68 protein-coding genes, 2 tRNA genes and 1 pseudogene are annotated in these 81,565 nt (G+C 68.8%); 55 read left to right on the forward strand and 16 right to left on the reverse strand.

The features are described 5' to 3' along the window. Window positions 1-235 precede the first annotated feature (235 nt). From E3T28_RS11910 to E3T28_RS11925, 4 genes are all read left to right on the forward strand, one after another. Window positions 236-676 carry a DUF6325 family protein gene (locus tag E3T28_RS11910; RefSeq protein ID WP_134431413.1) on the forward strand — a complete coding sequence of 147 codons (441 nt, stop codon included), beginning with the start codon at window positions 236-238 and terminating at the stop codon, window positions 674-676. Between the two features lie 79 nt (window positions 677-755). Next, on the forward strand, window positions 756-1,082 hold the full coding sequence (locus tag E3T28_RS11915; RefSeq protein WP_241979313.1) for an SHOCT domain-containing protein: 327 nt from the start codon (window positions 756-758) through the stop codon (window positions 1,080-1,082). 58 nt (window positions 1,083-1,140) lie between these two features. After that, a complete protein-coding gene (locus E3T28_RS11920; RefSeq protein ID WP_134431416.1) occupies window positions 1,141-3,660 on the forward strand; it encodes a DEAD/DEAH box helicase in 2,520 nt (839 codons plus the stop codon). Between the two features lie 39 nt (window positions 3,661-3,699). Next, on the forward strand, window positions 3,700-4,749 hold the full coding sequence (locus E3T28_RS11925; protein ID WP_134431419.1) for a Gfo/Idh/MocA family protein: 1,050 nt from the start codon (window positions 3,700-3,702) through the stop codon (window positions 4,747-4,749). 764 nt (window positions 4,750-5,513) lie between these two features. Here E3T28_RS11925 and E3T28_RS11930 read toward each other — a convergent pair. The 4 genes from E3T28_RS11930 to E3T28_RS11945 form a co-directional block, all read right to left on the reverse strand. Then, entirely contained in the window at window positions 5,514-5,999 is a 486-nt protein-coding gene (locus E3T28_RS11930) for a LysM peptidoglycan-binding domain-containing protein (protein ID WP_134431422.1), read from the reverse strand. A 75-nt stretch (window positions 6,000-6,074) separates the two neighbouring features. Next, window positions 6,075-7,448: an L-serine ammonia-lyase gene (locus tag E3T28_RS11935; RefSeq protein ID WP_134431425.1), complete on the reverse strand. Its 1,374-nt coding sequence runs from the start codon at window positions 7,446-7,448 to the stop codon at window positions 6,075-6,077. Window positions 7,449-7,490: 42 nt separating this feature from the next. Beyond that, the gene (locus tag E3T28_RS11940) at window positions 7,491-8,114 is read right to left on the reverse strand and encodes a CoA-binding protein (RefSeq protein ID WP_134431428.1); all 624 of its coding nucleotides are present in this window, start codon (window positions 8,112-8,114) and stop codon (window positions 7,491-7,493) included. Continuing rightward, a complete protein-coding gene (locus tag E3T28_RS11945; RefSeq protein ID WP_134431431.1) occupies window positions 8,111-9,403 on the reverse strand; it encodes an O-acetylhomoserine aminocarboxypropyltransferase/cysteine synthase family protein in 1,293 nt (430 codons plus the stop codon). Before E3T28_RS11945 ends, E3T28_RS11940 begins: the two co-directional genes overlap by 4 nt. A gap of 118 nt (window positions 9,404-9,521) precedes the next feature. Here E3T28_RS11945 and E3T28_RS11950 point away from each other — a divergent pair, with 118 nt between their 5' ends. Then, the gene (locus E3T28_RS11950) at window positions 9,522-10,697 is read left to right on the forward strand and encodes an FAD-dependent oxidoreductase (RefSeq protein ID WP_134431434.1); all 1,176 of its coding nucleotides are present in this window, start codon (window positions 9,522-9,524) and stop codon (window positions 10,695-10,697) included. 172 nt (window positions 10,698-10,869) lie between these two features. Here E3T28_RS11950 and E3T28_RS11955 read toward each other — a convergent pair whose 3' ends face one another. From E3T28_RS11955 to E3T28_RS11965, 3 genes are all read right to left on the reverse strand, one after another. Further along, window positions 10,870-11,862, reverse strand: a complete 993-nt coding sequence (locus E3T28_RS11955) for a YeiH family protein (RefSeq protein ID WP_134431437.1) — start codon at window positions 11,860-11,862, stop codon at window positions 10,870-10,872. 112 nt (window positions 11,863-11,974) lie between these two features. Further along, window positions 11,975-13,075 (reverse strand): fatty acid desaturase family protein, encoded by a 1,101-nt coding sequence (locus E3T28_RS11960; RefSeq protein WP_134431440.1) that lies wholly within the window; start codon window positions 13,073-13,075, stop codon window positions 11,975-11,977. Between the two features lie 182 nt (window positions 13,076-13,257). Continuing rightward, on the reverse strand, window positions 13,258-14,745 hold the full coding sequence (locus E3T28_RS11965) for a dolichyl-phosphate-mannose--protein mannosyltransferase (protein WP_134431443.1): 1,488 nt from the start codon (window positions 14,743-14,745) through the stop codon (window positions 13,258-13,260). A gap of 39 nt (window positions 14,746-14,784) precedes the next feature. Here E3T28_RS11965 and rsmI point away from each other — a divergent pair, with 39 nt between their 5' ends. The 23 genes from rsmI to E3T28_RS12075 all read left to right on the forward strand — a co-directional run bounded on the left by rsmI (window position 14,785) and on the right by E3T28_RS12075 (window position 43,580). After that, window positions 14,785-15,651 carry a 16S rRNA (cytidine(1402)-2'-O)-methyltransferase gene (gene rsmI, locus E3T28_RS11970; RefSeq protein WP_134431448.1) on the forward strand — a complete coding sequence of 289 codons (867 nt, stop codon included), beginning with the start codon at window positions 14,785-14,787 and terminating at the stop codon, window positions 15,649-15,651. Window positions 15,652-15,838: 187 nt separating this feature from the next. Beyond that, entirely contained in the window at window positions 15,839-17,401 is a 1,563-nt protein-coding gene (metG, locus tag E3T28_RS11975; RefSeq protein WP_134431451.1) for a methionine--tRNA ligase, read from the forward strand. Beyond that, window positions 17,394-18,350 carry a TatD family hydrolase gene (locus E3T28_RS11980; protein WP_174776792.1) on the forward strand — a complete coding sequence of 319 codons (957 nt, stop codon included), beginning with the start codon at window positions 17,394-17,396 and terminating at the stop codon, window positions 18,348-18,350. Before metG ends, E3T28_RS11980 begins: the two co-directional genes overlap by 8 nt. A gap of 281 nt (window positions 18,351-18,631) precedes the next feature. After that, complete coding sequence (gene rsmA / locus E3T28_RS11985; protein WP_241979318.1) at window positions 18,632-19,432, forward strand: 16S rRNA (adenine(1518)-N(6)/adenine(1519)-N(6))-dimethyltransferase RsmA; 801 nt, start codon at window positions 18,632-18,634, stop codon at window positions 19,430-19,432. A 74-nt stretch (window positions 19,433-19,506) separates the two neighbouring features. Continuing rightward, window positions 19,507-20,442, forward strand: coding sequence for a 4-(cytidine 5'-diphospho)-2-C-methyl-D-erythritol kinase (locus E3T28_RS11990; protein WP_134431457.1), 936 nt, complete (start codon window positions 19,507-19,509; stop codon window positions 20,440-20,442). Window positions 20,443-20,589: 147 nt separating this feature from the next. After that, a complete protein-coding gene (locus E3T28_RS11995) occupies window positions 20,590-22,395 on the forward strand; it encodes an ABC-F family ATP-binding cassette domain-containing protein (protein ID WP_134431460.1) in 1,806 nt (601 codons plus the stop codon). A 196-nt stretch (window positions 22,396-22,591) separates the two neighbouring features. Further along, window positions 22,592-23,461, forward strand: coding sequence for a MetQ/NlpA family ABC transporter substrate-binding protein (locus E3T28_RS12000; protein ID WP_134431463.1), 870 nt, complete (start codon window positions 22,592-22,594; stop codon window positions 23,459-23,461). 137 nt (window positions 23,462-23,598) lie between these two features. Next, a complete protein-coding gene (locus E3T28_RS12005; protein WP_134431465.1) occupies window positions 23,599-24,660 on the forward strand; it encodes a methionine ABC transporter ATP-binding protein in 1,062 nt (353 codons plus the stop codon). A 1-nt stretch (window position 24,661) separates the two neighbouring features. Further along, window positions 24,662-25,321, forward strand: a complete 660-nt coding sequence (locus tag E3T28_RS12010; protein WP_134393839.1) for a methionine ABC transporter permease — start codon at window positions 24,662-24,664, stop codon at window positions 25,319-25,321. A 95-nt stretch (window positions 25,322-25,416) separates the two neighbouring features. Continuing rightward, window positions 25,417-26,049: a hypothetical protein gene (locus tag E3T28_RS16910; protein ID WP_166787018.1), complete on the forward strand. Its 633-nt coding sequence runs from the start codon at window positions 25,417-25,419 to the stop codon at window positions 26,047-26,049. Beyond that, complete coding sequence (locus E3T28_RS16915; protein ID WP_241979319.1) at window positions 26,046-26,855, forward strand: lytic transglycosylase domain-containing protein; 810 nt, start codon at window positions 26,046-26,048, stop codon at window positions 26,853-26,855. Before E3T28_RS16910 ends, E3T28_RS16915 begins: the two co-directional genes overlap by 4 nt. Before the next feature lie 8 nt (window positions 26,856-26,863). Further along, window positions 26,864-28,705 carry a protein kinase domain-containing protein gene (locus E3T28_RS12020; RefSeq protein ID WP_166787020.1) on the forward strand — a complete coding sequence of 614 codons (1,842 nt, stop codon included), beginning with the start codon at window positions 26,864-26,866 and terminating at the stop codon, window positions 28,703-28,705. A gap of 168 nt (window positions 28,706-28,873) precedes the next feature. After that, window positions 28,874-29,914: a phosphate ABC transporter permease subunit PstC gene (gene pstC / locus E3T28_RS12025; protein WP_134431472.1), complete on the forward strand. Its 1,041-nt coding sequence runs from the start codon at window positions 28,874-28,876 to the stop codon at window positions 29,912-29,914. Beyond that, the gene (gene pstA / locus E3T28_RS12030) at window positions 29,914-31,239 is read left to right on the forward strand and encodes a phosphate ABC transporter permease PstA (RefSeq protein WP_134431475.1); all 1,326 of its coding nucleotides are present in this window, start codon (window positions 29,914-29,916) and stop codon (window positions 31,237-31,239) included. Before pstC ends, pstA begins: the two co-directional genes overlap by 1 nt. Continuing rightward, entirely contained in the window at window positions 31,236-32,885 is a 1,650-nt protein-coding gene (gene pstS / locus E3T28_RS12035) for a phosphate ABC transporter substrate-binding protein PstS (RefSeq protein WP_241979314.1), read from the forward strand. The genes pstA and pstS overlap by 4 nt, the downstream gene beginning before the upstream one ends. Beyond that, complete coding sequence (locus tag E3T28_RS12040) at window positions 32,882-35,458, forward strand: hypothetical protein (RefSeq protein WP_134431478.1); 2,577 nt, start codon at window positions 32,882-32,884, stop codon at window positions 35,456-35,458. Before pstS ends, E3T28_RS12040 begins: the two co-directional genes overlap by 4 nt. 102 nt (window positions 35,459-35,560) lie before the next feature. Further along, complete coding sequence (locus E3T28_RS12045; RefSeq protein ID WP_134431481.1) at window positions 35,561-36,703, forward strand: hypothetical protein; 1,143 nt, start codon at window positions 35,561-35,563, stop codon at window positions 36,701-36,703. Window positions 36,704-36,770: 67 nt separating this feature from the next. After that, window positions 36,771-37,835 (forward strand): hypothetical protein, encoded by a 1,065-nt coding sequence (locus E3T28_RS12050; RefSeq protein ID WP_134431484.1) that lies wholly within the window; start codon window positions 36,771-36,773, stop codon window positions 37,833-37,835. 107 nt (window positions 37,836-37,942) lie between these two features. Then, a complete protein-coding gene (locus E3T28_RS12055) occupies window positions 37,943-39,037 on the forward strand; it encodes a WxL protein peptidoglycan domain-containing protein (RefSeq protein ID WP_134431487.1) in 1,095 nt (364 codons plus the stop codon). 45 nt (window positions 39,038-39,082) lie between these two features. Next, complete coding sequence (locus E3T28_RS12060) at window positions 39,083-39,901, forward strand: hypothetical protein (RefSeq protein WP_134431490.1); 819 nt, start codon at window positions 39,083-39,085, stop codon at window positions 39,899-39,901. 164 nt (window positions 39,902-40,065) lie between these two features. After that, window positions 40,066-40,938, forward strand: a complete 873-nt coding sequence (locus tag E3T28_RS12065; RefSeq protein ID WP_134431493.1) for a sortase — start codon at window positions 40,066-40,068, stop codon at window positions 40,936-40,938. Window positions 40,939-41,158: 220 nt separating this feature from the next. After that, window positions 41,159-41,971, forward strand: coding sequence for a phosphate ABC transporter ATP-binding protein (locus E3T28_RS12070; protein WP_198417197.1), 813 nt, complete (start codon window positions 41,159-41,161; stop codon window positions 41,969-41,971). A gap of 88 nt (window positions 41,972-42,059) precedes the next feature. Next, entirely contained in the window at window positions 42,060-43,580 is a 1,521-nt protein-coding gene (locus E3T28_RS12075; protein ID WP_134431496.1) for a CYTH and CHAD domain-containing protein, read from the forward strand. 3 nt (window positions 43,581-43,583) lie between these two features. Here the strand turns inward: E3T28_RS12075 and E3T28_RS12080 are convergent, their stop codons facing one another. Beyond that, on the reverse strand, window positions 43,584-44,075 hold the full coding sequence (locus E3T28_RS12080; RefSeq protein ID WP_134393827.1) for a MarR family winged helix-turn-helix transcriptional regulator: 492 nt from the start codon (window positions 44,073-44,075) through the stop codon (window positions 43,584-43,586). Window positions 44,076-44,197: 122 nt separating this feature from the next. On the opposite strand from E3T28_RS12080, the gene E3T28_RS12085 reads away from it, so the two are divergent. The 3 genes from E3T28_RS12085 (at window position 44,198) to E3T28_RS12095 (ending at window position 46,734) form a co-directional block, all read left to right on the forward strand. Beyond that, window positions 44,198-44,269 (forward strand) — tRNA-Gln (locus E3T28_RS12085). Between the two features lie 62 nt (window positions 44,270-44,331). Next, the gene (gene glmU / locus E3T28_RS12090) at window positions 44,332-45,756 is read left to right on the forward strand and encodes a bifunctional UDP-N-acetylglucosamine diphosphorylase/glucosamine-1-phosphate N-acetyltransferase GlmU (RefSeq protein WP_134431499.1); all 1,425 of its coding nucleotides are present in this window, start codon (window positions 44,332-44,334) and stop codon (window positions 45,754-45,756) included. Then, window positions 45,757-46,734, forward strand: a complete 978-nt coding sequence (locus tag E3T28_RS12095) for a ribose-phosphate diphosphokinase (RefSeq protein WP_134431502.1) — start codon at window positions 45,757-45,759, stop codon at window positions 46,732-46,734. Window positions 46,735-46,827: 93 nt separating this feature from the next. Here the strand turns inward: E3T28_RS12095 and E3T28_RS12100 are convergent, their stop codons facing one another. Beyond that, on the reverse strand, window positions 46,828-47,127 hold the full coding sequence (locus tag E3T28_RS12100; protein ID WP_134431505.1) for a DUF1905 domain-containing protein: 300 nt from the start codon (window positions 47,125-47,127) through the stop codon (window positions 46,828-46,830). A gap of 38 nt (window positions 47,128-47,165) precedes the next feature. Further along, complete coding sequence (locus E3T28_RS12105) at window positions 47,166-47,534, reverse strand: hypothetical protein (RefSeq protein ID WP_134431507.1); 369 nt, start codon at window positions 47,532-47,534, stop codon at window positions 47,166-47,168. Between the two features lie 270 nt (window positions 47,535-47,804). On the opposite strand from E3T28_RS12105, the gene E3T28_RS12110 reads away from it, so the two are divergent. After that, window positions 47,805-48,764: a hypothetical protein gene (locus E3T28_RS12110; RefSeq protein ID WP_134431510.1), complete on the forward strand. Its 960-nt coding sequence runs from the start codon at window positions 47,805-47,807 to the stop codon at window positions 48,762-48,764. 106 nt (window positions 48,765-48,870) lie between these two features. On the opposite strand, the gene gndA is transcribed toward E3T28_RS12110, so the two are convergent. Further along, a complete protein-coding gene (gene gndA / locus E3T28_RS12115) occupies window positions 48,871-50,274 on the reverse strand; it encodes an NADP-dependent phosphogluconate dehydrogenase (protein ID WP_241979320.1) in 1,404 nt (467 codons plus the stop codon). A gap of 95 nt (window positions 50,275-50,369) precedes the next feature. Further along, window positions 50,370-50,567: a hypothetical protein gene (locus tag E3T28_RS12120; protein ID WP_134431516.1), complete on the reverse strand. Its 198-nt coding sequence runs from the start codon at window positions 50,565-50,567 to the stop codon at window positions 50,370-50,372. Window positions 50,568-50,680: 113 nt separating this feature from the next. Here E3T28_RS12120 and E3T28_RS12125 point away from each other — a divergent pair, with 113 nt between their 5' ends. The 12 genes from E3T28_RS12125 to E3T28_RS12180 all read left to right on the forward strand — a co-directional run bounded on the left by E3T28_RS12125 (window position 50,681) and on the right by E3T28_RS12180 (window position 64,074). After that, window positions 50,681-51,292, forward strand: coding sequence for a 50S ribosomal protein L25/general stress protein Ctc (locus E3T28_RS12125; RefSeq protein ID WP_134393822.1), 612 nt, complete (start codon window positions 50,681-50,683; stop codon window positions 51,290-51,292). 38 nt (window positions 51,293-51,330) lie between these two features. After that, the gene (pth, locus tag E3T28_RS12130; protein ID WP_134431519.1) at window positions 51,331-51,912 is read left to right on the forward strand and encodes an aminoacyl-tRNA hydrolase; all 582 of its coding nucleotides are present in this window, start codon (window positions 51,331-51,333) and stop codon (window positions 51,910-51,912) included. Between the two features lie 117 nt (window positions 51,913-52,029). Next, window positions 52,030-55,656: a transcription-repair coupling factor gene (gene mfd / locus E3T28_RS12135; RefSeq protein WP_134431522.1), complete on the forward strand. Its 3,627-nt coding sequence runs from the start codon at window positions 52,030-52,032 to the stop codon at window positions 55,654-55,656. 242 nt (window positions 55,657-55,898) lie between these two features. Continuing rightward, window positions 55,899-56,633, forward strand: a complete 735-nt coding sequence (locus E3T28_RS12140) for a nucleoside triphosphate pyrophosphohydrolase (protein WP_241979315.1) — start codon at window positions 55,899-55,901, stop codon at window positions 56,631-56,633. A 124-nt stretch (window positions 56,634-56,757) separates the two neighbouring features. Further along, entirely contained in the window at window positions 56,758-58,014 is a 1,257-nt protein-coding gene (gene hisS, locus E3T28_RS12145) for a histidine--tRNA ligase (RefSeq protein WP_134431525.1), read from the forward strand. A 106-nt stretch (window positions 58,015-58,120) separates the two neighbouring features. Continuing rightward, window positions 58,121-59,401: a phosphopyruvate hydratase gene (gene eno / locus E3T28_RS12150; RefSeq protein ID WP_134431528.1), complete on the forward strand. Its 1,281-nt coding sequence runs from the start codon at window positions 58,121-58,123 to the stop codon at window positions 59,399-59,401. Between the two features lie 125 nt (window positions 59,402-59,526). Then, window positions 59,527-60,003 carry an FtsB family cell division protein gene (locus E3T28_RS12155; RefSeq protein ID WP_134431531.1) on the forward strand — a complete coding sequence of 159 codons (477 nt, stop codon included), beginning with the start codon at window positions 59,527-59,529 and terminating at the stop codon, window positions 60,001-60,003. Beyond that, window positions 60,000-60,521, forward strand: a complete 522-nt coding sequence (locus E3T28_RS12160; protein ID WP_134431533.1) for a DUF501 domain-containing protein — start codon at window positions 60,000-60,002, stop codon at window positions 60,519-60,521. The genes E3T28_RS12155 and E3T28_RS12160 overlap by 4 nt, the downstream gene beginning before the upstream one ends. Continuing rightward, window positions 60,518-61,801 (forward strand): S8 family peptidase, encoded by a 1,284-nt coding sequence (locus E3T28_RS12165; RefSeq protein ID WP_338145400.1) that lies wholly within the window; start codon window positions 60,518-60,520, stop codon window positions 61,799-61,801. Before E3T28_RS12160 ends, E3T28_RS12165 begins: the two co-directional genes overlap by 4 nt. A gap of 37 nt (window positions 61,802-61,838) precedes the next feature. Further along, a complete protein-coding gene (locus E3T28_RS12170; RefSeq protein WP_134431539.1) occupies window positions 61,839-63,377 on the forward strand; it encodes an NAD(P)/FAD-dependent oxidoreductase in 1,539 nt (512 codons plus the stop codon). 79 nt (window positions 63,378-63,456) lie between these two features. Continuing rightward, window positions 63,457-63,529, forward strand: a tRNA-Leu gene (locus tag E3T28_RS12175). Between the two features lie 155 nt (window positions 63,530-63,684). Next, window positions 63,685-64,074: an SHOCT domain-containing protein gene (locus tag E3T28_RS12180; RefSeq protein WP_134431542.1), complete on the forward strand. Its 390-nt coding sequence runs from the start codon at window positions 63,685-63,687 to the stop codon at window positions 64,072-64,074. Between the two features lie 114 nt (window positions 64,075-64,188). On the opposite strand, the gene E3T28_RS12185 is transcribed toward E3T28_RS12180, so the two are convergent. The 3 genes and pseudogenes from E3T28_RS12185 to E3T28_RS12195 form a co-directional block, all read right to left on the reverse strand. Beyond that, window positions 64,189-65,115 carry a Ppx/GppA phosphatase family protein gene (locus E3T28_RS12185; RefSeq protein WP_134431545.1) on the reverse strand — a complete coding sequence of 309 codons (927 nt, stop codon included), beginning with the start codon at window positions 65,113-65,115 and terminating at the stop codon, window positions 64,189-64,191. Window positions 65,116-65,152: 37 nt separating this feature from the next. Beyond that, window positions 65,153-65,416: pseudogene (locus tag E3T28_RS17570) on the reverse strand (ATP-binding cassette domain-containing protein); the annotation flags it as partial. Window positions 65,417-65,432: 16 nt separating this feature from the next. Beyond that, window positions 65,433-67,598: a hypothetical protein gene (locus E3T28_RS12195; RefSeq protein WP_134431551.1), complete on the reverse strand. Its 2,166-nt coding sequence runs from the start codon at window positions 67,596-67,598 to the stop codon at window positions 65,433-65,435. Window positions 67,599-67,815: 217 nt separating this feature from the next. Between E3T28_RS12195 and E3T28_RS12200 the strand changes: the two genes are divergently transcribed. The 5 genes from E3T28_RS12200 (at window position 67,816) to E3T28_RS12220 (ending at window position 73,430) form a co-directional block, all read left to right on the forward strand. After that, window positions 67,816-69,048 (forward strand): amino acid deaminase/aldolase, encoded by a 1,233-nt coding sequence (locus E3T28_RS12200; RefSeq protein WP_134431554.1) that lies wholly within the window; start codon window positions 67,816-67,818, stop codon window positions 69,046-69,048. After that, window positions 69,045-70,358, forward strand: coding sequence for a D-arabinono-1,4-lactone oxidase (locus E3T28_RS12205; RefSeq protein ID WP_134431556.1), 1,314 nt, complete (start codon window positions 69,045-69,047; stop codon window positions 70,356-70,358). Before E3T28_RS12200 ends, E3T28_RS12205 begins: the two co-directional genes overlap by 4 nt. Further along, entirely contained in the window at window positions 70,355-71,812 is a 1,458-nt protein-coding gene (locus tag E3T28_RS12210; protein ID WP_134431559.1) for a glycoside hydrolase family 1 protein, read from the forward strand. Before E3T28_RS12205 ends, E3T28_RS12210 begins: the two co-directional genes overlap by 4 nt. A 151-nt stretch (window positions 71,813-71,963) precedes the next feature. Beyond that, on the forward strand, window positions 71,964-72,530 hold the full coding sequence (locus E3T28_RS12215) for a LemA family protein (RefSeq protein WP_134431562.1): 567 nt from the start codon (window positions 71,964-71,966) through the stop codon (window positions 72,528-72,530). Between the two features lie 12 nt (window positions 72,531-72,542). After that, on the forward strand, window positions 72,543-73,430 hold the full coding sequence (locus E3T28_RS12220) for a M48 family metallopeptidase (RefSeq protein ID WP_134431565.1): 888 nt from the start codon (window positions 72,543-72,545) through the stop codon (window positions 73,428-73,430). Window positions 73,431-73,509: 79 nt separating this feature from the next. Here the strand turns inward: E3T28_RS12220 and E3T28_RS12225 are convergent, their stop codons facing one another. After that, the gene (locus E3T28_RS12225; RefSeq protein WP_134431567.1) at window positions 73,510-74,712 is read right to left on the reverse strand and encodes a winged helix-turn-helix domain-containing protein; all 1,203 of its coding nucleotides are present in this window, start codon (window positions 74,710-74,712) and stop codon (window positions 73,510-73,512) included. Window positions 74,713-74,874: 162 nt separating this feature from the next. On the opposite strand from E3T28_RS12225, the gene E3T28_RS12230 reads away from it, so the two are divergent. From E3T28_RS12230 to ilvA, 6 genes are all read left to right on the forward strand, one after another. After that, entirely contained in the window at window positions 74,875-76,008 is a 1,134-nt protein-coding gene (locus E3T28_RS12230) for an ABC transporter substrate-binding protein (protein WP_134431570.1), read from the forward strand. A gap of 52 nt (window positions 76,009-76,060) precedes the next feature. Further along, the gene (locus tag E3T28_RS12235; RefSeq protein WP_134431573.1) at window positions 76,061-76,858 is read left to right on the forward strand and encodes an ABC transporter permease; all 798 of its coding nucleotides are present in this window, start codon (window positions 76,061-76,063) and stop codon (window positions 76,856-76,858) included. Further along, window positions 76,855-77,682, forward strand: a complete 828-nt coding sequence (locus E3T28_RS12240; protein ID WP_134431599.1) for an ABC transporter permease — start codon at window positions 76,855-76,857, stop codon at window positions 77,680-77,682. Before E3T28_RS12235 ends, E3T28_RS12240 begins: the two co-directional genes overlap by 4 nt. Next, a complete protein-coding gene (locus E3T28_RS12245) occupies window positions 77,679-78,791 on the forward strand; it encodes an ABC transporter ATP-binding protein (RefSeq protein WP_134431576.1) in 1,113 nt (370 codons plus the stop codon). Before E3T28_RS12240 ends, E3T28_RS12245 begins: the two co-directional genes overlap by 4 nt. A gap of 77 nt (window positions 78,792-78,868) precedes the next feature. Further along, window positions 78,869-80,140, forward strand: coding sequence for an AI-2E family transporter (locus E3T28_RS12250; protein WP_241979316.1), 1,272 nt, complete (start codon window positions 78,869-78,871; stop codon window positions 80,138-80,140). After that, the gene (ilvA, locus tag E3T28_RS12255) at window positions 80,133-81,368 is read left to right on the forward strand and encodes a threonine ammonia-lyase (protein ID WP_134431579.1); all 1,236 of its coding nucleotides are present in this window, start codon (window positions 80,133-80,135) and stop codon (window positions 81,366-81,368) included. The genes E3T28_RS12250 and ilvA overlap by 8 nt, the downstream gene beginning before the upstream one ends. The last annotated feature ends 197 nt before the right edge of the window (window positions 81,369-81,565 follow it).

Consider the following 81,565-nt stretch of genomic DNA (forward strand, 5'->3'; position numbering starts at 1 on the left):
AGGCCGGCGAGGGCGGCGGCCACGCCGGCAGCCGCGGGCGGCCCGGGCCGCGACGCGGCGGATCGGGCCGGGGGTTCGGGCGCGGGCGGCGTCGGAGGAGGGGACGAAAAAAATCCGCGGCTGGCCATTCCGCCAGCTTAGATTTGCGGGCTGTGAGTCCTCCCGCAATGGCCCTTGATAGCCGGGGTGATCGGGTTTATCGTCCCTGTGTCCACGCTCAACCGGAGGAGAACCCATGCTTGGTCCCATCGAAATCCTGGTCGTCGAATTCCCCGGAAACAGGTTCACGGGCGAGATCATGCCGGCGCTGAACGACCTCGTCGATGCCGAGACGATCAGCATCGTCGACGGTCTGTTCGTGATGAAGGATGCCGAAGGAACGATCACCTATTCGGAATTCGAGGAACTCGGCGCCAGCGTCGATGCGTCGGCGCTCACCGAGGTCATGGACACGATCAACGGCCTCCTCTCCGACGACGATGTGCAGGAGCTCGCGGCGAAGCTGGACGACAACTGCTCGGCGGCGATCCTGGTCTTCGAACACACCTGGATCAAGCCCCTGCGGGACGCCATCGTGAATTCCGGCGGGATACTCGTCGACACCGTCCGGATCCCCGGAATGGTGGTCGAGGAAGTGCTCGGGGCTCTCGCCGAGGGCGACACCGACACGGACTAGCTCCGCCGCCCGCAGCAGACCTGACCAGCACACAATCTGAGACCGGCCCGGCGTGTCCGGGCCCGATGAAAGGAACACAATGCCTCGACGAATGGGCCGACCCGGCCTGGTAGGCACCATGGCCCGCACCGCCGTGGTGGCCGGAACAGCGACCGCGGTCGCCGGCAACGTGAGCCGGCGCCAGCAGGGCAAAGCGGACCAGCAGGCCGCCGAGCAGCAGGCCGTAGCCGACCAGCAGTACCGGCAGCAGGCCGCGGTCGAGCAGCAGTACCAGCAGCAGGCGGAGCCCGCGCCGGCCGCCGACGACCTGGGCGCGCAGATCGAGCGGCTGGCCACCCTGAAAACGGCCGGCGTCATCAGCGAGGCCGAGTTCTCGGCGGCGAAGGCCAAGATCCTCGGGATCTGACCCCCGGCCGCCGGGTGCGGAGCGGACGCCCAGTGGAATAGGGCAGGATCGAAGGATCATGGCAACCCTCACCGCTCTCCCGCACGTCACCGATCCCGATGTGCTGTTCGAGGCCTTCGAAACGTGGGCGGGTGAGCAGGGACTGTCCCTCTACCCCGCTCAGGAGGAAGCCCTGATCGAGATCGTCTCCGGGGCGAACCTGATCCTGAGCACCCCGACCGGCACCGGCAAGTCCCTGGTCGCCGTCGGCGCGCACTTCGCCGCGCTCTCGGCCGGCAAGCGCACCTTTTACACGGCGCCGATCAAGGCCCTCGTCAGCGAGAAGTTCTTCGCGCTGGTGGAGATCTTCGGCGCCGAGAACGTGGGCATGATGACCGGGGACTCATCGGTCAACGCGGACGCCCCGATCATCTGCTGCACGGCCGAGATCCTCGCCAACCTCGCCCTGCGTAACGGTGAGGACACCCCCGTCGACCAGGTCGTGATGGACGAGTTCCACTTCTACGGCGACCCCGATCGTGGCTGGGCCTGGCAGGTGCCGCTGCTCCTGCTGCCCGGGGTTCAGTTCATCTTGATGTCGGCGACCCTCGGCGACGTCACCTTCATCGCCGACGACCTGTCCCGCCGCACCCGGCGGCCCACCGCGGTCGTCACGGGAGTGGAACGGCCCGTGCCGCTGCACTACTACTACGAGACCACGCCCGTGCACGAGACCGTGGAGGAACTGCTGAAGACCGGGCAGGCCCCGATCTACATCGTGCACTTCGCGCAGGCGGCCGCGCTCGAACGGGCCCAGGCGCTCAGCAGCGTCAAGGTGGCCACCAAGGATCAGAAGGAGGCGATCGCCGAACTGATCGGCGAATTCCGCTTCACGACGAGTTTCGGCAAGACCCTGTCCCGGCTGATCCGGATGGGTATCGGCGTGCACCACGCAGGCATGCTGCCCAAGTACCGCCGCCTGGTCGAGCAGCTCGCCCAGCGCGGCCTGCTCCGCGTCATCTGCGGCACCGACACCCTCGGCGTGGGCATCAACGTGCCGATCCGCACCGTGCTCTTCACCGCGCTCACCAAGTACGACGGCGTCAAGATGCGCCAGCTCAACGCCCGCGAGTTCCACCAGATCGCGGGCCGCGCGGGCCGGGCCGGCTACGACACGGCCGGAACGGTGGTCATCCAGGCGCCGGACCACGAGACCGACAACCTCAAGGCCATCGAGAAGGCCGGCGACGACCCCAAGAAGAAGCGCAAGATCATCCGCAAGAAGGCGCCCGAGGGTTTCGTCTCCTGGGGTGAGCCCTCGTTCCAGCGGCTCGTAGCCGCCGAGCCCGAAACCATGCACTCGAGCATGCAGATGACCGCGGCGATGCTGATCAACGTGATCGGTCGCGGCGGCGACGCGTTCGGCCACGTCCACGCGCTGATCTTCGACAACCACGAACCCTGGAAGCGCCAGCTCGCGCACGCCCGGCGTGCCCTGGGCATCTACAAGACCCTGCGGTCGGCCGGGATCGTCGAGCAGAGCGCGACCGGGGACATCCGTCTGACCGTTGATTTGCAGCCGAATTTCGCCCTCAACCAGCCTTTGTCGCCCTTCGCGCTCGCCGCGTTCGACCTGCTCGACGCCGACCCCGACGTGGCCGGGCCTGGCAGCGGCCACTACGCCCTCGACATGATGTCCATCGTCGAGGCCACCCTCGACGACCCGCGTCCGGTGCTGATGGGCCAGCAGTTCGCGGCCCGCGGCGAGGCCGTGAACGCCATGAAACGCGAGGGCATCGAATACGACGAGCGGATGGCGCTGCTCGAGGAGATCACCTGGCCGAAGCCGCTCGAGGAGTTGCTGGACTACACCTTCACCACCTACAAGGAATCCCAGCCGTGGATCGCCGACTTCGAGCTCAGCCCGAAGACGGTCGTGCGGGACATGTACGAGCGGGCCATGTCGTTCGGCGAGTTCGTGGCGTTCTACAAGCTCGCCCGGAGCGAGGGCGTCGTGCTGCGCTACCTCTCGGACGCCTACCGGGCCGCCCGGCAGACCATCCCCGACGACGCCAAGACGGAGGACCTGCTGGACCTGATCGAATGGCTGGGCGAGCTGGTGCGCCAGGTCGACTCGAGCCTGCTCGACGAGTGGGAGGAACTCATCCACCCGGACCTGACCGTGCACGCGGGTGCGGCTCAGTCGGTGCTGCCGCCCGCGCCGCGCCGCCTGACCACCAATGCGCGCGCGTTCCGGATACTGGTGCGCAACGAGCTCTTCCGCCGGGTGCAGCTGGCCGCGCTCGAGAACTACGACGCGCTGGGCGAACTGGACCGAGAGCACGGTTTCCACGCGGATGCCTGGGGCGACGCCATGGACGGCTACTACGCCGAACACGATGAGTTGCTGACCGGGGCGAATGCGCGCAGCGCTGGCCTGATCATCTTCGACGAGGGCGCATCCGTCTGGACCGTGCGACAGATCTTCGACGACCCGGCGGGGGACCACGACTGGGGCATCAGCGCCACGGTCGACCTGGCCGACTCCGACGAGCTCGGCGCCGCCGTCCTGCGGGTCACCGGGGTGAACCGGCCGTAGGGACGCGGACGGAAGCGTCCGCGGGAGTACCGTGGGAGTATGACGCCGTCCCCAGCATCCGTCGCCCCCATCCGCACCGGACTGATCGGGTTCGGCACGTCCGGGCGCGTGTTCCACAGCCCGCTCCTCGCCGCGAACCCCGAGTTCTCGCTTGACCTGATCGTGACCCGTGACCCGGCACGGCGCGAGCTGGCCGGCGGGCGGCACCCGGGTGTTCGCCTGGTGCCGACCGCGGACGACCTGTTCGCCGCCGCCGACGACCTGGACCTGGTCGTGATCGGCTCGCCCTCGGGCACGCACGTCGAGCTCGCCCACGCGGCCCTCGACGCCGGGCTCGCCGTGGTCGTCGACAAGCCGTTCGCGGTGACTCCCCGGGAGGGCCGCGGCCTGATCGAGAAGGCCCAGCGTCTCGGTCTGCTGCTCACCGTCTTCCAGAATCGGCGCTGGGACGGCGACTTCCTCACCCTGCGCGGCGTAATCGCCGCGGGGGCGTTGGGCGAGGTTCGCCGATTCGAGTCCCGGTTCGAGTGGTGGAAGCCCGAGCAGACCAAGCAGTGGAAGGTCGGCGCGACCATCCAGCAGGGCGGCGGGGTGCTGTTCGATCTCGGCGCGCACCTGATCGACCAGGCCCTGGCGCTGTTCGGTCCGGTCGACGGCGTCTACGCGGAGACCGTGACGCGACGGCCGGGAGGGGCCGCCGACGACGACACCTTCGTGGCGCTGCACCACGGGTCGGGGGTGCGCTCGCACCTGTGGATGAACGGCATCGCCGCCCAGGTCGGCCCGCGCTTCCACGTGCTCGGCTCCGAATCCGGCTACACCAAGTGGGGACTCGACGGCCAGGAGGCCGCCCTCGCTGCCGGGGCGCGCCCGACCGACCCGGGTTTCGGGGTCGATCCGGAGTCCGCCTGGGGCATGCTCGGACGTGACGGGTCGCTGACCCGGGTGCCGGCCGAACGCGGCAACTACGCGGCGTTCTACACCGGTCTCGCCGACGCGATCCTGCGCGGGGCCCCGGTGCCCGTGGACCCGCGTGAGTCGCTGCGCACGATCGCCCTGATCGAGCGCATCAACCTGCTGACCCACTAGCCGGGTCAGTCCCGGCCCCTCCGTCGCGGTATCCCCGGTCGGTCACGATCGGCCGCACCCGTGGGTGCCGTGCAGCGCCGCGCGGCACGGGGTGGCGGAGCGCAGCGCCGTTCCGGTGGCGTGCTGTGCCGTGCCGGAGGAGTGCCGTGCCGGAGGGGTGCCGTGCCGGAGGGGTGCCGTGCCGGAGGGGTGCCGTGCCGGAGGGGTGCCGTGCCGGAGGAGTGCCGTGCCGGAGGAGTGCCGTGCCGGAGGAGTGCCGTGCCGGAGGCGAACGAATTCGACGGAGATTTTCGGGAAAACGCACCGTAGCGGCGTGTTCAGGGCCGGATTTGGCAAAATCTCCGTCGAATTCGTTCGGGGCGGAGGCGTTACAGGGCCTCGCTCGCGGTGCCGTCCGTGCCATCCGGGACGTCGGCATCCGTGCCCGCACCGGTGTCGGTGCCATCCGGGCCGGGGTCGGTGTCGTCGTCCGCGTGGTCGTGCGCTTTTCGGGGTTCGCCGGGGTGTCAGTCGAGTTGCCGGGGTCGGGCGTCGAGGTGGCGCTCGGGACATCCGTCGGGGTGGATGCGGAACTGACCTGGGTCAGGCGGAACGCTCCGGCGCCGAGCACGGAACCGACGATGGCGGTGCCGACGAGTACTTTCAGAAGCTTCTTCATGGGGACTCCACTTCTGTGCCGCCCCGACGTTCGAGGCGTGTCATCACTGTTGGGGAGTCGGCTATCGGGGCCCTATCGGGAAGCTGGGAAAGTGCCGCCGGAGGTGCTACCCGGTGGTGGTCCAGTCGAGGTTGATCACGTCCCGGATATAGATGTCCTCGCCCAGGCCCGACACCGAGGGGTTCATGCGCAGCAGCTGCTGCACCGGCAGGTCGAACCGTTGTGCGATGGCGAAGAAGTCGTCGCCCTCCAGCACAGAGTAGCTGCTCGGGGCACCCGCGCCGTCGGTGACAGGGGCGCCGGCGGCACCGACGGCGGCACCCAGGTCGACGGCCGGGCCCTCAGGCAGCGGCTCGGCCGGCACGGCCTCGGCGTTGGGCGTGATGGTCGGATCCGGCGCGACGACGGCCTCGGGTACGGATGTCGGCGTCGGCGTCGGCGTGGGCGTCGGGGTGGGCGTCACGGTCACGGTCGCGGTGACCACCGGGGCCGGGGCGCCGGCGCAACCGGCCAGGGCGAGCGGCAGCAGCAGCAGGGCGGCCAGAGCGGCCCGGGCCGCTGGGTGGGCGGGTGTCGGTCGAGCAGAATTCATCGGATGTCCCCCTCAAAGAAAGCGCCGCTCGATCCCCTGAGCGGATGCTGCCAGTTTAGGCCGCGGGTGGCGGTGTCAGCATTCGATCACATTGACCGCGAGCCCACCCTCGCTGGTCTCCTTGTACTTGGTCGACATGTCCAGGCCGGTCTGGCGCATGGTTTCGATCACGGCGTCGAGGGAGACGAGGTGCGTGCCGTCGCCGTGCAGGGCCAGCCGGGCTGCCGACACGGCCGTCGAGGAGGCGATGGCGTTGCGCTCGATGCAGGGCACTTGCACGAGCCCGCCGACGGGGTCGCAGGTGAGGCCCAGGTGGTGCTCCATCGCGATCTCGGCCGCGTTCTCCACCTGCCGCGGCGTACCGCCGAGCACGGCGCAGAGGGCGCCGGATGCCATGGCGCAGGCGGAACCGACCTCGGCCTGGCAGCCGCCCTCCGCCCCGGAGATGGAGGCGTTGGCTTTGACGAGCGAACCGATGGCGACGGCGGTGAGTAGATAGCGACGGATGCCCGCGGCATCCGCTCCGGGTACGAAGCGCAGGTAGTAGTGGCCGACCGCGGGGATGATGCCGGCCGCGCCGTTGGTGGGGGCGGTGACCACGCGGCCTCCGGCGGCGTTCTCCTCGTTGACGGCAAGGGCGAAGGCGTGCAACCACTCGGTCGAGGTGTCGCGTTCGCGCAGCGGCAACCGGTCATATTCCTCAAGCTGCATGCGTATCGCGGCGGCGCGGCGCTTGACGCGGAGGCCGCCAGGGAGGGTGCCAGTGGCCGCGAGCCCGGCCTCCACGCAGACGTGCATGGCGTCCCAGATAGCGTCAAGGCCGGCGTCGAGCGCCGCGGCCCCGTGGATCGCCTCCTCGTTGGCGCGGGCGATGTCGCAGATGGCGACGTCGTCGAGATCGCAGAGGGCGAGGAGTTCGGCGCTGGAGGAATACTGCCTCGGCTGCGGTGCGCACCGGCCGGGGCCGATCGGGTCGCCGTCGCGGCGGATGAAACCGCCGCCGATCGAGTACCAGGTCTCTTCCAGCAGGGGGAGGCCGTCGTGGCCCCAGGCCGTCAGCGTCAGCGCATTGGGGTGACCGGGCAACCGGGTGCGTGCCTCGAAGGCGACATCGTCCTTGCGGACCGGAATGGGATGGCTGCCGCCGAGCAGGAGCACGGCGTCGTCGGCCAGGCCGGACCAGGCAGAGCGTACGGCATCTGGGTCGCAGGTCTCGGGGCGCAGCCCGGCGAGGCCGGCCAGCACCGCGTCGGGTGTGCCGTGCCCGAGCCCGGTGGAGCCGAGCGAGCCGTACAGGGAGCAGCTGATCCGGGCCACCTCGGAGAGTCGACCACCGTCGCGGAGGTGGTCGGCGAAGGTGAGCGCCGCCCGCATCGGGCCGACCGTGTGGGAGCTGGAGGGGCCGATTCCAATGGAGAAGAGGTCGAGTGCCGACACATACGCAGTCATCGCACCATCGTAACCGTGACCCGGTGCCACGCCGGGGCACGGTCAGCGGATGGTCGTGCGCGCCGTGATCTGGCCGGTGTCGAACCCGAGGAGGTGCAGCCCGCCGTGGAACCGGGCGTGCTCGATCTTGATGCAACGGTCCATCACCACGGTGAGGCCCTTCGATTCACCGTATTCGGCGGCCTCCTGGTTCCAGATACCGAGTTGCACCCAGACGGTGGGGGCACCAATGGCGAGAACCTCGTCGATCACGGCGGGGATGTCGCCGGCCCGGCGGAAGACGTCGACGATGTCGGGCACCTCGGGCAGCGACGCGAGGTCGGGGTACGCCGTTTCGCCGAGGATGGTCTTCGCGTTCGGGTTGACGAAGTACACCCGGTAGTCGCTCGACTGCTGCAGGTAGGTGCCCACGAAATAGCTGGAGCGGGCCGGGTTCGGCGACGCGCCGACGATGGCGATCGACTTCGCCGCCCGCAGGATCTTCAACCGGGCCTTGGCGTCGGGGCCTTCCCAGGTGCGCTGGGATTTCAGCAGCTTCGCGAGCGGGGAACCGGTGGGAACCGAGCAGCTGAGCCCGTTGGCGAGGTGCACGGTGTCATGTGCGGTGGCAGCCGTGGCCGGGGTGGTGCCGGAGACGGTGTCGCTGTTCAGGTGATGCCCGCTCATTTGGCGCCCGCGATCCGGCCGAGGGCCTGGTCGAGATCGTAGATGATGTCCTCGACGTCTTCGATGCCCACGCTGATGCGCACGAGGCCGGGCAGGACGCCGGCGTCCACGAGCTGGGTCTCGTTCAACTGCGCGTGGGTGGTGGAGGCCGGGTGGATGACCAGGGTCTTGGCGTCTCCGATGTTGGCGAGGTGGCTGGCCAGGTCGACCGATTCGATGAAGCTGCGCCCGGCGTCGCGGCCGCCCGTGACCCCGAAGCTGAAAACCGAGCCGGGACCCTTCGGCAGGTATTTGAGGCCGCGCTGGTAGTGCGGATGGGCCGGCAGCCCGGCCCAGTTGACGAAGTCGATCCTCGGGTCCGCGTCGAGCCATTCGGCCACGACGCGTGCGTTGTCCACGTGCGCCTGCATGCGGAACGGCAGCGTCTCGACGCCCTGCGCGAGCAGGAACGCGGAGTGCGGGGAGAGGGCCGGCCCGATGTCGCGCAGCTGCTCGGCGCGCAGCCGGGTGAGGAAGGCGTACTCGCCGAAGTTGCCGGCCCACTCGAGGCCGCCGTAGCTGGGCACCGGCTCGCCGAAGAGCGGGAACTTGTCGCTGTGCCAGTCGAAGCGTCCGCTCTCGACGACGACTCCACCGAGCGTGGTACCGTGCCCGCCGAGGAATTTGGTGGCGGAGTGGATCACGATGTCGGCGCCCCACTCGATCGGCCGGGTCAGGTAGGGCGTGGCGATGGTCGAGTCGATCACCAGGGGGATCCCGGCCGCGTGGGCGACGGCGGCGAGCCCCTCGATATCGGCGACCTCGCCGGACGGGTTGGCCACCGTCTCGGCGAAGATCAACTTGGTCTTCTCGGTGATCGCGGCGGCGTAGTCGGCCGGATCCGCGCTCCGCACGAACGTCGTCTCGACCCCGAAACGGCGCAGGGTCACGTCGAGCTGGGTGATCGAGCCGCCGTAGAGGTTCGCGCTGGAGACGATGTGGTCGCCCGAGCCGGCGAGGCTGGCGAAGGTGATGTACTGCGCGGAGAGGCCGCTGGCGGTGGCGACGGCGCCGAGTCCGCCCTCGAGGCTGGCCACGCGTTCTTCGAATGCCGCCACGGTCGGGTTCGAGAGGCGGGAGTAGACGTTGCCGTACTTCTGTAGGGCGAACCGGGCCGCGGCATCCTTCGTGTCATCAAAGACGAATGCGCTGGTCTGGTAGATCGGCAGGGCCCGGGCGCCGGTGACGGCGTCGGGGATGTTGCCTGCGTGGATTGCCCGGGTCTTGAAACCGTACTCGCGATCTGCCATGGCCTTACGTTAGCGAGGATCGGCGGGCGTTCAGTCCGGGGGCGTAACAGTACGAAACGGATGTCGCCGTGGTTCGTCCTTGCTGCCCCTGCTTCGGGCTGTCGGGCAGGATGGGGGCATGGAAGAGAGCGTGGAGACGGTCGTCATCGGCGGCGGGGCGATGGGGTCGGCGACGGCCTGGCAGCTGGCGCGGCGGGGCCGACCGGTCACCGTGCTGGAGCGGTTCGAACCCGGGCACGTCAACGGCGCTTCGCATGGCGCCTCCCGCAATTTCAACACCGCCTACGCGGAACCGACCTACGTGTCAAGGCTCGCCGAGGCGCTGCCGCTGTGGCGCGAGCTGGAAGCCGAGACGCAGAGCCGCCTGCTCAGCCAGGTCGGCGTCGTCAACCACGGGGCGAATCCGTCGTTCGACCGGGTGGCGGCCGCGTTGTCCCGGGTAGGCCTGGGCGCCGAGTTCCTCGCGCCGGAGGCCGCGGCCGAACGCTGGCCGGGCATCCGCTTCGATGGCCGGGTGCTGTTCGCCCCCGACGCGGGTCGGGTGAACGCGGATGCCGCGGTCGCCGCCCTGCAGGCCGCCGCGGTCGTCGCCGGCGCCGACGTGCGGCACGGGGTGCGCGTGTTGCGGCTCGAGGTGCAGGGCGAGGACCGGGTACGCGTGACCCACGAGTTCGGCACGGTGCTTGCCCGCCGCGTCGTCGTCACGGTCGGCGCGTGGACCGGCGGCCTGCTGGCCGGGGTGGTGCCGTTGCCGCGCCTCACCGTGACGCAGGAGCAGCCGGCGCACTTCGCCCTGCGCGACGGCTCCCCGGCCGCCGCCGCGCGCGCCGAGACCGAGTGGCCCGGCTTCAACCACTCACCGGCCTGGTCCGACCCGCGCTACGGCTACTGGTACTCGCCGGTCTACGGCATGTACACGCCCGGCCAGGGGATCAAGGCGGGCTGGCACGGCGTGGGGCCCGGCACCGATCCGGATGCGCGCAGCTTCCGACCCGAGCCCGTTCAACTGGCCGGCCTGGCGCGTTATGTGCGGGAGTGGCTGCCCGGCGCCGACCCCGGGGCGCTCGAACCGGTCAGCTGCACCTACACGACGACAGTCGACGAAGACTTCGTGCTGGACCGGGTGGGCCCGGTGATCGTGGGTGCCGGCTTCAGCGGCCACGGCTTCAAGTTCACGCCGGTGGTGGGGCGAATCCTCGCGGACCTGGCAACGGATGCCGCCGCCGCGTCGCCGCTCTTCGCCCTGAACCGGGCGCCGAACGCCGATGCCGGCGGCTGGCTCGCACGCCGCTGAGCTGAGCGGCCGGTCCGACGTTGAACCAATTCGACGGAGATTTTAAGCACAGAGCCCGATTCCGGGCTGTTTTGCGCCATTTCCCGGAAAATCTCCGTCGAATTCGTTCGGGTCGAAGCGGCTAGGGCCGGCTATGCGCGGCTTGGCGCGGCCTGGACCGGGCGGTAGCCGCTCAGGGCAGCTGCACGGCCAGGAAGGCGAGTCCGGCGATCAGCGTCCACGAGGTCAGACCCACGCCGAGGGCCTTGCCCCCGGTGCGCCGGAGGGACCGGAGGTTCACCGCAGCGCCGAGCCCGAAGAGCGCGATCGCGAGCAGGGAGGTCTGCACGGTGTCCGCGCCGACCAGCACGGCTCCCGGCAGCGGCACGAACGTGCGCACGAGCACGGCGACCAGGAACCCGACGACAAACAGCGGCATGATCGGCGGACGGAACGCGGGGGCATCCGTCACCGAGGCGACACGCGTCTCGCGGCGACGTTCGCCGACTGCGGCGACGGCGACGAGGGGTGCGAGCAGCAGCACCCGGGTGAGCTTCACGACCACGGCCACGGCGAGCGCAGCCGGCCCGGCGACCTGCGCGGTCGCGACCACCTGGCCGACGTCGTGCACGCCCGCGCCGACCCAGTGCCCGAACTGCAGTTCGGTCAGGCCAAGCGGATGCCACAGCGCAGGCAGCACCGCGATGGCCAGCGTTCCGCAGAGGGTGACCAAGGCGATCGGGGTGGCGGTGTCGGCATCCTTCGCCTTGACCACCCCGCTCATCGCGCCGATCGCTGAAGCCCCGCAGATCGAGAAGCCGGTGGCGATCAGGATCGGCTGGCGCCCGGGCAGGCGAACCGCGCGGCCGAGCCAGTACGTGCCGACGAAGGTGATCAGCACGATCAGCACGGTGGTCAGGATCGTAACCCAGCCGAGGCCCAGGATGTCCACCAGGCTCAACTTCAGGCCGAGCAGCACGATGCCGATGCGCATGAACCGGCTCGCCGCGAGCTTCAGGCCCGGGGCCAGGATCCCGGTCACCGCCCGGCGGGCGGGCGGAAGATTGCCGGCGACGATTCCGAAGACCACCGCGAGGGTGAGCAGTGGAAGTGCGGGAAAGAGAGCGTGCACCGTTGCGGCGAGAAGCGCGGCGGCGGCCGCGACGAGCACCCCGGGCAGCCACATTCGGGCAAGTTTACGCGCGGATGTCCCGCCGCGCGTCGCCGAACCGTCGCCGAACCGACGAAAAAGGGGGGCGGACCCTTCCGCACCCCCCGCCGTGCCTGTCGGTTCGGTTCTATCGGTGGTGGAACCGGGCGACCATCGGGCAGTCGAACGGGTCGCGGGCGCCGAGTCCGACCTTGTTCAAGTAGGCGATGACGATGCCGTACGACTCGAAGAGCGACGTCTCCGTGTAAAGGATGTTGTGCGACTTGCAGTACTCCTTGGTGATCTCCTGCGCCTTGCGCAGGTGCGGCCGGGCCATGTTCGGGAACAGGTGGTGCTCGACCTGGTAGTTCAGACCGCCCATGAACGTGTCCATGAACGTGCCGCCGCGGATGTTGCGGGAGGTCAGCACCTGGCGGCGCAGGAAGTCCACCTTGCTCTCGTGGGGAAGCTGCGGCATGCCCTTGTGGTTCGGCGCGAAGGACGCGCCCATGTAGACGCCGAAGACGGCCAGCTGCACGCCGATGAACGCGAACGCCATGCCGAGGGGCAGGAAGTAGAAGATCACGGCGACGTAGAGAACGATGCGGGTGGACAGCATGCTGATCTCAAGCCAGCGCTTGTCGACCTTCTTCTTGCCGAAGACGGTCTTGAAGCCCTGCACGTGCAGGTTGAATCCTTCGGCCATCAGCAGTGGGAAGAAGAGGTAACCCTGCTTGCGGGTGACGAACGAGCCGATCCAGCTGACCTTCGCGGCGTCTTCCTCGCGGAACACGATGAAGTCGGGGGCGATGTCGGGGTCCTTGCCGATGACGTTCGGGTTGGCGTGGTGACGGCTGTGCTTGTTCATCCACCAGGCGTAGCTGATGCCGACGAACAGGTTGGCGAGGATGCGCCCGGCGCGGTCATTCGCGCGGCCACCCTCGAACACCTGACGGTGCGACGCCTCATGGGCGAGAAACGCGTACTGGGTGAGGATGATTCCGAGCACGCCGGCGACGATGAGCTGGTACCAGCTATCGCCGAGCAGCACGAAGGCGGTCCCGGTTCCCAGGGTGGCGAGGACGAGCATGGAGAAGACGAACCAGTAGAAACCGGTGGCACGTTTCAGCAGGCCAAGGTTGCGCACGGTGTGCAGCAGCGATGAATACTCGGTGGTGGGGTTTTTCGAATCGCCACCCGGGCGGGTCTTGACAATACGCACCGTGGGTGCGGCAACAGCTTCCGACATGAGGCCTTTGGTTTGTATTCGGACTTCTCAGCCGGTGATAGAGCAAACACTCGTGAAACAGATACTTGTATCCTATGGGCCGCACCCCGTCGGGAAGGGAGTTTTCACACCGCTTTCCCAGTCGCTATATGCCCACAGAGGCATATGAGTGGCATTCAGTTTCCCGGAAGTGCACGTGAATGTCAGCGCCAGCTGGGCAGCCAAATGTGCAGCTGCCAGAACGGGAACGGGGTTTGGATGCCGGTCCAGAGCGGGTAGAAATACGCGCTGATGAGCGCGGCCGCCACCAGGAAGCCGACCACGACCCAGCGTGCCCTGGGGAGGAGGAGACCGAGCACGAAAGTGAGGCCGAGGAGCAGGTACGGCTCGAACGCGATCGTGTAGAACTGGAACACCGTGCGGTTCAGATACATCAGCCACGGCAGGTAGCCGGCGACCAGCCCCATCAGGATCAAACCGACCTGCCACTCGCGGTAGCGCGCCAGCCGGTACCCGAGGTAGAAGAGCGCCGCCGTGGCCGCCCACCAGATCAGCGGGTTCGCGATGCCGGAGATCGCCTCGGAGCAGGTGGTGACGTCGCATCCGTTCTCGCCCAGCGACGACCCGCGGTAGTACATGCTGGTCGGGCGGGTCATGAACAACCAGGTCAGCGGGTTCGCCTGGTACGGATGCGGCGTGGACAGCCCCACGTGATAGGTGTATGCCGCCACCTGGTAGTGCCAGAAGCTCTGCACGGTGTCGGGCACCCAGGCCAGGGTGCCCGTCCAAGCTGCCCCGGGCGTGGTCGCCCAGTCGCGGTAGTAGCCTCCCTGGGTGACGAACCAGCCGGTCCAGGAGACCAGGTAGGTGGCGACGGAGACCGGAACGATCAACAGGAATGTCGCCGGCGCCTGCTTGAGCACGGCGGCGCTCAGCCAGAACGGGAGCCCGGCACGCCGCCGGGCGAGGGCGTCGACGACGACCAGGTAGACGCCGAAGGCAGCCAGGAAGTAGATGCCCGACCACTTGACGCTGCAGGCGAGTCCGAAGGCGAGGCCGGCCGCGAGCAGCCAGGGCCGCCACCACAGGGTCGGCCCCCACCCCGGGTCCCGCCCGGCGTCTCGCGCCTGCGTGAGGCGGAGGGTCAGCCGGTTGGCGTGCCAGTCCCGGTCGAGCAGCACGGCGCCGAATCCGAGGAGCGTGAAGAACATCACGGAGTTGTCCAGCAGGGCCACGCGCGACATCACGATGGCGTTGCCGTCGATGGCGAAGAGGAACCCGGCGATCACGGCCAGCACGGTCGACCGGAACAGCCTCTGGGCGATCAGCATCACCAGCACGACCGCGAGTACGCCGATCAGGGCGGTGGCGATCCGCCAGCTCCAGCTGTGTTCGGTTCCGCCGAACGCCATGCCCAGGGCGATCAGCCATTTTCCGAGCGGTGGATGCACCACGAACGACGGGTCGGACAGGAAGACGTCGGTCTGCCCGGCGGCGAAGAGGGCATCCGCTCCCTCGGGCCAGGTCGACTCGTAGCCAAGGTTGAAAAGGGTCCAGGCGTCCTTGACGTAGAAGGTCTCGTCGAACACCAGCGAATGCGGCGCACCCAGGTTCCAGAGTCGCAGCACGGCCGCGAGCAGGGTCACCGCCAGCGGTCCGGCCCAGCGGAAAACGCGGCTTGTCAGGAACACGTGACCATCGTAGTGAGCCGGGGCTGCGAGACTGGGACCATGATCCTCCTGGCAGCCACCCCGATCGGAAACCTGGGCGACGCGTCGGCGCGTCTGATCGAGGCGCTCGGCACGATGACGGTCATCGCAGCCGAGGACACCCGGGTGACCGTGCACCTTCTGAAGGCGCTGGGCATCGAGAACCGCCCGCGGCTGATCAGCCTGCACGACCACAACGAGCGCGGCAAGGCGGCCGAGCTCGTCGAACTCGCCCGCGACACCGACATCCTGGTGCTCAGCGACGCGGGGATGCCGACGGTGTCCGACCCCGGTTTCCACCTGGTGGACGCCGCGGTGGCGGCCGGCGTCGTTGTGTCCGTGCTGCCAGGGCCGTCGGCCGTTCTTGCCGCGCTGGCCGTGTCCGGGCTGCCGACGGACCGGTTCACCTTCGAGGGCTTCCTCCCGCGCAAGCACGGAGACCGGGTCTCGGCCCTGCGGGAGGTGTCTTCGGAACGGCGCACCATGGTCTTCTTCGAATCGCCCAACCGGCTGGCGGCCTCCCTGACCGATCTGGCCGCTGTGCTCGGCGCCGAGCGCCGCGTCGTGGTCTGCCGCGAGCTGACCAAGTTCTATGAAGAAGTGAAGCGGGGCACGGCCACCGAGCTGGCCGAGTGGGCCGCCGCCGGGGTCAAGGGCGAGATTGCCATCGTGGTCGCCGGGGCCGAGGCGCGCGTACTGGACCTGGAGACCGGGGTGGCCGAGGTGCTCGCACTGGTGGAGTCGGGCATCCGTCTCAAGGATGCCGCCGCCGATGTGTCCGCCGCCTCCGGGCTCGGCAAGCGCGCCCTCTACGAGGCGGCGCTGGAGCAGAAGACGGGCAGGCCCGCCGCGGTCCGCACGGACTTCCAGGCCCTTCCGCTGCCCTGACGTTCCCGCTCGCTCCCAACCAATTCGACGGAGATTGTGCTCTCAGAGCCGTTATTCGGGCCAAATCGGGTCGTTCCACCCAAAATCTCCGTCGAATTCGTCAGGCCCGACTGCGCCCACCGCCGTGTCGAGCGCCGAGAACGGTAACGCGGCCAGGGGCATCCGCCGCTCCTAATAGACTGAGAGCATGTCCGACGGCTCATCTTTTTACATCACCACGCCCATTTTCTATGTGAATGATGTCCCCCACATCGGGCACGCCTATACCGAGGTGGCCGCCGACGTGCTCGCACGCTGGCACCGGCAGTCCGGCGAGGATGCCTGGCTACTGACCGGTACGGACGAGCACGGGCAGAAGATCCTGCGTACCGCGACCGCCAACGGTGTGACTCCGAAGGAGTGGGCCGACCGCCTGGTCGAGACCGCGTGGAAGCCGCTGCTTGCGACGGTCGACATTCGGAACGATGACTTCATCCGCACCACCGATGTGCGCCACGAGGTGAACGCGCAGAAATTCCTGCAGCACCTCTACGACGCCGGACACATCTACACCGGCGAGTACGAGGGCTTCTACTGCGTCGGCTGCGAGGAGTACAAGCAGCCCAGCGACCTCATCGAGGGGGTCGGCGAGTACGTCGGGCAGCAGGTCTGCGCCATCCACTCCATCCCCTGCGAGCTGCTGCACGAGAAGAACTACTTCTTCCGGATGAGCACGTTCGGCGACCAGCTTCTCGCCCTGTATGAGGAGAACCCGAACTTCGTACAGCCCGAATCTGCGCGCAACGAGGTCATCTCCTTCGTCAAGCAGGGCCTGAGCGACCTGTCGATCTCCCGATCCAGCTTCGACTGGGGCATCAAGGTGCCGTGGGACGACAGCCACGTGGTCTATGTCTGGTTCGACGCCTTGCTCAACTACATCACCGCCGCCGGCTACGGTCACGACGACGAGAAGTTCAGCCGCCTCTGGCCGGCGACGCATGTCGTGGGCAAGGACATCCTGCGCTTCCACGCCGTGATCTGGCCGGCCATGCTGCTCGCCGCGGGCATCGAGGTGCCCCGCCAGGTCTTCGGCCACGGCTGGCTGCTGGTGGGCGGCGAGAAGATGAGCAAGTCCAAGCTCACCGGTATCGCCCCGAGCCAGATCACCGACACGTTCGGTTCCGACGCCTTCCGCTACTACTTCATGCGCGCGATCAGCTTCGGCCAGGACGGCTCCTTCTCCTGGGAAGACCTGTCCGCCCGATACCAGTCCGAGCTGGCCAACGGCTTCGGCAACCTCGCCTCCCGCGTGATCGCCATGGTCGTGCGCTATTGCGACGGCGAGATCCCCGTCGTCGGCGAGTTCAGCGATGCCGACGAGCTCATTCGCGGCACCGAGAAGCGGGTCACGGATGCCGCCACGCTGGCCATCGGCCACCTCGCCATCCACGAGGCCATCGCCGCGATCTGGGAGCTGGTCGACGACCTCAACGGCTACATCACCGCGCAAGAGCCCTGGGCCCTGGCCAAGGACCCGGCCAACCGGGCCCGCCTCGAGGCCGTGCTCGCCACCGCAATGCGTGGACTGGGCACGCTCGCCGTGCTGCTCTCGCCGGTCGTGCCGCAGGCCACCGCGAAGCTCTGGACCGCTCTCGGCGGCTCCGGCCTGGTCAGCGACCAGCGCATCGACCGTGCCTGGGAGTGGACCGGCGGCCCGCGGGTCTCGCCGCTCGAAGCGCTGTTCCCGCGCATCGAGGCCACGGTTGGCTAACGAGCCCGAGTCCGAGGCCGGCCCCGTGCGCCAGCGCGACAAGGGCGCCGGCCGGGACCTGAGCTACCCGCCGCTGCCCGACCCGCTCGGCGTGCCGGTCTACGACAACCACACCCACCTGGAAATCGGCGACGGCGACCAGTCGCTCACCGTGGCCGAGCAACTCGACCGCGCCTCCAGCGTCGGCGTGCGCGGCGTCATCCAGGTCGGCGGCGACCTGGAGACCTCGCGCTGGTCGGCTGCGATGGCCGCCCGGGAGCCGCGCATGCTCGCGGCCGTCGCCATCCACCCCAACGAGGCCCCCGTCTACGACGCCGCCGGCACCCTCGACGACGCCCTGGCCGAGATCGCCGAACTGGCCACCCGCCCGCGTGTGGTCGCCATCGGGGAGACCGGCCTGGACTTCTTCCGGACCGGCCCCGACGGGCACGCCAGCCAGCTCCGCTCCTTCGAGGCGCACATCGAGATCGCCAAGCGCAACGGCCTCGCGTTGCAGATCCACGACCGCGACGCCCACTCCGCCGTGATCGAGACGCTGTTGCGGGTCGGCGCGCCCGAGCGCACCGTCTTCCACTGCTTTTCCGGCGACGCCGAGATGGCCCGCATCCTTGCCGACAACGGTTGGTACCTCTCCTTCGCCGGAACCGTGACCTTCAAGAACGCCCAAAACCTGCGCGAGGCCCTGGCCGCGGTGCCGCGCGCTCTGCTTCTGGTCGAAACGGATGCCCCGTTCCTCACCCCCGCACCCTTCCGCGGCCGCCCGAACGCGCCGTATTTGCTGCCGCACACCCTGCGCGCGATGGCCGACCACCTCGAAACGGATGTCAGCATTCTCGCCACCCAGATCTCGTCCAATACCGAGCTCGTCTACGGACGGTGGGATACCGAACCGGTGACCGTCGCCGAGACCACCGAGCCCGGAACCCGCCCGTTCGGAGGCCTCGCATGACCCCGCCCCGCCACGGCTACGACCCCGGAGACGAACCCGAGATCGGCATCCGCGCCACCGGCGACGCCGAGACCGCCGGCCGGCACGCCGCACCGGTTGCTTCCGAAACGGATGCCGGGCCCACGAACTCCGCTGCCGAACCGGATGCGGACGCATCCGACTCCGCTGCCGAACCGGACGCGGACGCACCCGACTCCGTTGCCGAACCGGAGGCCGGTACTCCCGCCGCGCCTGCCGTCCGCTCCCTTCTCGGCCCCGCCGAGATCCGCGACCTGGCCGAGATGCTGGGCGTCAACCCCACTAAGAAGCTCGGCCAGAACTTCGTCATCGACGGCAACACCGTGCGCCGCATCGTCAAGGTCGCGACCGTCTCGCCCGGCGACACCGTGCTCGAGGTCGGCCCCGGGCTGGGGTCCCTCACGCTGGGGCTGCTCGAGATCGGTGCGAGCGTCGTGGCCGTGGAGATCGACGACCGGCTCGCCGAGCAGCTGCCACTGACGGTCGAGCTCATGCACCCGGGGGCACCGCTCACGGTCATCCGTGACGACGCGCTCAAGATCACCGAACTGCCCGGCGACCCGAGCCGCCTCGTGGCGAACCTGCCCTACAACGTGTCGGTGCCGGTGCTGCTCTACCTGCTGGAGAACTTCGCCTCGATCCGGGCCGGAGTGGTCATGGTGCAGGCCGAAGTGGGGGAGCGCCTCGCGGCGCCGTCCGGCAGTAAGGTCTACGGCAGCCCGAGTGTGAAGGCCGCCTGGTACGGGGCGTTCCGCACCGCCGGCAAGGTCAGCCGGCAGGTGTTTTGGCCGGTCCCCGGCGTCGATTCGATCCTGATCGCCTTCGAACGACGAGCGGAGCCGCTCGAATCCGAGGACCTGCGCCGCGCCACCTTCGCCCTCGTCGACGCCGCCTTCCAGCAGCGCCGCAAGATGCTGCGCCAGTCGCTGTCGTCCGTCCTCGGCAACTCCACGAACGCCACCGAGGTCATGACGCGCGCCGGAATCGACCCCACCGAACGCGGCGAGCAGCTCACCGTCGAGGACTTTCTCCTGATTGCCCGGGCCCAGCTGAACGTCACGTGAACGATCCCACGCCGGGGTCGCCCGGGCCGCGCCGCCGGGCAGTCGCTCGGGTGAGGCTGGGCTAGGTTAGTCACATGACCAACGTGGCCTCTTCCCCCGTGGTGCATGCGCGGGCGCCTGGCAAGATCAACGTCTTCCTCAAGGTCGGTGCGGTCCTCGAAGACGGATACCACGAGGTAGCCACCGCCTACCAGGCCGTGTCGCTGTTCGAAGACGTGCGCGCCTGGCCGGCCGACGACTTCTCGGTCGAGTTCACCGGGCCCATCGACGCCTCCGGCCTCGCCGTCGATGGTAGCAACCTCGCTATCAAGGCCGCGCGGGCACTGGCCCGCAAGGCCGGCTATCGCGGCGGAGTGCGCCTCTCGATCGAGAAGAACGTGCCCATCGCGGGCGGTATGGGCGGCGGGTCGGCGGATGCCGCGGCCACCCTCCTCGCCTGCGACACCCTCTGGGGAACCGACGCCACCCGCGACGACCTGATCGAGATCGCCGCGACCCTCGGTGCCGACGTGCCGTTCGCTTTCACCGGCGGCACCGCCATCGGCACCGGCCGCGGCGATCAGCTCAGCCCCGCGCTGGCCAAGGGCCAGTTCCATTGGGTGCTTGCCCTCGCCGACTTCGGCCTCTCGACCCCGGGCGTCTACAACGAGCTCGACCGGCACCGCGAGCGCCACGCCCAGGACATCTTTCCGGCTCAGATCCAGCCCACCGTCGACGCCAACGTGCTGCAGGCGCTGCGGGCCGGCGACCCGCGGATGCTGGCCGAGGCCCTGCACAACGACCTGCAGGCCCCCGCGCTGCACCTGGCCCCCGGGCTGGGCACGGTGCTCGAGCTGGGCGAGGCGAACGGCGCGTTGGCCGGCCTGCTGTCCGGCTCCGGCCCGACCGTGGCCTTCCTGGTCGCGGATGCCGACAGCGCCCTCGAACTGCAGGTCGCCCTGAGCGCGTCCCGCCTCCGCGTGGTGCGCGCCACCGGGCCTGTGCACGGGGCCCGAATCATCCACGACTAGCTCCCCTTTTTTGCCGCAACTGTGGCCGAATCGGACGACTGTTGCCGGTGTGCTGGCAACAGATGTCCGATTCGGCAACAGTCGGGCCATCGGGGGCGGAACCGGTGCGCGCGGGGCTGTCAGCCGCGCCCGGTAAAGTGGTTCGCTATGGCACATTTGCTCGGGGCCGAGTCCCTGCACCTTGAATTCCCCACCCGCGTCATCTTCGACAGCGTCACCGCCGGTCTCAACGAAGGCGACCGGATCGGCGTCGTCGGCCGCAACGGCGACGGCAAGTCCACCCTCATGCGCCTGCTCGCCGGCCGGATGGAACCCGACTCGGGCCGCGTCACGCGCCGGCGCGGCGTCACCATCGGCATGCTCGACCAGGCTGATGACCTGGCCTCCGGCCAGACCGTGGGCCACACCATCGTGGGCGGTATCGACGAGCACGTCTGGGCGGGCGACGCTAAGGTACGCGACGTGATCGCCGGGCTCGTGCGGGACATCCCCTGGGATGCCCTCGTCGACGACCTCTCCGGTGGCCAGCGCCGCCGGGTGGCCCTCGCCGCCGTGCTGATCGGCGACCATGATGTCATCTTCCTCGACGAGCCCACCAACCACCTCGACGTGGAGGGCATCTCCTGGCTGGCCGGCCACCTGCGGACGCGCTGGGCCACGAACTCCGGCGGCCTGGTGGTCGTCACTCACGACCGGTGGTTCCTCGACGAGGTCTGCAACATGACCTGGGAGGTGCACGACCGCCTGATCGAACCCTTCGAGGGAGGCTACGCCGCCTACATCCTGCAGCGCGTCGAACGCGACCGGATGAGCAGCGTGATGGAGGGCAAGCGCCAGAACCTGATGAAGAAGGAACTGGCCTGGCTGCGGCGCGGTGCCCCCGCCCGCACCGCGAAGCCCAAGTTCCGCATCGACGCCGCCAACGAGCTGATCGAGAACGAGCCGCCGCCCCGCGACACCGTGTCAATGCAGTCGATGGCCATGCAGCGACTCGGCAAAGATGTCGTCGACCTGATCGACATCGGCGTGAAGTTCGGCGAGAAGACGGTGCTGAACGACATCACCTGGCGCATCGCACCGGGCGAGCGCACCGGCATCATGGGCGTCAACGGCGCCGGCAAGAGCACGCTGCTGAACCTGGTGGCCGGCACGCTGATGCCCACCACGGGCACGGTCAAACGTGGCAAAACCATCAAGGTCGCCGTGCTCACCCAGCAGCTGTTCGAGCTCGACGGCATCCAGAACGACCGCGTCAGCGAGGTTATCGGCCGCCAAAAGACGTCGTACATGGCCGGCGGCAAGGAAATCACGCCCGGCCAGATGCTCGAGCGCATGGGCTTCATGAGCGCCCAGCTGACCACGCAGGTCAAGGACCTCTCCGGTGGCCAGAAGCGGCGCCTGCAGCTGCTCCTGATCGTGCTCGACGAGCCGAACGTGCTGATCCTCGACGAGCCCACCAACGACCTGGACACGGACATGCTCGCGGCCATGGAAGATCTGCTCGACTCCTTCCCCGGCACCCTGCTCGTCGTCTCGCACGACCGGTACCTGATCGAGCGCGTCACCGACAACCAGTACGCGGTCACCGAGGGGGGCTTCCGCCACCTGCCCGGCGGCGTCGACCAGTACCTCGAGATGCGTAAGAGGCAGACCAGCGGCAACGACAAGCCCGCCGAGGCGAACGCGTCGAACACCTCCGGCGGGAAGGCGGTGCGCAAGCTCGCCATCGGCGGCGCCGACCTCCGCAACGCGCAGAAGGAACTCGCCTCCATCGACCGCAAGGTCGCCAAGCAGAACGCGCGGATCGCTGCCCTGCACGAGAGCCTCGCCGTGCACGACCAGTCCGACTTCGACGGCCTCGGTGCGCTCAGCTCCGAACTGCAGACGCTCGAGTCCGCCATCGCCGGCTTCGAGACCCGCTGGATCGAACTGTCTGAGCTGATCGAGGGCTAATGTCGCAGATACTGTGACCGCGTGTGACGGAGCAGCGCACGCGGCGCAGCATCTGCCGATAGCCTGGGAACGTGCCTCGCGATGCAGCGGCACAGACTCCCACCCCTTCTCGACCCGTGGTTCTTCTGTGCCCGAAAAACGCGCCGGCATCCGCCGCCGACCAGACGGCACCACAGCTGACAAAGGGAACCCCATCGTGAAGAAGAAACTGCTCGCCGCCCTCGCGGTCGTACCGCTCGCAGCCCTGCTCGCCGGTTGCTCTGGCGCGGCCGCCGACGAGACCGTTAAGATCGGCGTCGTCGGTGCCAGCGACCCCTACTGGGCCGTCTACGAGGAGGCCGCGGCGGATGCCGGCATCACGGTCGACATCGTCGACTTCGCCGAATTCGGGCAGCCGAACCCGGCCCTCTCCGCGGGCGAACTCGACCTGAACCAGTTCCAGCACATCGTCTACCTCGCCGAATACAACGTGGCCAGCAAGGACGACCTGACGCCGGTCGGCGCCACCGCGATCTACCCGCTCGCCCTGTACTCCACCCAGTACGACGACGTCAGTGAGATCAAGAAGGGCGACACCGTCGCGGTGCCGAACGACGCGAGCAACCTGGCCCGCGCGCTGCTCGTGCTGCAGTCCGCGAAGCTGATTACGCTAAGCGACGGCGGCAGCATCTACTCGACCCTCGACGACATCGACACCCAGAAGTCCAAGGTCACCGTGACCGCGCTCGAGGCGTCGCTCACCGCCACATCCCTTCCTGACGTCGCCGCTGCGATCATCAACAACGACTTCGTCGAGAAGGCCGGCCTAAAGGTCGAGGACGCCCTCGCCCAGGACGACCCCACCGACCCCAACGCGTTGCCGTACGTGAACGTTTTCGCGGCCCGCGCCGAGGACAAGGACAACCCCACGTACCAGAAGCTGGTCGAGATCTACCAGACAACGAAGGCCGTTCAGGACGGCGTGCTCGACGTGTCCGCCGGGTCCGCCGTGATGGTGCAGACTCCGGTCGCCGACCTCGAGTCGTCCCTTGCCACGGTCGAGAAGGACACCAAAGCACTGAAGTAGCGCCGCCCGACCTGCGCCGTTCCGGTCGAGAGTGCCCGTTCCGCGGGTCACTCTCGACCGGACCGGCACAGTCATAGCCGGGCACCACGGCGCCGCGGCACCACGCCAGTAAGTCAGTAAGTCAGTAAGGATGTTCCATGTCTGCCCCCAGCCCCGTTGTCGAACTGCGTGACGTGAGCAAGGTGTACCCGCCTACGACCAAGGGCGGGGACGAGGTCGTCGCCATCGACAAGGTCAGCCTCACCATCGACGCCGGCGACGTCTACGGCATCATCGGCTACTCGGGGGCCGGCAAGAGCACCCTGGTGCGGCTCGTGAACGCCCTCGAACGGTCGACGTCGGGCGAGATCCTGATCAATGGCACCGACATCGCCCGCCTGCCCGAGCGCGAGCTGCGCCCGGTTCGGCTGGGCATCGGCATGATCTTCCAGCAATTCAACCTGCTCGGGTCCCGCACCGTCGCGGCGAACGTCGCCTACCCGCTCGAGGTGGCCGGCCAGTCGAAGGAAACGCGTCGGGCCCGGGTCGCCGAGATGCTCGACTTCGTCGGGCTCGGCGACAAGGCTCGTTCCTATCCCGACCAGCTCTCCGGCGGCCAGAAGCAGCGCGTGGGCATCGCGCGCGCCCTGGCCAGCCAGCCAGGGATCCTGCTCGCCGACGAGGCCACCAGCGCGCTCGACCCGGAGACGACCTCCGAGGTGCTCGACCTGCTCGCTCGCGTCAACAAGGAATTCGGGGTCACCATCATCGTGATCACGCACGAAATGGACGTCATCCAGACCCTGGCGACCAAGGTCGCCGTGATGGACCAGGGCCGGGTGATCGAGCGCGGCGACGTGTTCGACGTGTTCTCGAACCCGCAGCAGGCGGCTTCCGCCCGGTTCGTCTCGACCGTGGTCAAGGGCCTCCCTTCTGCGTCGGAACTCGCGGTGCTGCGGCGGCGGCATCCGGGCCGCCTCGTCACGCTGGCGTTCCGCGACACCAGTGTCGACCAGGCCCGGGTGTTCGGCGAGTTCGCCGCCGCCGGCGTCACCTTCGAGGTGGTCTACGGCGGCATCAACGAGATCCAGGGCCGATCCTTCGGGCACCTGACTCTCGCCCTGGCCACGCCGGGGACGACGGATGCCGCGGCCGACGCGGTCATCGACGCCGCCCTCCACCGGGTGCGAACCCTGACGACCGTGACGGAGGTGCGCTGAGATGGACAGCCTGATCGACCTGTTGCCCGAACTCTGGATCGCCGCGGGGGAGACCCTCTACATCGTCGGCCTCACCCTCTTTTTCGGCGGGATCGGCGGCCTGCTGGTCGGCCTCGGCCTGTATCTGACCCGGGCCGGCAGCATCCTCGAGAACCGCGGGGTCTTCGTGGTGCTCAACCTGCTGGTGAACATCGTCCGGCCGATCCCGTTCATCATCTTCCTGGCCGCCGCCCAGCCGCTGGCGCGGGTCGTGGTGGGAACCGGCATCGGAAACGCGGCGATCATCTTCACGATCTCGCTCGCGGCATCCTTCGCCATGGGACGGATCGTGGAGCAGAACTTGCTCACCGTGACGCCGGGCGTGATCGAGGCGGCCCGCAGCGTGGGGGCCGGGCCGATCCGGATCATCTTCACCGTGCTGCTGCCCGAGGCGCTCGGCCCGCTCATCCTCGGCTACACCTTCATCTTCGTGGCGCTCGTGGACATGTCGGCGGTCGCCGGCTACGTCGGCGGCGGCGGCCTCGGAAACTTCGCGCTGCTCTACGGTTACCGACAGTTCAACCCGGTCGTGACCTGGGCCGCCGTGCTCCTGATCATCGTGCTGGTGCAGCTGGTTCAGTTCCTCGGAAACTGGCTGGCCCGGAAGGCCTTCCGCCGCTAGGCCCCCTGAGTGCGGGGTATCTTTCGCGACTTGTTACAGGCGCCGTCATCGCTCGTTTACCTGCGGTTCAGGTGATTTTCCGGGGCCGGACATGCGTGGGCTGGACAGTGCTCGCGGGGTCGGCCCACCCGAGCCGCGTTCACGTCACCGTGCCCCGTCACTGCCTCATCCTTGCCCTGGGAGTCACCGTGTCGTCGAGCCCGAGTATCGTCTTTTCCGCTTTCAGATCTACCGCCGACCCCCGATTGCACGGCTGGGTGGCCTTCCGGGAAAGCGTTCAGAACCTTCCCGCCCCCGTCCGGGCGGTAGAGGTGCGCGACGGGCACCGCGCCGGCCCTGCGCTCACGGGACTGCCGGGGCACTCCGGAATCTGGCGACTGCTCGCCTCGAACAGTCGCGAGCTCGGCCGCAGCTCCTCCGTCTACGGAACGTTCTCCACTGCGCGGGCCCACGTTCTCGAACTCAAGGGCCAGTGCGACTCGATGGTCACCACGGTTGTCACGGGTCCCCGAGCAGGCACGCACGGCTGGGTGATCAGCGTCGGGGGTGTTGTCGTGATGACTGCAGGTCGCTGGTACGGCGCGGCGTCGGCCAGTCGCGAGGCCTCGGCTGGGACCATCGAGGCTTTCCACACTGCGATCGTCGCCGCGGATGCCCGTCACGCGACGGAGTCCGGGCAGCGCGGCAACCGGGTGCTCTCCGACGAGGAACGGGCCCTGGCTTGGTGACCGTAGTCACGCCCCGCGGGATGCCCATACTGGCCACGGTTGCCGGCCTCGCCGTGCTGGGGTGGTTGATCTTCGGTTGGCTGGTACCCGGTTTCCGGCCACCAGAGGGCGAGCGGGCCGGTGTCGCGCCGTCCGCGGCGGTGGTCATCACTCTCGAGCCGCCGGGCGCTGCCGCATCGCTGCCGGCCGGCGAACCGGCATCCGTTGCCGTCGCGGTGAAGCCCCCGCCGCCGCTCGTCGGCAATGCGACGCTCGCCGACCCGGCCTGGGCCGCCCGCGCCGCCCAGACGTCCGATATACCGGTGCGTGCCCTGCTCGGCTATGCGGGGGCGTCCCTGGCTCTAGCGGCCGAGCAGCCGAACTGCCGCCTCGGCTGGACTACCCTGGCAGCCCTCGGCAACATCGAATCCGGGCACGGCACCCACAACGGTTCGGGGCTCGGAGCCGATGGCGCCGCCCGCCCGGGCATTTTCGGCCCCGCACTCGACGGCAATGCCTTCGACGCGATGGGCGACACCGACCGTGGGGCCTGGGACGGCAGCACCGAAGGGGACCGTGCGGTCGGGCCACTGCAGTTCATCCCCGCAACCTGGCAGCGGTGGGGTGCCGATGGCAACGGCGACGGCGTCGACGACCCGCAACAAATCGACGATGCCGCCCTCGCTGCCGGCCGTTACCTCTGCCACTATGGCGAGCTGTCCCGGCCCGATCGCTGGCGCGCCGCCGTGTTCGCCTACAACCACGTCGATTCCTACGTGAACGCGGTCGCCGCGACGGCCGATTCCTACGCCGATCTGGCAGGTTGAGGAGTTTCGTGACGGACAAGACCCCGGCTGGAGACGGCCTGATCTCCGGCAGGTACCGGCTCGGCGATCTTCTCGGTACCGGTGGGTCGGCATCCGTTTTCGCCGCCGTCGACACCGCCACGTTTTCGGACGGTGACGTCGGCGCCCACCGGGCGGTCGCACTCAAGATCCTGCACCCGCACCTGTCGCGGTCCGACCACTCCCGGCGGGCGTTCCTTGCCGAGGCCACGGCGGCGGCCGGCCTGCGGCACCCGAACATCGCACAGGTGCTCGGCATCGGCGTGCACGACACGGGAGAGGAACCGCAGGCCTGGATTGCCCTCGAACTCGTGCCCGGCATCACCCTCGCGGAGCACATCGAGCGGAACGGTGCCCTCGAGCCGGGCCAGGCGCTCACCATCGCCTCGGCCGTGCTGCGAGCGCTCGAGGCCTCACATGCTCGTGGACTGATCCACCGGGACGTGTCCCCGGCGAACATCATGGTCGACACCGACGACGGGGGAGGATTCTTGATCGGGGATGTTCGGTTGCTCGATTTCGGTCTGGCGGATGCCGCCGGCAGGCCGGTCCTCGGAACCGACGTCCTGCGCAGCGCACCCGCGCCGCAGGCCCGGGAGGATCAAAAGGCTCCGGGTCTGTCAATCGAACCCGTCGCCCCGGGCGTCCTGGGCAGTGTGTACTACATGTCGCCGGAGCAGGCCCGCGGCGGCGCCGTCGACGAACGAGGCGACCTCTACCAGCTCGGTGGCGTACTTCACTTCGTGCTCACCGGGAAGCCGCCGTTCTCGCGAGATTCGGCTGCTGCCGTGATGCGGGCTCACGTGCTGGCACCCCCGCCGGTGCCCTCGGTCCTGCGTTTCGGTATTCCTCGCGCCGTCGACCGGATCGTAGTGAAAGCGCTGATGAAAGATCCCGCGAGCCGATTCCAGTCTGCCGCCGAGATGGCGGCCGGTATCGGAATTCTGATAGCCTCCGGCGTCGTCGGCCCGGCCGGGCGGGGCCGAGCGGCGGGAGATGAGCGCACCCGGGTATTCGGGCAGACCGCCGCACCGGCATCCGACGAACCGGGATCCGTCGCACCGGGATCCGAGGCCCCGGCCGGCGACTCACCGGGACCCGACTGGGCGCGCAGCGGCCGTACCCGGAGCGGCAGCGGGCTCTGGCTTCTGGCCCTGCTGGTCGTCGGGGGCATCTCCGTCGGCTGGGTCGTGGCCACGGGCGGGTCCGAGCCGGCGTCGATCGCCGTCGCGAGCAGTCTCCCGACGGCGCCGCCGACGCCGAGCCCGGTGCCTGCGACCGACGGCATTTCAACGGATATCCTGATTCAGAGAGTCCGGATGCCCGAGCTCACCTCCTTGACCCTCGCTGCGGCCCGAGCAGCGCTCGCCGCGGCCGGACTGGAGGTCGGCGCCGTCGAGACGCAGGCCTCGGCCCTGCCGGGCGACACCGTCCTGGCGAGCCTCCCGGCCGAGGGGACCCGCATCGATCCAGGCCGCACGGTCGACCTCGTCATCGCCTCCGGATCGAACGCGATCCCGACGGTGCGGGGACTCACCCAGGCCGCGGCTGCTGTCGCCTTCGAGGAGGCCGGTTTCGTCGTGCTGACTGAGTCCCGTGCGGACTCTACGGTGCCGCCGGGCACGGTGCTCGCAAGCCTTCCAGCGGCACAAATGGTGTGGCGTCTGGGGACAACCGTTACATTGATCGTGGCGAGCGCGGCCTTTCCTGTGCCTGAGGTACCTCCGACTCCCGCCCCGACGTCCACATCGCAGACGCCGACGCACGCGCCGACGAACGCCCCGGACCCGGGCGCGACCCCGTCGCCCGCGGGCGCGTCAGCCTCCCGCTGAGCCGACTCCGCGGCGGCAGCGATCACGCCCGGTCAACTCTCCACTCCGCGTCCATCCCTAGCTGGACAAATCGACGCTCAGTGTTAACCCAGCGCCCCAAACATATGTCTCGGACGTGCTACCACCGCGTTCGTTCCGCTCCCCACACCCGAATGTGCAAGGACACCCATGTCGTTTTCGACCCTCTTCGACGCGCCTGCGGTCGAGCCGCCAACGATCGACCCGGCGAACCCGGACTCGTCCCCGCGCCGCTCCCTGGCAGCACGTCCTTCGGTCTCGGATTCGGTGTTCCGTTCGGTGGCCTTCCTTGCCGGCTGCATCACCGTGGCGATCATGCTCGCCGTGGGCGTGTTCCTGTCGTTGCGGGCCTCGGAGGCCCTCGGGGTCGCCGGCTTCAGCTTCCTGGTCGAGCAGGACTGGTCACCGGAGTCGCAGAAATTCGGTATCGCATCCGTCCTGTTCGGCACCATCACGATCGCGGTGATCGCGATGTGCGTCGCCGTGCCGCTCGCCCTCGGCACGGCCCTGCTCATCTCCGAGGTCGCCCAGGGCCGGATGCGCTCTACGCTCGTCACGCTCGTCGACCTGATGGCCGCCGTGCCAAGTGTGGTCTTCGGCCTCTGGGGTGTCTTCTTCCTGCAGGCCAACGTGATCCCGGTCGCCACCTGGATCTCCACCTACTTCGGCTGGATCCCGTTCTTCCGGGTCGAGGACATCACCGGCCAGACCCTGACCGAGGCGAGCGCCTTCACCTCCTCGGCGTTCATCGCCGGCATCGTGGTGGGCCTCATGGTGGTGCCCACCCAGACCTCGGTGATGCGCGAGGCCTTCTCCCAGGCTCCGATCGGCGAACGCGAGGCCGCGTTCGCCCTCGGGTCGACGCGGTGGGGCATGATCCGTGCGGTCGTGCTGCCCTTCGGTCGCGGCGGCATCATCGGCGGCACCATGCTCGGCCTCGGCCGAGCCCTCGGTGAGACCATCGCCGTCTACATGATCATTTCCCCGATCTTCACAATCAACTGGGAGGTGCTGAAGACGGGCACCAACTCCGTCTCCGCACTCATCGCCCTCCGCTACGGCGAGTCCAGCTCGTTCGGCCTCTCCGCGCTGATGGCAGCCGGGCTTGTCCTGTTCCTGATCACCCTCGTGATCAACTTCACGGCCTCGTCGATCGTGGCACGGTCCCGATCCGGGGCAGAGAGCGACTGATGACGATCCTCCTCGAACCCACCGGAACGGTCATCCCCGAACTGACACCGACGGCCCCGGCGCACACCACGACGATCCCGTCCCCCGGGGGCACCCCGATCGGCCCGCGCCGCCGGGTGCGCGGCGCCCGCCTCGACGACCGGTTCAATCTGCTCGGCGCCGCCTCTGCAGGCATCGCCGTCGCTGTGCTGCTGTTCGGTTGGTTCAGCCCGCTCTCCGGCGGCGTCGGCTGGCTGCTCGTGGCCTTCATCGCCTTCATCGGCTTCTACGCCCTGCTGGTGAGCTTCGCCAGCGACTGGCAGGAGGTCAAGGACCGGGTGATGGGGGTGTTGCTCGCCAGCGCCGGGGTGCTGCTGTTCGGAGCCCTGGTCTTCGTGGTGGCGTTTACGCTGGTGCGCGGCCAGGAGGCCCTGCCGCACCTGAACTTCTTCACGCAGAGCATGGAGCTCGCCGGCCCGCTGGACGGCCTCGAGGTCGGCGGAATCGTGCACGCGATCCTGGGCACGCTGATGCAGATCTCGATGGCCCTCGCCATCACGATTCCGCTCGGAATCCTGACGGCGCTCTTCCTCAACGAGGTCGGCGGCAAGTTCGCCCGCTTCGTGCGCACGATTTCGGATGCGATGACGGCCCTGCCCTCCATCGTCGCTGGACTCTTCGTCTATTCCGCGATCATCGTGTTGATCACCCATCAGCGCTCGGGCTTCGCCGCGGCGATGGCCATCACCGTCATGATGCTGCCCATCGTCATCCGGGCCTCCGACATTGTGCTGCGGCTTGTGCCCGGCAACCTGCGCGAGGCTGCCTACGCCCTCGGGTCGACCCGGTGGCGCACGGTGTGGCACGTCGTTCTGCCGACGGCCCGGCCCGGTCTGGCCACGGCCGTGATCCTCGGCACGGCTCGCGGAATCGGCGAGACCAGTCCGGTGCTGCTCACATCCGGGGTGACCGCCGTCGTCAACTGGAACCCGTTCGAGGGTCCGATGATCTCCCTTCCGCTGCAGGTCTTCGACTTCGTCAAATCCCCCGAGCCGAACATGATCGCCCGCGGCTTCGGCTCCGCTGCCGTGTTGATCCTGCTGGTGCTCGCACTCTTCGTGATCGCCCGTCTGATCGGGGGTAAGGGTCCCGGCCAGCTGGGCCGCCGGCAGCAGGAGCGGGTCATTGCGGCATCCGCTCTCGACCTTCAGCGCATCACCCTTCAGGGCGACCGCCGAGTCCTGCTCGACGCCTCGGCCGCGCAGGACGACCACCGGCCACAGCCATCGGCTTCTACGCCATCAGCTCCACCGTCAGACCCCAACCCGAAGGAGACGTCCTCGTGACGCGCCAGCCCCGGCGGATTCGTGCAATCCGCGCCCTGTTCGCCCTCACCGTCGTGCTGGTCAGCGTGCTCGGCACCGTGCCTGCCCAGGCCGTGAGCTACGACCCGATCACCGGCACCGGCTCGACCTGGTCGCAGAACGCCCTCGACCAGTGGCGCAAGAACGTGGCCTCGAACTATGGCATGACCGTCAACTATTCGGGCGTCGGCTCGTCGGCCGGCCGGCGTGACTTCGTCGCCGGCAACGTCGACTTCGCCGTCAGCGAGATCCCGTTCCAGACCCGGCCGGAGGACAACTCGGCCCCCGAGGTGCCGTCCCGCGGCTACGCATACATGCCGATTGTGGCCGGCGGCTCCTCGTTCATGTACAACCTCAAGATCGGCGGGGTGCGGGTCTCCAACCTGCGCCTCAGCGGTGCGGTGATCACCAAGATCTTCACGGGCGTCATCACCAAGTGGAACGACCCGGCGATCCAGACCGACAACCCCGGCCTGGCGATGCCCGACAAGGGCATCGTGCCGGTCGTTCGCTCCGACGGCTCCGGGTCGACCGCCCAGTTCACCCTCTGGATGTCTAAGCAGCACCCTGACCTGTGGAGTGCCTTCTGCGCCAAGGCCGGCCGCACCTCCTGCGGTCTCACCTCCCAGTACCCGACTTACGGCAACGCCAAGGCACAGAGCGGTTCCTCCGGCGTGGCCGGTTATGTGAGCCAGGACTACGGCGAAGGCGCGATCACCTACGTCGAGTACTCCTACGCCCTCGAAGCCGGATTCCCGGTGGCCAAGGTGCTCAATGCGGCCGGCTATTACGTGGAACCCACCGCCGACTCGGTCGCGGTGGCCTTGCTCCAGGCGCAGATCAAGACGGATGTCCCCGTCACCAGCCCCGACTACCTCACCCAGATCCTCGACGGCGTCTACAACAACGCCGACGCGCGCAGCTACCCGTTGTCGAGCTACTCCTACATGATCGTGCCGACCGCGGTCGGCGGCGTCTTCACGGAGAAGAAGGGCCTCACCCTGGGGGCCTTCGCAAACTACATGCTCTGCGAGGGGCAGCAGCAGGCGGAGGCTCTCGGGTACTCGCCGCTGCCGATGAACCTCGTGCTGGCCGGGTTCGACCAGATCAAGCGGGTGCCCGGTGCGGATGTCTCCGGCGTGGACATCAACAAGTGCAACAACCCGACGTTCAAGCCCGGCGATTCGCCCTCGAGCAACCAGTTGGCCGTGACGGCCGCGCAGCCCGCCGAGTGTGACAAAGTCGGCACCAGCCAGTGCACGACCGGCACTGCCGGCGCGCCGGCCGATACTCCGACCTCCGGTACGGGCACCGGCGGCGCCGCCGCGGGCGGCGCGGGCGGGACGGCAGCGGTGGATGCAGCCGCGGCGGCGGCCGGGCCCGCGGATGCTGTGGCTGCCGTCTACGACGAGAACGGCGCCCTGGTCTCTGGCGGCCCCGCCGGAGGCGCCGGGTCCGGTCTCGTGGGCACTGCCGTGGCGTCGCCGTTCACCCTGGCCGACACCGGTTGGGGCGTCCAACAGTCCATCATGCTCGTCGCTGGAATCCTCCTCATCGGGGCGGCCGTGCTGCCGCCGGTGCTCTGGCGGCGGCTGAAACCCCTCGCCGCGAAAGTAGGACTGAAATGACGCGCCGGTTTTTTAGCACCGATTCGATCTGGGCGCGGGCAGGTGCCAGCGGAATCGTCGTCGGGTTGGTCGTGGGGATCGGGGTGTCCGTGCTTGGCGCGTTCGCGCCGTCGCCGGCGTCCGCCGACACCTCGAGCGGGGTCACGGTCGCGTCCAAGGATTACGACCTCGACATTACGACTGCGCCGTTCCCGGATCTCAAGGTGACTGTCTCGCAGACCAGGAATCTGGTCTCCCAAGGGATCGTGGTCAGCTGGACCGGGGGAAAGGAGTCGACGAAGCCGATCTCGGGCTCGATCGGTGGAGAGAATTTCTTGCAGATCGCGCAGTGCTGGGGAGAAGACCCTGCCCATCCAGGCCACCCTGACCGAACGACCTGCCAGTACGGTGCCTCCCGCTCCGAGGGAACGACTCGAAACTCTTCCGGGGAGGATGCGGACGTTGCTTCGCAAGACGCCGAGTACACCGTGCCTCGAAGGGGTGTCTTCACCCCGGCATACACGTCGATTCCGTTCAAGGGAGTCGACGGAACTCTGATCACTGACATTGTGAAGAACGCGTCGGGCGCCACCACACGCACGCCTGAGATCGATGTGAACACCAACCAGTTCTTCACCCAGCTCACAACGAATGAGACCAAGTGGGCAGGGTCCGGACCTGCAGGAACGGGGTCCGTGCCGTTCGAGATCCAAACGGCCATGCAGTCGCCTGGCCTGGGTTGCGGTTCACCGAACACTCTGGTTACTCCGGTTGTCGGGCAGTCCTGCTGGCTGGTGGTCATTCCTCGTGGCACGGGCGACTCAGGATCATCGACAATCACCCAATCGGGACTGCTCTGGGACTCGTGGCAGCACCACGTAGCCATCAAGCTCGATTTTGAGCCCATCGGGATACGGTGTGCGATCGGGGCCGCGGAACGACAGCTGTCCGGCAGCGAATTGGTGAGCGGGGCCATCTCGTCCTGGCAGCCCAAGTTGTGCACCGGCCCGACAGGGTCGGCTTTCGTCCTGAGCACCGGGAATGAGGCGGAGGCCGTCACCGGTGCGTCTCGGACGGAACCGAGCCCGCTCGCATTCACTTCACGGCCGCTTGAGACCGACGAACAGGATCCGCTCCAGTACGCCCCGGTTGCCATCGCAGGCCTCGCAGTCTCATTCGCAATCGATCGCAAGGTTTCGCCGGTCGGCGTGGTCCCTGACGAGTTCAGGGCGAGTAATGGGTTACCTTTCGGCTCTCTCAACCTCACGCCGCGACTCATCGCGAAATTGCTCACCCAGTCGTACTTCGAGGCGCTTCCGCCTGGAGACAGATCTCATGTTGGATTCGTCAGCTTCGACAGCCCGGGAAAAAATGCTCGCACCCTCGTGCAGGATCCGGACTTCCTCGACGTCAACGATGAGGAGTGGGCCTACCAACTCATGGTGTCACCGTCATTGGGAGACCTGTTGCTGCCGTCGGGACGTTCCGATCTCGCAGTCCAATTATGGCGCTATGTCCTGTCGGACGCCGATGCGCGGGCCTTTCTGGATGGACAGGCAGACCCTTGGGGGATGGTCGTCAACCCGTGGTATTCAACAAATGCGTCGGTGAACCCGACCGGAACAGGCCTCGCCGTGCCGCGCGAGTCACTCCCCAAGGCTGATCCGATTGAGAAACCTGATACGACGGTGACCGATCCGGCGAACGGCACAGGTGCCGTCAATCTCGTCACCTGGCGGCCCTATACGGCGGATTTCGAAAGCGGCGCCTACCAGACGTTGCGAGGTGACGGCCTCCTGCTGGGAACCTGGGACAAATTCTCGACCCCTCCGAAATACGGCAAGACAGCGCGAGAACTCATCGGCAGTCGAGGAGTTCTGGCCCTCACCACGACTCCTGCGGCGAATCGCTACCAGGCCATAACCGCGTCGTTGCGTAATCCAGCCGGCAAGTTCGTGGCACCGAACGAAACAAGCCTTCTCGCCGCCGCCGCCGCCATGACGCCGGCTGGAACGCAGTCTCGGGTGCTCGAGTTCGATCCCGCCGGCCCGACCGCCGCTGCGGCTCCGACCGCATACGCCCTGACAATGCCCGTCTACGCCGCCATCAATCCACTCCAAACCGACTCGACGCAGCGCGCCGTCTATGCCAACCTGATCCGGTTTGCAGTCCAAGACGGGCAGACCCCCGGCACCGACGTCGGTCAGTTGCCGCCGGGATACGCGCCGCTGCCGCCGAGTTGGGTTGACCAAGCGCTGGCAGCGGCCGCTGCGATAGAAAGCGGGATCAGCCCTCGTGCGCAAACCATCCCAGCACCCTCCACGTCGAAACTGACTCCACCATCCGCCCCCGCCTCGAGGGTTCAGTCGTACGCAAAGCCGACATCGCCCGAACCGGGTTCGGCACCGACAGCGACTGGCACGCCAGCGGACCCTCTGGCCACCGGGATTTCTGCTGCCCCGCTCCTGGGCAGGCCGACTCCGGCAGATCCAGATGTGGGCCCGCTGGCGGCCGCCGTCCCCGCCGGACTGCTGTCAGGTCTCTTAGCGGCCGGGATGGTTCCCCTTTACTCGCGCGCCAGACGCAAGGCCTGACGCGCTACGGCTTGGCGAGGTTTCGGGGGCACTCCGGGACCGCGCCGGGAAAGTCGAGTCCACCTGGGCTCGCCTCTTGTGCAGTACACCGAAAGGCATCACATGATCTCGAAAAAGGCAATTGCGATCTGCGCAATCGTCGGTGTTTCCGTTTCCGGCATCGTCATGGCGGCGCCGGCGAACGCTGAACCTGTGTCCAACAGCTACGCAATCGTGGGTTCAGATACGCTCCAGGACGTCGTGAACGCGGCCGTCAACGGCACGACGGTCAGCGGTTCGAACGTCCGGTCGCTGGCCAATGGGACGGCAGTCGGCTCCTTCGACGCGACGGGCGGAGTGCTGATCCAGACCAAGCCTGCTGGCGCTCGTTTCGGGCGTCCCAACGGCTCGGGCGACGGGGTCAAGGCACTTAGCCGGTCGCTTGATGGTGCCGCTTACACGTCCGCGACACCCGGATCGCCCGCAGCGATCATCACCGGTCAGGTCGACATCGCGCGAAGCTCCTCTGGCCCGGGCAGCTCCGCGAACACGAACGGGCTGCTCGCCTACGTGCCGTTCGGTCGCGACGCGCTCACGTACGCCCACAGCGGCACAAACACGGGATTCGACAACCTCGACCTTGCCACGCTGACCGGCATCTTCAACTGCTCCATCACAGCCGTCAATGGCGTTTCGGTGACGGCTGTCATTCCTCAGGCTGGTTCCGGGACGCGTGAGTCTTGGCTGTCCAAGCTCTCCCTGACGAGCGCGTACTCGACTGCCAACCCCAGCTGTGTCAAGGTCGGTCAGGAACACGACACCATAGCCCTTGCCGATGGCTCACCCTTCCCGGACAACGCGATCACTGCGATGTCCGCCGCCCAGTGGGTCGCCCAGAACACCGGCGCCGGCATCAACCGGATCGGAACGGCAACCAACAGGGTCGGGATGCTCAACCCGGCCAAGGTCGGCACGCCCATCGCCGGCACGAACGCCGTGACCGGAGCCGGTGCCGCAATGACTCCAAACTCGGCCTTCTACAGCAACGCCACCTGGGGAAGGGACACCTATCTCGTCGTCGAGTACGCGCGCATTGAGGCGGGTAACCCGAAGTTCGACGCCACCCTGGCGAACCTGCTCGACCCGAGCAAGGCCAGCAGCCTTACCAACACCGGCACATTCGCCTCCACCACGGGAGCAGCGAAGAAGAAGTTCGGCTTCCTCGCCCCGAGCAGCACCACCCCCCTCCGCTCGAACCTGCGCTAATTCCGCTTCGTCGCATCTCAATCGGTCCTTCACGTCACCCTAAACGCGTCAAGAAAAGGATTAACTCATGAAGCTCAACACGAAGACCCGCACTCTCGCGGTCGGGGCGCTGTCCATCGCCCTGCTGGCTGGCACGGGAGTGGCCGCGGCCTCCGCCGTGGTCCAGACCAACGGATCGGCTGGGGCTGTCTACATGTACGACGCCGCAGACGGAAGCGCCCTGGACGCTCCCGGATACTCCTACGGGTGGGACGACCAGGTCGTCGGCTCGCCCGATGGGGTAGACCCGATGGTCGACTTTTCCTGCCCCGCGGGCACCACGAACGTCTACACCTTCGCCACCACACCGGGAACGGAGCTCGGGGGAACGAACGGCTGGAAGGCATTCTCGCCCAATTCCCTGACCGCAACGGGTGGGGTTCTTCTGCCGAACACCACTCCGTCCGGCCAGATCAACGGGACAGGTCCTGCGATCAAGGCTGCCGGAGGCACCTACTCGCTCGGGTTCGCCTGCACCATTAATAACGGTGTGACTACTGTGGCCGCGTATTACCGTACCGCGACCATCACCGCGGGGACGGGTGCGTACACGCTCAGTCGCAATGACACCACCGTCGTTGTCCCGCCCGTCGTACCTGGACCGCAGAACGGCACCGTCGCTCTCGCTCCCACCACGACTGGCGCCGTCAACGGCGTGCTCGCGCTGACGGTCCCGGCCGGCGCCGCGGCGTCGTTCGGCACCCCGTCACTCGTGAACAACAAGTCGACCACGACCGGCACCCTCGGCAACATCACGGTCAACGATGGCCGGGTACTCACGCGCGAAGGCTGGAACCTCAGCGCGACCGTCGCGGACTTCAAGAACAGTACGGATGCGACGAACATCATCAGCAAGTCCCAGCTCGGCGTCGCCCCGAAGCTGGTCGTTGCCGGCACGTCCGCGACCGGCGTCACCGCCGCCGCGGTCCAGGTGGCCGGTGCGGCATCCGGGACGTACAACTTTGCCTCCGGCTCGGCAGCGAACACGGTCGGCGACAGCGTTCTCAACGCAGACCTGACCTTCGTCGCTCCTCAGGACAAGGCCGCCGGCACCTACACCTCGACGATGACCCTCACGGTCGTCTCGAAGTAGGAGCAGGCACCAGCTGAACAACGGGGGAGGAACGGCGTTCGCGCCGGTCCTCCCCTTCCTCTCACACTGATTTCCGCCAACGCAGCATCCGCAGAAAGACCGCAGAAATGAGTACGCCGATCGTGACCCTCAGCACCATCGCCCCCCGACTCCTGTCCGTCACCGCCGGCGTGTTGGTCACCCTGGGATTGACCGTCAGCCTCGGCGTCTCAGGGGCCTCCGGCGCCTGGGCGGCCGACGCCGACGGCATCGCCGGCGCACCCTCCGCCGGCGGCGGCGTCGACCAGTCCCGGTCCCGGTTCAGCTACCAAGTCGAACCCGGCCAGACGCTCCAGGACGAATACCTGGTCGAGAACACCGGCACCACCGTGCAGGCCGTCACCGTCTACGCCACCGACGCCTTCAACGCCGACGACGGCAGCTTCGCGCTCCTCGAGGGAGCCGCGACCCCCGCGGACGCCGGAACCTGGATCGCTTTCGACAACGGCACCAACAGGATCCAGGTCACGCTCGACCCCGGCACCCGGCAGGTGCTGCCGTTCACCGTGACGGTCCCGGCCGATGCCACGCCCGGGGACCACGCCGGCGGCGTCATCGTCTCGGCCCTCTCCCCGGCCGGACAGGTCACCGTCGACCGGCGCGTCGGCATCCGCCTGTACGTGCGCGTCAAGGGCCCGCTGCAGCCCGGCCTGACGATCAGCAGCATCGAATCGTCCTACCAGCCGAGTGTCAACCCGTTCTCGGGCGAGACCACCCTGAAAATGAGCCTGACCAACAACGGGAACGTGTCGCTCAGTGCCGACACCGTCTCGCAGGTGCGCGGCTTGTTCGGGATTCCGCTCTCCGGGCTGGTCGATCAGGAGATCTCCGAGATGCTGCCCGGCAGCTCCCGCACGGTCAGCATCGTGATTCCCGGCGTGGGCGCCTGGGTCTATCTGAACCCGCACGTGTCGCTGGCCGCGACCGTCGACGAGGACGCCCTCGCCGCGGGAGTGCTGCCGACCGGCGCGCGCAACAGCGACCTCTTCGTGGTGCCGTGGGCGTTTCTCCTTCTGGTGCTGGTCGGGGGAGGGACCTGGCTGATCGTGCGGTTCAGCCGCAAGCGCGACGCTACGATGGCCGCCGCCTGGATCGAATACACGGAGGCCGAGGCGCGCCGCAAGGCGCGGGAAGAAGCCCCGGCCGAGTTTGCCTCTCGTTAGCTTTCCCGTCAGATCATCGAAACCTTGGACGTGCTAACTAAACCGGTGCTTACCTCCCCTGCCGTGCGCCGGCTTCCGATCGTGGCTCTCATCGCTCTCCTCGCGATGACGGGCATGGTCGGTGTCGCCCTGGGTGCTGCTGCCCCCAGTGCCGTCGCCCGAAGCGCGACTGCTCCCAGTGCCACGTCGGCGACGGATGATCCGCGCGGCGTCGATCTGTCCGTCACGGTGCTCGGACCGACCGGATCCTCGTCACCGGCGGCGCCGGCGGGGCCCGGCGCCACGCCCCGCGCGACGGCGCCGCAGCCGGCGAAACCAGCCTCGGTGCGCGGAGTCACCCAAACGACTGCAGCAGGGTCGGCCGCGGGGACCCACGCACTCGGAATCGACCCCACGGCGGTGGGCGGCGTCCTCTATGTCAGCGGCGTCACCGCGTTGCCGAAGCCGGACTTCGGCCCCGGCGGGGGCGACATCGTGCTGGCCTTCACCCTGAAGAATGTCACGACCACCCCGGTCACGTCGAGTCTCAAATTCTGGATCACGAACGCTGTCGGCATGCAGTTGGCCGCAGTCGACGCCGTCGAGGTCGCCGACCTTTCACCAGGGGAGACCCGCACGGTCACGGCCACCCTGCCCGACGTCGGCCAGTGGACTTTGTTCACCGGTCACGTCACCTTGACGCCACCGACCGAGGTTCTCGGAACGGCGCTGGGACCGGTGTCCCGGGAGTCCCTCGTCGTCATCCCGCCCTACTTCCTCCTGCTTGTGTTCACCGCCGCCGGCGCATTGACTCTGGGCTTGCGGAAGCTGCCCGTCGTGCGTCGTGCTCGTAACCCTGCAATCGGCGAGGGGATGGCGTCGTGACCATCGCAAAGCCGACGCGCCGGTTCAGGGCACCCGGTACGGTCCGCCCGCCCGGCCGTCCCGGCCGTGCGGAATCCAGTCGGCGGTCCGGACCGCCGCGGCCTCCGACGGAGCCCGGAGCACCCAAACCGCCGAAAATCCCCAGGCCGCCCCGACGGATGCCGATGCCCCCGCGACCGCCGGTCGACCTCAGCCCGCGTGATCAGGCCATCCGTTCGACCCTGACGATCCTGGCCGTGCTGATCCTCGGTCTGCTGGCCAACATCACGGTGCTCGGTCAGCTGCAACACGTCGTCAGCCAGCAACGGCTCACCAACACGTTCCGGTACGAACTCGCCGAGGGAACCGCTCCGGTCAGCGAGGGCACAGTCGACAAGGTCCTGCTCACGGCGGGCACACCCGTCGCACTGATCGACATTCCGTCCATCGATGTGCACGAGATCGTGGTCGAGGGCACCGACTCAGGCACCCTGCGGGCGGGGCCGGGCCACCGCCGCGACAGTGTTCTCCCGGGGCAGGCCGGGTACAGCGTCATCATGGGCCGGGCCGCAGCCTTCGGTGGACCGTTCAGCCGACTCCAGGAGTTGCGCCCCGGGCAGGAATTCACCGTCATTACCGGCCAGGGCGAACACACCTACTCCGTGCTCGGCGTTCGCTATGCCGGCGATCCGACGCCGCCCGCGCTCGGAGCCGGCAAGAGCCGCCTGGTGCTCGCGACCGCTCGCGGCCCGGCCTTCGTGCCCACCGGCGTCGCCAGAGTGGATGCGGAACTCGTCTCGGAGACGAAGCCCGCCGGTGCACGCCAGACCACCTATCTGACCCTGCCGCTTGCCGACAAGGAACTGGCCACGGACACATCGACCGTGTGGGCGCTCGTCTTCGCGCTGCAGTTCCTGCTCGTGATCGAGCTCGCCGCTGTCTGGGCATTCCGGCGGGTCGGCCCCCGCAAGACCTGGACCGTGTTCCTTCCCGTGGTCACGGTTGGTGGGGTCTTCGTGGCCGACCAGCTCGTGCGCCTGCTCCCGAATCTGCTCTAGCAACCCGAAACGAGTGGTTATGAACGAGAACGTGCACGACGACGAGTTGACGCAGGTGCTTCCGGCTGTGCCGCTCTTTACCGCAACGACGCCACCCCCTCGGTCGGGGCAGCGCGACCGGAAGCTGCGCCTGCCTGCCCGGTCGGTGTCGAACCGGCGCGGCCGTTTGGGCGCATCGGGCTCGCCGTGGGCACAACGCCCGGCTGGCCCGGATCTGGTCATCGACGCGCCCTCGCATCAACCGAGCGCGCGCGCACCTCTCGCCACGCTCGAGGGCCGCAACGTTTCGGCCTGGTTCGGCGAGCGTCAGGTTCTCGACCGGGTCAACCTCGTGATGCCCGCGGGCGTCATCACCTCGCTGATCGGGCCGTCGGGTTGCGGGAAGTCGACGTTCCTGCGCATCCTGAACCGGATGCACGAGCTCGTTCCCTCGGCGAGCCTCGCCGGCCAGGTATTGCTCGAGGGCGAAGACATCTACGACCCGGAACGCAAGCTCGTCGACGCTCGCAAACACATCGGGATGGTCTTCCAGAAGCCCAATCCCTTCCCCGCCATGTCGATCTACGACAACGTGATCGCGGGCCTCACTCTCACCGGCAAGCGTGCGTCGAACGACGAGAAGGACTACCTCGTCGAGAGCTGCCTGACCAAGGCAGGCCTGTGGAAGGAGGTCCGGGACCGTCTGCGCGCCCCGGGTGGCGGGCTGTCCGGCGGCCAGCAGCAGCGACTGTGCATCGCCCGATCCCTGGCGGTGACTCCACGCATCCTGCTGATGGACGAACCGTGCTCGGCCCTTGACCCCACATCGACGCGGGTGATCGAGGAGACCATGCTCGAACTCGCCCGAGAGGTGACCATCGTGATCGTGACCCACAACATGCAGCAGGCGCAGCGCGTCTCGCAGAACTGCGCCTTCTTCCTCGCAGCGCAGGGTGCGCCCGGCGGGATCGTGGAACACGGCCCGACTGACGCCATGTTCGGCAACCCGATCGACCTGCGCACGGCGGACTACGTCAACGGCCGGTTCGGGTAGCGGTCTGCGGTCCCGGCCATCTCTGCGCCGGCCGGGAAGGGGGGTGCGTCTTTCCCCTCCGGGTACCGGGGTCGAATTACACTGAAGCATGACTTCCGCTGGCTATGCAGAGATCGAGCGCACTTTCGACGTCAACCCCGCGACGGCACTGCCGCCCCTGCACGATTTGCCGGGCGTCACCCACGTGGAACCGCCGGTCGAGCACCACCTCGACGCCCTCTACTACGACACGGCCGACCTGGTCCTCGCCGGTCGGCGATTGACCCTGCGCCGCCGCACCGGGGGCGACGACGCCGGCTGGCACCTCAAGCTCCCGGTCGCCGTCGACGAGCGCCGGGAGATGCGGGAGCCACTCGGCGATGACCCGGAGCAGATCCCCGAGGGCATCCTCACCCTCGTGCGGGCCGTCCTCCGCGGTCGCACCCTCGTACCCGTCGTGCGGCTGCGCACCCGGCGCACCCTGCACCAGCTTGTCGGCGAGAATGACGTCGTGCTCGCCGAGGTCTGCGACGACGAGGTGCAGGCGGACCGATTCGCGCCGGAAGCGCTCAGCCAGACCTGGCGGGAATGGGAGGTCGAGCTCGTGCACGGCTCCCGAGACCTGCTCGACGCCGCCCAGGCGCGGCTCGCGTCGGTCGGCGTGGAGCCATCCGCGAACCCGTCCAAACTGGCTCGCGCCCTCGGCGACCAGCTGCCGGCCTTCGTCACCGTGCCGGCACCCCGGCCGACCCGCAAGAGCTCGGCCGGCACCGTGCTGATGGCCTACGTGCACGAACAGGTGCGGGCGATCGGCATCCAGGATGCGCGGGTACGGGAAAACGATGCCGACGGCGTGCACCGGATGCGCGTGGCCACGCGCCGCCTCCGCTCGGCCCTGTCCACCTACCGGGATCTCCTGGACAGGGCGGTCACCGATCCACTCCGCGATGAACTGCGCTGGCTGGCCGGCTCGCTCGGCGCCGCCCGGGACGCGGAGGTGATCCGGCAGCGCCTCGCGCACCGGCTCGCGCAGGAACCGGTCGAACTCGTGGTGGGCCCGCTGATGGAGCGCATCGACGGGCACTTCGCCGAGGTCATCCGGGCCGCCCGCAAGCAGGCGCTCGCCGCCCTCGACTCCGAACGGTACTTCCGCCTGCTCGACACGCTCGACGCCTTGCTGGCCATCCCACCGCTGCTCCCACGGGCGGACAAGCCCGCGAGCACCGTCATCCCCGAACTGATCCGCGCGGACTGGAAGCGCCTGCGCGCAGCCGTGTTCCTGGCCCAGGGCACCCCGTCGGGCACCGTGCGCGACGGGGCGCTGCACGAGGCGCGCAAGCGGGCCAAGCAACTGCGCTACGCGGCCGAGACGGCCATGCCGCTGCGGCGCACCCGCGCGGTGCGGCTCGTGGCCGCGGCCCGGCAGGTGCAGGACACCCTCGGCGACCATCAGGACAGCGTCGTCGCCCGGGACGAGCTGCTCCGGCTCGGCATGGCCGCGTACCTGCAGGGCGAGAACGCCTTCAGCTACGGCCGGCTGCACGCCGTGGAACGGAGTGGGGCCGCCGCCATGGAGACGCGCTTCTTTCGCACCTGGCGGGACTTTCCGAAGGCATCGATCTCGAAGTAACCCTCAGTCGAAACCGAGGCTCAGCTTGCGCAGCAGGGTCGCGAGGCCGGCCTGCTCACTCGGCGACAGCGTGGCGAGCAGCTCGGCCTCGGCGTCGACCAGCCGGGTGATGGCGGCGTCCACCCGGGTGAGGCCGGCCGGGTTCATCCCGACGAAGATGCCGCGGCCGTCGTTGGGGTCGGTGCGCCGGGTGACCAGCCCGCGCTCGACGAGCCGGTCGATCCGGTTGGTCATCGTGCCGCTGGAGACCAACGTCTGCTGCAGCAGGGCCTTCGGGCTCAATTCGTAGGGTGCCCCCGCGCGGCGCAGGGCCGAGAGCACGTCGAACTCCCAGGAGTCCAGCTCGGACCGGGAGAACGCGGTGCGCCGGGCACGGTCCAGGTGCTTGGACAGACGTGCCACGCGTGACAGGACCTGCAGCGGCGCGAAGTCGAGGTCGGGCCGCTCGCGCAGCCAGGCATCAACGATCCGGTCGACTTCGTCATGTGCGGGCATCCGTCCATTATCCCGCTCGGGCGCGCAAACCGGCGCGGGAACCGGCCCAGGTGCGCCGGGGCGCGCTATCGGCGCGATATCTGGCAGACTTGTCACCGTTGGTCGGCCCTCGGTCGGCGAATTCCGCCGTGGTGTAATGGCAGCACGACAGCCTTTGGAGCTGTTAGGTCTAGGTTCGAGTCCTGGCGGCGGAGCCCTGAATGGCGTCACCATCCGGCCTTCCCCGGGCGGCTCCACCGAAGCTAGAGGAAACCACGTGATTGATTCCCGACTCGCGATTGTTGTGCTGGCCGCCGGCCAGGGCACCCGCATGAAATCGAGCACTCCGAAGCTGCTGCATGAGCTGGCCGGATTGCCCATCCTCAGCCACGTGCTGGCAACATCCCGGGCCCTCGACGCGGCCCACGTCGTCACCGTGGTGCGCCACGAGCGCGACCAGTTGGCCGCCCTCGTCGGCAAGGATCTGCCCGAGAGCCTGATCGTCGACCAGGACGAGCTGCCCGGCACCGGCCGGGCCGTGGAGCAGGCCATCGCCGCGCTCCCCGACGACTTCGAGGGCGACGTGCTCGTGGTCAGCGGCGACGTGCCGCTGCTCAACGCGGCCACGCTGGCCAGTTTCGTCGCCGCGCACCGTGACCGTGACGTCTCCGCCACCGTGCTCTCCTCCTTCCCGGAAGACGCGACCGGCTATGGCCGCATCGTGCGCTCCGAGGAGGGTGCCTTCGACCGCATCGTCGAGCAGAAGGATGCGACGACGGAGGAACGCGCCATTACCGAGACGAACGCCGGGGTCTACGTCTTCCGTGTCGTCGAGCTGCGCGAGCAGCTGGCCAACGTCACCACCGAGAACGCCCAGGGCGAGAAGTACCTCACCGACGTGGTCGGGCTGCTGCGTCAGGCCGGGTCCGAAGTGCGGGCCGTGCCGGTCGCCGACGCCTGGCTGGTCGCCGGCATCAACGACCGCGCCCAGCTCAGCGAGACCGCGCGCCAGCTGAACGGCCTCATCGTCTACGGCTGGCAGCTGGCCGGCGTGACCGTGCAGGACCCGGCCACCACCTGGATCGACCTCAAGGCGAAGCTGGCATCGGATGTCACGATCCGGCCGGGCACGCAGATCCTCGGCTCGACCGTGATCGAGACCGGCGCCGTGATCGGCCCGGACACCACCCTCGTCGATTGTGAAGTCGGCGAGAACGCGGTGGTGAAGCGCACGGACGCGACCCTCGCGGTGATCGGCGCCGGCGCATCCGTCGGCCCGTTCTCCTACCTGCGACCGGGCACGAACCTGGGCGCCGACGGCAAGATCGGCACCTTCGTCGAGACCAAGAACGCGACCATCGGCGCGGGCAGCAAGGTGCCGCACCTCAGCTACGTCGGAGACGCGACGGTGGGCGTGGGGTCGAACATCGGGGCCGGCACGATCTTCGCGAACTACGACGGGGTGACCAAGAACCACACTGAGGTCGGGTCCCACGTGCGCACCGGGTCGCACAACGTGTTCGTCGCCCCGATTAGGATTGGGGACGGAGCGTACACGGGTGCCGGGACAATCGTCCGCAAGGACATACCGGCCGGGGCCCTGGGCCTCACCGTGGCTCCACAACGCAATATGGACGGCTGGGTACAGACCAACCGTGCAGGAACCGACGCGGCGGCGGCTGCGGCAAAGAGCGGAGACTAGGTGTCTGGAATCAAGACCAGCGGCGAGAAGCGACTTGTATTGGTTTCGGGGCGAGCACACCCACAACTGGCACTGGACATCGCCACGGAACTTGGTACCGAACTCGTCCACACCGACGCCCGCACCTTCGCGAACGGCGAGATCTACGCGCGCTTCGACGAGAGCGTGCGCGGCTCGGACACCTTCGTGATCCAGTCGCACACCAACCCGATCAACGAATGGGTGATGGAGTCGCTCATCATGGTCGACGCGCTCAAGCGTGCCTCCGCCAAGCGCATCACGGTCGTCGCTCCGTTCTACCCTTACGCCCGCCAGGACAAGAAGGGCCGCGGCCGCGAGCCGATCTCGGCCCGGCTGATCGCCGACCTGTTCAAGGTTGCCGGCGCCGACCGGATCATGGCCGTCGACCTGCACGCCGCCCAGATCCAGGGCTTCTTCGACGGCCCCGTCGACCACCTCTTCGCCATGCCCGTGCTGCTCGAGCACTTCCGCGAGAAGCTCGACCCGGCCACCCTGACGGTCGTCTCTCCCGACATGGGCCGCGTTCGCGTTGCCGACATCTGGAGTGACAAGCTCGGCGCCCCGCTGGCCATCATCCACAAGCGCCGCGACCCGAAGGTCGCCAACCAGGTGACCGTGCATGAGATCGTCGGCCAGGTCGAGGGTCGCGTCTGCCTGATCGTCGACGACATGATCGACACCGGCCGCACGATCGTCCTCGCGGCGGAGGCCCTGCGCGCCGCCGGCGCGATCGGCGTCGTCGTCGCCGCCACCCACGCCGTGTTCAGCCACCCGGCGCTGGAGCTGCTGCAGAACCCCGCGATCTCCGAGGTCGTCGTCACCGACACCCTGCCGATCCCCGAGGCGAAGCGCTTCCCCACGCTCACCGTGCTGCCGATCGCGCCGCTCCTGGCCCGCGCCATCCACGAGGTCTTCGACGAGGGTTCCGTCACCTCGATGTTCGAGGGCGCCGCGTAGCGTCTGCCGATTCGCTCAGCAAACCCTGGCCGGTCGTCGACGGATGTCGGTGACCGGCCATCGGTCTGTCCGGGCCCGGTCAGCGGCCTCGGCTCAGAGCAGGAGCTCCAGCACGATCGTGACCGGATCTCCGGCCCCCACCCCCTCGGCCAGACGGATCGCCTTTTTCACCGGAAGGATGAACGTGCCTACCTCGTTGCTGGGGAAGAGCGACGTCGACCAGCGTGAGAGGTTGAGTGCGGCCGTGACCTTCACCGAGCCGAAGCCGCGGCGTCGGCCGTCGATGAGTGAACGGATGTCCTCGGCCTGGTCGGCGGGCACCGAGACGAAGAACCACGCCCCGGTGCCCGAGTACTCCCACAGTTCTGCGGTGAAGGTGAACCTCGGTCCCATCGGCGCGCCCATCGAGAACCCTTCCGTGTGAGCCGGGTCTAGACCGGCATCTCGGTGCTGGGCGCCCGGGGCGCCGAGGGAATGATGCCGAGCGGGATGACGTAGATCTCGCGCTCGTTGATGTCGATCGCGTAGCACTGCCAGCCGAAGCCGCCCGGACCGCTCAGGTCGAAGCGGGCGTCGAAGTCGATGGCACCCGGATAGTACCGGGCCGTGGCGACGCTGCACGCGTTGGCGGCCGTGGTCGACGCGATCTGCACGCTCGTGAGGATGCCCGGGACAATCAGGGCCACGAGCCCGAGCACGACGACGAGACGCATTATCAGCAGTGTGCGGGGACTGCGCAGGGGCCGGTCGGCATCCAGCGGCTCGTAGCCGGAGAGTTCGGGGTGGTCGTCGCTCGTCATCAGGCTCCCAGTATCGCAAATCTCGCGCCCGGAACGCACGCCTCTTGCTCACCCGCCCACGCGTCCCCACCCGCAGCCGCACCACCGTCCCGCCAACAGTTGCCGAATCGGACGATTGTTGCCCGCGCACGGGCAACAATCGTCCGATTCGGCAACAGTATTCCCGGCAGGAGCAACTCGGCCACCCCTCCCCAGGCTGCCACGATGGCCCAGGCCCCCGAAGCGTCGGGGACCTGCTCCTGACTTTCCGCACACTGCCAACCTCGGCAGATGGCTGACGAGCGCATCGATAAGCAGACGGGTTTCTATCTCTCCGGCGGGGCCGAAGCCACCGAGTCGACCGACCGGCAGTTTCGGCGTGAGGCCCAGTTCGGGCGGAGCGCCCTGCGGTTGCGGCGCGGCGTCTTCACGACCACTGAGCATTGGGGTCTGCTCACACCCAGACAGAGGTACCTCGCGGAGATCCGCGCGGTCGTCGCCACTCGACTGAGCGACCCTGTGATCAGCCATCAATCGGCTGCGGCCGTGTGGGGGATTCCCCTGCCCGATGCCTGGCCAGGCACCGTGCACGTGTTGGCCTCACCGGACTCCCGGGCGCGAAGCAAGAACGGCGTCACGGTCCACCGCAGCCACGTCCCTGCCGGGGATGTCGTCGACATCGACGGGATGCTCGTGACCAGCCCCGCCCGCACCCTGCTCGACCTCGCGCGCACCATGAGTTTTGCCACTGCGGTCGTCGCGATCGACCATGCTCTCAATCCGCGGAGCGCATCCCCGGAGGTCTTCCTGACGGAGACGGTGCTGCGCGAGAAGCTCCAGGCGTCGATGTCGCCCCGGGGGTCGGCGAGGGCGCTGCGCGCCATCCGGTTCGGCCGTCCCAATGCGGACAATCCGGGTGAATCGCTCAGTCGCGTGGCGATCTTCGAGCTGGGATTCCCGGATCCCCTGCTGCAGACCTGCCACCGCAACCCTCGCGGCGGTTACTACTTCACCGACTTCGAGTGGCCGGCCTATCGCCTGATCGGGGAGTTCGACGGGCAGGGCAAGTATCTGAAGGACGAGTTTCTGCGGGGTCTCACGCCCGGTGAAGCGGTCACCCGGGAAAAGATTCGCGAGGATGACCTCCGTTCGGAGGGCAATGGCCTGGCCCGATGGGGCCCGGCCGATGTGCGCGATCGCCGGTCCCTGTTGCGCATCCTCACGACCGCGGGGCTCCCGATCCTGCGCTGATCGGCCGGCCGCCCGACACAAGTGTTGCCGGAGCGGACAACTGTTGCCGGTGTACGGGCAACACTCGTCCGCTCCGGCAACAGTTGCGCGCCGGAGCTGCGCGCCGCTAGTGCGAGGAGCCCTCGGTCGCGATCTCGCTGCGGTCGCCCGACCACAGCGTGTGGAAGGTGCCGGGCATGTCGACGCGCTTGTAGGTGTGCGCGCCGAAGAAGTCGCGCTGGCCCTGCACCAGTGCGGCGGGAAGCCGCTCACTCGCGAGCGAGTCGAAGTAGCTGAGCGCCGACGCGAAGCCGGGAACCGGGATGCCCGACAGTGCCGCCGTCGAGACCACGCGGCGCCACGCCGACTCGCCGTCGGCGACGGCCTGGGCGAAGTACGGGTCGACGAGCAGTGACGTGATCGACGGGTCGTTGGCGTAGGCGTCGACGATACGGTTCAGGAACTGGGCGCGGATGATGCAGCCGCCGCGCCAGATCGTGGCGATCGCGCCCTTGTCGACAGTCCAGCCGTACTTCTGGGCACCGGCGATGATCGCGTCGAAGCCCTGCGCGTAGGCGACGACTTTCGACGCGTAGAGCGCCTGGCGCACGTCGTCCTGGAAGGTGTGGCCGACGACGGCGATCTCCGGGCGGGCGGTGATGGCGGCGCGCACGGGGCCGCGCTGCTCCGGGTGGCTGGACACGGCGCGGGCGAAGACGGCCTCGGCGATGCCGCCGACGGGCACGCCCAGGTCGAGCGCGTTCTGCACGGTCCAAACGCCGGTGCCCTTGGAGCCGGCCTCGTCAAGCACGATGTCAATGAACGGCAGGCCGGTCTTGGCGTCGACCTGGCGCAGCACCTCGGCGGTGATCTCGATCAGGTAGCTCTCGAGGTCACCCTCGTTCCACTCGGTGAACACGTCGGCGATGGTAGCGGGGGAGTGCCCGGTCACTCTGCGAAGCAGGTCATAGGCCTCGGCGATGAGCTGCATGTCGGCGTACTCGATGCCGTTGTGGATCATTTTCACGAAGTGACCGGCGCCATCCGTGCCGATGTGGGTGACGCAGGGCACACCGTCGACGACGGCCGCGATCGATTCGAGGATCGGCCCGAGGGTCTTGTACGCCTCCACCGAGCCGCCGGGCATGATGCTGGGGCCCTTGAGGGCACCCTCTTCGCCGCCGGAAATGCCGGCGCCGACAAAGTTCACGCCCGTGGCGCGCACCTCCTTCTCGCGGCGGATGGTGTCCTGGAAGTCGGCGTTGCCGCCGTCGACGATGATGTCGCCGGGCTCGAACAGAGCGGTCAGTTGGCTGATCACGGCGTCCGTGCCCGTTCCGGCCTGCACCATGATGATCGCGGTGCGCGGCTTCTGCAGCGACGCCACGAATTCCTCTATGGTCTCCGAGGCGACGAAGCCGGCCTCGGGGTGCTCGGTGATGAGCAGGCGGGTGCGCTCGGGGGAGCGGTTGTACACCGCCACGGTGTTGCCCGCACGGCTGGCCAGGTTGCGGGCGAGGTTGGAGCCCATCACCGCCAGTCCCACTACGCCAATGTTTGCCTGTGCTGCGCCGGTTTCGGCCACGTTCGCTCCTTCAGCTATTGGTTCTCAAAACTCCTCCAAGGCTAGTCGCTCGGCCCATGGCCGTGACATGGAGTGACGCGGGCGCTGCCGGTCTCGAACGCCGGTGACGGATGCCCGAGCCCGCGTTCGCCGAGCGCCGTCGCCTCCGCTAGACTTACGAGTTGAACTTCGGCGAGGGCTGCCGCGTGCCGGGAAACCGAGCGTGCGGCATCCGTTATCGACGCGGCGGAATGCTTCACGGCCTTTCCTCACGCTGACACGCGTTCGAGTTGAATTGAACCAGTACCCACCTTCGCGGGCCGTCCGTCCGCGAACCAGATCTGGGCCGTAGCGGTCCGCAAGGAGATACACCATGGCTGACGCCACCAACAAGATTGTCGCCGACCTGCGCGTGAAGTTCGGCAAGGGCGCGGCCCGCAAGTTGCGCGTGCTGGGCAAGATCCCCGCCGTCATGTACGGCCACGGCACCACCCCGGTTCACGTTGCGCTCCCCGCGCACCAGATCGGCCTGCTGCTGCGTCGTGCGAACGCCGTCCTCGAGCTGGACATCGACGGCAAGACCCACCTGACCCTCGTCAAGGACGTCCAGAAGGACCCGTTCCTGCAGATCATCGAGCACCTCGACCTCATCGTCATCCGCAAGGGCGAAAAGGTCCAGGTCGAGGTTGCCGTGCACCTGACCGGTGAGTCGGCCTCCGGCACCATGGCTGACCTGGACTCCAAGACCCTCCTGCTCGAGGTCGAGGCCACCAGCATCCCGCAGAACGTCCAGGTCTCGATCGAAGGCCTCGAAGACGGCGACCAGATCCGCGCAAAGGACGTCGTGCTGCCCAAGGGCGCCACGCTCGTCTCCGACGAAGAAGCCGTCGTCGTGCTCGTGCACCTGCCGGCCGAGGAAGAGGAAGAGGAAACGGAAGAGGGCGAAGCCGTTGAGGGCGACGCCGAGGCTGCTCCCGCCGAGTAGTCATCCCCTTCTGGTTTCGCGTCAAGCGGAGGATTCCCCTGGACGACAATCTCTGGCTCGTAGTCGGGCTCGGTAACCCCGGGCCCGACTACGCCGGTAACCGACACAACGTCGGCCACATGGTGGCTGCCGTGCTCGCCGACCGTCTGTCGGCGAATTTCAAGAACCACAAGACGAATTCGTCGGTCGCGGAGGGGCGCAGCTTCCCCGGCGGTCCGAAACTGGTGCTGGCCAAGCCGAACACGTACATGAACGTGTCCGGCGGGCCGGTGGCCGCGCTGCTCCGCTTCTACTCGCTGGAGCCCGCGCGCCTGATCGTCATCCACGACGACCTCGATCTCCCGTTCGACACGATGAAGATCAAGGTCGGCGGCGGCCACGGCGGCCACAACGGCCTGCGCGACATCATCGCCGCCGCCGGCACGAACGAGTTCACCCGCATCCGCGTCGGCATCGGCCGCCCGCCCGGCCGCCAGCCCGCCGCGGATTTCGTGCTGCACGACTTCACGTCCACGGAGCGTTCGGCTCTGCCCAATCTGTTGACGGATGCCGCCGACGCGATCGAACTCATCGCCGCCGAGGGCGTCACCGCCGCACAGCAAAAGTTCCACGCCCCGTAACATCCCGCGACAGCGCCCGTGCCGGCCCGGAGTGACCCGCGCAACGGGCACTCCGGGCCGGAACCGGGCACCTGGACGCCCGGGTTGGCGCTCAGCCGGGTTGCATAGAATGCTCCGGTGACTCTCCAGGGCTTAATTGCCACACTTTCGCGCGCCTCCACCTTCGACAATGCCCTCGCCTTCGCGAACCGGGACGTCGACTTCTCCCTCACCGAGGGGCTCCGTGCCCCGCTGCTCGCAGCCCTGCTTGAACGGCGCGGCGAGCTGGGCAAGGCCCCGGCCCTGCTGCTGATCACCGCCACCGGGCGGGAGTCGGAGTCGCTGCACGAGAACCTCGCCTGCTTCGCCGCCGACGCCGAGATCATCGACTTCCCGGCCTGGGAGACACTGCCGCACGAACGGCTCAGTCCCAGCGCCGAAATCGTCGGCAAGCGCCTCTTCGCTCTGCGACGGATGCGCGAGTGGGAGGAGAGCGCCCCCGCCGCGCGCCGCCCGCTGATCGTCATCGCGTCCGTGCGCGCCGCGCTGCAGCCCGTGGCCGACAACCTCACCGACTACGAGCCGATCGACCTGGTCGCCGGCCAGCGCGGCCACGACCTCTCCGCCATCGCACGCCAGCTCGTCAACGTGGCCTACGCCCGGGTGGACATGGTCACCCGGCGCGGCGAGTTCGCGGTGCGCGGCGGCATCCTCGACGTGTTCCCGTCGATCGCCCCGCACCCGTTCCGGGTCGAGTTCTTCGGCGACGAAGTCGAGCAGATTCGTGCGTTCTCGGTCGCCGACCAGCGCTCCTTCCCTGACCCGGTCGATTCGGTGAGCCTGCCGCCGAGCCGCGAGCTGTTGCTCAGCCCCGCGGTGCGGCAGCGGGCGCGCGAGATGCAGCACGAGTTCCCGAGCCTGTCCGGCCTGCTCGCGAAGATCGCCGAGGGCATCCCGGTCGAGGGGATGGAGAGCCTCGCGCCCGCCCTCGTCGACCGGCTCGTGCCGATCACCCACTACCTGCCCGCCGAGGCGGCTGTCGGCGTCATCTCGCCCGAGCGCGTCGCGTCCCGCGCGATCAGCCTCGCCGAGACCAACCGGGAGTTCCTCGGCGCCGCGTGGAGCGCCGCGACCGCGGGCGCCGAGGCGCCGATCGACCTGGAGTCCGGCGATTTCCTCACCCTCGGGCGGCTGCGCGAGACCGTGCAGTTCAGTGCTCCCGGTGCCCCGGCGTCCGCGCACGTGTGGTGGACCCTGAGCTCCTTCCAGGCGGCGCCGACGGATGCCCCGGTGCTGCCGGAGCACCGCGAACTCGACGACCTGCTCACCGTGCGGGTCGAGGGCGACGCCGTGCCGAGCTTCCAGGGCAGCGTCGAGGGCGCCGTCGGTCACCTGGCTGAGCGGCTGAAGGCCGGCTGGACCGTCGGGATCGTCGCCCAGGGTGCCGGACTGGTCGAACGCGCCGCCGACGTCCTGGCCGAGCGGGAGCTGCCCGCCCGGATCGTGGCGGAATGGCCGAGCACACCCGAGGCCGGGATCGCCTACCTGCTTCAGGCATCCGTCGACCACGGTTTCGAACTGCCGGAGACGAAATTCTCCCTGGTCAGCGAGTCCGAGTTCTACGGCCGCACCGTCGGCTACGACGCCCGCCAGGTGAAGAAGCTGGCCAGCCGGCGCAAGAACGTCGTCGACCCGCTGCAATTGAAGGCCGGCGACCACGTCGTGCACCAGACGCACGGCATCGGCCGGTTCATCGAGCTCACCCAGCGCGAGGTCTCCAGCGGCGGGCGAAACCCGGTCAAGACTAAGCGCGAGTACCTCGTGTTGGAGTACGCGCCGTCCAAACGCGGGCACCCCGGCGACAAGCTCTACGTGCCCACCGACCAGCTCGACCTGGTCAGCCGCTACGTCGGCGGCGAGGCGCCGGCGCTGAGCAAGATGGGCGGCAGCGACTGGTCGGCCGCGAAGACGAAGGCGCGCCGGGCCGTGCGGGACATCGCCGTCGAGCTCGTCAAGCTCTACTCCGCACGGATGGCCAGCACGGGCCACGCGTTCGGGCCGGACACCCCCTGGCAGCGTGAACTGGAGGAGGCGTTCCCGTTCGCGGAGACGCCCGACCAGCTCACCACCATCGACGAGGTCAAGGCCGACATGGAACGGCCTATCCCGATGGACCGGCTGCTCTCCGGCGACGTCGGCTTCGGCAAGACCGAGGTCGCCGTGCGCGCCGCGTTCAAGGCCATCCAGGACGGCAAGCAGGTCGTCATGCTCGTGCCGACCACCCTGCTCGTGCGCCAGCACATGGAGACGTTCCAGGAACGCTTCGCCGGGTTCCCGGTGCACCTGCGCGCCCTCAGCCGGTTCCAGACCGAGAAGGAATCCCGCGAGACCATCGCCGGGATGCTCGACGGCACCGTCGACCTCGTGATCGGCACGCACCGCCTGCTGTCCGACTCCATCGTCTTCAAAGACCTGGGCCTCGTCATCATCGACGAGGAACAGCGTTTCGGCGTGGAGCACAAGGACGCGCTGAAGAAGCTCAAGACCAACGTGGACATCCTCGCCATGAGCGCCACGCCCATCCCGCGCACCCTGGAGATGGCGGTCACCGGCATCCGGGAGATGTCGACCCTGGCCACCCCGCCGGAGGACCGGCACCCGATCCTCACCTTCGTCGGGCCGTACTCCGATCGCCAGGTGGCCGCGGCCATCCGGCGGGAGCTGCTGCGGGAGGGCCAGATCTTCGTCGTGCACAACCGGGTGTCCAGCATCAACCGGGTGGCCGCCGCGCTCGCCGAGCTCGTGCCCGAGGCCCGCATCGCCGTGGCGCACGGGCAACTTCCCGAGGCCCAGCTCGAGCAGGTCGTTGTGGACTTCTGGGAGCGCAAATTCGACGTGCTCGTCTCCACCACGATCATCGAGACCGGCCTCGACATCGCCAACGCGAACACGATCATCATCGACCGGGCCGACAAGTTCGGGCTCAGTCAGCTGCACCAGCTGCGCGGGCGGGTCGGCCGTGGCCGCGAACGGGCCTACGCCTACTTCCTCTACGACGAGAACAAGCCGTTGACCGAGATCGCGCACGATCGCCTCGCCACGATCGCGGCGAACAACGAGCTCGGCGCCGGTATGCAGGTCGCGCTGAAGGACCTCGAGATCCGCGGCGCCGGCAACCTGCTCGGCGGTGAGCAGGCCGGCCACATCGCCGGGGTCGGCTTCGACCTCTACCTGCGCATGATCGGCGAGGCCGTCAGCACGTTCCGCGGCGACGTCGCCGAGGGGCAGACCGAGTTACGGCTGGAGCTGCCCGTCGACGCGCACATCCCCGAGGACTACGTCGACAGCGAGCGGCTGCGGCTCGAGGCCTACCAGAAGCTCTCCGCGGCCAGCTCGCCGACGGCCGCGAAGGACCAGATCGACCTGGTGCTCGAGGAGCTCACCGACCGCTACGGCGAACCGCCACAGCCGGTGCAGAATCTGGTGCTGGTGTCGCGCCTGCGCTGGTTGGCCCAGCAGGCAAGCCTGAGCGAGGTCGTGGCGATGGGTTCGAACCTGAGGGTGTCGCCGGCGAACCTCGCCGACTCGATGCAAGTGCGCCTGCAGCGCATGTACCCGGGCTCGCGCTACTTCACCCAGAACGGTTCGCTGACGGTCCCCATGCCGCGCGTCAACGGGGAACCACTCGGCGACGCGGCGCTGATCGCCTGGGCCGGCACCCTGCTCGACGCGCTCTTCCCGCGCCCCGTCGCCGCGGTCGCCTGATGCCTGTGTCCCGTCCGTCGCGGCAGGGCCCGGCCGGGGCCTCCGTCCGCACGTAATTGAGGAGAATTTCCCGAAACGCCGGCTATCTCGGCCGGATCAGCGGCGTGTTGCGAAAATGTCCGCAGGTGAGGTCGCGACCGCCATCGATCCCGGAGGCAACCTCCGCGGATGCCCGTGGCAGGCCCAGCCCGGCGGAGCAGACCCGAGGATCCCCGTCAATTCGGGGCGATTAGAGTTGACGCGTGACCTCTTCAGACCTTCCCACCGGAACTGCCTCCGCCTCCGGCCTCGACGAGCTCGTGCGTGTGGTGGCCCTGCTGCGAGCCCCGGGCGGATGCCCGTGGGATGCCGAGCAGACCCACGAGTCGCTGGTGCAGTACCTGACCGAGGAGACGCACGAACTGATCGAGGCGATCGAGTCGGGTAGCCGCGACGAGATGCTCGAGGAGCTCGGCGACGTGCTCTACCAGGTGATCTTCCACGCCGACCTGGCCGCGCACACCGACGGCGAGGGCTTCGACATCCACGATGTCGCCGCGCACATGACCGCGAAAATGGTCGGGCGGCATCCGCATGTCTTCGGCGACGTGAACCTGGAAACGGCCGACGACGTGGCCCGCGCCTGGGACGACTTCAAGGCCGCGGAGAAGCCCTCCCGCACGAGCGTGCTCGACGGGATCCCGCAGGGAATGCCGGCGCTCGCGCTCGCCGACAAGGTGCTCGGCCGGGCCCAGAAGATCGGGCTGCTCGGCGCCGAGGCCGCGTTCCCGCTGCCGATCGAGAGCGAGGACCAGCTCGGCCCGCTGCTGCTGGCCATCGTGTCCGCGGCCAAGAGCCGGGGGCTCGACTCCGAACGCGCCCTGCGCACCGCCCTCCGCGGGCTGCAGGACGAGATCCGCGAAGCCGAGACGACGGATGCCGACACCACGGTTGCCGTCGACCTCGCCGACGCCGGCATCATCGGCCTTCCCCGCTGACCGTCCCCGCTCACCTTTTCGGTCGCGGCATGGCGGTGCTGCCCACCGGTCGGTGGCGGTCCCGTGTCGCGCGGCCGGGCCACCCGGAATCGACGTGCCGACCCGAACTGACACAATTGGGGCTATGGCAACACCTGTGACCCCTCCCCGCGGCATGCGCGACTTCCTCCCCGCCGACAAGGCGTCCCGGGAGCATGCGCTGGCCGTGATCCGGCGGAGTTTCGCCGCCCACGGCTTCGACGAGATCGAGACCCCGGTCATGGAGGACGCGGCCCGGCTGCACTCCGGGCTCGGCGGCGACAACGAGAAACTCGCCTTCGCCGTGATGAAACGCGGGCTGAAACCGACGGATGCCGCGACCGCCGCCGAATCCGGCGACCTCCTCGCGCTGGCCGACCTCGGCCTGCGATTCGACCTGACCGTGCCGCTGGCCCGGTTCTACGCCACCCACCGGGCGGAACTGCCGACGGTGTTCCGGTCGATCCAGATCGCACCGGTGTGGCGGGCGGAACGCCCGCAGAAGGGCCGCTACCGCCAATTCGTGCAGTGCGACATCGACATCATCGGTGAGTCCGGACTGCTCGCCGAGATCGAGTTGATCACCGCGACCGCCGCCGCGCTCGACGCCCTCGGCCTGACCGGGTGCTCCATCCGCATCAACGACCGGCGCATCCTGACCGCCCTGCTCGCGCACTGGAATGTCGCGCCCGGGCTGAACGAACGCGCGCTGATCGTGATCGACAAACTCGACAAGGTCGGGGTCGACGGTGTCGTCACCGAGCTGGCCGGCCTGGGGATCCCCACCGAGGGCGTTGCCGAGACCCTGCGCAAGATCGCCGATGCCGGCTGGACGGCCGCCGAATCCACGCCGCCGGCCTGGCTCGACACGGATGCCTACGCCGACCTGCTCGCCCTGCGCGCCGCGATGCCCGACGTGCGGCTCGTGTTCGACCCCACGCTCGTGCGCGGGATGGGCTACTACACCGGCACCATCTTCGAGATCTCACACCCCGATCTCGGCTACTCCCTCGGCGGCGGCGGCCGGTACGACGGCATGATCGGCCGTTTCCTCGGCGCCGATGTGCCGGCCTGCGGATTCTCGATCGGGTTCGAACGCATCGTCGACCTGCTCGGAGTGGATGCAGCATCCGCCGAGAACGCCGTCGTGCTGGTGTACGAGCGGGGAACAGACCCCGCCCGGCTCGTGGCTCTCAAGAGAACACTGGTCGACCAGGGTCTCCGGGTGCGCCTCGAACAGCGCACCAAGAACGTCAAGGCGCTACTGGAACGCGCGGCCGGAGCCGGTTACGGGCGCTATGCATTCGTCGGTGCGGATGCCTCCAGCGCGGCCGACCTCGATTTCCGTTCTCTCGGCGGCTGAGGCCAGTCGCTAGACTGTTATGGGATTGGAACACGGCGCTGTCTTCCTCGATTCCTCCAAACCAACACCCCACCAATTAAGAAACACAAGGAAACAGGAGATAGCTGTGGCTCTCATTGAGGCAGTAGTAGCACGCGAGATTCTTGACTCCAGAGGCAACCCGACCGTCGAGGTCGAGGTATTGCTTGATGACGGTTCGGTCAGCCGTGCCGCCGTCCCGTCCGGCGCATCCACCGGTGCGTTCGAGGCTTATGAGCTGCACGACGGCGACAAGTCACGTTATTTGGGCAAGGGAGTCCGCAAGGCCGTTGACGCCGTCATCGACGAACTCGGACCGGCAGTCGAGGACCTCGACGCCGCAGACCAGCGCATCATCGACGCCGTCCTGAACGAGACCGACGGAACCGACAACAAGCACCGCGTCGGCGCCAACGCCATCCTCGGCGTCAGCCTGGCCGTTGCCAAGGCCGCCGCCACCTCGGCCGGCCTGCCCCTGTTCCGCTACCTCGGTGGCCCGAACGCGCACACGCTCCCGGTCCCGATGATGAACATCATCAACGGTGGATCGCACGCCGACAACGACGTGGACATCCAGGAATTTATGGTCGTCCCGCTCGGCGCTGAGTCCTTCGCCGAGGGCCTCCGCTGGGGCACCGAGACCTACCACGCCCTGAAGGCGCTGCTCAAGTCCAAGGGTCTCTCCACCGGCCTCGGCGACGAGGGTGGCTTCGCCCCCAACCTGCCGAGCAACCGCGCGGCTCTCGACCTCATCGTCGAAGCCATCCAGAACGCCGGCTACACACCCGGCAAGGACATCGGGCTTGCGCTCGACTGCGCCGCCTCCGAGTTCTACAAGGACGGCGTCTACCACTTCGAGGGCAAGGAACTCACCGCCTCGGAGCTGTCCGCCTACTACGTCGAGCTCGTTGCGGCCTACCCGCTCGTCTCGATCGAAGACCCGCTCGAGGAGGACGACTGGGATGGCTACGTCCACCTCACCGCCGAGCTCGGCGACAAGGTCCAGATCGTCGGCGACGACCTGTTCGTGACCAACCCGGTGCGTCTCGCCAAGGGCCTGGCCCTCGGCACCGCGAACTCCATCCTGGTCAAGGTCAACCAGATCGGCACCCTGACCGAGACGCTCGACGCAGTCTCCCTCGCGCAGCGTGCCGGTTACACCGCCGTCATCTCGCACCGCTCCGGTGAGACCGAAGACACCTTCATCGCCGACCTCGCGGTCGCGACGGATGCCGGCCAGATCAAGACCGGAGCGCCCGCCCGCAGCGAGCGCGTCGCGAAGTACAACCAGCTGCTCCGCATCGAGGAAGAGCTGGGCGAGGCCGCTGTGTACGCGGGCCGCGCCGCTTTCCCGCGCTTCACGGCGTAGTTCGACTGGAGCTCTCGGAGCGCGGGTTCATCCCCGTCGCTCCGGGAGCTCCATTTTTTTGTCCGATTGCGGTTAGGGTTCCAGTGCGGGACAACCGCGACCAGCGATTCACGAAGGGAGTTGCCGTGGCCAGGAAACGCGCCGAACGGCGGCCCGTTGCGCTCCCCGCAACCGAGACCGCGGCCGCCCGCTGGCTACGCGGCCTGCGCCTGTCCGGGTTCTCGCTGGTGATGATGGGCCTCCTGATCATGGCCGTCATCGTCCTGGCTCCCGGCATCCGCACCTACGCCGACCAGCGCCAGCAGATCGAATCGCTCACAGCGGAGGTCGAAGCCCAGCAGGGTGCCGTGGAGGAGCTCAAGAACGAGCGGGAACGCTGGAATGACCGCACCTACGTCACCACGCAGGCGAGGGACCGACTGTCCTATGTGCTCCCCGGCGACGTCAGCTTCCTCGTGATCAACGATCTGGCCCTGCCCGTCGCCGGCGGCACGGCCCCGCCGGTCGCCACGCCCACCATCCAAACCACCAACGTCGATTGGCTCTCCTCCATGTTCGCCTCCGTAATGACGGCCGGTCTGGCTCCCGAGGCCGTGAAATGACCCGGCCTCCCTTCGCTTCGGTCACCGAGGACGACATCACGATCGTGTCGGCCCAACTGGGACGCCCGGCTCGCAACGTCGTGGGCATCGCCGCGCGCTGCGTCTGCGGCGCCCCGACCGTGGTGGCGACGGCGCCGCGCCTCGCCGACGGCACCCCGTTCCCCACCCTCTACTACCTGACGCACCCCGCGGCCACCGCGGCGCTGTCGTTCCTCGAGGCCACCCAGGTGATGAACGAGTACAACCAGCTACTGGCCGACGACGAGCAGGTGCGGGCTCGCTACCGGCGTGCGCACGAGGGCTTCCTCGCCGACCGGGAGACCCTGGGTACGGTCCCGGAAATCGCCGGCATCTCCTCCGGCGGCATGCCCGAACGCGTGAAATGCCTGCACGCCCTGGCCGCCCACGCCCTGGCTGCAGGTCCCGGCGTGAACCCGATCGGTGACCTGGCGCTGGCCCGGGCGGCGTGGACGCCCGCCGTCTGCGAATGCCTCGACTACACCACGGCCGACGAGTGACCCGTTCCGCCTGGCGTCGGATCGGCGCGGGCGTCGCCCTGGGCCTGACCGTGGCGCTCGGCGGGGCTTGCGTCGCAGCGCCCGCGCCCGCTTTCGCGGAGAACACGCAGGTCCGTGACCTGCAGTACTGGCTCAACGACTACGGATTCACCCAGGCCTGGAACACGACCCGTGGCGCCGGCGTCACGGTGGCCGTCATCGACACGGGCGTCGCGGCCGGCGTCGCCGACCTCACGGGTGCGGTCGTGGGCGGAACGGATGTCTCCGGACTCGGCTCCACCGACGGGCAGACGCCCGTTGGAGAAGGCAGCGAGCACGGGACCCTGGTCGCGTCCCTGCTGGCGGGCCGAGGCACGGGTGAGGGGTCGGGTGTGCTGGGAGTGGCCCCCGAGGCGTCGATCCTGGCCGTCTCGGTGGCCTTCGGCACCAGCGACGCCACCGTCAGCAATGACGACCAGATCGCCGAGGGCATCCGCTGGGCCGTAGACAACGGCGCCGACGTCATCAACATGTCCCTGACCCGCAACACGCTGGACTGGCCGCCGAGCTGGGACGACGCCTTTCTGTACGCCTTCGAGAACGATGTCGTCGTGGTGGCCGCCGCCGGAAACCGCGGCAGCGGCACCACCGAGGTCGGAGCCCCGGCCACCATCCCCGGGGTGCTCACCGTCGCCGGCGTCGACCGCAACAAGGGTGCCAGCTTCGACGCGTCCTCCCAGGGCATCACGATTTCGGTGGCCGCGCCCAGCGAGCAGCTCGTGGGCGTGGTTCCCGACGGCGGCTACGTGCAGTGGAACGGCACCAGCGCGGCCGCGCCGATCGTGTCGGGCCTGGTGGCCCTGGTGCGCGCCGCCTATCCCCGGCTCGACGCGGCGGAGGTGATGAACCGGGTCATCGAAACGGCCGACCCCAATGGCCGTGCCGTCCCCAGCCCCATCTACGGTAACGGCCTGATCGACGCCGCCGCCGCGGTGAGCGCATCCGTTGCGTCCTCGACGAGCCCGGAACCGGCCGCCCTGCTGGAGGAGTGGATCCGGGTGCACCGGCGCGCGGACACCGAGGTCGAGGCTGCTCCGCAGACCGCCACGCAGGTGCCGATCGCACCGCGGGAGGACCCGGCGCTGCCTGCCCCCAGCGTCGTTGCGGCGTGGCTGCCCAGCCCGCTCACGCTGACTTATATCACCGTACCGCTCCTGGTCTTGGTCGGGTTTGGTACTCTAGTAACGCTGCTCGGCATCGGAGCCTCTCGGCAGATCAAGCGAATCCGGTCAAAACGGTAAGTTTCGCGCAGCTAAATCATCTAGGAGGACTTTCATAGTGCCCAAAATTCTTATCGTCGGTGGCGGCTACGCCGGTTTCTACACTGCGTGGAAACTGGAGAAATGGCTGCGCGCCGGCGAGGCCGAGGTCACCATGGTTGACCCGCTGCCGTACATGACCTACCAGCCGTTCCTGCCGGAGGTTGCCGCCGGATCCATCGAGGGCCGCCACGCCGCTGTCGCGCACCGTCGTCACCTCAAGAAGACCACCGTCGTCACGGCGAAGGTCACGCACGTCGACCACGCCACGAAGACCGCGACCATCACCCCGCCCGTCGGCGAGCCCTACGACTTCGTCTATGACGTCGTCGTCGTGACGGCCGGCGCCGTGTCCCGTACGTTCCCGATCCCGGGCGTCGCGGACCAGGCCATCGGTCTCAAGACCATCGAGGAAGCCATCGCCATCCGCGACCGCATGCTCACGAACTTCGACAAGGCGGCACTGCTGCCGGCCGGTCCCGAGCGGGACCGCCTGCTCACCTTCGTCGTCATCGGCGGCGGCTTCGCCGGCATCGAGGTCTTCGCCGAGCTGCGTTCCTTCGCGTCATCGCTACTCAAGTCCTACCCGCAGATCGGGTTCGACGACACCCACTTCCACCTGATCGAGGCGATGGGGCGCATCATGCCCGAGGTCTCGCTGCCGACCAGCCTCTGGGTCATCAAGCACCTCGACGAACGCGGCGCTCAGATCCACCTCAACACGCAGCTGACCAGCGCGGTCGGCGGCAAGGTCGAGCTGTCCACCGGTGAGAGTTTCGAGACCGACCTGATCGTCTGGACCGCCGGAGTCATGGCGAACCCGGCCATCGTGCGCCACACCGACCTGCCGATCGAGGACCGCGGGCGGATCCAGGTGCGCCCCGACCTGCGCGTCGGAACCGACGACGAGATCATCGCCGACGCCTGGGGTGCCGGCGATATCACCGCCGTCCCCGACCTCAGCGGTGGGGGAGTGGGCGGCTTCTGCGTTCCCAACGCCCAGCACGCTGTGCGCCAGGGCAAGCTCCTCGCGAAGAACATCGTCGCGGTGCTGCGCGGCGAGGCTCCCAAGGACTACCTGCACAAAAACAAGGGCGCGGTTGCCGGCCTCGGCATCGGTTCCGGTGTCTTCCAGTCCGGCAAGGTCGCCTTCACGGGTCTGCCGGCCTGGTTCGCCCACCGCGGCTACCACGGCCTCGCCATGCCCAGCTGGGAGCGCAAGCTGCGCGTCATCTTGGGCTGGATGAACAACTTCTTCCTCGGTCGAGACATCGTCTCGCTCGCCGCGGTGGAGAACCCTCGGGCCACGTTCGTGGAGTTCGCCTCCCGCCCCAAGCCCGCCGCGGATGCTGCCGCGCCGGCCAAGGCGCCGGCGACCGCCGCCGCATCGGCCAAGGCCTCGGCCTCCGCCGCCCCTGGCACGGTTCCCGCCGTCAAGGCCGCCGTGCGGGCGCCCCGCGCTCCGCGCAAGAGCGCGGCCGACAGGGCTGTCGAGGCCGAGAAGATCGCCACGGCAGAGACGACCGAGAAGGCCACGGCGTCAGCAGCCGCCAAATAGCAGCGGCTGCGGGTGTCAACGGGAGAAACCGGTGACGCCCGCAGCACCTACGCTTGAGGCGTTCGGATTCACCGAGCGCGCCCCCGTAGCCCAATGGCAGAGGCAGACGACTTAAAATCGTCACAGTCTGGGTTCGACCCCCAGCGGGGGCACTGCACGGAACGACACAGCGAACCGGCCCGGCCCTGCTGCACGCTTTATCCGGGTGAGGCGGCCTTTCCGCCGTGGTTCCGTCGCGCTACCATCTGCGAGTGACACGGCCGTCGCCTCCCCGTGATGTGCCTTTTCCCGACGAAGGAGCAGCATCATGGACTTTCTGCAAGCCACGTGGGACATCATCTGGTTCTTCTTCTGGACATTCGCGTTCATCGCCTACCTGATGGTGCTCTTCTCGATCATCGGGGACATCTTCCGTGACCACACCCTCAGCGGATGGGGCAAGGCCGCCTGGATGCTGTTCCTCGTCTTCGTGCCGTTCCTGACCGCGCTGATCTACCTGATCGCCCGGGGTAAGGGAATGGCCGAGCGGCAGATGCGCGCGGCTCAGCAGAACCAGTCCGCCACGGAACAGTACGTGCGCTCGGTCGCCGGCACGGGCGGGGCTGCGGACGAGATCACCAAGGCGAAAGCGCTGCTCGACACCGGCACCATCACCGCCGAGGAGTACGCGGCGCTCAAAGCCAAGGCGCTGCGGTGACCTGAGCCGCGCCGCGGGCGGAACCAGTTCGACGGAGATTGTGGCCTGAGAGCCGGATAGGGGCCGGGTTGAGACCATTTTCGGCAGAATCTCCGTCGAATTGGTGAGGGGTCGCTACTCCAGGTGGTCCAGGTACCTCAGGATGATGCCCTCGCGCAGCGCCCACGGCGACACTTCCAGCTCGGTCACGCGGAACGCGGCCATCGCGGCGCTGAGCACGATGCCGCCGGCCACGATCTGGAAGGTGCGGTCGGCGGTGATGCCGGGCAGCGCCGGGCGGGCCTCGGCCGGGATGCGGGCCAGCCGCGGCACCCAGTCGTCCAACTGGGAACGCGTCAGCTGCATCCGTTCGCCCGAGCCGAAACCCTCCGAGGTGGAACCGGCCAGCTTGGCCAGTGAGCGGATGGTTTTGGACGAACCGACGACGTGGTGCGCCGCGGGGAGACCCTCGAATGCGACCAGGGCGTCCTGGAGCACGGCGGCCGCATGGTCGCGGAGCGCGGCGACCTGCTTGGGCAGGGGCGGGTCGTCGTGCAGGAAGCCGATCGTGGACCGGCCGGCGCCCAGCGGCAACGACAGCGCCACCGCGGGCACCTCGTTCCCGCCCGCGGCGATCTCCAGGGAGCCGCCCCCGATGTCGAACAGCAGGATGTCCCGGGCCGACCAGCCGTACCAGCGCCGAACGGCCAGGAACGTCAGTCGGGCCTCGTCCTCACCGGACAGGACCTGCAGTGCGACGCCGGTCTCCCGCTCGACCCGGGCGAGCAGTTCGGGTCCGTTCACGGCCTCGCGGAGGGCGGAGGTGGCGAACGGCAAGAGGTCGTCGACCTGGTGGCGCCGTGCCACCTCGGCCGCATTCCGCACCGACTCGAGCACCGCGGTGCACCCCTCGTCGGTGATCGCGCCCTCGGGCGTGAGGTAGCGCATCAGGCGCAGCACAGCCTTGTCCGAGGCCATCGGCACCGGCTGGGCGCCCGCGTGCGCGTCGACAACCAGCAGGTGGACGGTGTTCGAACCGACATCAAGGACTCCGAGGCGCACGCTCTCGACGATAGCGTGCGGGGAGGCCGCCGCACCGCTACGCGGCCACGGCGTGCCGGGTCGTCGTCAGGGTGCCGTCGACCAGGGTGTGCACGGAGTCCGTCAGCGGCAGCAGCCGCCGAACATGGGTGACCAGCACCGTGGCGGTGTCGTGCTCGACGGTGAGCCGCAGGATCAGCTCCAGGATGCGGGAACCGCGCTCCTGGTCGAGTGCGCTCGTTGGCTCATCGACGACCAGCACGGTCGGGTCGTTCATCAGCGCGCGGGCGATATTGACCCGCTGACGCTGACCGCCCGAGAGCGAACCCGGGCGATGCTCAGAGTCTGGCGGGGGTGACGAACCGCTGCCAGGCCCAGGCGCTCACGCTGACGACGGTGAAGAGGGCGCCCGCCACCCACCAGAGGTTGAGGCTGCCGCCGGCGTGCCAGAGATCCACCGCCGGGGACAGCACCCCGAACATGATCGTGAAGGCGAGCACCGTCAGGCACGCCCAGATCGGCGGTGACCAGGCGAGGATGCTCCGTCCACTGGTGCGTCCGATCGGGACCAGCACCAGTGCCGCCGAACCGATCGCGGCCAGCACCACGCTGGTGGCGATCTCGGCGGCGAGGGAACTGAGGAAGCCGTCCGCTGCCGGAAGAATTCCCAGCGTCAGCCAGCCGAGAACGGCCAGACCGATCAGGCTGCCGGCCCGAACGGCGGCGAGCGGGCCGCGCCGCGGCGCCAGCGCCTCGGGGGCCACGGTGACGCTGCCGAGAAGCCCGAAGACCAGGGCCGGATGAATGTCGAGGGCCCGGGAGGCCAGGGCGGTCAGGGCGACCAGCAGCAGGTAGCGAGGCAGGAATGTGACGGATGCCTTCACCCGCCACACGCGGGAGCTCCACCACAGCGGTACGAGGGCTCCGACCGCGTTGACGACGAGGAGCGCCAGCGTGACGGCCAGCAGCAGTCGGAGGTAGGCCGGCTGGCTGGTGACCGGGCCCGACAGCATGACGAGGGTGGCCGCGGCCAGCACGGCGGCACCGGCCACCAGCCACCGGTTCAGCGGGAGCTCGGGAACGGTCTCGAATTCCTCGCGGGCGCGGTTGCGGCCCGCGATCGGCATGCCCGGCCAGAGGGGGCGTCCGTCGCGGGCCCGGGACACGGTCCCGGCGAGGAGACGGGCCGGAACGCACAACAACAGGAGGGCGCCGAGCGCCAGCAGCGCCGCCTGGAACCAGGACAGGTCGGGCGTCGACCACGGCGGCAGCACGGCGGTCGCGAACCGGGTGGGGTCGCTCCAGCCGCCCGGCAGGGGGATGGCGAGGTCTACGGTCGGGCTGTCAGCCTGCGGTGTCGGCGACGCGGGTGCAGCGGCACCGGGTGAGGAGTGCTCCGGGACCGCGGCCGAGGAAGGCGGTGGGGCGGCCGGAGCGGCGGGCGCGGCAGTGGGAGGCACGGCCGTTCCCGGGGCGGCGGAGCCGGACGGGGCAGGGTCGCCGTAGAACACGTCCACGCCGGGGCTGCCCGGGCCGAGGTTGCCCGCCGGGTCGAGCTGCACGGCGATCACCCGGTAGGAACCGGCGGCGACCCCGCCGGCCGAGCAAATCCACGACCCGGACACGACAACGGTGCTGCAGAGCTCATATGGGCCGGCGAAGACTCGCACCGTCGCACCCTCCTCACCGGACCCCGCGTAGTCGGCACCGGTGAGTGGGAGCCGGGCGCCGGGCGCCGGCGTGCTCAGCGTCGGTGCCGCCGGCCGGTCGCGATCGAAGTCGAGAACGACCGGGGCGCTCCGGTTGGACCACGAGGGACTGCTATAGCTCGTCTGTTGGCTGGCCGTGACCTCGGCCTCCCCGCCGGCGAGCCCGTCGGCGAACGTGCACGACCAGGCGCCCGAGGCGTCGGCGGTGGCCGTGCAGCGGGGTCCGCCGGTCATTGTGACGATGACGGAGGCCCCCGGATAGCCGGTGCCGCGCACCGTGCCGTTGGTCAGGGTCCCGCCGGTCGGGCCGCCCGTCACCCGAGGGGCGGCCAGCACGGCGATGGTGTGCTCGGCGGCGCGGTCGGAGGCGCCGGTGACGACGACCCGGAGCGGAACGGATGGCCCGCTCGGCAGGGAGACCGCGGCGCAACTCCACTCGCCGGCGTCAACCACGTCGAAGCAGAGCGGGTCCTGGCCGGCGACGGGGGAGAGCAACTGGATCTCCTGGCCGGCTTCACCCGTTCCGGAGACGGTGGTGGTTCCGCTGCCCACAAAGGTCCCCGGCGGTGGGCTGACGATGGTCGGCGCGCTCGTCGGGGCCGCCCTGGGCTCCCGCTCGACGGTGGGGGCCGGTGTGGGAGTCGGTGTGGGACTCGGCTCCGCGAACGCCGGGGCCGCGGTGCCGAGCAGCAGCAAGCCGACCAGGGAGACGAACAGGGGCAGAGTGCGAGGCGTCGTTCGTCGGCGACGGCACCCGGGCGTTGTGCCCGAACCGGCCTCACCTGTCCCGAACATGAATCCCCCTGTGACCATTTCACGGGCCAGCGCCGGGAAAGTCAACGTGCGACACGCGGAATGAGGGCGATGTCACCCATTCGTGATCGGCGGAGCCATGGGGCATACTGTCGCTGGGCCATCCGAGCCGTTACTTTCCCCGGGAAGGCGACGGGCGGCCGTGGCCAGGTCACCGCACCGGGCGTCCTCGGTCCCGGCTAATGAAGGCGGCGCGCTGATGCTCGACCTCTCCCACCGTCCCTCGAGCCGTCCCTGGCAGAATCCCGGGCTGTTCTGGGCCGAACTGACGGCCGCGACGGCCCACCTGGACTCCCCGGTCGCCGCCCTGCACCTGGGGGCGCTGCGCCACAACGCGTACGACCTGCTGGATCGCGCCGACGGCACCCCGCTCCGGGTCGCGTCGAAGTCGATCCGGGTGCGCGGCGTGGTCGAGGCAATCCTGGCCCTGCCCGGCTATCGGGGTGTGCTGGCCTACACCCTGGCCGAGGCGCTCTGGCTGGCGGAGACGGTGACGGATGTGCTCGTCGGCTACCCCACGGCCGACCGGTCCGCGATCCGGCGGCTGGGCCGTTCGCCGGAACTGGCCGCCACGGTCACCCTGATGGTCGACTCGATCGCCCACCTCGACTTCATCGACGCCGTGCTCCCGCCCGGCAGCCGGGTCCCGATCCGGGTCTGTCTCGAACTGGACGCAGCCTGGAACACCCCCGTGCTCGGACACCTGGGTGTCTGGCGTTCACCCGTGCACACTCCGGGCGAGGCCCGTCGGCTCGGGGCCGCCATCGCAGCCCGTCCCGGCTTCTCCCTCGTCGGCGTGATGAGCTACGAGGCGCAGGTGGCGGGCATCGGCGACAAACCGGCCGGGAAACCGCTCCGGGGTCTGGTCACCCGCTGGGTGCGGCGCCGGTCCGTCGGGGAACTGGCGGAGCGGCGCAGTGCGGCCGTCGCCGCGGTCCGGGAGGTCGCGCCCCTCGAGTTCGTGAACGGAGGCGGAACGGGCTCGGTCGAGAGCACGCGCGCTGACGCATCCATCACCGACATCGCCGTCGGCAGCGGCTTCTTCGGCGGCCACCTCTTCGACAACTACGCGAGTTTCCGTCCCGCGCCGGCGGCCGCGGTCGCCCTCTCCGTGGTGCGGAAGCCCAGCCCCGATACGGCCGTGCTGCTCGGTGGCGGCTGGATCGCGTCCGGGGTGCCCGGGGCCGACCGGATGCCGCGCCTGGTCTGGCCGGAGGGCCTCAGCCTGGTTCCGCGGGAGATGGCCGGCGAGGTGCAGACGCCGCTGACCGGGGCCGCAGCGGCCCGGCTCCGTGTGGGGGACCGCGTCTGGGCGCGGCACACCAAATCGGGGGAGCTGAGCGAGCACGTGAACGAATTCGCACTGGTCGAGAATGGGAGGGTGGTCGACATCCTGCCGACCTACCGGGGCGAGGGGAAGGCCTTTCTGTGACTGCGAGCGGAGCGGTATGGCGCAATTGGGCCCGGAACGAGGCCGTGACGCCGGTCCGGGTGGAACGGCCGTCGAGTGTCGCAGCAGTGCAGCGCGCCGTCGTGGCGGCCGGCAAGGTGGGCCTCCGGGTCAAGGCCGTGGGCTCCGGGCACAGCTTCTCCGGCATCGCGCTGGCACCGGGGGTGCAGCTCGACCTGCTGGACCTCGCCGGGCTGATCGGTGTGGACACCGTGGCCGGGCAGGTCACGCTGGCCGCGGGAACCCGCCTGTTCGAACTGCCCCGCCTGCTGCGGCCCTACGGTCTGGCCCTGCCGAATTTGGGCGACGTGGACCGGCAGACGATCTCCGGCGCCACGTCCACCGGGACCCACGGCACCGGCGGCCGGTTCGGCGGCCTGGCGACCCAGGTCGTGGCGCTGACCCTGGTGACCGGCGACGGCACCCTGCTACGCGTAAGCGCCACGGAGAACGCGGAGCTGCTGCCGGCGGCCCGCCTCGGGCTGGGCGCGCTCGGAATCATGGTGGATGTGACCCTGCAGTGCGTGCCTGCCTTCCTGCTGCACGCGGTGGAGGCCGCCGAGCCGCTGGAGGAGGTGCTCGAGGGCTACCTCGACCGGACCGAGCGCAGCGACCACTTCGAGTTCTTCTGGTTCCCGCACACCGAGACCGCCCTGACCAAGACCAACACCCGGCAGCCCCTGGAGTCCGGCCGGTCGCCGCTCGGACGGGTCTCCCGGTGGGTCGACGACGAACTGCTCGCGAACGGCGTCTACCGCGGGATCTGCGGCCTGGGTGCCGCGCTGCCGGCGACGGTGCCGGGATTCAACCGGCTGGCATCCCGGCGGAGCGGGAAACGCGAATTCACGGATGTCTCGCACCGCGTGTTCGTGACCAACCGCACGGTGCGTTTTCGAGAAATGGAATATGCCCTGCCGCGGGCCGTGGTGCCGGACGCGCTGCGCGAGGTGCGCGCGCTGATAGAGGCGCGTGGCTGGCGCATCTCGTTCCCGATCGAGGTGCGCTCGGCCGCGGCCGACGACGTCTGGCTGTCGACCGCCACGGGCCGGGACACCGGCTACATCGCCGTGCACCGGTACTACCGGGAGGACCCCGCCGCCTACTTCCAGGCGGTCGAGGCCATCATGCGCGCTCACGGCGGGCGTCCGCACTGGGGCAAGATGCACGACCGGGATGCGGCGTCCCTGCGCTCCGACTACCCGCACTTCGACGACTTCCTCTCGGTGCGTGACAGGCTTGACCCCGAGCGACGCTTCAACAACAGCTATCTGGAAAGAGTCCTGGGTCGATGAGCAACAGCAACACCCCCACCGCACGCGCCTGGGAACACCGGGCGGGGGAGCTGGGTGACCGGCTGCCCGACGGCTTCACCCTCGGTGTGGCCACCTCCGCGTTCCAGATCGAGGGCGGCGCTCGGGAGGGCGGTCGCGGCGAATCGAGCTGGGACCCGTTCACGGCCACCGCCGGGCGCATCAGGGACGGCTCCAACGCATCCGTGTCGACTGACCACTTCAACCGCCTCGACCAGGACATCACCCTGCTCCGCGAACTGGGCGCGGACGTCTACCGGTTCTCCCTGGCCTGGTCCCGGTTGCAGCCCGACGGCCGCGGCCCGCTCAGCCGGGCCGGCCTGGCCTTCTACGACCGGCTGCTCGACGGGCTCCTGGTCGCCGGGATCAGCCCGATGGCGACCCTGTTCCACTGGGACACGCCGCTCCGGTTGCGCGGCGGCTGGCTGAACCGGGACACCGCGCTGCGCTTCGGCGACTACGCGCACCAGGTCGGCGCGGTGTTCGGTGACCGGATCGACTCCTGGCTGACCCTGAACGATCCCGCGACGGTGACCCTGAACGGTTACGCCCTCGGCACCGACGCCCCGGGGGAGACCCGGCTCTTCGGCGCCCTGCCGGCGGCGCACCACCAGCTGCTGGGGCACGGCCTTGCCGTGCAGGGGTTGCGCGCCGCCGATGTGCGCGGCCGGATCGGGATCTCGACCGTGCACTCGCCCGTGCAGGCCGCCAGCGACCGTGAAGCCGACTCGCGCGCCGCCGAGCTCTTCGACGTGCTGCACAACCGCCTGTACGCCGACGCGGTGCTGCTCGGCCGCTACCCGGAACCGCCCGAGCCCTACCAGGTGCCCCTGCGGATGCTGCTGGAAACCGAGCCGGACGACCTGCGCACCATCCACCAGCCGCTGGACTTCTACGGGCTGGACTACTCCCAGCCGAGCCGGATCAAGGCCGGCCCCGCGGCCCCGAGAACCCCGAGCGGACCGCCCTTCGGGGAGCCGCCGGAGAAGGTGATCGCGTTCCCCTTCCACGTCACCCCGTTCCGCGAGTTCCCGGTGACCAATGCCGGCACCGCCATCGCCCCCGAATACCTCGGAGTGGCCCTCGGCGAACTGCGGGACCGCTACGCGGACAACTTGCCGCCGGTCTGCATCACGGCCGGGGGAGCAAGCTTCCCCGATGTGGCCGACAAGTGGGGTGCCGTGCACGACCCGGCCCGGATCGACTACCTGGCCGAACACATCACGGCCGCGCTCGCCGCGGTGGCCCCCGGCGGAATCGCCGACGGAGTCATCCTGCAGGGGTATACGATCTGGTCCCTGCTGGACAGCTTCGAATGGACGGCCGGCTACACCCAGCGGTTCGGCCTCGTGCACGTCGACTTCCAGGACGGCACGCGCACGCGCACCCCCAAAACCTCCTATCGCTGGCTGCAGAAGGTGCTCTCGGCTCGTTGAGGGTCGGGAACGACGGCGCGGCTCACCGTTTCTTGGAGTGTGTCGGGAAGCGCATGTGAGCGCCAGGGCACGCGGTTATGATAGTTCTGCGTCGTAGAAACGCCGCCGCGGCCTGCCTGCTCGCCCCGCCTCATCACAAGGAGAAGCTGCCATGGAATGGCTCATCCCGGTCCTCATCGTTGTTGCACTCGTCGTCATCATTGGTATCTACCTCTGGGCGACGTACAACTCCCTCGTCACCCTCAAGGTGCGCGTGGACGAGGCATGGAGTGATATCACCGTCCAGATGAAGCGCCGGGCCGACCTGATCCCCAACCTGATCGAGACGGTCAAGGGCTATGCGGCACACGAGCGGGCCGTCTTCGAGAACGTCACCAAGGCACGGGCCGAGTCGCTCAACGCTCAGGGTCCGGCCGAGTCCGCCGCCGCCGAGAACCACATGCAGACCGCCCTGCGCAGCATCTTCGCCGTGGCGGAGGCCTACCCGCAGTTGCAGGCGAGCCAGAACTACCTGCAGCTGCAGGGCGAACTCGTCGACACTGAGGACAAGATCCAGGCGTCACGCCGGTTCTACAACGGCGGCGTGCGGGAACTGAACACGAAGATCCAGGTCTTCCCCAACAACCTCATCGCCCGCAACCTCGGGTTCACCCAGCGAGACTTCTTCGAGGTGTCCGACTCCGCTGCCATCGCGGAGCCGCCACGCGTCCAGTTCTAACGGCAGGCGGCCATGTACAGCGCTATTGCGCGCAACAAGCGCAACACCGTCTTCATCATCATCCTGTTCATCGTCATCATCGCGGGCCTCGGTTGGCTCGCCAACGCCGTCTACAGCACGCCCGGGAACTACAGCATCCTGATCCTCACGGTCGTCGTCGCCACGGGGTACGCCGTGGTGCAGTACTTCGTGGCTGGGCGCCAGGCGATCGCGATGAGCGGCGGCATCCGCATCAACAGCCAGTCGGAGAACCCGAGGCTCTGGAACATCGTCGAGAATCTCTCGATCACCACCGGCACCCCCATGCCCGCTATCTATGTGATCAACGACCCGGCGCCGAACGCCTTCGCCACCGGGCGCGACCCGGAGCACGCGATCGTGGCGGCCACCACCGGTCTGCTGGAGATCATGACCGATTCCGAGCTCGAGGGCGTCATGGCGCACGAGCTCGGCCACGTGCGCAACTATGACATCCGCCTGTCGATGGTCGTGTTCGGCCTCGTCGTGGCCGTCGGGTTCATTTCCGACATCTTCCTGCGGATGGCGTTCTTCGGCCGGAACAGCAAGAACAACGGCAGCCCCGTGATCATGGTGGTCGGCCTCGTCGCCATGCTCGTGGCACCCCTGATCGCCACGGTCGTGCAGCTGGCGGTGTCGAGGCAGCGCGAGTACCTGGCGGATGCCACGGCAGCCCTGACCACGCGGCATCCGGATGCCCTGGCCAGCGCCCTCGGCAAACTCGAGGCCTACGGTCGCCCGATGAAGAAGCAGAACACGTCGATGGCCCACCTCTGGATCGCCGACCCGCTCAAGCCCGGCGTGATGGACAAGCTCTTCGCCACGCACCCGCCGATCGCCGAGCGCGTCGAACGCCTGCACACGATGGGCCGCCAGTTCTAGAGCCCCGTTCCGGTCGAGAGCGCCCCTTCCGCCGGTCGCTCTCGACCGGAACGGGCACTGCCTAGTTTGCCCGCGCTGCCTAGCGGCGCAGTTCGGCGGCCAGCGCGCCGGCGAGATTGCCGCGCGGTTCCACCTCGATCTCCGGCAGGCCCTGCCAGGCGGCGGCCTCCCGGAGAACGGATGCGAGACGCTCCGCCGTGTCCGTCGGCGCACCGGGCTCCGCCCACGCGGCGCGCACCCGCAGAACGCGCGCCTGCCGGTCGTTCTTGAGGTCGACCCGGCCCACGATCGTGTCGCCGAGCAGCACGGGCAGGCAGTAGTAGCCGAACACCCGCTTCGGCTCGGGAGTGTAGATCTCGATCCGGTAATGGAAGCCGAACACCCGCAGTGCGCGGGCGCGTTCCCAGACGACCGGGTCGAAGGGGGACAGCAGGGTTGCGGCATCCATCCGGCGCGGCAGCCGGGCGTCGCGGTGCAGCCAGGCCGCCCCGGGGGCGCCGCCTGCTCCCCACCCCGGCACCTCGACCGGGAGGAGCTCGCCGGCATCCTCGAGGTCGCGGATGGCCGCCCGGGTCGCCGGGCCGCGCAGCCGGAAGTAGTCGGCGAAGTCCGTCACCGTGCCGATGCCGTGCGCCCGGGCCGAGCGACTCACCAGTTCCCGGTGCGCGTCGTCCCGGCTGACGGTCCGCTCGAGGAGCCCCGGCGGGAACACCTGCTCCGGAAGCCCGTAGACCCGCTCGAACCGCTCCCTGCCCATGATGGCCACGTCACCCCAGCGGAACAGGGTCTCCAGCCCGGTCTTCACGTCCGACCAGCCCCACCACGGGCCGCTGCGCCGGTTCGCGTCGTGCTCGATCGCGCTCGCGCGGAGGGGACCGTTGGCGGCGAGCTCAGCCAGCAGCCAGTCGAGCATCGGCCGGTTGCCCTGCGCCCACGCCTCGGTCGCCGACCTATCCCGGAAATCCCGCATCCGCCAGCCGAACAGCGGCCAGGCGTCGCGGGGCAGGAAGGACGCCTCGTGCGCCCAGTACTCCGTGAACCGCGACTCGCGGCCCGACGTCAGCCGGTCCAACTGCGCCTTGTCGTAGACGCCGAGGCGGCTGAATGCCGGCAGGTAGTGGCTGCGCTCAAAGACGTTCACCGAGTCGATCTGCAGCAGTGCGAGCCGGTTCACCAGGGTATCCAGCTGACGGATGCCCGGCGTCACGGCCGACGCGCGGCCGAAGCCCTGCGCGCCGAGCGCGATCCGGCGGGCGAGGGCCGGGGAGATCGTCTGCACCATTTCCTACGACCCTAGCGGCACGCTTCAGTCGGCATTCACCCGATGTTCAGCGTCGCACCCCCGTTCGGTCGCCGGCCGCTCCTAGCCTCGCCTTGACCAGCTACCCGGCTCCACACGTCCGCGCCCCGCGCGGCGGCCGGCACCGGTCCGACGGAGGAAAACGTGTTCACCACCCGCACCCTGGCCACCCTGGCCGCGGCCACCGCCCTGGCCCTGAGCCTGGCCGCCTGCTCCGGCGCCGCAGATGCCGACTCCGGCTCCGGCGAGATCGACGCCGCCACCGCGACGAGCCTCTCCGCGTTCGGTGACCTGGCCGCCCTCGAGGATGCGGCCAGGGCCGAAGGCGGCCTGAACGTGATCGCCCTGCCGCGGGACTGGGCCAATTACGGCGCCGTGCTCGACGCGTTCGCCACGAAGTACCCGGAGATCGCGATCACCGAGGCCTCGCCCGACGCGTCCAGCGCCGAGGAGATCCTGGCCGCCGACAACCTCGTCGGGCAGGACACCGCCCCCGACGTCTTCGACCTGGGGCTGGCGGTGGCGCTGTCCAGCACCGATCGTTTCGCGCCCTACCAGGTGGCTGGCTGGGCCGAGATCCCGGATGCGCTCAAGGAGGCCTCGGGGCTGTACACGGGTGACTACGGCGGCTACATGGCGGTCGGCTACGACCCCGATGCCGTGCCCGCGCCGACCGAGCTGAGGGACCTGCTCGGCGCCGAGTACAAGGGCAAGGTCGCGATCAACGGCGACCCGACGCAGGCCGGGGCGGCCTTCGCCGCCGTCGGGCTGGCCACCGTGCAGAACGGGGGTGACGTCAGCGATTTCCAGGCCGGGATCGACTTCTTCGACGAACTCAACCAGGCCGGCAACTTCGTCAAGGTCGACCCCACCCCGGCGACCATCGCGTCGGGGGAGACTCCGGTGGTCTTCGACTGGGACTACCTCAACGTGGGCTACGGCACGAGCCTCGCCGGTGAGCGCAACTGGGAGGTCGTCGTCTTCCCGGGCACCGGTTACGCCGGGTACTACAACCAGGCCATCAACAAGGATGCCCCGCACCCGGCCGCCGCCCGGCTCTGGCAGGAGTTCCTCTACAGTGACGAGGGCCAGAACCTCTGGCTCGCCGGCGGCGCCCGCCCGGTGCGCGCCGAGGCGATGGAGGCGGCCGGCACCATCGACGCCGACCTCCTCGCCGCCCTCCCGGCCGCCCCGGCCGAAACCGTCGTTCCCTCCGAGGCGGAGAGCACCGCGGGAGCCGCGCTCCTCGGCGCGAAGTGGGCCGCAGCTGTCCAGTAGCAGACGCGGAACGGCAGCAGCCTTCGGGCTGCTGCCGTTTGCAGCGTATGTGATGCTCTTCCTGTTCGTGCCGACCCTGATCGCCGTCGGCAGCGGCTTCGTCGACGAGGCCGGGACGTTCACGCTGGACACCGTGGCCGCGTTGGGCACCCCGGTCCTGAGGGACGCCTTCGCTGCCTCGTTCGGGCTGTCGGCGCTCACCGCCGTCGTGGGCGCGATCGTCGGAGCCGTGGCCTGCTACGGCCTGCTCGGCGCGCGGGAGAACGGCCCGCTCCGCGCCGTCGTGGACTCGCTCAGCGGCGTGCTCGCCCAGTTCGGCGGGGTCATGCTCGCCTTCGCGTTCATGGCGACCATCGGCATCCAGGGTCTGGTCACCGTGATCCTGCGCGACACCTTCGGCGTCGACATCTTCGCCGGCGGGGTGTGGCTCTACGAGCTGCCCGGCCTGGTGCTGCCCTACATCTACTTCCAGGTTCCCCTGATGGTCATCACTTTCCTGCCGGCCCTGCAGGCGCTCAACCCGCACTGGGCCGAGGCCAACGCGACGCTCGGCGGCAACCGGGCCACCTACTGGTTCCGGATCGCGTTCCCCGTGCTCGCGCCCTCGTTCCTCGGCAGCCTATTGCTGCTCTTCGCCAACGCATTCTCCTCCTACGCGACCGCCGCCGCGCTCACCAGCCAGGGATCGCAGATCGTTCCGCTGCAGATCCGCTCGGCCCTGACCAGCGAAACCCTGCTCGGCCAGGAGAATCTGGCCGGGGCGCTGGCGCTCGGCATGATCCTGGTGATGTTCGTCGTCATGTCCGGCTACTCGGTTCTGCAGGCACGGGCCGCCCGGTGGCAGCGATGACGGCGGTGGCGCACACGCCCACCCGGTTGGTGCGCGGTCTCATCCTCGGCGGCATCGGCCTCGTCTTCGCCATCCCCATCGTCGCCATGGTGGAGTTCACCCTGCGCCGTGGGCTTGCCGGCGGCCACGACGTCTCCCGCTGGACCGCCCTGTTCCAGGGCGGCTTCGCCGGTCCGTACCGAACGGTGCTCGTCGCGCTGGGGAACTCGGTCGGGTTGGCCGTGGGCACCGTCGCGATCGTGCTGCTGCTGCTCGTACCGACCCTTCTGCTCGTTCACCTGCGTTTTCCCCATCTGCGCCGCGTGATGGAGTTCGTCTGCATCCTGCCCATCAGCATCCCCGCCATCGTTCTCGTGGTCGGTCTGGCCCCGGTCTACTCGGTGCTCGCCCGGCTGCTCGGCAGCAGTGTCTGGACCCTCGCCTTCGCCTACGGCATCACGGTCCTCCCGTTCGCCTACCGGGCCATCCAGGCCAATCTCGACGGCGTCGACGTGCGCACGCTCAGCGAGGCCGCCCGCACGCTCGGGGCCGGCTGGGCGAGCGTGCTGGTGCGGGTCCTGATCCCGAACCTGCGCCGCGGCATCCTGGCCGGCGCGTTCATCTCGGTCGCGGTCGTGCTCGGCGAATTCACGATCGCCTCCCTGCTCAACCGTGTCACCCTGCAGACCGCGCTCGTGGTTGTGAGCAAGGCCGACCCCTACACGGCCGTCATCCTGTCGCTGCTCGCCCTCACCTTCGCGTTCCTGCTCCTGCTCGTCATCGGGCGCCTCGGCACGGTTCGCACCGGTAGCCGGCGACGGCCCACCACCGGAGGTCAGCCATGATCCAGAACCAGCTCCAGAACCAGAACCAGAACCCGCTCCAGGACCAGGCTCGCCCGGCGGCGGCCCGCCGGGCGGGAGCGTCGGTGAGCTTCGAGGGCGTGATCAAGGATTTCGCGGGCCACCGTGCCCTGGCCGGCTTCGACCTCACGCTGCACGCGGGCGAATTCGTCGCCCTGCTCGGCCCGAGCGGCAGCGGGAAGACGACCGCGCTGCGGGTGCTGGCGGGGCTCGAATCCACGGATGCCGGCACCATCCGGATCGACGGAGCCGACGTGTCGACACTGCCGACCAGCCGGCGCGACCTGGGCATGGTGTTCCAGTCCTACTCGCTGTTCCCACATCTCAGCGCGGGCCAGAACGTTGAGTTCGGATTGCGGATGCGGAAGGTCCGCGGCGAGGAGCGGCGCGCCCGTGCGGCCGCCGCCCTCGCCCTGGTCGGGCTGGGCACCCACTACGACCGCTTCGCGCACCAGCTTTCCGGCGGTCAGCAGCAACGGGTGGCGCTGGCGCGCGCCCTCGTCACCGAGCCTCGAGTGCTTCTGCTCGACGAGCCCCTGTCGGCCCTGGACGCCCAGGTGCGGGTGGCGCTGCGTGAGGAGATCCGGCGTATCCAGACGGAGCTGGGCATCACGACCCTGTTCGTCACGCACGACCAGGACGAGGCGCTCGCCGTGGCCGACCGTGTTGCCGTGATGCGGGCCGGTTCGATCGAGCAGGTTGGAGCCCCGGAGGAGCTGTACTCCCGGCCCGTCTCGTCGTTCATCGCTGACTTCGTCGGGCTCAGCAACCGACTTGTCGGCGTGGTGCGCCACGGATTCGCGCAGGTGCAGGGGATCTCCCTGCCGCTCCTCGACCCCTCGCAGGCGGATGGCGCGGTGTCCGTCTCCGTGCGGCCGGAGGACCTCGAATTCGGCGCTGCGGGCGCGCCGGGGGTCGTGCTCTCGTCGAGTTTCCACGGCTCACTTCGGCGCACGAGGGTGCGGCTGGACGACGGCACGTCGCTCGTCGTGCAGCACGGAGCGCGACTGCATCCGTCGGTCGGGGAACAGGTCGCGGTGCGATTCACGGGCGCGCCCGTCTCGGTCGACCCGCTCCCGGCCCCGGAGTAGAGATCGGCGAGGAACCGGACGCGGCGATCACGGAACCCATGCCGGAGCCGGCACGTGCGATTGCCTAGAATGATGCCGTGAAGGAAACCGACGGAAAACCCGCCCGTAGCGGCTTCTTCGGCGCGTTCGGACGCCGCAGGGCCGAACCTCCGATCCTGATCGAGGTGCCGACGCCCCTCGGTAACGGGGTCGATGAGAACCTGCCCGCCGGCATCCGACTCGCCGCCGCCTGGTCCTGGCGCCTGCTGGCCCTCGCCGGGGCGATCGCGGTCTTCATTTTCATCGTCATCCAACTGCGGTTGATCGTCATCCCGCTGCTCGTGGCCGTTCTGGTGTCCGCTCTGCTCGTTCCCTTCGTCGGATTCCTGGTGCGGCACCGGTGGCCCAAGGCCGTCGCCGTCGCGCTGGCCTTGATCGGCACCTTCGCGATCCTCGGCGGTCTGCTCACCCTGGCCGTGACCCAGATCGCCACCGGCACGGTCGGCCTGAATGACCGCCTTGCCGCGAGCTACGAGAGTCTGAAAGCCGTGTTGCTGGCGTCGCCGCTGCAGCTGACCGAGCCGGAACTGAACGCCTTCCTCGGCCAGGTCTGGCAGGTCATCCAGGCGGACAGTCAGGTCTTCGTGTCCGGTGCGCTGTCCGTGGGGTCGTCGCTCGGTCACTTGGTGGCCGGTTTTCTGCTGGCGCTGTTCAGCCTCCTGTTCATCCTGATCGACGGCAAGGGCATCTGGGCCTGGATCGTGCGCATGTTCCCGCGCCGGGCACGGGCGGCCGTCGACGGCGCGGGGGTGGCCGGTTGGACAACGCTGGGCAACTTCGCAAAGGTGCAGATCCTGGTGGCCTCCATCGACGCGATCGGCATCGGCACCGGTGCGGCGCTGCTCGGCGTGCCCCTGGCCGTGCCGATCGGCGTGCTCGTCTTCCTCGGTTCCTTCATCCCCATCGTCGGTGCGGTCGCCACGGGGGCCGTGGCCGTCGTGATCGCCCTGATCTTCAACGACTGGGTGGTGGCGTTGCTGATGCTCGGGGTGGTGTTGCTGGTGCAGCAGGTTGAGGGTCATGTGCTGCAGCCTCTGATCATGGGCACCGCCGTCAAGGTACATCCGCTGGGCGTGGTGCTGGTCGTAGCCTCGGGTGCGCTGCTCGCGGGCATCCCGGGGGCGCTCTTCGCGGTGCCGGTCGCCGCGGTGCTGAACGTTATGATCGCCTACATCAACAGCGGGGTCTGGCGTTCCAGTCTGGAGTCCCCGACGACGCTGCTGGTTTCCCCGCTCTGGCAGACCGTCCCGCAACGCCCCGGTTTCCGCAGACCGGCATACCGCCTCGAGAAAAGTGCCGCTCATGACTAATGCCTCCCTCGTCGTACCGACCCTGGCCGACTTCGAGTCCGCCCGGGACGTGGTCGGGCGGGTTGCCGCCGTCACCCCGATGGAAACCTCCCGCTACCTCACGGAGCTCCTCGGCTCGCCGGTCCTCCTCAAGTGCGAGAACCTGCAGCGCACCGGGTCCTACAAGATCCGCGGGGCCTACAACCGGATGTCCAAGCTCACCGACGAGGAGAAGCTTCGCGGCGTCGTCGCGGCCTCCGCCGGCAACCACGCCCAGGGCGTCGCCTTCGCGGCCCGTGAGCTCGGCATCCAGGCCACGATCTTCATGCCGGTGGGCGTCGCCCTGCCCAAGCTGCAGGCGACCCGGGACTACGGCGCGCACGTCATCCTGCGCGGCAACACCGTGGCCGAACCGCTGCTGGCCGCCGCGGAGTGGGCCGCGGAGACCGGCGCCATCCTGATCCCGCCGTTCGACCACGCGGATGTCGTGACCGGCCAGGGCACCGTGGGCCTGGAAATCCTCGACCAGGTTCCCGACCTCGCCACCGTGATCGTTCCCATCGGCGGCGGCGGCCTCATCTCCGGCGTCGCCAGCGTGCTCAAGCAGCGCGCGCGCCGGGACGGTCGCCAGATCCGGGTGATCGGCGTGCAGGCGGCCAACGCGGCCGCGTACCCACCCTCGCTCGAGGCCGGGCGGGCGCTGGAGGTCCAGATCACACCGACCATTGCCGACGGCATCGCGGTGGCCAAGCCGGGGCTGCTCAACTTCGAGATCGTGCGCGACGCCGTCGACGAGGTCGTCACCGTCACCGAGGACGACACGGCCCGTGCTCTCCTGGTGCTGCTTGAGCGCGCCAAGCTCGTAGTCGAGCCTGCCGGTGCGGTCGCCGTGGCGGCGATCCTCGCGGGCAAGGTCACCGCCACCGGCCCGACCGTCGCCATCCTCAGCGGGGGGAACATCGACCCGCTGTTGATGCAGCGCGTGATCAGCCACGGCCTGTCGGCATCCGGTCGCTATCTCACCCTGCGCATCATGCTGCCCGACCGTCCCGGCCAGCTGGCCCGCATCTCGGAGCTGCTCGCCGAGGCGCACGCCAACGTGATCGAGGTTCTGCACACCCGGCACGGCGTGGGACTGCAGATCAGCGAGGTCGAACTCAACGTCAGCGTCGAGACCCGCGGGCCCGACCACCGCCAGCTCGTCGTGGACGTGCTGCGCGCGGCCGGTTACGAACCGCAGTTCGACTAGACGGGGGAGCCCCGCCGCGAGACACGGCTCGGGGTCAGCCCTGACGAATTCGACGGAGATTCTGGCCGCATCGGCCCCAAAACCTCCGAAACCCTCTGCGTCAAGCTGCTTGTGAGTCACTTCACAAGCAGTAGGAGGCAAGGGAATGTCGATCAGCCCGGGGTTCAACGCGGCGGAGATCCGCGAGTTCGTCCATG

This window comes from Cryobacterium sinapicolor, assembly GCF_004403465.1.
Classification (GTDB): Bacteria; Actinomycetota; Actinomycetes; order Actinomycetales; family Microbacteriaceae; genus Cryobacterium; species Cryobacterium sinapicolor.

Coding starts and splice junctions, on each gene's coding strand:
- E3T28_RS11955 (WP_134431437.1), bottom strand. CDS start 11,862: ATGTGGCTGCCCGGGGTGCTCGTCGCGGCCGCCGCCGCGCTTCTCGCC.
- E3T28_RS11930 (WP_134431422.1), bottom strand. CDS start 5,999: ATGAATTCTGCTCGACCGACACCCGCCCACCCAGCGGCCCGGGCCGCT.
- E3T28_RS11935 (WP_134431425.1), bottom strand. CDS start 7,448: ATGACTGCGTATGTGTCGGCACTCGACCTCTTCTCCATTGGAATCGGC.
- E3T28_RS12160 (WP_134431533.1), top strand. CDS start 60,000: ATGACCCGGCCTCCCTTCGCTTCGGTCACCGAGGACGACATCACGATC.
- E3T28_RS11915 (WP_241979313.1), top strand. CDS start 756: ATGCCTCGACGAATGGGCCGACCCGGCCTGGTAGGCACCATGGCCCGC.
- E3T28_RS12010 (WP_134393839.1), top strand. CDS start 24,662: ATGGACAGCCTGATCGACCTGTTGCCCGAACTCTGGATCGCCGCGGGG.
- E3T28_RS12180 (WP_134431542.1), top strand. CDS start 63,685: ATGGACTTTCTGCAAGCCACGTGGGACATCATCTGGTTCTTCTTCTGG.
- E3T28_RS11910 (WP_134431413.1), top strand. CDS start 236: ATGCTTGGTCCCATCGAAATCCTGGTCGTCGAATTCCCCGGAAACAGG.
- rsmI (WP_134431448.1), top strand. CDS start 14,785: ATGATCCTCCTGGCAGCCACCCCGATCGGAAACCTGGGCGACGCGTCG.
- E3T28_RS12045 (WP_134431481.1), top strand. CDS start 35,561: ATGATCTCGAAAAAGGCAATTGCGATCTGCGCAATCGTCGGTGTTTCC.
- E3T28_RS12055 (WP_134431487.1), top strand. CDS start 37,943: ATGAGTACGCCGATCGTGACCCTCAGCACCATCGCCCCCCGACTCCTG.
- hisS (WP_134431525.1), top strand. CDS start 56,758: ATGGCAACACCTGTGACCCCTCCCCGCGGCATGCGCGACTTCCTCCCC.
- E3T28_RS11990 (WP_134431457.1), top strand. CDS start 19,507: ATGACCAACGTGGCCTCTTCCCCCGTGGTGCATGCGCGGGCGCCTGGC.
- rsmA (WP_241979318.1), top strand. CDS start 18,632: ATGCTGGGCGTCAACCCCACTAAGAAGCTCGGCCAGAACTTCGTCATC.
- ilvA (WP_134431579.1), top strand. CDS start 80,133: ATGACTAATGCCTCCCTCGTCGTACCGACCCTGGCCGACTTCGAGTCC.
- E3T28_RS11925 (WP_134431419.1), top strand. CDS start 3,700: ATGACGCCGTCCCCAGCATCCGTCGCCCCCATCCGCACCGGACTGATC.
- E3T28_RS12245 (WP_134431576.1), top strand. CDS start 77,679: ATGATCCAGAACCAGCTCCAGAACCAGAACCAGAACCCGCTCCAGGAC.
- E3T28_RS12080 (WP_134393827.1), bottom strand. CDS start 44,075: ATGCCCGCACATGACGAAGTCGACCGGATCGTTGATGCCTGGCTGCGC.
- E3T28_RS12110 (WP_134431510.1), top strand. CDS start 47,805: ATGGCTGACGAGCGCATCGATAAGCAGACGGGTTTCTATCTCTCCGGC.
- E3T28_RS11995 (WP_134431460.1), top strand. CDS start 20,590: ATGGCACATTTGCTCGGGGCCGAGTCCCTGCACCTTGAATTCCCCACC.
- E3T28_RS12125 (WP_134393822.1), top strand. CDS start 50,681: ATGGCTGACGCCACCAACAAGATTGTCGCCGACCTGCGCGTGAAGTTC.
- E3T28_RS12100 (WP_134431505.1), bottom strand. CDS start 47,127: ATGGGACCGAGGTTCACCTTCACCGCAGAACTGTGGGAGTACTCGGGC.
- pstC (WP_134431472.1), top strand. CDS start 28,874: ATGTCGTTTTCGACCCTCTTCGACGCGCCTGCGGTCGAGCCGCCAACG.
- E3T28_RS12215 (WP_134431562.1), top strand. CDS start 71,964: ATGGAATGGCTCATCCCGGTCCTCATCGTTGTTGCACTCGTCGTCATC.
- E3T28_RS12065 (WP_134431493.1), top strand. CDS start 40,066: ATGCCCCCGCGACCGCCGGTCGACCTCAGCCCGCGTGATCAGGCCATC.
- E3T28_RS12040 (WP_134431478.1), top strand. CDS start 32,882: ATGACGCGCCGGTTTTTTAGCACCGATTCGATCTGGGCGCGGGCAGGT.
- E3T28_RS12105 (WP_134431507.1), bottom strand. CDS start 47,534: ATGACGAGCGACGACCACCCCGAACTCTCCGGCTACGAGCCGCTGGAT.
- E3T28_RS11960 (WP_134431440.1), bottom strand. CDS start 13,075: ATGTCGGAAGCTGTTGCCGCACCCACGGTGCGTATTGTCAAGACCCGC.
- E3T28_RS12005 (WP_134431465.1), top strand. CDS start 23,599: ATGTCTGCCCCCAGCCCCGTTGTCGAACTGCGTGACGTGAGCAAGGTG.
- E3T28_RS12075 (WP_134431496.1), top strand. CDS start 42,060: ATGACTTCCGCTGGCTATGCAGAGATCGAGCGCACTTTCGACGTCAAC.
- E3T28_RS12220 (WP_134431565.1), top strand. CDS start 72,543: ATGTACAGCGCTATTGCGCGCAACAAGCGCAACACCGTCTTCATCATC.
- E3T28_RS12195 (WP_134431551.1), bottom strand. CDS start 67,598: ATGTTCGGGACAGGTGAGGCCGGTTCGGGCACAACGCCCGGGTGCCGT.
- E3T28_RS12210 (WP_134431559.1), top strand. CDS start 70,355: ATGAGCAACAGCAACACCCCCACCGCACGCGCCTGGGAACACCGGGCG.
- metG (WP_134431451.1), top strand. CDS start 15,839: ATGTCCGACGGCTCATCTTTTTACATCACCACGCCCATTTTCTATGTG.
- E3T28_RS11950 (WP_134431434.1), top strand. CDS start 9,522: ATGGAAGAGAGCGTGGAGACGGTCGTCATCGGCGGCGGGGCGATGGGG.
- E3T28_RS11920 (WP_134431416.1), top strand. CDS start 1,141: ATGGCAACCCTCACCGCTCTCCCGCACGTCACCGATCCCGATGTGCTG.
- E3T28_RS12235 (WP_134431573.1), top strand. CDS start 76,061: ATGCTCTTCCTGTTCGTGCCGACCCTGATCGCCGTCGGCAGCGGCTTC.
- E3T28_RS11940 (WP_134431428.1), bottom strand. CDS start 8,114: ATGAGCGGGCATCACCTGAACAGCGACACCGTCTCCGGCACCACCCCG.
- E3T28_RS12200 (WP_134431554.1), top strand. CDS start 67,816: ATGCTCGACCTCTCCCACCGTCCCTCGAGCCGTCCCTGGCAGAATCCC.
- gndA (WP_241979320.1), bottom strand. CDS start 50,274: ATGGGCTCCAACCTCGCCCGCAACCTGGCCAGCCGTGCGGGCAACACC.
- E3T28_RS12225 (WP_134431567.1), bottom strand. CDS start 74,712: ATGGTGCAGACGATCTCCCCGGCCCTCGCCCGCCGGATCGCGCTCGGC.
- E3T28_RS12240 (WP_134431599.1), top strand. CDS start 76,855: ATGACGGCGGTGGCGCACACGCCCACCCGGTTGGTGCGCGGTCTCATC.
- E3T28_RS12050 (WP_134431484.1), top strand. CDS start 36,771: ATGAAGCTCAACACGAAGACCCGCACTCTCGCGGTCGGGGCGCTGTCC.
- E3T28_RS11945 (WP_134431431.1), bottom strand. CDS start 9,403: ATGGCAGATCGCGAGTACGGTTTCAAGACCCGGGCAATCCACGCAGGC.
- pstA (WP_134431475.1), top strand. CDS start 29,914: ATGACGATCCTCCTCGAACCCACCGGAACGGTCATCCCCGAACTGACA.